The organism is Enterococcus sp. DIV1096b (genome assembly GCF_050498765.1).
GTDB classification, from domain to species: Bacteria; Bacillota; Bacilli; order Lactobacillales; family Enterococcaceae; genus Enterococcus_D; species Enterococcus_D entomosocium.
The window spans coordinates 3,167,132-3,282,474 of record NZ_JBMHEK010000001.1 but is presented as its reverse complement, the minus strand read 5'-3'; the positions used below and the strand labels follow the sequence as shown (position 1 = coordinate 3,282,474).

Annotated in this window: 100 protein-coding genes, 26 tRNA genes, 3 rRNA genes, 1 other RNA gene, 1 riboswitch and 1 other annotated feature (2 of these 132 running past the window's edge); of the genes, 108 read left to right on the top strand and 22 right to left on the bottom strand. The window is 45.0% G+C overall.

The window, feature by feature from the left end; genetic code table 11:
• The 7 genes from IGJ17_RS15465 to IGJ17_RS15435 form a co-directional block, all read left to right on the top strand.
• Positions 1-39, top strand: the final stretch of a protein-coding gene (locus IGJ17_RS15465; RefSeq protein WP_008380189.1) for a glycosyltransferase family 8 protein. The gene continues 801 nt to the left of window position 1, outside the view; the window shows 39 of its 840 coding nt (coding positions 802-840); the start codon falls outside the window, past its left edge; the stop codon is at positions 37-39.
• A 297-nt stretch (positions 40-336) separates the two neighbouring features.
• Positions 337-654 (top strand): PTS cellobiose transporter subunit IIB, encoded by a 318-nt coding sequence (locus IGJ17_RS15460; RefSeq protein ID WP_429961593.1) that lies wholly within the window; start codon positions 337-339, stop codon positions 652-654.
• A 54-nt stretch (positions 655-708) separates the two neighbouring features.
• Entirely contained in the window at positions 709-2,733 is a 2,025-nt protein-coding gene (locus IGJ17_RS15455; protein WP_142437231.1) for a BglG family transcription antiterminator, read from the top strand.
• 22 nt (positions 2,734-2,755) lie between these two features.
• Complete coding sequence (locus IGJ17_RS15450; protein ID WP_016620318.1) at positions 2,756-3,070, top strand: PTS cellobiose transporter subunit IIA; 315 nt, start codon at positions 2,756-2,758, stop codon at positions 3,068-3,070.
• A 15-nt stretch (positions 3,071-3,085) separates the two neighbouring features.
• Positions 3,086-3,589, top strand: a complete 504-nt coding sequence (locus IGJ17_RS15445; RefSeq protein ID WP_086332733.1) for a hypothetical protein — start codon at positions 3,086-3,088, stop codon at positions 3,587-3,589.
• A gap of 7 nt (positions 3,590-3,596) precedes the next feature.
• On the top strand, positions 3,597-4,952 hold the full coding sequence (celB, locus tag IGJ17_RS15440) for a PTS cellobiose transporter subunit IIC (protein WP_008380179.1): 1,356 nt from the start codon (positions 3,597-3,599) through the stop codon (positions 4,950-4,952).
• Between the two features lie 126 nt (positions 4,953-5,078).
• A complete protein-coding gene (locus IGJ17_RS15435) occupies positions 5,079-5,546 on the top strand; it encodes a TspO/MBR family protein (protein ID WP_005233316.1) in 468 nt (155 codons plus the stop codon).
• A gap of 47 nt (positions 5,547-5,593) precedes the next feature.
• Here IGJ17_RS15435 and IGJ17_RS15430 read toward each other — a convergent pair whose 3' ends face one another.
• A complete protein-coding gene (locus tag IGJ17_RS15430) occupies positions 5,594-7,399 on the bottom strand; it encodes a M3 family oligoendopeptidase (RefSeq protein ID WP_034872886.1) in 1,806 nt (601 codons plus the stop codon).
• 391 nt (positions 7,400-7,790) lie between these two features.
• Here IGJ17_RS15430 and arcA point away from each other — a divergent pair, with 391 nt between their 5' ends.
• The 8 genes from arcA to IGJ17_RS15390 all read left to right on the top strand — a co-directional run bounded on the left by arcA (position 7,791) and on the right by IGJ17_RS15390 (position 15,307).
• Positions 7,791-9,014, top strand: a complete 1,224-nt coding sequence (gene arcA / locus IGJ17_RS15425) for an arginine deiminase (protein WP_008380174.1) — start codon at positions 7,791-7,793, stop codon at positions 9,012-9,014.
• Between the two features lie 19 nt (positions 9,015-9,033).
• Positions 9,034-10,053, top strand: coding sequence for an ornithine carbamoyltransferase (gene argF, locus IGJ17_RS15420; RefSeq protein WP_008380172.1), 1,020 nt, complete (start codon positions 9,034-9,036; stop codon positions 10,051-10,053).
• A gap of 17 nt (positions 10,054-10,070) precedes the next feature.
• On the top strand, positions 10,071-11,006 hold the full coding sequence (arcC, locus tag IGJ17_RS15415; protein ID WP_142437230.1) for a carbamate kinase: 936 nt from the start codon (positions 10,071-10,073) through the stop codon (positions 11,004-11,006).
• A 42-nt stretch (positions 11,007-11,048) separates the two neighbouring features.
• Positions 11,049-11,738, top strand: a complete 690-nt coding sequence (locus IGJ17_RS15410; RefSeq protein WP_005233329.1) for a Crp/Fnr family transcriptional regulator — start codon at positions 11,049-11,051, stop codon at positions 11,736-11,738.
• Between the two features lie 44 nt (positions 11,739-11,782).
• Entirely contained in the window at positions 11,783-13,234 is a 1,452-nt protein-coding gene (locus IGJ17_RS15405) for a YfcC family protein (protein WP_008380167.1), read from the top strand.
• Between the two features lie 77 nt (positions 13,235-13,311).
• A complete protein-coding gene (locus tag IGJ17_RS15400; protein WP_086298764.1) occupies positions 13,312-13,818 on the top strand; it encodes an arginine repressor in 507 nt (168 codons plus the stop codon).
• 214 nt (positions 13,819-14,032) lie between these two features.
• Positions 14,033-14,548 (top strand): VanZ family protein, encoded by a 516-nt coding sequence (locus IGJ17_RS15395; protein WP_008380164.1) that lies wholly within the window; start codon positions 14,033-14,035, stop codon positions 14,546-14,548.
• A 63-nt stretch (positions 14,549-14,611) separates the two neighbouring features.
• Entirely contained in the window at positions 14,612-15,307 is a 696-nt protein-coding gene (locus IGJ17_RS15390) for a YoaK family protein (RefSeq protein ID WP_008380162.1), read from the top strand.
• 33 nt (positions 15,308-15,340) lie between these two features.
• Here IGJ17_RS15390 and IGJ17_RS15385 read toward each other — a convergent pair whose 3' ends face one another.
• From IGJ17_RS15385 to IGJ17_RS15375, 3 genes are all read right to left on the bottom strand, one after another.
• Positions 15,341-15,670 (bottom strand): SdpI family protein, encoded by a 330-nt coding sequence (locus tag IGJ17_RS15385; RefSeq protein ID WP_016611997.1) that lies wholly within the window; start codon positions 15,668-15,670, stop codon positions 15,341-15,343.
• Positions 15,671-15,831: 161 nt separating this feature from the next.
• Positions 15,832-16,314, bottom strand: a complete 483-nt coding sequence (locus IGJ17_RS15380) for a VOC family protein (protein ID WP_005233337.1) — start codon at positions 16,312-16,314, stop codon at positions 15,832-15,834.
• Positions 16,315-16,353: 39 nt separating this feature from the next.
• Positions 16,354-17,232, bottom strand: a complete 879-nt coding sequence (locus tag IGJ17_RS15375; protein ID WP_016611992.1) for an aldo/keto reductase — start codon at positions 17,230-17,232, stop codon at positions 16,354-16,356.
• Between the two features lie 97 nt (positions 17,233-17,329).
• Between IGJ17_RS15375 and IGJ17_RS15370 the strand changes: the two genes are divergently transcribed.
• Positions 17,330-17,698, top strand: coding sequence for a winged helix-turn-helix transcriptional regulator (locus IGJ17_RS15370; RefSeq protein ID WP_005233339.1), 369 nt, complete (start codon positions 17,330-17,332; stop codon positions 17,696-17,698).
• 64 nt (positions 17,699-17,762) lie between these two features.
• Here the strand turns inward: IGJ17_RS15370 and IGJ17_RS15365 are convergent, their stop codons facing one another.
• The 3 genes from IGJ17_RS15365 to IGJ17_RS15355 all read right to left on the bottom strand — a co-directional run bounded on the left by IGJ17_RS15365 (position 17,763) and on the right by IGJ17_RS15355 (position 20,865).
• The gene (locus IGJ17_RS15365; protein WP_005233340.1) at positions 17,763-18,062 is read right to left on the bottom strand and encodes a hypothetical protein; all 300 of its coding nucleotides are present in this window, start codon (positions 18,060-18,062) and stop codon (positions 17,763-17,765) included.
• Positions 18,063-18,214: 152 nt separating this feature from the next.
• Positions 18,215-19,612, bottom strand: a complete 1,398-nt coding sequence (locus IGJ17_RS15360; RefSeq protein ID WP_005233342.1) for a L,D-transpeptidase family protein — start codon at positions 19,610-19,612, stop codon at positions 18,215-18,217.
• A gap of 269 nt (positions 19,613-19,881) precedes the next feature.
• On the bottom strand, positions 19,882-20,865 hold the full coding sequence (locus tag IGJ17_RS15355) for an L-lactate dehydrogenase (RefSeq protein WP_005230720.1): 984 nt from the start codon (positions 20,863-20,865) through the stop codon (positions 19,882-19,884).
• Positions 20,866-21,220: 355 nt separating this feature from the next.
• On the opposite strand from IGJ17_RS15355, the gene pth reads away from it, so the two are divergent.
• From pth to IGJ17_RS15135, 44 genes are all read left to right on the top strand, one after another.
• Positions 21,221-21,781: an aminoacyl-tRNA hydrolase gene (pth, locus tag IGJ17_RS15350; protein ID WP_008380153.1), complete on the top strand. Its 561-nt coding sequence runs from the start codon at positions 21,221-21,223 to the stop codon at positions 21,779-21,781.
• An 11-nt stretch (positions 21,782-21,792) separates the two neighbouring features.
• Complete coding sequence (gene mfd / locus IGJ17_RS15345) at positions 21,793-25,311, top strand: transcription-repair coupling factor (protein WP_016620327.1); 3,519 nt, start codon at positions 21,793-21,795, stop codon at positions 25,309-25,311.
• A gap of 15 nt (positions 25,312-25,326) precedes the next feature.
• Positions 25,327-26,958 carry a putative polysaccharide biosynthesis protein gene (locus tag IGJ17_RS15340; RefSeq protein ID WP_008380151.1) on the top strand — a complete coding sequence of 544 codons (1,632 nt, stop codon included), beginning with the start codon at positions 25,327-25,329 and terminating at the stop codon, positions 26,956-26,958.
• Positions 26,945-27,211: an RNA-binding S4 domain-containing protein gene (locus IGJ17_RS15335; protein ID WP_005230745.1), complete on the top strand. Its 267-nt coding sequence runs from the start codon at positions 26,945-26,947 to the stop codon at positions 27,209-27,211. Before IGJ17_RS15340 ends, IGJ17_RS15335 begins: the two co-directional genes overlap by 14 nt.
• 83 nt (positions 27,212-27,294) lie before the next feature.
• Positions 27,295-27,741, top strand: a complete 447-nt coding sequence (locus tag IGJ17_RS15330) for an FtsB family cell division protein (protein ID WP_429961592.1) — start codon at positions 27,295-27,297, stop codon at positions 27,739-27,741.
• Positions 27,742-27,815: 74 nt separating this feature from the next.
• Positions 27,816-28,259, top strand: coding sequence for a S1 domain-containing RNA-binding protein (locus IGJ17_RS15325; protein WP_005233352.1), 444 nt, complete (start codon positions 27,816-27,818; stop codon positions 28,257-28,259).
• 100 nt (positions 28,260-28,359) lie between these two features.
• Positions 28,360-29,760 carry a tRNA lysidine(34) synthetase TilS gene (tilS, locus tag IGJ17_RS15320; protein ID WP_008380147.1) on the top strand — a complete coding sequence of 467 codons (1,401 nt, stop codon included), beginning with the start codon at positions 28,360-28,362 and terminating at the stop codon, positions 29,758-29,760.
• A 19-nt stretch (positions 29,761-29,779) separates the two neighbouring features.
• Entirely contained in the window at positions 29,780-30,325 is a 546-nt protein-coding gene (gene hpt, locus IGJ17_RS15315; protein ID WP_005230750.1) for a hypoxanthine phosphoribosyltransferase, read from the top strand.
• 73 nt (positions 30,326-30,398) lie between these two features.
• Positions 30,399-32,507 carry an ATP-dependent zinc metalloprotease FtsH gene (gene ftsH, locus IGJ17_RS15310; protein WP_005233354.1) on the top strand — a complete coding sequence of 703 codons (2,109 nt, stop codon included), beginning with the start codon at positions 30,399-30,401 and terminating at the stop codon, positions 32,505-32,507.
• Between the two features lie 142 nt (positions 32,508-32,649).
• Positions 32,650-33,531 carry an Hsp33 family molecular chaperone HslO gene (hslO, locus tag IGJ17_RS15305; protein ID WP_315044477.1) on the top strand — a complete coding sequence of 294 codons (882 nt, stop codon included), beginning with the start codon at positions 32,650-32,652 and terminating at the stop codon, positions 33,529-33,531.
• The gene (gene dusB, locus IGJ17_RS15300; RefSeq protein ID WP_005233357.1) at positions 33,532-34,545 is read left to right on the top strand and encodes a tRNA dihydrouridine synthase DusB; all 1,014 of its coding nucleotides are present in this window, start codon (positions 33,532-33,534) and stop codon (positions 34,543-34,545) included.
• A gap of 96 nt (positions 34,546-34,641) precedes the next feature.
• Positions 34,642-36,135: a lysine--tRNA ligase gene (gene lysS, locus IGJ17_RS15295; protein WP_005230758.1), complete on the top strand. Its 1,494-nt coding sequence runs from the start codon at positions 34,642-34,644 to the stop codon at positions 36,133-36,135.
• 662 nt (positions 36,136-36,797) lie between these two features.
• Positions 36,798-38,357, top strand: a 16S ribosomal RNA gene (locus IGJ17_RS15290).
• Between the two features lie 76 nt (positions 38,358-38,433).
• Positions 38,434-38,506: transfer RNA gene (locus tag IGJ17_RS15285), tRNA-Ala, on the top strand.
• Positions 38,507-38,685: 179 nt separating this feature from the next.
• Positions 38,686-41,600 (top strand): 23S ribosomal RNA (locus IGJ17_RS15280).
• An 80-nt stretch (positions 41,601-41,680) separates the two neighbouring features.
• Positions 41,681-41,796, top strand: a 5S ribosomal RNA gene (gene rrf / locus IGJ17_RS15275).
• Together the 16S, 23S and 5S rRNA genes with 26 tRNA genes alongside form the textbook arrangement of a ribosomal RNA operon.
• Positions 41,797-41,812: 16 nt before the next feature.
• Positions 41,813-41,885 (top strand) — tRNA-Val (locus IGJ17_RS15270).
• Positions 41,886-41,888: 3 nt separating this feature from the next.
• Positions 41,889-41,961: transfer RNA gene (locus IGJ17_RS15265), tRNA-Lys, on the top strand.
• A 14-nt stretch (positions 41,962-41,975) separates the two neighbouring features.
• Positions 41,976-42,057 (top strand) — tRNA-Leu (locus IGJ17_RS15260).
• A gap of 7 nt (positions 42,058-42,064) precedes the next feature.
• A tRNA-Thr gene (locus IGJ17_RS15255) sits at positions 42,065-42,137 on the top strand.
• A 10-nt stretch (positions 42,138-42,147) separates the two neighbouring features.
• Positions 42,148-42,219, top strand: a tRNA-Gly gene (locus IGJ17_RS15250).
• A gap of 18 nt (positions 42,220-42,237) precedes the next feature.
• A tRNA-Leu gene (locus IGJ17_RS15245) sits at positions 42,238-42,323 on the top strand.
• Between the two features lie 11 nt (positions 42,324-42,334).
• Positions 42,335-42,408: transfer RNA gene (locus IGJ17_RS15240), tRNA-Arg, on the top strand.
• A gap of 9 nt (positions 42,409-42,417) precedes the next feature.
• A tRNA-Pro gene (locus tag IGJ17_RS15235) sits at positions 42,418-42,491 on the top strand.
• A gap of 13 nt (positions 42,492-42,504) precedes the next feature.
• Positions 42,505-42,577, top strand: a tRNA-Ala gene (locus IGJ17_RS15230).
• 28 nt (positions 42,578-42,605) lie between these two features.
• Positions 42,606-42,679 (top strand) — tRNA-Met (locus IGJ17_RS15225).
• 14 nt (positions 42,680-42,693) lie between these two features.
• A tRNA-Ile gene (locus IGJ17_RS15220) sits at positions 42,694-42,767 on the top strand.
• A 26-nt stretch (positions 42,768-42,793) separates the two neighbouring features.
• Positions 42,794-42,883 (top strand) — tRNA-Ser (locus IGJ17_RS15215).
• Between the two features lie 66 nt (positions 42,884-42,949).
• Positions 42,950-43,023, top strand: a tRNA-Met gene (locus IGJ17_RS15210).
• Positions 43,024-43,061: 38 nt separating this feature from the next.
• Positions 43,062-43,138: transfer RNA gene (locus IGJ17_RS15205), tRNA-Asp, on the top strand.
• A gap of 1 nt (position 43,139) precedes the next feature.
• Positions 43,140-43,210 (top strand) — tRNA-Gly (locus IGJ17_RS15200).
• 17 nt (positions 43,211-43,227) lie between these two features.
• A tRNA-Ile gene (locus tag IGJ17_RS15195) sits at positions 43,228-43,301 on the top strand.
• Positions 43,302-43,322: 21 nt separating this feature from the next.
• Positions 43,323-43,410, top strand: a tRNA-Ser gene (locus IGJ17_RS15190).
• Positions 43,411-43,420: 10 nt separating this feature from the next.
• Positions 43,421-43,492, top strand: a tRNA-Glu gene (locus IGJ17_RS15185).
• Between the two features lie 12 nt (positions 43,493-43,504).
• Positions 43,505-43,594, top strand: a tRNA-Ser gene (locus tag IGJ17_RS15180).
• A 66-nt stretch (positions 43,595-43,660) separates the two neighbouring features.
• Positions 43,661-43,734, top strand: a tRNA-Met gene (locus tag IGJ17_RS15175).
• 39 nt (positions 43,735-43,773) lie between these two features.
• A tRNA-Asp gene (locus IGJ17_RS15170) sits at positions 43,774-43,847 on the top strand.
• 8 nt (positions 43,848-43,855) lie between these two features.
• Positions 43,856-43,928, top strand: a tRNA-Phe gene (locus IGJ17_RS15165).
• A 7-nt stretch (positions 43,929-43,935) separates the two neighbouring features.
• Positions 43,936-44,006, top strand: a tRNA-Gly gene (locus IGJ17_RS15160).
• A gap of 16 nt (positions 44,007-44,022) precedes the next feature.
• Positions 44,023-44,096 (top strand) — tRNA-Ile (locus IGJ17_RS15155).
• A 15-nt stretch (positions 44,097-44,111) separates the two neighbouring features.
• Positions 44,112-44,183 (top strand) — tRNA-Glu (locus IGJ17_RS15150).
• A gap of 91 nt (positions 44,184-44,274) precedes the next feature.
• A riboswitch (SMK box riboswitch) is annotated at positions 44,275-44,356 on the top strand.
• The gene (metK, locus tag IGJ17_RS15145; RefSeq protein WP_042890485.1) at positions 44,354-45,538 is read left to right on the top strand and encodes a methionine adenosyltransferase; all 1,185 of its coding nucleotides are present in this window, start codon (positions 44,354-44,356) and stop codon (positions 45,536-45,538) included. Its footprint overlaps the riboswitch before it by 3 nt.
• A gap of 66 nt (positions 45,539-45,604) precedes the next feature.
• Positions 45,605-47,062, top strand: a complete 1,458-nt coding sequence (locus IGJ17_RS15140) for an MDR family MFS transporter (RefSeq protein WP_005233363.1) — start codon at positions 45,605-45,607, stop codon at positions 47,060-47,062.
• A gap of 22 nt (positions 47,063-47,084) precedes the next feature.
• Positions 47,085-47,864 carry an alpha/beta hydrolase gene (locus tag IGJ17_RS15135; protein WP_005227672.1) on the top strand — a complete coding sequence of 260 codons (780 nt, stop codon included), beginning with the start codon at positions 47,085-47,087 and terminating at the stop codon, positions 47,862-47,864.
• A 24-nt stretch (positions 47,865-47,888) separates the two neighbouring features.
• On the opposite strand, the gene IGJ17_RS15130 is transcribed toward IGJ17_RS15135, so the two are convergent.
• From IGJ17_RS15130 to IGJ17_RS15120, 3 genes are read right to left on the bottom strand one after another with little or no spacing between them, the layout of a single operon-like run.
• Entirely contained in the window at positions 47,889-48,467 is a 579-nt protein-coding gene (locus IGJ17_RS15130; protein ID WP_185953789.1) for a tRNA (mnm(5)s(2)U34)-methyltransferase, read from the bottom strand.
• Positions 48,442-49,425, bottom strand: a complete 984-nt coding sequence (locus IGJ17_RS15125; protein ID WP_144331058.1) for a TIGR01212 family radical SAM protein — start codon at positions 49,423-49,425, stop codon at positions 48,442-48,444. The genes IGJ17_RS15130 and IGJ17_RS15125 overlap by 26 nt, the downstream gene beginning before the upstream one ends.
• Before the next feature lie 14 nt (positions 49,426-49,439).
• Positions 49,440-50,090 (bottom strand): phosphatase PAP2 family protein, encoded by a 651-nt coding sequence (locus IGJ17_RS15120; protein ID WP_008382009.1) that lies wholly within the window; start codon positions 50,088-50,090, stop codon positions 49,440-49,442.
• 291 nt (positions 50,091-50,381) lie between these two features.
• Here IGJ17_RS15120 and IGJ17_RS15115 point away from each other — a divergent pair, with 291 nt between their 5' ends.
• Positions 50,382-52,082: a LysM peptidoglycan-binding domain-containing protein gene (locus IGJ17_RS15115; protein ID WP_144331057.1), complete on the top strand. Its 1,701-nt coding sequence runs from the start codon at positions 50,382-50,384 to the stop codon at positions 52,080-52,082.
• A gap of 42 nt (positions 52,083-52,124) precedes the next feature.
• Positions 52,125-52,344, top strand: a binding site (T-box leader).
• A gap of 86 nt (positions 52,345-52,430) precedes the next feature.
• The gene (leuS, locus tag IGJ17_RS15110; protein ID WP_144331056.1) at positions 52,431-54,845 is read left to right on the top strand and encodes a leucine--tRNA ligase; all 2,415 of its coding nucleotides are present in this window, start codon (positions 52,431-52,433) and stop codon (positions 54,843-54,845) included.
• A gap of 106 nt (positions 54,846-54,951) precedes the next feature.
• On the opposite strand, the gene IGJ17_RS15105 is transcribed toward leuS, so the two are convergent.
• The gene (locus IGJ17_RS15105) at positions 54,952-55,182 is read right to left on the bottom strand and encodes a hypothetical protein (protein ID WP_005233376.1); all 231 of its coding nucleotides are present in this window, start codon (positions 55,180-55,182) and stop codon (positions 54,952-54,954) included.
• Positions 55,183-55,402: 220 nt separating this feature from the next.
• Here IGJ17_RS15105 and IGJ17_RS15100 point away from each other — a divergent pair, with 220 nt between their 5' ends.
• Positions 55,403-55,702 carry a DUF5960 family protein gene (locus tag IGJ17_RS15100; RefSeq protein ID WP_008382014.1) on the top strand — a complete coding sequence of 100 codons (300 nt, stop codon included), beginning with the start codon at positions 55,403-55,405 and terminating at the stop codon, positions 55,700-55,702.
• 72 nt (positions 55,703-55,774) lie between these two features.
• Here IGJ17_RS15100 and murE read toward each other — a convergent pair whose 3' ends face one another.
• Positions 55,775-57,295: a UDP-N-acetylmuramyl-tripeptide synthetase gene (murE, locus tag IGJ17_RS15095; protein ID WP_144331055.1), complete on the bottom strand. Its 1,521-nt coding sequence runs from the start codon at positions 57,293-57,295 to the stop codon at positions 55,775-55,777.
• A 199-nt stretch (positions 57,296-57,494) separates the two neighbouring features.
• On the opposite strand from murE, the gene IGJ17_RS15090 reads away from it, so the two are divergent.
• From IGJ17_RS15090 to IGJ17_RS15080, 3 genes are all read left to right on the top strand, one after another.
• Positions 57,495-59,141, top strand: a complete 1,647-nt coding sequence (locus tag IGJ17_RS15090; protein WP_008382016.1) for a putative polysaccharide biosynthesis protein — start codon at positions 57,495-57,497, stop codon at positions 59,139-59,141.
• 69 nt (positions 59,142-59,210) lie between these two features.
• Positions 59,211-59,930 carry a pseudouridine synthase gene (locus IGJ17_RS15085; protein ID WP_008382017.1) on the top strand — a complete coding sequence of 240 codons (720 nt, stop codon included), beginning with the start codon at positions 59,211-59,213 and terminating at the stop codon, positions 59,928-59,930.
• A 141-nt stretch (positions 59,931-60,071) separates the two neighbouring features.
• Positions 60,072-61,148: a peptidoglycan DD-metalloendopeptidase family protein gene (locus tag IGJ17_RS15080; protein ID WP_429961591.1), complete on the top strand. Its 1,077-nt coding sequence runs from the start codon at positions 60,072-60,074 to the stop codon at positions 61,146-61,148.
• A 96-nt stretch (positions 61,149-61,244) separates the two neighbouring features.
• Here IGJ17_RS15080 and IGJ17_RS15075 read toward each other — a convergent pair whose 3' ends face one another.
• Positions 61,245-62,099 (bottom strand): RluA family pseudouridine synthase, encoded by an 855-nt coding sequence (locus IGJ17_RS15075; RefSeq protein ID WP_016620005.1) that lies wholly within the window; start codon positions 62,097-62,099, stop codon positions 61,245-61,247.
• A 191-nt stretch (positions 62,100-62,290) separates the two neighbouring features.
• On the opposite strand from IGJ17_RS15075, the gene IGJ17_RS15070 reads away from it, so the two are divergent.
• The 5 genes from IGJ17_RS15070 to IGJ17_RS15050 all read left to right on the top strand — a co-directional run bounded on the left by IGJ17_RS15070 (position 62,291) and on the right by IGJ17_RS15050 (position 69,882).
• On the top strand, positions 62,291-64,453 hold the full coding sequence (locus tag IGJ17_RS15070; RefSeq protein ID WP_061053370.1) for a PBP1A family penicillin-binding protein: 2,163 nt from the start codon (positions 62,291-62,293) through the stop codon (positions 64,451-64,453).
• A gap of 70 nt (positions 64,454-64,523) precedes the next feature.
• Positions 64,524-64,865 carry a YlbF family regulator gene (locus tag IGJ17_RS15065; RefSeq protein ID WP_005227708.1) on the top strand — a complete coding sequence of 114 codons (342 nt, stop codon included), beginning with the start codon at positions 64,524-64,526 and terminating at the stop codon, positions 64,863-64,865.
• 193 nt (positions 64,866-65,058) lie between these two features.
• Positions 65,059-66,249, top strand: a complete 1,191-nt coding sequence (locus IGJ17_RS15060) for a metallophosphoesterase family protein (RefSeq protein ID WP_429961590.1) — start codon at positions 65,059-65,061, stop codon at positions 66,247-66,249.
• Positions 66,246-68,921 (top strand): AAA family ATPase, encoded by a 2,676-nt coding sequence (locus tag IGJ17_RS15055; protein ID WP_429961589.1) that lies wholly within the window; start codon positions 66,246-66,248, stop codon positions 68,919-68,921. Before IGJ17_RS15060 ends, IGJ17_RS15055 begins: the two co-directional genes overlap by 4 nt.
• Positions 68,922-68,937: 16 nt before the next feature.
• Positions 68,938-69,882 (top strand): 3'-5' exoribonuclease YhaM family protein, encoded by a 945-nt coding sequence (locus IGJ17_RS15050; RefSeq protein WP_034872173.1) that lies wholly within the window; start codon positions 68,938-68,940, stop codon positions 69,880-69,882.
• A 169-nt stretch (positions 69,883-70,051) separates the two neighbouring features.
• Here the strand turns inward: IGJ17_RS15050 and IGJ17_RS15045 are convergent, their stop codons facing one another.
• The 3 genes from IGJ17_RS15045 to IGJ17_RS15035 all read right to left on the bottom strand — a co-directional run bounded on the left by IGJ17_RS15045 (position 70,052) and on the right by IGJ17_RS15035 (position 72,002).
• Positions 70,052-71,086 carry a peptidylprolyl isomerase gene (locus IGJ17_RS15045; protein ID WP_420657249.1) on the bottom strand — a complete coding sequence of 345 codons (1,035 nt, stop codon included), beginning with the start codon at positions 71,084-71,086 and terminating at the stop codon, positions 70,052-70,054.
• A 115-nt stretch (positions 71,087-71,201) separates the two neighbouring features.
• Positions 71,202-71,576 (bottom strand): YtxH domain-containing protein, encoded by a 375-nt coding sequence (locus tag IGJ17_RS15040; protein ID WP_005227717.1) that lies wholly within the window; start codon positions 71,574-71,576, stop codon positions 71,202-71,204.
• On the bottom strand, positions 71,577-72,002 hold the full coding sequence (locus tag IGJ17_RS15035; RefSeq protein ID WP_005233401.1) for an HIT family protein: 426 nt from the start codon (positions 72,000-72,002) through the stop codon (positions 71,577-71,579). It lies immediately after the preceding gene.
• A 211-nt stretch (positions 72,003-72,213) separates the two neighbouring features.
• On the opposite strand from IGJ17_RS15035, the gene IGJ17_RS15030 reads away from it, so the two are divergent.
• The 15 genes from IGJ17_RS15030 (at position 72,214) to IGJ17_RS14960 (ending at position 84,344) form a co-directional block, all read left to right on the top strand.
• A complete protein-coding gene (locus IGJ17_RS15030; RefSeq protein ID WP_005233404.1) occupies positions 72,214-72,693 on the top strand; it encodes a hypothetical protein in 480 nt (159 codons plus the stop codon).
• A gap of 84 nt (positions 72,694-72,777) precedes the next feature.
• Positions 72,778-73,512, top strand: coding sequence for an ABC transporter ATP-binding protein (locus IGJ17_RS15025; RefSeq protein WP_005233406.1), 735 nt, complete (start codon positions 72,778-72,780; stop codon positions 73,510-73,512).
• A complete protein-coding gene (locus tag IGJ17_RS15020) occupies positions 73,509-74,720 on the top strand; it encodes an ABC transporter permease (RefSeq protein WP_142437353.1) in 1,212 nt (403 codons plus the stop codon). The genes IGJ17_RS15025 and IGJ17_RS15020 overlap by 4 nt, the downstream gene beginning before the upstream one ends.
• Positions 74,721-74,824: 104 nt before the next feature.
• Positions 74,825-75,604: a phosphotransferase family protein gene (locus IGJ17_RS15015; protein ID WP_005233409.1), complete on the top strand. Its 780-nt coding sequence runs from the start codon at positions 74,825-74,827 to the stop codon at positions 75,602-75,604.
• Between the two features lie 57 nt (positions 75,605-75,661).
• Positions 75,662-76,318: a tRNA (guanosine(46)-N7)-methyltransferase TrmB gene (gene trmB / locus IGJ17_RS15010; protein WP_005233410.1), complete on the top strand. Its 657-nt coding sequence runs from the start codon at positions 75,662-75,664 to the stop codon at positions 76,316-76,318.
• 88 nt (positions 76,319-76,406) lie between these two features.
• The gene (gene comGA / locus IGJ17_RS15005; protein WP_061053364.1) at positions 76,407-77,369 is read left to right on the top strand and encodes a competence type IV pilus ATPase ComGA; all 963 of its coding nucleotides are present in this window, start codon (positions 76,407-76,409) and stop codon (positions 77,367-77,369) included.
• A complete protein-coding gene (gene comGB, locus IGJ17_RS15000; protein WP_016612983.1) occupies positions 77,323-78,351 on the top strand; it encodes a competence type IV pilus assembly protein ComGB in 1,029 nt (342 codons plus the stop codon). The genes comGA and comGB overlap by 47 nt, the downstream gene beginning before the upstream one ends.
• Positions 78,348-78,653: a competence type IV pilus major pilin ComGC gene (gene comGC / locus IGJ17_RS14995; RefSeq protein WP_005233413.1), complete on the top strand. Its 306-nt coding sequence runs from the start codon at positions 78,348-78,350 to the stop codon at positions 78,651-78,653. Before comGB ends, comGC begins: the two co-directional genes overlap by 4 nt.
• Positions 78,637-79,101, top strand: coding sequence for a competence type IV pilus minor pilin ComGD (comGD, locus tag IGJ17_RS14990; protein WP_005233414.1), 465 nt, complete (start codon positions 78,637-78,639; stop codon positions 79,099-79,101). The genes comGC and comGD overlap by 17 nt, the downstream gene beginning before the upstream one ends.
• Positions 79,082-79,396 (top strand): hypothetical protein, encoded by a 315-nt coding sequence (locus IGJ17_RS14985; RefSeq protein WP_142437354.1) that lies wholly within the window; start codon positions 79,082-79,084, stop codon positions 79,394-79,396. The genes comGD and IGJ17_RS14985 overlap by 20 nt, the downstream gene beginning before the upstream one ends.
• On the top strand, positions 79,386-79,811 hold the full coding sequence (gene comGF / locus IGJ17_RS14980) for a competence type IV pilus minor pilin ComGF (protein ID WP_005233416.1): 426 nt from the start codon (positions 79,386-79,388) through the stop codon (positions 79,809-79,811). The genes IGJ17_RS14985 and comGF overlap by 11 nt, the downstream gene beginning before the upstream one ends.
• Positions 79,774-80,145, top strand: a complete 372-nt coding sequence (gene comGG / locus IGJ17_RS14975; protein ID WP_228085030.1) for a competence type IV pilus minor pilin ComGG — start codon at positions 79,774-79,776, stop codon at positions 80,143-80,145. Before comGF ends, comGG begins: the two co-directional genes overlap by 38 nt.
• A 167-nt stretch (positions 80,146-80,312) precedes the next feature.
• On the top strand, positions 80,313-81,317 hold the full coding sequence (locus IGJ17_RS14970; protein WP_005233418.1) for a class I SAM-dependent methyltransferase: 1,005 nt from the start codon (positions 80,313-80,315) through the stop codon (positions 81,315-81,317).
• Positions 81,318-81,341: 24 nt separating this feature from the next.
• Positions 81,342-82,526, top strand: coding sequence for an acetate/propionate family kinase (locus IGJ17_RS14965; protein ID WP_005233419.1), 1,185 nt, complete (start codon positions 81,342-81,344; stop codon positions 82,524-82,526).
• Between the two features lie 357 nt (positions 82,527-82,883).
• Positions 82,884-84,344, top strand: a complete 1,461-nt coding sequence (locus tag IGJ17_RS14960; protein WP_005227746.1) for a peptide MFS transporter — start codon at positions 82,884-82,886, stop codon at positions 84,342-84,344.
• 95 nt (positions 84,345-84,439) lie between these two features.
• On the opposite strand, the gene abc-f is transcribed toward IGJ17_RS14960, so the two are convergent.
• The gene (gene abc-f, locus IGJ17_RS14955) at positions 84,440-86,023 is read right to left on the bottom strand and encodes a ribosomal protection-like ABC-F family protein (RefSeq protein WP_142437356.1); all 1,584 of its coding nucleotides are present in this window, start codon (positions 86,021-86,023) and stop codon (positions 84,440-84,442) included.
• A 313-nt stretch (positions 86,024-86,336) separates the two neighbouring features.
• The gene (locus IGJ17_RS14950) at positions 86,337-88,337 is read right to left on the bottom strand and encodes a KUP/HAK/KT family potassium transporter (protein WP_142437357.1); all 2,001 of its coding nucleotides are present in this window, start codon (positions 88,335-88,337) and stop codon (positions 86,337-86,339) included.
• Between the two features lie 270 nt (positions 88,338-88,607).
• Between IGJ17_RS14950 and IGJ17_RS14945 the strand changes: the two genes are divergently transcribed.
• Both IGJ17_RS14945 and IGJ17_RS14940 read left to right on the top strand, forming a co-directional pair.
• Positions 88,608-89,363, top strand: a complete 756-nt coding sequence (locus IGJ17_RS14945; protein WP_008382046.1) for an ABC transporter ATP-binding protein — start codon at positions 88,608-88,610, stop codon at positions 89,361-89,363.
• Positions 89,364-90,944, top strand: coding sequence for an ABC transporter (locus tag IGJ17_RS14940; RefSeq protein WP_086332722.1), 1,581 nt, complete (start codon positions 89,364-89,366; stop codon positions 90,942-90,944).
• A gap of 284 nt (positions 90,945-91,228) precedes the next feature.
• On the opposite strand, the gene IGJ17_RS14935 is transcribed toward IGJ17_RS14940, so the two are convergent.
• The 4 genes from IGJ17_RS14935 to IGJ17_RS14920 form a co-directional block, all read right to left on the bottom strand.
• Positions 91,229-91,708 carry a universal stress protein gene (locus IGJ17_RS14935; protein WP_008382048.1) on the bottom strand — a complete coding sequence of 160 codons (480 nt, stop codon included), beginning with the start codon at positions 91,706-91,708 and terminating at the stop codon, positions 91,229-91,231.
• A 64-nt stretch (positions 91,709-91,772) separates the two neighbouring features.
• Positions 91,773-92,063: a hypothetical protein gene (locus IGJ17_RS14930; protein WP_005233435.1), complete on the bottom strand. Its 291-nt coding sequence runs from the start codon at positions 92,061-92,063 to the stop codon at positions 91,773-91,775.
• A 168-nt stretch (positions 92,064-92,231) separates the two neighbouring features.
• Positions 92,232-92,426: non-coding RNA, 6S RNA (gene ssrS / locus IGJ17_RS14925), on the bottom strand.
• Positions 92,427-92,511: 85 nt separating this feature from the next.
• Positions 92,512-93,789, bottom strand: a complete 1,278-nt coding sequence (locus IGJ17_RS14920) for a replication-associated recombination protein A (RefSeq protein WP_008382049.1) — start codon at positions 93,787-93,789, stop codon at positions 92,512-92,514.
• Between the two features lie 216 nt (positions 93,790-94,005).
• On the opposite strand from IGJ17_RS14920, the gene IGJ17_RS14915 reads away from it, so the two are divergent.
• The 20 genes from IGJ17_RS14915 to IGJ17_RS14820 all read left to right on the top strand — a co-directional run.
• Positions 94,006-94,704: a DNA-3-methyladenine glycosylase gene (locus IGJ17_RS14915; RefSeq protein ID WP_005233451.1), complete on the top strand. Its 699-nt coding sequence runs from the start codon at positions 94,006-94,008 to the stop codon at positions 94,702-94,704.
• A complete protein-coding gene (locus IGJ17_RS14910) occupies positions 94,640-95,128 on the top strand; it encodes a DUF3013 family protein (RefSeq protein ID WP_034872159.1) in 489 nt (162 codons plus the stop codon). The genes IGJ17_RS14915 and IGJ17_RS14910 overlap by 65 nt, the downstream gene beginning before the upstream one ends.
• Before the next feature lie 11 nt (positions 95,129-95,139).
• The gene (gene prmA, locus IGJ17_RS14905; RefSeq protein WP_005233456.1) at positions 95,140-96,087 is read left to right on the top strand and encodes a 50S ribosomal protein L11 methyltransferase; all 948 of its coding nucleotides are present in this window, start codon (positions 95,140-95,142) and stop codon (positions 96,085-96,087) included.
• Between the two features lies 1 nt (position 96,088).
• Positions 96,089-96,844 (top strand): 16S rRNA (uracil(1498)-N(3))-methyltransferase, encoded by a 756-nt coding sequence (locus IGJ17_RS14900; RefSeq protein ID WP_008382053.1) that lies wholly within the window; start codon positions 96,089-96,091, stop codon positions 96,842-96,844.
• Positions 96,845-96,848: 4 nt separating this feature from the next.
• Positions 96,849-97,514, top strand: coding sequence for a hypothetical protein (locus tag IGJ17_RS14895; protein ID WP_008382055.1), 666 nt, complete (start codon positions 96,849-96,851; stop codon positions 97,512-97,514).
• A 187-nt stretch (positions 97,515-97,701) separates the two neighbouring features.
• Positions 97,702-99,912, top strand: coding sequence for a RelA/SpoT family protein (locus IGJ17_RS14890; RefSeq protein WP_087664552.1), 2,211 nt, complete (start codon positions 97,702-97,704; stop codon positions 99,910-99,912).
• 6 nt (positions 99,913-99,918) lie between these two features.
• Positions 99,919-100,365 carry a D-aminoacyl-tRNA deacylase gene (dtd, locus tag IGJ17_RS14885; RefSeq protein WP_008382058.1) on the top strand — a complete coding sequence of 149 codons (447 nt, stop codon included), beginning with the start codon at positions 99,919-99,921 and terminating at the stop codon, positions 100,363-100,365.
• Between the two features lie 313 nt (positions 100,366-100,678).
• On the top strand, positions 100,679-102,229 hold the full coding sequence (locus IGJ17_RS14880; protein ID WP_081487954.1) for an ABC transporter permease: 1,551 nt from the start codon (positions 100,679-100,681) through the stop codon (positions 102,227-102,229).
• 12 nt (positions 102,230-102,241) lie between these two features.
• A complete protein-coding gene (locus tag IGJ17_RS14875; protein WP_005227776.1) occupies positions 102,242-102,916 on the top strand; it encodes an ABC transporter ATP-binding protein in 675 nt (224 codons plus the stop codon).
• Complete coding sequence (locus IGJ17_RS14870; RefSeq protein WP_429961588.1) at positions 102,909-104,459, top strand: PASTA domain-containing protein; 1,551 nt, start codon at positions 102,909-102,911, stop codon at positions 104,457-104,459. Before IGJ17_RS14875 ends, IGJ17_RS14870 begins: the two co-directional genes overlap by 8 nt.
• Before the next feature lie 185 nt (positions 104,460-104,644).
• The gene (locus IGJ17_RS14865) at positions 104,645-106,384 is read left to right on the top strand and encodes an ABC transporter ATP-binding protein (protein WP_429961587.1); all 1,740 of its coding nucleotides are present in this window, start codon (positions 104,645-104,647) and stop codon (positions 106,382-106,384) included.
• Positions 106,323-108,245: an ABC transporter ATP-binding protein gene (locus IGJ17_RS14860; RefSeq protein ID WP_229045650.1), complete on the top strand. Its 1,923-nt coding sequence runs from the start codon at positions 106,323-106,325 to the stop codon at positions 108,243-108,245. Before IGJ17_RS14865 ends, IGJ17_RS14860 begins: the two co-directional genes overlap by 62 nt.
• 201 nt (positions 108,246-108,446) lie before the next feature.
• Complete coding sequence (locus tag IGJ17_RS14855; protein ID WP_429961586.1) at positions 108,447-108,941, top strand: methylated-DNA--[protein]-cysteine S-methyltransferase; 495 nt, start codon at positions 108,447-108,449, stop codon at positions 108,939-108,941.
• A gap of 103 nt (positions 108,942-109,044) precedes the next feature.
• Positions 109,045-110,550 carry a phosphomannomutase/phosphoglucomutase gene (locus tag IGJ17_RS14850; protein ID WP_429961585.1) on the top strand — a complete coding sequence of 502 codons (1,506 nt, stop codon included), beginning with the start codon at positions 109,045-109,047 and terminating at the stop codon, positions 110,548-110,550.
• 19 nt (positions 110,551-110,569) lie between these two features.
• Positions 110,570-110,773, top strand: coding sequence for a hypothetical protein (locus tag IGJ17_RS14845; RefSeq protein WP_005227790.1), 204 nt, complete (start codon positions 110,570-110,572; stop codon positions 110,771-110,773).
• 159 nt (positions 110,774-110,932) lie between these two features.
• A complete protein-coding gene (gene sapR / locus IGJ17_RS14840; protein WP_005227794.1) occupies positions 110,933-111,607 on the top strand; it encodes a two-component system response regulator SapR in 675 nt (224 codons plus the stop codon).
• A complete protein-coding gene (gene sapS, locus IGJ17_RS14835) occupies positions 111,604-112,641 on the top strand; it encodes a two-component system sensor histidine kinase SapS (protein WP_429961584.1) in 1,038 nt (345 codons plus the stop codon). Before sapR ends, sapS begins: the two co-directional genes overlap by 4 nt.
• A 115-nt stretch (positions 112,642-112,756) precedes the next feature.
• Positions 112,757-113,623 carry a GRP family sugar transporter gene (locus tag IGJ17_RS14830; protein ID WP_429961583.1) on the top strand — a complete coding sequence of 289 codons (867 nt, stop codon included), beginning with the start codon at positions 112,757-112,759 and terminating at the stop codon, positions 113,621-113,623.
• 23 nt (positions 113,624-113,646) lie between these two features.
• A complete protein-coding gene (locus IGJ17_RS14825; RefSeq protein ID WP_005233503.1) occupies positions 113,647-115,032 on the top strand; it encodes an APC family permease in 1,386 nt (461 codons plus the stop codon).
• A 273-nt stretch (positions 115,033-115,305) separates the two neighbouring features.
• On the top strand, positions 115,306-115,343 hold the beginning of the coding sequence (locus tag IGJ17_RS14820) for an ABC transporter permease (protein WP_429961624.1). The gene runs 1,411 nt beyond the window's last position; the window shows 38 of its 1,449 coding nt (coding positions 1-38); the start codon lies at positions 115,306-115,308; its stop codon lies off the right edge, out of view.

Below are 115,343 nucleotides of genomic sequence, written 5' to 3'. Positions count from 1 at the left end.
CGGCGGAAGTTTGAAGAGGAACAATCAAAGAGCGTATGATTAAAAAAGCTTTACTTGGACAAAAGACAGGTAAAGCTTTTTTTTCGATCATTTTTTGAAGGGAATTCTTGTAAAATCAAGTAGACGCATCTAATTTGCTTCCGCATCGATAAGGAAACACCTTGTGTTCAAAAAGAAAGCGCTATCTATTATGATGACATTATCAACCCATTGCCATGCTAAATCAGGTGAGCAACTGATTTATTCAACGTAAGGAAAATCAGTACTACACCACTATTTAGCAGCTACTGAACATAGATAGTGAAAATGAGTGTATTCGTTAAGGAGGAAAACTATATGAAAAAAGCATTAATCATCTGTGCAGGCGGTATGTCTTCATCGGTCATTGCCAAAAAAACGATGGAATATTTTAAAGAGCGAGGAAAAGAAATTGAACTAGATGCAACGTCTGCCTCTCAAGGAGCAGCCACGATCGCCAAAGATGAATACGACCTATACTTAGTCAGCCCTCAAACTAAGATGTACTTTGCGAATCTTGAAAAAGCTGCCATCAAGTACCAACGACCCATCGTAAATATTCCGCCCCAAGCCTATGTTCCGATACCGATGGGTATTGAAAAATTAGCTGCTGTGGTAGAACAAAATATCAAATAGCAGTTCAAACAAGTAGCTAGATGAAAATAGGTTGATGAAAAAGGTTGATGAATAATGTTGAGTAAAAAAGAAATCATCATGCTAAAGATGCTCTACCAAAACCGCAACACATACACTAGCAGCAAACAGATCGCAAATCAACTGGGGGTCTCGGATCGGACTGCTCGCAAGTACCTTCAAGGTCTGGGTCTTATCCTGAAGAACCATAAGCTTGGTCAAATTTGTGCCAAGCAAGGACAGGGGTATCGCTTGAACATCACGGACCAGCGTTCCTTTGATCTGTTTTATTCAGAGAAGACCAATCTCAGGCCAACAGCTGACGATCTAACCACGATCAATGAAGCCAATGACCGGCAATATTTTTTGCTAAATCAATTGTTATTTGGGCATAAGCCCGTTTTTGTTGATGATTTAGCAGCGGATCTATGTGTTTCGCGCTCGACGATTTCAAATGATATCGTTGAAATCAAGCAATTATTAAAGCCTTATACGATCGAGTTGAAACATCGAACCAGCCAAGGCATTTATGTTGAAGGATCTGAAAACAGTCTGCGGCATTTCATCATGAATTACTTTTTCATGAATCGCCTGCAAGACAATCTTTATGCATTCTCAATGTACAAACATCTGTTAGAGGGGATAGCGATCGAGGAGATCGTGATCATCGTCTTGGACACCTGCCGTAAATACTTTTTGAAACTCTCTGATTTTATGATCTACACGATCGTCCTGCATATAGGCTTAGCGATAAAACGGCTGCAGTCGGGCTTTGAGATCCAGCTGCATCCGCAGGATCCTGAATTGGAACAAGAAGCAGAATACCAGTCGGCTATAGAGATCGTTGAGAAGATTCGCCAACAGATGAGCATTGCTTTGCCGCCAGAAGAGGCTTTTTATATCGCCATTCACTTAAAAAACAAACTAGTTTCCGAAACTATCCGTGAACAGATCGATTTAGATGATAACGAGGTGAAACAACAGCTGTTAGCTGTTTTGCATAAAATCGATCAAGAAACCGGCTTTTGCTTAGTCGAAGATCCACTGTTGATAGAAGGGCTGATGATGCATATCACCCCCTTATTGCAACGATTGAATAACGGTACGAGTATGGAGAATCCTTTGCTAGAGACCATCAAAAAAGATTACAGTGACTTTTTTCAGTTAACGATTCGGCATTTTTCTGATGTTCCCTTCTTTGCCCCCTATAGAGTGACCGAAGGAGAGCTTGCCTATTTGACGATCCATTTAACTGCTGCGATGGAACGCTTAGCGAATCAACAAAAAGCCAAGGTCATAGTGATCTGTGCAACAGGAATTGGTAGTTCGCAAATGTTAAAAAATCGTTTGGAACACGAACTTGGTTCAAAAATCGTGATTGAAGATATGATCAGCTATTACGAAATCAGTGAACAAAAACTAGCAGGGATCGATTTGATCATTTCATCCATCAAAGTACCAGATGTGGTTCTAAATATCCCCATCGTCACCGTCAGTGTTTTTTTAGATAAAAAAGATATCCAAAAAATCAATCGCCAGTTGAAGCAGTATAAAATCAAAAAACAGTATGGTAGCATACTGAAACAACAGCCGAAATCTTTATCTGACAAGGAGCGGGAATTGATTGAGACCAGCTTTCGCTCAGAACTTTTTCTGCTGATAGAGGAAGAGACTGACAAAGCAACTGTTATGGATCAGTTGCTGACGAAAATTGAAGGCTTGGAAAAACGTTCAGTGAAAGAAGCGCTAGGCAAGCAGCTTGCTTTACGAGAAGCCTATAGCTCAGTAGCTTTTTCGGATCATTTGGCGGTGGCGCACCCCATTGAACCGATCACCAATGATGCTTATGCGGCCGTTGCTATACTAAAACAAGGCATAAAATGGGATGACGAGCATGACCAGATCCAGCTGATTTTCTTACTTTCCCCTGATCGATTGGGGCAAGTAGAATTGAACAAAATCAGCCAACTGTTAGTACCGATCATTGAAGATGAATCATTTAAAGATGCACTCATAGCAAGTGGTGATTTTGAACATTTTATGAAATGTTTTATTGGGTATCACCTAGAAGCACATATATAGCACATGTAAGGGAGAAAGAACAATGGAATCAGAAAAATTACAAGAGACCGCTTTTCAAATCATTCTTAGCAGCGGGGATGCTCGGACAATCGTTCATGAAGCATTCCAAGAGATGCGCCAAGGAACTTTTGAAGCAGCACAAGCAAAACTGGATCAAGCAAATGAAGCACTAGTAGAGGCCCATAAAGCACAGACGGGCTTATTACAAGAATACGCCAGCGGCGAAAAAATCGACATGGAGATTATCATGGTCCATGCACAAGATCATCTAATGACAACGATGACTTTGCGAGAAGTGGCGATTGAAATGCTGGCGTTATACCAGCGAGAGCGGTAGAAAGGAAGGGAACAAATGACCAATCAAGAACAACAGAAAAAAATGGCAGAAAAAAATTTTCGGTTTAATCGCTTTTTATTTCTAAGGTATGTATTAGCAGTGTTTTTCTTTGCAAATCTTTATTGGTTATTGGCTGCGATGGCCAGCAATGCCCTACTCCTGATTCTTCCGCTGGCGCTGTTGGTTTTGGCTATTTCGGCAATTGGAGAATACGTGCGCCTTTATGGCAGCCACTCAGAGCAAATAGCAGAAAAACTGCGGTGGACGCGCTTGTTTTATCTTTGTCAACTGACGATGAATCTCCTTTTATGCGCCGTTTGTTTCTTCTCTCCTCTGTTTTCATTCGTTTTTCCTTTTCTTGATAATACACTGCACAATCGAGGCATTCTTACACTCTGGCTTAGTGTGGGGCTAACGTTAGCTGCGCTATGTTTGCAGCGTGTGAATAAGATCCGTCACAAAAAAGATACGTATTATGGATATATTAAAGAATACCAAAAACTCATTGAAGGGAAGTAGTTACATTATGGAACAATCAAATAGCAAGTTGTTCAGTCTCTTAGAAACGGCCGTCATGGGACCGTTAGGAAAAGTGGCACAGTTCAAAATCGTACGTGCCATCATGGCTGCTGGGATGGCTTCGATTCCTTTTACGATCGTTGGCTCGATGTTTTTAGTTATCAATGTATTGCCGCAGACCTTTACCTTTTTAGAAGATTTCTTCAATAATACTTTTTTCAGAGTCAGTGAATTGTATATGCTGGCAAACAGCACGACAATGGGACTTTTGGCATTATATTTTTGTATCGTTCTCGGCTATGAATACACCAAGATCTATGCGGAAGAAGAAGAGTTGGATCTTGCGCCTATGAGTGGGGCGTTATTATCGATGTTTGCCTTTTTCATGTCGATCCCACAATTGATGATTGTGGATGGCAACATGTCACGGATCACCGATCAAGAAAATGCTATCATCAATGGCTGGGCGATCGGTGGCGACGGGGTGGAGCGTTTGGGAACGACCGGGATATTTACCGGTATCATTATGGCGGTGTTGGCCGTTCAGTTGTACCGTTTATGTGTGACGAAAAAATGGGTCATCAAAATGCCTGAAGAAGTCCCATTAGGGGTTGCCCGTGCCTTTACAGCATTGATTCCCGCCTTTGTTGTGGCCTTCACGGTTCTTATCATCAATGGCGCATTAGTTGCAGCAGGAACGGATATTTTCCAAATCATTGCGGTACCTTTTGGGTTTGTTACCAATTTGACCAACAGTTGGTTAGGTTTGATGGTGATTTACTTTTTAGTCAGTGCATTATGGTTAGTAGGGATTCATGGCGCAAATATCATTTTTTCTGTATTGACGCCAATCACCTTAGGCAATTTGACAGCCAATGCTGAGGGCGCCAATTTTGCATTAGCTGGTGAGTTTAACAATGCGTATGTGACCGTCGGTGGTTCAGGGGCAACGCTAGGTCTCGCTTTATTCTTGGTTTATCTGGCGAAATCAAAACAATTAAGAGTGTTAGGAAAAGCTTCGATCATTCCAGCATTATTCAATATTAACGAGCCGTTGATTTTCGGGATTCCTTTGATTTATAATCCTTTCTTAGCGATTCCCTTTTTCTTAGCACCGATGGCATCCGCATCGATTGCCTATTTTGCGATCGAATTGGAAATCATTCGACCGATGATCGCCCAAATGCCATGGCCTTCTCCAATCGGCATCGGCGCATTTATTGGAAGTGGAGGCGATTGGAAAGCCGCAGTTTGTGCTTTCTTATGTGCAGGCGTTGCCTTTTTGATCTACTTCCCATTCGCTCGTTCTTATGACGCAGGCCTAGTCAAGCAAGAAGCCCAAGAAGGGGAACAAGCAGCATAAATCGAAAGGAATAAGAAAGAAACGTCCACACGGCCGTTTCTTTTTTTAAGCGTTCTATTCTGCTTTTTTTCGATTCGATGGTACGATGAAACTAGTGAGTTATGAAAAAAAGAAGGAGTGGAGAACATGAAATTTTTAATTTGGCTGGTCTGTGTGATCGGCATTGAAGCAACAGGAATCATCTCGAGTTTGTTTGCAGGGGACATTGCCGGAACGTATGCGCAAATGGAAAAACCCTTTTTAGCCCCTCCTGGCGGGATCATTGGGATCGTTTGGACGATTTTGTATGCCTTTATGGGAACGGCGTTGTATCTGTTGATCGTCGCCAAAGTCAATCCAGCGCTTAAAAAGAATGCCTACATCTTCTTTGCGATCCAGCAAGTATTAAACTTCTTTTGGAGTATCGTTTTCTTTGGCTGGAATGCTTACTGGGCAGGAACGGTCATTATTGTCTTGTTAGTGTTATCAGTGATTATTTGTATGATCCTCTTTGCTCGCATCGACAAAAAAGCGATGTACTTGTTTATTCCTTATTTGATTTGGTGTTTATACGCCGGCTACTTAACGATTGGCTTAACTTTATTGAATGCCTGATAGAAAAACCCTCTTCCAAGCGTCTTGTTGGAAGAGGGTTTTTTCTTTTAGATATAGTCTTCAGTCAATTCCATAAAGCTGGCAACATCTTTTAGGACCATGTCGATCCCTGCTTGCCAGAAGTCTGGTTTCGTTAAATCGACACCAAGGTGTTTTTGCGCCAGTTCTTCCGTCGTCATTGAAGCAGTATCTTGCAATAAAGCAATGTATTCTTCTTCAAAGCTAGACCCTTTTTCATTGGCATACGCGTAGATCCCCATACTAAAGAGGTAACCAAAGGTATAAGGGAAGTTGTAGAACGGCACATCGTCAATAAAGAAGTGCAATTTGGCTGCCCAGAAATGTGGGTGATAAGTCGCTAACCCATCCGCATAGCTTTCTTTTTGCGCCGCAGTCATCATTTCCGTGATTTGTTCCGCTGAAACCAAGCCCTTTTGACGAGCTTGATAGAAGCTGTTCTCAAAAATAAAACGTGCGTGGATGTTCATGAACATCGCGATCGCATTTTGCATTTTAGCATCCAATAGATTGATTTTTTCTTCTTTTGTCGTTGCTTCTTTGAGGGTTGCATCAGCAACGATCAATTCAGCAAAGGTACTTGCTGTTTCGGCAACGTTCATGGCATAGTTGCGGTTTAATTCTGGCAGCTCCCAAAGAACGCTGCTGTGAAACGCGTGACCTAGCTCATGGGCAAGCGTCGCTACTTCGTTGACTGAATTGCTGTAGGTCATGAAAATACGTGACTCTTTGGTTTCTGGCAAGCTGGTGCAATAGCCGCCAGGACGTTTGCCGGGACGATCTTCTGCTTCGATCCAGCTTTTTTCAAAAGCAACTTGGGCAAAGTCAGCCATTTTCGGACTGAACTTACGGAAGTTGGTCAAAATAAAGTCAGCTGCTTCATCAAAGGTGTAGGTTCTTTCTTCCATGTCCCCAAGGATGATTGGCGCATCTTGGTCTTGCCATTCCATTTTTTCTTTGCCGAAAAGCTGGGCTTTGCGAGTCAAGAAATCAACGATTGGCTGTTTGTTCTTTTGGATTGTGCCCCACATAGCATCCAATGTCGCTTTTTGCAGACGATTGTATTCTAATGGTTCCTTCAAGTAATCAGTGACACCGTGAAGTTTGAAGGTAGAAAGGCGGAAACCGTCTAAGTGGTTCAAGGTATCCGCAAAGAGGTCTTCTTTTTCTGCCCACGTCTTTTCCCAAGTGTCGAATAAACGCGCACGAACTTCCGGATCAGGATCACCCATCATTTTATTGAAGGCTTGACCAGCTGAAAACTTGATCGTCGTGCCGTCTTCTTGAAGGAAAGGAATTTCGATCGAGGCAACGATCGTATCGTAATGTTGGCTCCAAGCATTCAAGCCATCTAAATTTAAAGTGTTGATGATGGTCTCTTCTGCTTCGGATAACAATTCTTTGCCGTCGCGGCGAATCTCGCTTAAACGAAAAGCGACAGGTGCTAAGTTTTCCGCTTTAACTAGTGCTGTCCAATCATCCTCAGAAATTTCTGTCAATTTTTTCGAGAAAACGGTTTGTGCTGCTTGCAGTGCTGGCAATTTTGCGTAGAGGTCACCCGTCAGGATTTTGGCTTTGCTGTCATTGACATTCGCTGAAAGCAAGGCATTGATAAAGCTGCCGCATTGTGAAAATCCTTGACTAATAGTTGCGGATAAATCAAGTAACTCTTCTAATTTTGCTGCATCGTCTTCGCTGTTGGGCGACCATGCATCGACTGTTGTTCGGTAATTTGCAATTTGTTCTTCCAGTTGGCTCATGCGTTCTTTTAATTGAACAGAATCGCTGCCTCCCGGAAAGATTGTTTCCAGATTCCAATTGATTGAATAGGTCATTCCTATCAAACCCCTTTCTTTTCCTTCGATCTTATTAAGTATAGCATAACGAAATTTGGTCGCAACCATCAGAATCCTTATGAAATAAGGGTTCTTGATGAAACTGTACCAAAAACAAAAAATGGAATGTATAACTCCTTGATCTATTGATAGGGCGGAAAAACGTCAAAAATAAAAAAACTATCACATCCTCATCAAATTCTTAGAAAAAAATCGATGGATAAATATTACATATGAAAAAAAACAGCGAGTAAAAAAACGCCTGATGAGCGATATTCGCTTTTTCATGCATAATGCCAAATCCTTTGCGAAAAGAACACGAAATATACCACTGCGAAAGCGTATACAATTAGGTAGCATAGAGGTGTAAACAGAAGAAGGAGGAAGAAAAATGCCAAATGCTATTCATGTTTTTTCAGAGATTGGACGATTGAAGCAAGTCATGCTTCACCGCCCTGGTCGGGAATTGGAGAACCTTGTTCCTGATCATTTGAACCGCCTGCTATTTGATGATATTCCTTTTTTGGAACAAGCCAGAGCAGAACATGATCGGTTTGCGGAAGTCCTACGTCAAAATGATGTGGAGGTGTTGTATCTAGAAGATTTAGCTGCTGAATCGCTCACGTCACCAGAAATCAAACAGCAATTTCTCAAGGATTATTTAGCGGAAACTACAATCCAAAGTTCTGAGATCATCAAAGAAGTCACGGATTATTTTATGTCTTGTGACAATGATCGGGAACTGATCGACAAAACTATGGCTGGTTTAGCCAAAAATGAACTGGAGCTGCCAAATACCCAGAGCCTCGCTGGGACCGTGGATGATCAATACCCATTTCTGATCGATCCAATGCCAAATTTGTATTTTACACGAGATCCCTTTGCGACGATTGGTAACGGAGTATCCTTGAATCGCATGTATTCAGAAACAAGACGGCGCGAAACGTTATACGGCAAATATATTTTTGCTCATCATCCAATGTTCCAGCAAAATCCGCCTCATATGCTTTATGATCGCGCTCAACCAACCCGCATCGAAGGTGGCGACGAATTAGTTCTGTCAAAACATGTGTTGGCGATTGGTATCTCGCAACGAACGGATGCCGCTTCGATTGAGCAGCTGGCCCGCAAAGTGTTCGAAAATGAGCCAAGCTTTGAGTATGTTCTAGCGTTTGACATTGGTCAAGAGCGCAAATTCATGCATTTAGATACGGTATTTACAATGGTCGATCATGACAAGTTTACGATCCATCCAGAAATCGAAGGAGAGCTGACGGTTTATTCAATCTCACGAGCAGGTGATGGGGTGACGATCAAAGAAGAAAAGGACACGTTGGAAAATATTTTATGTCGCTATCTAGAACTAAATACGGTTGAATTGATTCGTTGCGGCGGCAGTGATTTGATTGCAGCAGCTCGGGAACAATGGAATGACGGTTCCAATACCTTGACGATCGCACCTGGCGAAGTCGTCGTATATGACCGCAATACCATCACCAATCAGAAGTTGGCAGAAGCCGGTATCAAATTGCACAAAATCTCCGGCAGTGAATTGGTTCGTGGTCGTGGCGGTCCTCGTTGCATGAGCATGCCATTTGTTAGAGAAGATATTTAAATCAGAGGAGGAATCATCGATGGAACAAGTATTTAAAGGAAGAAGTTTTTTAGCAGAAAAAGATTTTACGAAAGCCGAGTTAGAATACCTCATTGATTTTTCAATCTATTTAAAACAATTGAAAAAACAAAATATTTCTCATCGTTATTTAGAAGGCAAGAACATTGCCCTTTTGTTTGAAAAAACATCGACTCGGACACGGGCGGCCTTTACGACAGCTGCCATCGATCTTGGTGCCCATCCAGAATTTTTAGGCGCGAATGATATTCAGCTAGGCAAAAAAGAATCTGTCGAAGATACAGCAAAAGTTTTAGGCAGCATGTTTGACGGTATTGAGTTTCGTGGATTCAGTCAACAAGTCGTTGAAGATTTAGCCAAATTCTCCGGTGTTCCTGTTTGGAATGGCTTAACCGATGAATGGCACCCAACCCAAATGATCGCTGACTTTATGACCATCAAAGAAAACTTCGGCACCTTGGAAAACATTACGCTAGTTTATGTGGGCGACGGCCGGAACAATATGGCGAATAGTTTGTTAGTGACGGGGGCAATTTTAGGGGTCAACGTTCGTATCTGTGCACCAAAAGAACTTTTCCCAGCGCAAGAAGTGACAGACTATGCCAACAAATTTGCTAAAGAATCTGGCAGTCAGTTGATGGTAACAGATGATATCCAAAAAGGCGTCAAAGATGCAGACGTCTTGTATACCGATGTTTGGGTGTCAATGGGGGAAGAAGACCAGTTCGAAGAGCGGGTGAAGCTGTTGAAAGATTACCAGATCAACCGCGAAATGGTGATGGCCACCGGAAAACAAGACGATGGCTTGATCGTGCTGCACTGCTTGCCAGCGTTCCATGATACGAATACGACGTATGGAAAAATGATCGAAGAAAAATTTGGCATTTCTGAAATGGAGATCACAGACGATATTTTCCGTAGTCACTGGGGTCGTCAATTTGAAGAGGCTGAAAACCGGATGCACTCGATCAAAGCGATCATGGCAGTAACATTAGGCGATCTATTTATTCCTAGAGTGTGAGAAGGAGCAGTGAGCAGATGAGTGAAAAGAAACCAACGATCGTTGTCGCCCTTGGCGGCAACGCCATCTTAGCAGAAGATGCCAGTGCCAAAGGGCAAAAAGAACGACTCAAACAGACCGTGGACTATCTGATTCCCTTGATCCGAAAAGACGTCAATTTGATCATTACTCATGGGAATGGTCCCCAAGTGGGAAACCTGGTTTTGCAGCAGCAAGCGAGCGATTCTAGCAAAAACCCAGCAATGCCTTTAGATACCTGTGTCGCCATGACCCAAGGCAGTATTGGCTATTGGTTGCAAAATGAGCTGAGAATCCAGTTGAAAGCAGCACAAATAGCGAAGCCGGTGGTGACTGTGGTCACGGAAATTACAGTCGATGCCCAAGATCCAGCATTTGCCCATCCGACAAAACCAATCGGGCCGTTCTTAACGGAAACGGCTGCCAAAGAAGCCATGGCGGCTTCAGATGCCATCTACCGGGAAGATGCTGGTCGTGGCTGGCGGAAAGTCGTGGCTAGTCCTGCACCACAAGCGATCCAAGAAGTTGCCAGCATCAAAGCGCTGATTGAACAAAACACGATCGTCATTTGTGCAGGAGGCGGCGGCATTCCCGTGCTAGACAATGGCCTGGGTGTTGAAGCCGTGATCGATAAAGATTTTGCTTCTGAAAAATTGGCTCGATTAGTCGATGCGGATCAGCTGATCATTTTAACGGGCGTAGAAAAAATCGCTTTGAACTTTGGCAAGGAAAGTGAGCAGTGGTTGGATCATGTGACCGCCGCGGAATTGGAAACCTATGTCGATGAAGACCATTTTTCACCAGGTAGTATGTTGCCGAAAGTACAAGCCGCTTTGAACTTTGTCAAAATGGGGGCGGAAAAACGGGCAGTGATTACTTCTTTAGACAAGCTGGCAGCTATCGATGATGCTGGCACGCAGATCACCTGGAAGTAAGCGAAGCAGCAAAGCAAGACCCAAAACATTGGAGTGAGAAAAATGATCGACCACCAAATAAAAGATCCATCAACAAGAGCGAACAGCTTTCAATGGCTGGAAGAAGAAAATCAGCAGCGTTTGAAAGAGCATATTTACTGCCGTACGTACAAAAAAGGTCAAGTGCTTTTTTATGAAGGCGACGTAAGAGATCGGATATTCCTTGTGATAGAAGGACTTGTACGGATCGAAAAGACCGACGGAACTGATTCCTATTGTTATGTAGATTTTGTTGGGCCAGATCAGTTATTTCCTTTGATTGGCTTGTTTGAAAGAGACAACTATGATGTATCGGCATTCGCTGCAACAGACATTGTCGTGCAGTTTGCAGCGATGTCACTGTTTGAACCGCTAGTCGTTTCGTCTACAAGTCAGTTGCTGTGGCTCAATCAGCAAATGAGCCGGCAGTTGGAAAAGCAAAGACGCCGTGTCGAGTATTGTGTCACCTCCAGCGCGCAAACAAGAGTCGTTAATACGATTGGTCTTTTGATGATCGAGCATGGGCAGACACAAGGTGAGCAGATTCGCATCCCTTTTCCAGTTTTTATCAATGATATAGCCAAGTACAGTGGAACGACGCGAGAGACAGTCAGTCAAACGCTCAAGGCGCTCGTGCATAAAAGAAAGATTTATTATCGCTACAAAGAACTCATTATTTATGACCAAGATTATTTTTCTCATGTTGCCAAGTAATGGCTGGCAGCAAATAGGATCGATTCAAAAAAGGGGGAACACAGATGAAAAAAAAGCAAAAAGAAAAAAAGTCGCTGACATCATTCAGTATCTTATTTCTGATCATTATCGCCTTGACGGTCGCTTCCTGGCTCTTAGCAGGGCAGCCTTTTGCGCCTTCTTTACCAGCAGGCCAAGAAGAGATGGTCAGCCAAGTGGTGGGTGCCAAGTTTTCTGATTTCTTTATGGCGCCTTTTAACGGATTTCGTGATGCGATCGAGATCTGTGTGTTTATTCTCTGTTTGGGTGGTTTTTTGAATATCGTCACGCGAACAGGCGCTTTGGAAGCCGGGATTCAGCATTTGGTCAAAAAACTCAAAGGCAATGAGTTGATTTTGATTCCGATTTTAATGATCTTGTTTTCGATCGGCGGCTCCACTTATGGAATGGCGGAAGAAACGATTCCTTTTTATTCCTTATTAGCAATAACGATGGTGGCATCAGGTTTTGATACGATCGTCGCAGCAGGAACCGTTATGCTGGGTGCTGGTGCCGGCGTGATTGGCTCCACCGTCAATCCCTTTGCGACCGGCGTTGCGATGGATGCCTTGCGAAGCATCGATATTGCCCCAAACAATGGCACGATCTTAGTAGTCGGGGCATTGCTTTGGTTAGTCACGACCGCATACTGTATCTTTGTGGTGATGTCTTATGCCAAAAAAGTCAAAGCCGACAAAGGCTCCACGATCTTATCGCTGCAAGAGCAAAAAGAAATGGAAGAACATTTTGTCAAAGACACGAACGAAGCCTTGGTGTTTACGCAAAAACATCGCCTGATTTTGACGATTTTTGGTTTATCCTTTGTGATCATGGTGGTTTCCTTGATTCCTTGGGGCGACTTTGATATCCATGTGTTTGACGGTTGGACCGCCTTTTTGACCGGCAATAGCTTCGGTGAATGGTATTTTGGTGATTTGGCCATGTGGTTCTTCTACATCAGTATCATCATTGCGTTGATTCAAGGATTCTCAGAAAAAGAAATCGTGACCAACTTTATCGATGGGGTCAAAGACATTTTATCCGTTGTCTTGATCATCGTTGTGGCACGGGGTGCTTCCTACATTATGCAAACGACGTACTTGGATCTGTTTATTTTGGATCGGGCTTCCCATCTTTTAGAAGGTCTATCACCTGTCCTGTTTGTGATTGGCGCCTACATTTTGTATCTGCTCTTATCGTTCTTGATTCCATCGACTTCCGGACTAGCGTATGTATCGATCCCGATCATGGGGGCCTTGGCGCAAAGCATCGGACTCAATCCGAACGTCATGGTGATGATCTTTACTGCTGGTTGCGGATTAGTGAATTTGATCACACCAACTTCTGGCGTCGTGATGGGGGGATTGGAGCTGGCTCGGGTCAACTATTCCACTTGGACCCGCTTTATGCGCAAACCGTTACTGGTTATCGGAATTTCCAATCTTGCCATTTTAATCTTCTCAATGTTGTTCTTGTAAGCTACGTTTCAAGATGTGAACGAGACGGATCAACTATTTCAGTAAGCGAGGCGACTTGAGAGGAGCGGATCAAGTAAATGAAAAAAAAAGAGCGACAAGCAATTATCAAAAAACTCTTTGTCCTACATCGGATTGAGTCTCAAGAAGAATTGATGAATTTATTAAAAAAAGAAAATGTTTCAGCTACCCAAGCCACGATTTCTAGAGACATGCGGGAAATGAACATCGCTAAAACGTATGCCAAAAACGGTCGGCCGTATTATTCGATCTTTGAATCCAAAGAGCAGGATCTAGAAGACAGAATTGCGTTTTCGATGTATGAGTACCTAAAAAAGATTACGCAGATTGACTTTTTAGTTGTCGTTCATACGGCTGAAAACGGCGCCGATGTGATCGCCAATTATCTTGATGAAATGGAGCTACCAGAAATTGTAGGCACGATTGCAGGGTTTGATATTTTATTGATCATCACGCCGTCACAAGAAGCGGCAGCAGAGGTGGTCGATCGGTTGAACCATTATGTAGAAGGCTACGAGATGGGTTCGTCATTGTTTACTGGAGAAAAAAACGCAAAACTGCCCTGAGAATCGTTGAAGGAGCTGAACGTCACAAGCCCCAAAATCTCACGACCAAACGGGTGACGGCTTTTCATACCGATGGCTATTTTTAAAAAGAAAGAGTGCTTCTAATCTTCACGGAAGCACTCTTTTTGTGTGTGCAATGTCACCACGGTTTGCTGGAAAAACAGTTGCATCACCAAATGAAAATGGTAAGATAGGAAAATGAGGAGTGAAAACTATGAAAAAATTACTGAAAGAACCGAATTTTTACTTTTGTATCGCACTTGCGGTTATGGTCATCCTCTTTATCAGTTCTTCACAAACCTATGAGCAGCAATCACAAATCGGGTTGCTTTCACGAATCTTAAAAAATGAACCATTGAAAGAGTGGCTAGAGAAGATTTCTTTTTCCTATGCTGGTTCGGAGATCAGTATTGCGGAAAAAGGCTATTTCTCATTTGTGGAATTTTTCATTCGTAAAGGCGCACATTTCTTTACCTATTTTGTCTTAGGGGGCAGTCTGTTCTTCGTTCTCGTATATCGCCGTACGCCGTATTGGCTAGCCGCTTTTTTTGCTTGGTTAGCAGCTACCGGCTATGCTGGGATCGATGAATACCATCAAATGCTGACGGGAGGACGGACGCCGCTTTTTCAAGATGTCATGCTGGATTCAGCTGGAGCACTGACCGCCGTTCTTTTGGGGTGGTTGATTTGTCAGTTATCGAAAAAGTCACCTAAACGCCGCAAAACATAACGAGTTGTCGGCGTTTTTAAGCGTTAAGCTGTTAGAAAGTATAAAAAACAAGAGGCGAAACCAATGGAAAAAAGTTTGAGTAGTGTCAAAGGCAAAACCGAGTTTGTCGTGCATGAAAGTTTGCCGGTGGGGGTTCTTCTCGCGATGGCTGGCGGCTTTTTAGATGCCTATACCTATCTCTTTCACGGTGAAGTGTTTGCGAGCATGCAGTCGGGGAATGTTATTTTGTTAGGGATCAATCTTTCAACGGGGCAGTTTGAACAAGCCTTTCGGTATCTGCCACCAATCTGTATGTTTTTAGTGGGGATCGTGGTGACGAATTATCTGCAGCATCATTTTCCGACTGGTGGTTGGATCGTTTGGCAAAATGCTGCGTTGATCTTTGAAGCAATCGGTATTTTGGTTCTGGGCTTTTTTGCGCGTTCTTTACCCAATGTCCTGGTTGATTCCGGATTATCTTTTTTTGCAGCGATTCAATATGCCGCTTATCGGCGCTTGGCAGGGATGCCCTATGCCACCACGATGACCACTGGCAATTTACGTTCGCTGGCTGATTACTTGTATTTGCGCGGGTTTAAGCAGGACCGATCAGTGACACCCAAGATCATTTCTATTTCCTTGATCATCGGCGGTTTCTTTTTTGGGGCGGTTTTAAGCAGCTTGCTAGGAATTTTCTTATTCCACCGGACCATCTGGGTGGTTTCAGGAATTTTAGCCCTGGTGTTGGGAATCACGATCCACAGTCAAAATAAAGAATAGAAAAAAGACATTCCCCGGAATGTCTTTTTCGTCTTACTTTTTGGTGCTCGCGCGTGAATCTTTGAGATAAAGCGCTATTTCTACCAGCAGTGCTGCTAGAAGATAGCTACCAAGGACGGCTATCTGGTAAAATTTCTCTTCAATCAGCTCGTTGCGCTGCAGCAAAATGACCCCACCTAGAAAGAGCATCGCCAACAGGGAGAACCACTGCTGGGAAAAACGCCAATTGCTGACACTGGCTGTACTGCGCTTGGTGCGAAAGCCGAATATATAATTGGGTTCTTCTCGGTAAAAGAACCGGAAGACGATGAAAAAAATACCCGTAAAAATCAACAACAAAAGACCAATATCGATCGAGATCACTTCCTTTCAAGCGAGGTTTGTTGGGAAAATCAGCGAATAAAAAGGATTATCTATTTATTGTACTCGCTGTAAAGGGTTCTATGAAGGGGAACTATTGAAAAAATAGATAGTTTTGCGTAAATAAAAAGGGAGGGCGCTATAAGTCGCCATCCCTTTTTCAATTATCCGCGTTGAAATGGTCCTTTAGGTGCAATCAGTTCAAGATTGGTACCATCTGGATCTGTAAAGTAGGCAACACCTGTCCCGAAGCCGCTTTTTAAACCATCTTGTTCTTCAAAAACGATTGGGGTACCGTCAGGTTCAACCCCGATGGCTTTTAGACGAGCAACGGCTTCATCAATATTTTCGACTTCAAAACAAAGATGCATGGCACTGATTTGCTCATTGGAATAGCTAGCTTTGTTGGATTTTGGTTCGACGTATTCTAAAAGGTCGATGTTGAGATTGTCTAAATGAAGATTGGCGTATTTGATCAATGTATCCTCTAAACCTTGCGTTTGCGCCATTCGTTTGCCACCGATCGTATCTTGATTGGCGATTTTCTTTCCAGTTAATGCTTCATAAAATTGGATGGAACGTTCGAGATTGCTGACGGTGATTCCCACGTGGTTCACCATTGAAAAGCCTGTGTTTGTGTTTGTCATTATACTTCCTCCTAAGGTTTTGTTTAGTATATCGTTTGGTTAATGAAAATCGAATGTGTCTGGATCTGGACCCACTCGCAGGTCCTCATTTAATGCGTTCAAGCGAGCCATTTCATCTTCTGATAAATGGAAATCAAAAATCGCTGCATTGGCGCGCATTCGCTCAGGGTGTGTCGATTTGACATTGACTAAGATTCCTTGTTGGATAGCCCAGCGTAAAAGCACTTGTGCCGCTGATTTTTGCTGTGCATCGGCGATCGCCAAGACGGTTTCCTCTTTCAGCAGTTTGCCTTGCATCAAAGGTGACCAAGCTTGGATCGCAATCCCCTTTTCAGCACAAAAGTCCCGCAGGTCTTGCTGCGTAAGTTTGGGATGCAGTTCGATCTGATTGACGACAGGAACGACCTTAGCAGCGGCCAATAGTTGCTCCAAGTGATGAATCTGGAAGTTGCTGACCCCGATTGCTTTGATTTTTCCAGCGGCATACAAGTCTTCCAAGGCGCGCCATGACTCTTGAAATGCCTGGTTTCCCGGCCAATGGATCAAGTACAAGTCGAGATACTCGAGGTTTAAGCGGGCCAAACTTTCATTGAAAGCATGGATCGTTTCATCATAAGTTAAATGATCGTTCCAAAGTTTGGAAGTGACAAAGAGTTCTTCACGAGCCAACCCCGTTTCTTGTAAGCCTTGTTTGATTCCTTCCCCTGTTCCTGTTTCGTTGCCGTAAATAGCCGCCGTATCAATCAGGCGATACCCATTGATAATGGCCTGTTTCACGACCTCTGCTGTTTCAGCTTCAGGGATTTGAAAGACACCTAACCCCAAACCGGGGATTTTGCTGCCGTTGTTCAGTGTAACGGTATCCGATAATTTTTCGATCATAAAAACATCTCCTTTATTTTTTTCTGTAATCATCATATAATGAGGAGGTAAGGTTGTATAGTACGTACTTTTTTGTTTGATACACACCTTTTGGTAACATTTGTGTGTTTACAGACTTGATGAGGTGAAAAAAATGGAAGAAAAAATTTATAATATCGGTGTAGAAGCAACGATGGATGTCATCGGCGGGAAATGGAAACCAATCATTCTTTGTAATTTACGCCATGGGGCATTGCGTCCTAGTGATTTACGGCGAAAAATTCCTGGCATCAGTCAAAAAATGTTGACGCAGCAATTGCGGGAACTAGAAGAGTCTGATATCGTTACCCGCAAATCCTATAATCAAGTACCACCCAAAGTTGAGTATTCCTTGAGTGAATATGGAGAAACGTTAGGCGGCTTATTGGATACCCTTTGCCAGTGGGGCACGATGCACGTCGCTGCGCTACAAGACAAAGGAGAACAAGTTACTTTGTTAGAACAAGAAGAGGCGATTGTCTAGCAGAGGGCAAGTGGCATGAGAAAAGGCCGGCAGAAACCATTGGTTTCCGTCGGCCTTTTTTAGGCTATGCTTGTTGGATCAATTCTAGAATGGCTTCAGCATTCATGCCGCTGTAATGATTGATGGGAAATGACAGGCGCTTGATTCGCGGCGGGATGGCCTGCTTGATCATCGGATCTGTTAAAGAAAGCAAAGGATCGACCAAAACGATTTTTTCTTGCGAAAAACGATAATTCATCAGACGTTCTGGTGTCACAACAGTCACGCTGATTTGATCCTCGGACAGCATTTGGATGTTGCGGGCGAAAATTTTAATCAGACTTCCAGCTAAAGTAGAACGATCAATAAAGACAACTTTTTCCAAAGTGATTCTCCTTTTTAATTAATATGCTTAATTAAGTATATTAATTAAATGGCGCTTTGTAAACAGGAACATTTGGAAACAACAAAAAAGCCGCAAAAGAATTTTTTTGCGGCTTTTGGTTCATCTATAAAAAGGTTTGACTCTTTTTTCCATTAAATCACGATCACGGGTGTCCCGACTTCGGCTTTACTGTACAATTCTTTCATCACGCCTGGCGGAGTATTGATACAGCCGTGAGAGCCGCGGGTTTTCCAAAGATCACCACCGTATTCCGTTTGCCAATCAGAATCATGGATTCCGACACCGGTCCAATCGATCGGCATCCAGTAATCAACAGGGGACGCATAATCTTCACCGGTCAAGGTTGCATCTTCTTCTTTGTTCCAGACATAGAAGACACCAGTTGGCGTTGGTGTGGCTGGTTTTCCAGAGATAATTTTCGTATCTAGCACCAGCTCGCCATCTTTGTAATACCACATGTGTTGGTTTTTCAGATCAACTTCGATATACGTGTTGCCAAATAACGGGCTGCCAGCATCGGTGCTTCCTTGAGCGATCGGTGTGCGCGTGAAGTCTTCGCCGGCTTTTAACGCCTCAATCAATGCTTCTGTTTCCGCATCGGTTTGGATCGTCCAGCTGAGGGTGCCGGCTGGAACCGTTACTTCGCCTTGTTTGGTACTCTTGAAGGTCGAAGAATTGGTGCTGGTGTTGTATTGCTCTCCGATAGAAGCGACATAGCTTCTTACTTTGTCTTCGTCGATCGTGGTGTTGCCATCTTTGTAAGAGAGCCAATCCATGATCGATTCTCTTGGAATTTGAAACGTGTTTCCGTTGATCGTATAATTGCCGGTTACTTTGGCGATTTTATTCAACGAATCCATTTCTTTGGTTAGATCAGGATCATCAGCGGTCACACTTGGTTTTGTGACGTAATCGACGAGATTTAATTCCTTTTCGCCACTGACGATGGCTTCTTGTAAGTCTGCTACTGCTTTGTCCACATCAATGGCATCGCCGTCAACTTCTGGTTTGATAGAAAAGCCGTCTTCGCCTTTTTCCAATGTTGCATCGGCTGACTTGGTACGATCCTCATTTAAAGTTTCTAGTTCCTTTTGGATCGTGTCCGTTTCGCTGTTTAGCGTATCTTGATCCACCGAGAGATTGTCCAGTGTTTTTTCTTCTGCAGCGGAAACATAAGCCATTCCCCAACTCCACTGGTTCTGTTCATCTTTTAATGATTGCAGCTCATTGGTGAAATCCGTTTGTAACCCAAATTGAGCAAGGTTGATTGTCTTCCATTCGCTATCGCCTTCTTTGATGGTGAAATCTTCTTGCGAGTAGCGGTCATGCAGCAGGGCATTGGCCTCGGCAACAGTTTTGTTGCTGATGTCGATCCCATCGATTTCAGTCTTTGGTAAAAAACGGTTTGCATAATATGTACTTCGGTAGGTATAGCCGCCAGCGATCACTACTAATATAGCAGCCACAACGATTAGAACAATTTTCTTGGTATTGTTCTTGGCGTCAGTATGTTTGTTTGAACGAGTCATTCAACTACTCCTTTTTTTCTAATGGCATAATAGATAATAACGCTTAAATCATACCATATTCCCCCAAGAAAGCGAATATGGCAAATGAAACTTCCATGAAAAATAGAAAATTCTTAAACTATCTTTAGCTAAGCTGTAGAAAAGCATTTCTTTGCATAAAAAAACTGAACGAACCGCAGCAAATCATCTTGATCAAATTGTTCTGAAAAAGAGTGAGCTGTAAGGTTCGTTCAGTGGCATAGTTGACTAGCTAAACGAAGTGAAAGAAATTATTGATTGTCTTCTGCATCTAGTTTCGCAAAAGCTTCATCAAGAATATCTTTTAATTGTTTTGCAGAAGCGGCCATCCGGTCTTTTTCACCATCCGTCAATGGGATCTCAATCACTTTTTGAATCCCTTGGGCGTTGATAACTGCAGGCGCACCAATGTACAAGTCGTTTAAGCCGTATTCGCCGTTCATGTACACAGACAATGGTAAAACAGCATTTTCATCGTCTAAGATCGCACGAGTGATCCGTGCTAAGGCTACCGCGATCCCATAGAAAGTCGCACCTTTTTTCTCGATAATGGTGTAGGCTGCATCACGAACGCTGAAGAAAATGTTGACCATTGCTTCTTCATCGATATCTGGGTTGTTTTTGACCCATTCATAGATTTGCAAGCCGGCTACGTTGGCATGAGACCAAACAGGGAATTCTGAATCCCCGTGTTCGCCTAAGATATAGGCATGGACGTTACGGGCATCAACATCGACTAATTCAGCCAAAGCTTGACGGAAACGTGCAGAGTCTAAAGAAGTACCTGAACCGATGACGCGTTCTTTCGGGAAGCCTGAGAATTTCCAAGTCGAGTAAGTCAAAATATCGACTGGGTTTGCTGCTACTAAGAAGATTCCGTTGAACCCTGAATCAACGATTTGGGTAACTACTTCCCGGTTGATTTTCAAGTTTTTATGAACCAAATCTAAGCGGGTTTCACCTGGTTTTTGAGGCGCACCAGCTGTAATAACGACTAAATCAGCATCATGTGCATCTTCATAAGAAGCGGCATAGATTTTTTTAGGGGAAGTAAAGGCCAAGGCATGGGACAAATCAATTGCGTCGCCTTCTGTTTTTGCTGTATTTATATCAATGATTCCGACTTCTTGCGCAATGTTTTGGGTCACCAGCGCAAACGCGTAACTAGAACCAACCGCACCGTCTCCAACAAGAATTACCTTTTGGTGATCTTTTTTGTTCGTTTTTGCAGTCATCTGTGTATCATTCCTTCCGCATAATTGTTTTACTCGCTATCATCCTACCATTTTCAAGTATATTTGTCATGTGATTTGCACAACAATATTACACAAAATATCGCTGTTTCAGTTGTAAATGCTTTCTTTGTTATTACGTCAAAAAGAGGATATATCAACGTTTTATTAAGATTCGTTAAGAAAGATAAAAACTGAGCAAGAGGACGCCACCATAACAGTCCATTTCGTGTTATAATTATTTCAGCAAAAGAACTGGGCGCATTTGTGTGCCCAGTATTTTGTGTTTGGATAAGAAAACCGATAAAATAGATGAAGAATCAGCTTGAAACTAGAAATAATGGAGCGTAATCGAAAAATGAAAATGATTGTAGGCTTGGGAAATCCCGGCAAAAAATATGAGAAAACCAAACACAATGTTGGCTTTATGGTAGTGGATGCGTTGGCACAAAAGTACCAAGCAACCTTTAAAAAGTCGGCTTTTGAAGCAGAAGTGGCAGAGTTTTTCTTGAAGGGTGAAAAAATCCTTTTGGTCAAACCGCAAACCTTCATGAATGAATCCGGTCGTTCGGTAGGTCCGTTGATGACCTATTTTGGCATCTACCAAGAAGAATTAGTAGTGGTCTATGATGACCTTGATTTAGCATTAGGGAAAATCCGCTTGCGCCAAAAAGGCAGTGCGGGGGGACACAATGGAATCAAGAGTTTGATCGCGCATTTGGACTCGACAGTCTTTGACCGCATCAAAATCGGGATCGATCGGCCACGTCCAGGACAAACCGTGGTCAATCATGTACTGAGTCCTTTTGCAAAAGACGATCTGCCCATCGTTTTACAAAGTATTGATAAGGCAGTCGAGGCAAGTAGTGATTACTTGACCAACGGCGACTTTCTTGCCACAATGAATCGATTTAACTAAGGAGGGCCGAGATGGATTTAATTGAATTAATAAATAAAGTGCCGACAGTGGCGGCTTGGCATGCAGGTTTACGTGAACAGGCCCCCCGGCAATTATTGACCGGTCTAGCTGGATCGGCAAAAACATTGGCGATCACCGGTGTGTATCAGGCATTTCAAAAACAAGTGATCGTGGTGACACCAAATCTGTATTATACGAATCAACTAGCCGAAGATCTGCGCAACGTGACGGATGATGTCTATGTTTTCCCAGTGGACGAAGTGTTGTCAGCCGAAATGGCTTTTTCTTCACCAGAAGCACGAGAAGAACGAGTGGCAGCGCTGAATGCTGTTTCTCAAGGGAAAACCGGGATCTATGTGTTGCCGGTAGCGGCTTTGCGAAAGTATTTACCTGAGAAGAAAACCTGGTTAGCCAACCAATTCCAATGGCAAATCGGCGATGAGATCGATTTAGAGCGTTTGCCGCAACAATTGATCTTGATGGGTTACGAACGGCAGTCAATGATTGGCAAACCCGGCGAATTCAGTATTCGTGGGAGCATCCTCGATATTTATCCATTAAATGCCGAATACCCCGTACGGATCGAGTTATTCGATGTAGAAATCGACTCGATGCGTTCTTTCAACGTGGAAACGCAACGCTCAGTGGAAACGCTGCAGCAAGTGGCTATTTTACCGACTACCGAATTGGTTTTCTCAGCGGAAGATTTAGCGGCGGGGCAAAAGCAGCTACAAGAATTATTGAACAAACGGTTGGCGGTCACCAAAGAAGTAACTGATCGCGCGTTTTTAGAAGACTATTTCGGCCAATTGGCCTCCCAATGGCAAGCGGGGATTCCCGGTGAAAGTGCCCGTTATTACACGGATTTGCTTTATCGTCAGCAAACGAGTGTCTTAGATTATTTTTCTGAAGACGCCTTTTTGATGATCGATGATTATGCTCGGATCATGGAGACCAATCGTGAGATCGAACGGGAAGAAGCGGAGTGGCATACCCAAAAATTAGCGGAGCTGCGGGTCTTTTCTGAACAGCAATTCGGGATCGATGTCCATCAACTGCTGCAAAAAGAAACCTTTGTGACCAGCTTCTTTTCTTTATTCCAAAAAGGAATGGGGAACATTCGCTTCCAAGCGATCCATCAATTCCAATACCGGCCGATGCAGCAGTTTTTCAGCCAAATGGGTCTCTTGAAAGTTGAGATCGATCGCTGGGAGAAGCAACAGCAAACGGTGATTTTTCTGGTCAGTGACCAAGAACGGGCCAAGAAGTTAGAGCAAGATCTGCGAGATCATGATATCTATGCCGTGCAGACGCAACAAGACCGCCTGTTTACGGGACGCACCCAAATCGTGGTGGAACGTTTGCAAAGCGGCTTTGAAATGCCGCAAGACAAGCTAGTGGTGGTTACAGAAAAAGAAATTTTCCAAAAGATGAACAAAAAAAGAGCCCGCCGGCAAAATGTCACCAATGCGGAACGTCTCAAAAGCTACAATGAGTTAAAAGCCGGCGATTATGTCGTCCATGCGAATCATGGGATCGGGAAGTACATCGGCATGGAAACCTTAGAAGTCGATGGCGTCCATCAAGATTACATGACGATCTTGTACCAAAACGAAGACAAGCTCTTTATTCCAGTCACCCAATTGAATTTGATTCAAAAATATGTGGCTTCCGAATCGAAAACACCGAAAATCAATAAATTAGGCGGCAGTGAGTGGGCGAAGACCAAGCGCAAAGTGACGGCTAAAATTGAAGACATCGCAGATGATTTGATTTTATTGTATGCCAAACGCGAATCAGAAAAAGGCTATGCCTTTCAACCAGACGATGCCTATCAAAAAGAATTTGAAGATGCCTTTCCTTATTCGGAAACCGATGATCAGCTGCGCAGTACGGCAGAGATCAAGCGGGATATGGAAAAAGAAAAGCCGATGGACCGTTTGTTAGTTGGAGATGTCGGTTTTGGGAAAACAGAAGTGGCGCTGCGGGCTGCTTTTAAAGCGATCAAAGAAAGCAAACAAGTGGCTTTCTTAGTGCCGACAACGATCTTGGCACAGCAGCACTATGAAACGATGGTCGATCGTTTTGAAGGCTTCCCCGTCAATGTTGGGGTGCTGAGTCGTTTTCGGACGAAAAAACAGCAGAATGAAACGATCGAGCAAGTGCGCAAAGGGCAAGTCGATATTTTGGTGGGGACCCACCGATTATTGTCAAAAGATGTCGAGTTTGCTGATTTGGGCTTGTTGGTGATCGATGAAGAACAACGTTTTGGGGTCAAACACAAAGAGCGCTTGAAACAACTGCGTTCGCAAGTCGATGTGTTGACGTTGACGGCAACGCCGATCCCAAGAACATTGCATATGTCGATGCTGGGCGTGCGGGACCTATCTGTGATCGAAACACCACCGGAAAATCGTTACCCGATCCAAACCTATGTGATGGAGATGAATCCAGGAGCGGTGCGAGAAGCGATCCAACGGGAGATGGCACGCGGGGGCCAAGTGTTTTATCTCTATAATCGTGTCGATACGATCGAGCGAAAAGTCGAAGAACTGCAGGCGTTAGTGCCAGATGCACGAATCGCTTATGCCCACGGGCAAATGACCGAGATCCAATTGGAAAATACCCTGTTTGACTTTATTGAAGGGCAATACGATGTGTTGGTGACGACGACGATCATTGAAACCGGTGTGGATATTCCCAATGCCAATACGTTGTTTGTGGAAAATGCCGATTACATGGGGCTTTCGACGTTGTATCAGTTGCGTGGCCGTGTCGGTCGGAGCAATCGAGTCGCTTATGCGTATTTCATGTATGAACAGCAAAAAGTGTTGAACGAAGTCAGTGAAAAACGTCTGCAAGCCATTAAGGACTTTACGGAGTTAGGTTCAGGATTCAAAATCGCGATGCGAGATCTTTCGATTCGTGGGGCAGGAAATCTATTGGGGGCGCAACAGCACGGCTTTATCGATGCAGTCGGGTTTGACATGTACTCACAAATGCTGTCGGAAGCAGTCACTCGTAAACAAGGGAAAAATACCCAAACAGAAAAAACGACCGTTGAGATCGATCTGGGGATCGATGCCTACTTACCGACTTCGTATATTGAAGACGAACGGCAAAAAATCGAGATCTATAAACGAATTCGTGAGCTGGAATCACAAGAAGCAGTTGATGAACTTCAAGATGATTTATTAGACCGTTTCGGAGAATACCCTGTAGAAGTGGCGCACCTCTTAACGGTGGGCGAGATCAAAATGAACGGCGATCGTGCCTTGTTAGAAACTATCCGCAAGCAGCAACAAACCGTGTCGTTTACTTTGAGTAAAGTAGGCACGAAAAATTATTCGGTGGAGCAGCTGTTTGAAGCATTGAAAGCTACTAAATTAAAAGCCACGATGGGTGTCGATCATGAGCAAATGACCATCAAATTACAGATTCCGCCAGTGATGAAAGAAAGCACCTGGCTATTAGAAATCCAAGATTTCGTCAAAGCGTTACGGGAACAAAAATACGCCAGCCAAGGCTAGAAAGGAACCAGAGGGATGCCGAAATCACAATTGAAGCGTACGATGGAAGGGGCGTTTATTTTAACGATCGCTTCCTTTATCGCAAAAATCTTAAGTGCCGTTTATCGGGTCCCTTTTCAGAACCTGGTAGGCGACGAAGGGTTTTATGTGTATCAACAGGTCTATCCGATTTATGGATTGGCAATGACTTTGGCGTTGTCAGGTTTGCCGCAGTTTATCTCCCGCATTGTTGCTGAAGAACCTGATCCTTTGAAAAGCAAGGAGCGGCTGCAAGCGTTGACGTCTTATGTGCTTTGGTCGGCGATTGGCTTATGGGCTGTGACCTTTTTATTTGCCGGTCCAATCGCGCAAGTGATGGGGGACCATCAACTGGCAGGCTTGATTCGAGTCGTTTCCTTTACCTTTTTGTTTGTCCCACCCTTGACCTTTTATCGAGGAATGTTTCAAGGAAATCTACAAATGGTGCCAACCGCAGTGTCTCAAGTTGTAGAGCAGCTGCTTAGAGTTGGTGTGATTTTAGGTGCTGCGGCAGCTTTCCAGCAATTGGGCTGGACGATTTATCAAACGGGGACTGTCGCCATGATGGGTGCCTTAGTCGGGGGCCTTGCGGCGTGGTGGATTTTAAGTTATTATAGCCGACAAATCAACGGCAAACGCCTATCGCTATGGCATAAACCAGTCACCCGTACAGGAGAAAATACCGCTGGTTTATCCGCCTCGTTGAAAAAACGGTTCTTCTTAGAAGGCGGTCTGTTGACGATTTATAGCGGCTATTTGATCTTGTTCCAGTTAGCGGATTCGTTTTTATTGACCAATGCGCTAGAAGCGGGGGGATTGACGGCACAAGCAGCCCGGATTTCGAAAGGGATCTATGATCGCGGACAACCCCTCGTCCAACTAGGTCTTGTGGTGGCGATGGCGTTAAGCTCGACGTTTTTGCCAACGTTGACCAAGTATTTGACGGTAAAAAATCAGCAGCTGTTTGAAAAGTCGGCAAAAATGTATTTGCGCCTAACGATCGGGATTGCTTCGGCTTCTGCGGTAGGGTTAGCGATTTTGCTGCCTTATATCAACTTTGCTTTATTTAAAGACGGATCTGGCAATGCGGCGCTGGTATTGTTTGTCTTTTCCATCGCTCTGATGGCGACGATCCAAGCCTATCAAAGCATTCAACAAAGTCGCAATACCTATACCTTCGGCTTGCTCGCTGCGGGAATTGGTCTTTTAGTCAAATGTCTATCGATGTGGCCGCTGACCGCTTCTTATGGGACTGCAGGAGCAAGTATCAGTACGCTGTTGGGGTTAGGCGCGACCTTATGCTGTTTTGTGGTTTCCGAACAGCGTCGAGCACAAAGTAGCATCAATCGCTTTTGGTATGAAGGAAATTATGGAAAAAAATTATTTCTTTGTTTAGGGATCATGGCAAGCGTGCTATTCTTATATTATAGCTTCGTTGCGATCTTATTGAACGGTCCTTTGACCCATCGACTACAGGCGCTGATTTTTTGCCTAGGCGGTGTCGGTTTGGGAGGCGCAGCCTTTATCGGGGCAGCGATCAAAATCAAATTGTTAACGATTCGCGAATGGCTGTTAGTTCCATTTGGAAAGAAACTATTAAGAAGAGGTGAAAAACATGAGATTAGATAAATTTCTTAAAATCTCCCGCATCATCAAGCGTCGCTCTGTGGCCAAAGAAGTGGCAGACAAGGGACGCATTCAGATCAACGGCAAATTAGCCAAGTCAAGCAGTGACGTCAAAGTAGGCGATACTATGCGTATTCAGTTCGGGAATAAGGTCTTGGAAGTAAAAGTCAATGAATTGCATGAATCGACGAAAAAAGAAGACGCTGCAAAAATGTATGAGATTGTTTCAGAGGAAAGAATCTCAGAAAATGCTTGATTTTTACGGCATTTTCAGTTAGACAAGCTTTGCGGATGTTGGTATAATGTAAAAAACAAAGACAGCGACGGGAGCGAGTTCAGGTGGCAAAAGAATCAAATAAAAAAATAGAACTATTGCAGACCGATTATGCGAAAGAGCAATTTGCCAAGTTTGAAAAAGAGCGGCGGCAAGTCGTGTTTCGCCGACGTCGGCTGGTGGCGTTTTTCGTGGCGGCATTAGCGATATTTGCAGTCGTGGGGATTCAGATGTTTAACGACCAAATGCGCCTGCAAAAACTAAAGGAATACAAGGCGGAAACAGTCGCCGAACAAAAAGAAGCTGAACAAAAAGTGGCTTCATTGGAGCGAGATGTTGCCTTATTGCAAGACGATGAGTATGTGGCAAAATTGGCCCGCAGCCGATTCTTCTACTCAAAAGATGGCGAAAAAATTTATCCTGTCTTGCCAGATGGAACGGATTCTCAAAACCCTAATGAGCGTTCTGCGCAAAGCGAACAAGAATCATCATCCACAGAGTCACAAGATTAAGCAATGTCATACCTACTCAGCGCAGTAGTTTGAATTATTTTAAATGGGTAAAAATTAGGAGGAACATTTTTTATATGTCAATCGAAGTTGGAGCGAAACTAAAGGGCAAAGTGTCTGGTATTACAAATTTTGGTGCGTTCATTGATCTTGGTGAAGGGAAAACTGGTTTGGTGCATATCAGTGAAGTATCAAACGGATTCGTCAAAGACATTCACGACGTGTTGTCTGTTGGGGATGAAGTGACAGTACTTGTTACGGCAATCGGCAACGATGGAAAAATTGGACTATCGATCCGCAAAGCAGAAGATAAGCCGGAAGAAAAACGTGAATACCCGAAAAAAGAATTCAATCGACCAAATCCGAAAAAATCTTTTTCACGCAATCAAACTACGAATGTAAATAAACAAGACTTCGATTCATTGATGAGTTCTTTTCTAAAAGATAGTGATGATCGTCTTTCATCATTACGTCGAAATACAGAAGGAAAACGCGGTGGCCGCGGCGGACGCCGTAACTAAACATGAATAGCAAGTTGGAAAAAGCTGAAACAAAACTGTTGGTTCGTTTTGTTTCAGCTTTCTTTCTTGTGGGTCTACCAAATGAGAAGGAGGGCAAATGATGGTCATTCAAACCGTTCGAGGGCAACTCACTGCCATCGATCCTGAAAAAAAACGCCGCTTTTTGCTGGCGGTATCGACGGGAGTCGACTCCATGGTCTTGCTGCAGGTCTTTTGTCAGTTGTTTCCCGAAATGCAAAAAGAGCAGGTCTTTGGTGTGGCACATGTAAACCATCAATTGCGTCCTGCATCTGCTGAGGAAGCTGCTTTTTTACGGCAGTACTGCCAAGAACGCGGCATTCCTTTTTATGAGCGGTGCTGGGAAAATCCGCCAGAAACTGGCATAGAAGCTAGCGCTCGGGACTTTCGCTATACGTTTTTTGCCGATGTCATGTCCCGAGAAGGCTATGATGTTTTGCTGACTGCTCACCACAGTGATGACCAAGTAGAAACGATGCTGATGAAGATGATGCGAGAAGGCCGCTTGCAATCGGCTGGCGGGATGCAGCAGCAGCAGCCTTTTCACGCTGGAATCCTGTTGCGGCCGTTGCTTAGTGTCAGTAAGACAGCGATTTACGACTATGCGCAAGTACAGCAGATTCCCTACTTTGAAGACGAAAGCAATCACGAACCGCTGTATTTGCGAAACCGACTACGCCAGCAAGTAGTGCCGGCATTAAAAGCGGAAAATCCGCAACTGTTGCCGCATTTTCAACAGCTTTCTGTAGAAATGCAGTTCGCCAATCAGTTGATCCAGCAAGAGCAGCAGCAATGGTTGTCTGCGTTCGTTCAACAGCAAGCTACTCGCTTAGTGATCGATCTGCAACAGCTGCCGACGTTTTCGCCGGCGCAGCGCTATTTTTTCTATGCGGGGTTTTTGCAACAAGCAGAAGCTTTTACAAAGCATCCACTCAATCAAAAACAGCTGCCACAGCTATTGCGTTTGCTAGACGAAAAGAAAGGGCAATGGCAATTGGCGTTGCACAAACAGTGGCAGCTGCGGCGCAGCTATGACCAATTACTGTTGGAACCCATTGCTGTTCCCCAAAAGCCTGCAGCGCCGTTGACAGAAGTCAGTCAGCGTCTGGTTTTAGGAGAAGGGATCTATCTTTCTGAAAAGGAATGGATTGGGTATTTTCCGATAAATGAACAGCATATTCCCAAAAAAATCACAAATTGGTCAGAGTTTTCCCAAGATTTACCGCTAAACTATTCCTCTGAGCTGATCGTACGTAAGCGTCAGCCAGGAGACCGAATCCGCTTGGCACGTGGCCTGACCAAAAAGATCAGTCGTTTTTTTATCGATTCAAAAATTCCTAATGAAGAGCGAGAAAAAAGTTGGGTCGTCACAAACCTTGATAAACAGGTGATTGCCTTACTACCTCATGCATTTTCCTATTTGAGTATTACGCCAGAAACTGATAAAATACACTACATACTTCTTTATAAATATCAGAAGTAAGAGTTGGAAGGAGAACTTTATGCTAGATAAAGATATTGAGAAAATTTTGATTTCCCGTGACGAAATCAAAAATCGTTGTGTGGAACTTGGTCAAGAATTAACGGCGGCTTATGCGGATAAAAATCCTCTAGTCGTAGGTGTACTGAAAGGTGCCGTTCCTTTCATGGCAGACATCGTTCGTGAGATGGATTGTTACTTGGAGTTAGACTTCATGGATGTCTCAAGTTATGGCAATGCCATGATTTCATCTGGAGAAGTAAAAATCATTAAAGATTTAGATACAAATGTTGAGGGCCGCGATCTTTTGATCGTTGAAGACATCATTGACAGCGGTCGCACGTTGGCTTATCTGGTAGATCTATTCAAATACCGTAAAGCGAAATCAGTGAAAATCGTGACGTTATTAGATAAGCCGGAAGGCCGTGTTGTTGAGATCGATGCTGATTACGTCGGCTTCGATGTGCCAAATGAGTTTGTTGTTGGATATGGACTGGACTATGCAGAGCAATATCGAAACTTACCTTACGTTGGCGTCTTAAAACCTAGTGTTTATCAGTCAAATTAGTGACTGTTCTAAATCAATTGTGATACAATTAAATGGTCAGGATTGATAAAACAAAATAGCCAGGGAGGTACGCATGAATAAGAAAAATAACGGTATGGTAAAAAATACCTTATATTATGTACTTGTCTTGTTGGCGATGGTCATGGTCGTTTATTTCATTTTTGGAAATGGCAATCAGCAGACCCCAACGATCGAGTACTCCACGTTTACAGAACAACTGAAAGACGGGAAGGTCAAACAATTTACTGTCCAACCCGCTAACGGTGTTTATCGAATCGTGGGTGAATACAATGAAGAACAAACTGTCAGCAATGACAACAGCTTGTCTGTTTTAGGCAATACACAGGCGAGTTCGACCCGCTTTTCAACGATCATTTTACCAAATGATTCTACGCTGAGCGAAGTCACCAGTCTGGCCTCAGCACAAGGGGTCAAAACTACCATCGAAGAAGAATCCAACAGTGGTATTTGGTTATCGCTTTTGGTTAGCTTCTTACCACTTGTGATCATCATTTTCTTCTTCTATATGATGATGAGCCAACAAGGCGGCGGCGGTGGCGGTGGCGGCCGTGTGATGAACTTTGGCAAATCAAAAGCCAAAGAAGCGGACAAAAAAGCCAACCGCGTACGTTTTTCAGACGTAGCCGGTGCAGAAGAAGAAAAACAAGAACTTGTCGAAGTCGTGGAATTCTTGAAAGATCCTCGACGCTTCGTTGAATTAGGTGCCCGTATCCCAGCAGGTGTCTTACTTGAGGGACCTCCGGGAACCGGGAAAACGTTGCTAGCCAAAGCCGTTGCCGGTGAAGCTGGCGTACCGTTTTACTCGATCTCTGGTTCAGATTTCGTTGAAATGTTTGTCGGTGTCGGTGCAAGCCGGGTACGTGACTTATTTGAAACAGCGAAGAAAAATGCACCAGCCATCATCTTTATCGATGAAATCGATGCCGTCGGTCGCCAACGTGGTGCCGGTATGGGTGGCGGACATGATGAGCGGGAACAAACATTGAACCAATTATTGGTTGAGATGGATGGTTTTGATGGGAATGAAGGCGTGATCGTCATTGCCGCAACGAACCGTTCGGATGTTCTAGATCCAGCGTTGCTGCGTCCAGGTCGTTTTGACCGTCAGATTTTAGTTGGTCGTCCAGACGTGAAAGGCCGTGAAGCAATCCTCCGTGTTCATGCTCGGAACAAACCTTTATCAGATGATGTTGATTTGAAAGTCGTTGCCCAACAAACACCGGGCTTTGCCGGTGCGGATCTGGAAAACGTCTTGAACGAAGCCGCCTTAGTTGCTGCTCGTCGTAACAAGAAAAAAATCGATGCTTCAGATATCGATGAAGCAGAAGACCGCGTGATCGCTGGTCCTGCGAAGAAAGACCGGGTCATCAACAAACGCGAACGTGAAATGGTTGCTTACCATGAAGCAGGACATACCATTGTTGGTTTAGTCTTGAGTCGTGCCCGTGTGGTACACAAAGTAACCATCATTCCTCGGGGGCGTGCTGGTGGGTACATGATCGCCTTGCCGAAAGAAGATCAATTCTTGATGACTAAAGAAGATATGTTTGAACAAATCGTTGGCTTGCTAGGTGGACGTACGGCTGAAGAAATCATCTTCGGTGTGCAATCAACGGGGGCTTCCAATGACTTTGAACAAGCAACTGCTCTTGCAAGAAGCATGGTGACAGAATATGGAATGAGCGATAAATTAGGTCCAGTTCAATATGAAGGAAACCATCAAGTCTTTGTCGGTCGCGATTACGGTCAAACAAAAGCATACTCTGAACAAGTTGCCTTTGAAATTGATCAAGAAGTTCGCAAGATTTTAATGGATGCCCATCAAAAAGCCCATGAAATCATTGAAGAACATCGTGCCCAACACAAATTGATCGCTGAAAAACTACTTGAACATGAAACATTGGATGCTAAAGCAATCAAATCCTTGTTTGAAGAAGGCAAAATGCCTGCAGGGACTGAAAGCTCTGAGTATCCTAGTGAAAAAGCCCAAACGTTTGAAGAAGCGAAACGTGCGCTGGAAGAAAAAGATGCAGAGAAGCAAGCTGCAGAAAAACACAGCGAAGATGCATCATCAAACGATTTTGATCAACAATTGGAAGACGTTCGCCGCAATAGCGAAAGCCAACCGACTGATCAAGAAAACAAAGATGATAACGCCTAAAACAAGACGTATCAAGGCGCCGAGGAAACTCGGCGCCTTTTTGTTTCTATTTAAGAAGACTTTTCTTAAATTCAAACACATTCAGTTGAAAAAAGCGGCGCTTCCTAGTATGATTCATTAATGAATAAAAAGGAGAATCAAGATGAAGGATTATTTAGTAAAAGCACTCGCATATGACGGCTTCGTCCGAGCATACGCCGTATCGGCAACAGAGACGATCGCCGAAGCACAACGACGCCATGAAACATGGAATACTGCATCTGCTGCTTTAGGGCGAGCGATGGTGGGAAGTTTGTTATTAGGCAGTACCTTAAAAGGGGAAGACAAATTGACCGTCAAAATTCAAGGAAATGGTCCTGCTGGGGCAATCGTCGTAGACAGCAATGGCCGTGGGGACGTAAAAGGATACATAAAAAATCCACAGATCAGTCTGCCATTGAATCCTCAAGGAAAATTGGATGTTCGGGGCGCAGTGGGAGACCAAGGGATTTTTACCGTAATCAAAGACTTAGGGCTAAAAGAACCTTTCTCTGGACAAACACCGATCGTCTCTGGGGAACTTGGGGAAGACTTTACTTATTATTTAGCAGTGTCAGAACAGATTCCTTCTGCTGTTGGTCTGAGTGTATTAGTAGAAACTGATGATTCGATTCGGGCAGCCGGTGGATTTATGCTACAGATCATGCCTGGTGCCAGTGAAGAGATCATTGATGCCATCGAAAAACGTTTGGGAGAATTGCCTCGAGTGTCAACCTTGATCGATGAAGGCCAATCACCAGAAGAGGTCTTAGCGACATTGTTACCAGACACGACGATCGAAGTACTAGAAAAAATGCCCATCCAGTTCCACTGTGATTGTACGAAAGAAAAATTTGCGACAGCGATCATCACCTTAGGGGCTGAGGAGATCCAAGCAATGATCGATGAAGATCATGGGGCAGAGGCAGTCTGCTCTTTTTGTGGCAACAAGTATCATTTTGATGAAACGGAATTGGCGGCGTTGAAGAAAGAGGCGGAAGCGTAAGTGAAAGATAGACAGACATGGCAGATCGGCTCGGTTGAGATTCCTAACCGCGTCGTCGTTGCGCCGATGGCAGGGATCACCAATTCTGCGTTTCGTGTGACAGTCAAAGAATTTGGCGCGGGTTTAGTCGTCTGTGAGATGATCAGTGATCGAGGGATTCAACTGCGTAACAAGAAGACCCTTGAGATGCTGTTTATTGACGAGACCGAGCATCCTCTTAGTATTCAGATTTTTGGTGGGAATAAAGCATCCTTAGTAGAAGCAGCGCAATTTGTCGCAGAGAACACAACTGCCGATATCATTGATATCAATATGGGGTGTCCTGTAAACAAAATCATCAAAGCAGAAGCTGGTGCGAAGTGGCTTTTAGATCCCGACAAGGTTTATGAAATGGTCCATGCTGTTTCCAGTGCGATCGACAAGCCCGTTACCGTCAAAATGCGGATCGGTTGGGATGAGCAACACGTCTTTGCGGTTGAGAATGCCCAAGCCGCGGAAGCAGCGGGTGCCGCAGCAATCGGTATGCATGGCAGAACCCGTGTACAGATGTATGAAGGATCGGCTGATTGGGACGTTTTGAAACAAGTGAAGCAAAGTATCACCATTCCCTTTATGGGCAACGGCGATGTCAGAACCCCTGAAGATGCGAAACGAATGTTGGAAGAAGTCGGCGCTGATGCAGTGATGATCGGACGGGCAGCCTTAGGCAATCCGTGGATGATCCACCGCACCAAGCAATACTTGGAGACAGGCGAGTTATTGCCGGAACCAACACCACGAGAAAAAATTTCGACAGCGAAACTTCATTTAGAACGGTTGGCTGATCTAAAAGGGGAAAAAATCGCTTCGCGAGAATTCCGCCAACATGCTGCGTACTACTTAAAAGGTATTTCACGGGCAGCCAAAGTGAAGGCAGCTATCAATCAAGCAGAAGATAAGCAAACGATTTTTGATTTATTGGATGCATTTGTAGAGAAGACCGAAAAACAGCCGGTAGCAACTTTTAAGGAATAAGAAACAAATCAAGTCGATTCGAAAGTTCGGCTTGATTTTTTGCGTCATCATTGGCATTATAAGAAGGAAACCCAAGTTAAGAATGGAGGAAAACTCGTGACAGAGGAACGACAAACACAAGAAGAATTGAATGATCAAATGTTGGTTCGCCGTGAAAAGATGGAAAAACTACGGGAAGAAGGCATTGATCCTTTTGGCAAGCGATTCGAACGCACCCATAATTCTGCCGAGTTACATGAGTTATTTGATCAAAGAACCAAAGAAGAATTAGCCGAAATGAATCTTTCAGCAAGCATTGCAGGAAGAATCGTTACAAAACGTGGAAAAGGGAAGGCTGGTTTTGCGCATTTACAAGACCGCGAAGGCCGTATTCAAATATATGTACGTAAAGACCAAGTGGGGGACGAACCTTACGAAGTATTCAAGCATGCAGATCTAGGTGATTTCTTTGGTGTATCTGGTGAAATCATGAAGACCGATACTGGCGAAGTGACCATCAAAGCCAAAGAAATCGTGATCTTATCCAAAGCATTGCGTCCATTGCCAGACAAATACCATGGCTTGACGAACGTAGAACAACGCTACCGTCAACGTTACTTGGATTTGATCAGTAATAAAGAGAGCTTTGATCGTTTCATGAAACGAAGCCAAATCATTAGCGAAATTCGTCGTTACCTTGACGGACATGGATATATCGAAGTCGAAACGCCAGTATTGCATAATCAAGCAGGTGGTGCAGCGGCTCGTCCCTTCATTACACACCACAATGCCTTAGACATGGATCTGTATTTACGAATCGCACTTGAGCTTCACTTGAAACGATTGATCGTGGGTGGCATGGAAAAAGTCTATGAGATCGGCCGCGTTTTCCGAAATGAAGGAATCGATACGACCCATAATCCCGAGTTTACGATGCTAGAAGCGTATACAGCATATACAGATTTCAAAGATGTGATGGATTTGACAGAAGGCATTATCCGTAATGCTGCTGAAAAAGTCTTGCATACAGCAACGATCCAATACGATGGACAAGAAGTCGATTTAGCTAGCGACTTTGCACGAATCCATATGGTCGATGCAATCAAAAATCAAACAGGTGTTGATTTCTGGCAACCAATGTCCGTTGAAGAAGCGCGTAGTTTAGCAAAAGAACATCATGTTGAAATCACTGATGCCATGACTGTTGGCCATATCATCAATGAATTCTTTGAGACATTTGTTGAAGAAACGTTACAGCAGCCAACCTTTGTCTTTGGTCATCCAGTGGAAGTTTCGCCATTAGCGAAAAAGAATCCAGAAGATGAACGCTTTACGGATCGCTTTGAATTATTTATCGTTGGTCGTGAATTTGCGAATGCCTTCACGGAATTGAATGACCCAATCGATCAAAGAGAACGTTTTGAAGGACAAGAAAAAGAGCGCGAAGCAGGAAATGATGAAGCCCATGGGGTGGATGAAGATTTCTTAGAAGCACTTGAATACGGTATGCCGCCAACTGGTGGATTAGGGATCGGGATCGACCGCTTAGTGATGCTGTTGACCGATGCACAATCGATTCGTGACGTTTTATTATTCCCGACAATGAGATAAAAAAGCTCCGTCCACTCGCAAGAGATGGGCGGCTTTTTTTCTTGTCTGCTGGATCAGGGAGAAAAACAGTGAGGAATTAGAGGGGAAAAAGCCAGGGTAATTGCTAGAAAACGGATTAAATGCGAACGATAAAAGCTGGATTCAATGTGATTAGACGGGTTTGTAAAAATTAAAAAAAGCCATAGAAAATGATTGACCGCAAGGGATTTAGTTGGTATATTATTACATGTGCCAAATGACTAAACGAATTCGTAAAAAGAATTTAAAAAAGTGGTTGACGCACAGCTCGACAGATGATATTATAACGAAGTCGCAATTTTAAAATAGTTAATCGATGTTGATACATCAACAAAATTAATTAAAAAAAGTTGTTGACAAATAACAAATCATTTGTTATTCTAATGAAGTCGCTGAGACAGCCGCTGCGAAGTTGAAAAACAACGAGCGAAAAAAAACTTTTAAAAAAGAGTTGACAATCAACTGTCACTCTGATATGATATAAAAGTTGCTAACACAGCACTGTAGACCTTTGAAAACTGAACAAAGCAAGCAAACGAACCAATGTGTAGGACGTTTCAATTTATTGAAACAAATACATGCAAGCAATAGCTAGCAAAGTTAATTTTTATGAGCTTAATGACCGCATGGTCATTCAAACAAATCATTATGAGAGTTTGATCCTGGCTCAGGACGAACGCTGGCGGCGTGCCTAATACATGCAAGTCGAACGCTTTTTCTTTCACCGGAGCTTGCTCCACCGAAAGAAAAAGAGTGGCGAACGGGTGAGTAACACGTGGGTAACCTGCCCATCAGAAGGGGATAACACTTGGAAACAGGTGCTAATACCGTATAACACTATTTTCCGCATGGAAGAAAGTTGAAAGGCGCTTTTGCGTCACTGATGGATGGACCCGCGGTGCATTAGCTAGTTGGTGAGGTAACGGCTCACCAAGGCAACGATGCATAGCCGACCTGAGAGGGTGATCGGCCACACTGGGACTGAGACACGGCCCAGACTCCTACGGGAGGCAGCAGTAGGGAATCTTCGGCAATGGACGAAAGTCTGACCGAGCAACGCCGCGTGAGTGAAGAAGGTTTTCGGATCGTAAAACTCTGTTGTTAGAGAAGAACAAGGATGAGAGTAAAACGTTCATCCCTTGACGGTATCTAACCAGAAAGCCACGGCTAACTACGTGCCAGCAGCCGCGGTAATACGTAGGTGGCAAGCGTTGTCCGGATTTATTGGGCGTAAAGCGAGCGCAGGCGGTTTCTTAAGTCTGATGTGAAAGCCCCCGGCTCAACCGGGGAGGGTCATTGGAAACTGGGAGACTTGAGTGCAGAAGAGGAGAGTGGAATTCCATGTGTAGCGGTGAAATGCGTAGATATATGGAGGAACACCAGTGGCGAAGGCGGCTCTCTGGTCTGTAACTGACGCTGAGGCTCGAAAGCGTGGGGAGCGAACAGGATTAGATACCCTGGTAGTCCACGCCGTAAACGATGAGTGCTAAGTGTTGGAGGGTTTCCGCCCTTCAGTGCTGCAGCAAACGCATTAAGCACTCCGCCTGGGGAGTACGACCGCAAGGTTGAAACTCAAAGGAATTGACGGGGGCCCGCACAAGCGGTGGAGCATGTGGTTTAATTCGAAGCAACGCGAAGAACCTTACCAGGTCTTGACATCCTTTGACCACTCTAGAGATAGAGCTTCCCCTTCGGGGGCAAAGTGACAGGTGGTGCATGGTTGTCGTCAGCTCGTGTCGTGAGATGTTGGGTTAAGTCCCGCAACGAGCGCAACCCTTATTGTTAGTTGCCATCATTTAGTTGGGCACTCTAGCGAGACTGCCGGTGACAAACCGGAGGAAGGTGGGGATGACGTCAAATCATCATGCCCCTTATGACCTGGGCTACACACGTGCTACAATGGGAAGTACAACGAGTTGCGAAGTCGCGAGGCTAAGCTAATCTCTTAAAGCTTCTCTCAGTTCGGATTGTAGGCTGCAACTCGCCTACATGAAGCCGGAATCGCTAGTAATCGCGGATCAGCACGCCGCGGTGAATACGTTCCCGGGCCTTGTACACACCGCCCGTCACACCACGAGAGTTTGTAACACCCGAAGTCGGTGAGGTAACCTTTTTGGAGCCAGCCGCCTAAGGTGGGATAGATGATTGGGGTGAAGTCGTAACAAGGTAGCCGTATCGGAAGGTGCGGCTGGATCACCTCCTTTCTAAGGAATATTTCGGAAGACTACACATCGTTTGCCTTTGTTCAGTTTTGAGAGGTCTACTCTCAAGTAAATACCCGGGGCCTTAGCTCAGCTGGGAGAGCGCCTGCTTTGCACGCAGGAGGTCAGCGGTTCGATCCCGCTAGGCTCCATTAACGACAATGGTCGTTATGCTTTGTTCATTGAAAACTGGATATCGAAGAAAAAATCAAAACAAGTAACACACACCGAGTTGAAATGTTAAAAGAGTTTTTTAATAAGTTCAACGCTTATTTTCTTGAGCAACCTTCTATCGCTAGAAGAAGTACTCAAAACCGACCGTAAGGTCAAAGGTTAAGTGAATAAGGGCGCACGGTGGATGCCTTGGCACTAGGAGCCGATGAAGGACGGGACTAACACCGATATGCTTTGGGGAGCTGTAAGTAAGCTATGATCCAGAGATTTCCGAATGGGGAAACCCAGCATCTTTTATAGGATGTTACGTCTGCGTGAATACATAGCGCAGTCGAGGTAGACGCAGAGAACTGAAACATCTAAGTACCTGCAGGAAGAGAAAGAAAATTCGATTCCCTGAGTAGCGGCGAGCGAAACGGGAAAAGCCCAAACCAACAAGCTTGCTTGTTGGGGTTGTAGGACTCCGATATGGTAGTCTATTCAGATAGTCGAAATACTTGGAAAAGTATGTCAAAGAGGGTAAAAACCCCGTAGGCGAAATTTGGATAACACCTAGGAGGATCCTGAGTACGGCGGAACACGAGGAATTCCGTCGGAATCCGGGAGGACCATCTCCCAAGGCTAAATACTCCCTAGTGACCGATAGTGAACCAGTACCGTGAGGGAAAGGTGAAAAGCACCCCGGAAGGGGAGTGAAATAGATCCTGAAACCGTGTGCCTACAACAAGTTAGAGCCCGTTAATGGGTGATAGCGTGCCTTTTGTAGAATGAACCGGCGAGTTACGATAGCATGCGAGGTTAAGTTGAAGAGACGGAGCCGCAGCGAAAGCGAGTCTGAATAGGGCGAATGAGTATGTTGTCGTAGACCCGAAACCATGTGATCTACCCATGTCCAGGTTGAAGGTGCGGTAAAACGCACTGGAGGACCGAACCCACGTACGTTGAAAAGTGCGGGGATGAGGTGTGGGTAGCGGAGAAATTCCAAACGAACTTGGAGATAGCTGGTTCTCTCCGAAATAGCTTTAGGGCTAGCCTCGGAATTGAGAATGATGGAGGTAGAGCACTGTTTGGACTAGGGGCCCATCTCGGGTTACCGAATTCAGATAAACTCCGAATGCCATTCATTCATATCCGGGAGTCAGACTGTGAGTGATAAGATCCATAGTCGAAAGGGAAACAGCCCAGACCACCAGCTAAGGTCCCCAAATAACTATTAAGTGGAAAAGGATGTGGGGTTGCACAGACAACTAGGATGTTGGCTTAGAAGCAGCCACCATTTAAAGAGTGCGTAATAGCTCACTAGTCGAGTGACCCTGCGCCGAAAATGTACCGGGGCTAAATAGTTTACCGAAGCTGTGGAGTGCACCATTAGGTGCATTGGTAGGAGAGCGTTCTAAGGGCGTTGAAGGCAGATCGTGAGGACTGCTGGAGCGCTTAGAAGTGAGAATGCCGGTATGAGTAGCGAAAGACAGGTGAGAATCCTGTCCACCGAATGACTAAGGTTTCCTGGGGAAGGCTCGTCCGCCCAGGGTTAGTCGGGACCTAAGCCGAGGCCGACAGGCGTAGGCGATGGACAACAGGTTGATATTCCTGTACCCGTTGTTTTTGTTTGAGCAATGGAGGGACGCAGGAGGCTAAGAAGTGCAGACTGATGGATATGTCTGTTCAAGCAGTAAGTCTTGGTAGGAGTCAAATGCTTCTACCTATACGGACAAGCTGTGATGAGGAGGGAAATAATAGTACCGAAGCTTCTGATGTCACACTGCCAAGAAAAGCTTCTAGTGAGAAAACAACGGCCCGTACCGCAAACCGACACAGGTAGTCGAGGAGAGAATCCTAAGGTGAGCGAGAGAACTCTCGTTAAGGAACTCGGCAAAATGACCCCGTAACTTCGGGAGAAGGGGTGCTGCTCTAACGAGCAGCCGCAGTGAATAGGCCCAAGCGACTGTTTATCAAAAACACAGGTCTCTGCAAAATCGAAAGATGACGTATAGGGGCTGACGCCTGCCCGGTGCTGGAAGGTTAAGAGGAGTGCTTAGCGTAAGCGAAGGTACGAATTGAAGCCCCAGTAAACGGCGGCCGTAACTATAACGGTCCTAAGGTAGCGAAATTCCTTGTCGGGTAAGTTCCGACCCGCACGAAAGGCGTAACGATTTGGGCACTGTCTCAACGAGAGACTCGGTGAAATTTTAGTACCTGTGAAGATGCAGGTTACCCGCGACAGGACGGAAAGACCCCATGGAGCTTTACTGTAGTTTGATATTGAGTGTCTGTACCGCATGTACAGGATAGGTAGGAGCCGTAGAGATCGGGACGCCAGTTTCGATGGAGGCAATGGTGGGATACTACCCTTGCGTTATGGCCACTCTAACCCGCAGCCCTTATCGGGCTGGGAGACAGTGTCAGATGGGCAGTTTGACTGGGGCGGTCGCCTCCTAAAAGGTAACGGAGGCGCCCAAAGGTTCCCTCAGAATGGTTGGAAATCATTCGAAGAGTGTAAAGGCAGAAGGGAGCTTGACTGCGAGAGCTACAACTCGAGCAGGGACGAAAGTCGGGCTTAGTGATCCGGTGGTTCCGCATGGAAGGGCCATCGCTCAACGGATAAAAGCTACCCTGGGGATAACAGGCTTATCTCCCCCAAGAGTCCACATCGACGGGGAGGTTTGGCACCTCGATGTCGGCTCGTCGCATCCTGGGGCTGTAGTCGGTCCCAAGGGTTGGGCTGTTCGCCCATTAAAGCGGCACGCGAGCTGGGTTCAGAACGTCGTGAGACAGTTCGGTCCCTATCCGTCGCGGGCGTTGGAAATTTGAGAGGAGCTGTCCTTAGTACGAGAGGACCGGGATGGACTTACCGCTGGTGTACCAGTTGTCTCGCCAGAGGCATCGCTGGGTAGCTATGTAGGGAAGGGATAAACGCTGAAAGCATCTAAGTGTGAAGCCCACCTCAAGATGAGATTTCCCATTTCTTTAAGAAAGTAAGATCCCTGAGAGATGATCAGGTAGATAGGTCAGAAGTGGAAGGCCAGTGATGGTTGGAGCGGACTGATACTAATCGATCGAGGACTTAACCAAAAAGAAAAAGCACGTAAACTCGTAGCGTTTTGATTTCTTCGATCCAGTTTTGAGTGAGCAACACTTACTCAATTGAATAGTGTGGTGGCGATAGCAAGAAGGATACACCTGTAACCATGCCGAACACAGAAGTTAAGCTTCTTAGCGCCGATTGTAGTGAAGGGTTTCCCTTTGTGAGAGTAGGACGTCGCCACGCGTTTTTTTTACCTTATGGGGGTTTAGCTCAGCTGGGAGAGCATCTGCCTTACAAGCAGAGGGTCAGCGGTTCGATCCCGTTAACCCCCATATGAGTCGTTAGCTCAGTTGGTAGAGCATCTGACTTTTAATCAGAGGGTCACAGGTTCGAGCCCTGTACGACTCATAGTAATAACCTATGCGGGTGTGGCGGAATTGGCAGACGCACTAGATTTAGGATCTAGCGCCTTCGGGCGTGGGGGTTCAAGTCCCTTCACCCGCACTTCATTGCCGGCTTAGCTCAGTTGGTAGAGCATCTGATTTGTAATCAGAGGGTCGAGGGTTCAAGTCCTTTAGCCGGCATCAGGAATACGCGGAAATAGCTCAGTGGTAGAGCACCACCTTGCCAAGGTGGGGGTCGCGGGTTCGAACCCCGTTTTCCGCTTTGCCTTAGCAATTTTCAGCCGGGGTGGCGGAACTGGCAGACGCACAGGACTTAAAATCCTGCGGTGAGTGATCACCGTACCGGTTCGATTCCGGTCCTCGGCATTTCTTAATATGCGCCCATAGCTCAATTGGATAGAGTGTTTGACTACGGATCAAAAGGTTAGGGGTTCGACTCCTCTTGGGCGCGCTTTAATAACGGGAAGTAGCTCAGCTTGGTAGAGCACTTGGTTTGGGACCAAGGGGTCGCAGGTTCGAATCCTGTCTTCCCGATACTTTTACAAAAGGGGCCTTAGCTCAGCTGGGAGAGCGCCTGCTTTGCACGCAGGAGGTCAGCGGTTCGATCCCGCTAGGCTCCATATCATTTGAATAAATGATTCTTTTTTACGCGGTGTAGCTCAGCTGGCTAGAGCGTCCGGTTCATACCCGGGAGGTCGGGGGTTCGATCCCCTCCGCCGCGATTTTTTAAGAGCCTGGACCTTTAGCTCAGTTGGTTAGAGCAGACGGCTCATAACCGTCCGGTCGTAGGTTCGAGTCCTACAAGGTCCATTGTGGCATTGTATCTGTTTTATTATGGAGGATTACCCAAGTCCGGCTGAAGGGAACGGTCTTGAAAACCGTCAGGCGGGTAAAACCGTGCAAGGGTTCGAATCCCTTATCCTCCTTAACTGTCTCTTTTGTTGCGAGCAAAAGAATCACAGTCCTTTAATTACTGAAAAGTAATTACTTATCGCGGGATGGAGCAGTCTGGTAGCTCGTCGGGCTCATAACCCGAAGGTCGTAGGTTCAAATCCTGCTCCCGCAATTGCTTTTGTTTTCAAAAGCGCAATAAAAGCTAAATATGGTTTGGTAGTTCAGTTGGTTAGAATGCCTGCCTGTCACGCAGGAGGTCGCGGGTTCGAGTCCCGTCCAGACCGCCATGCGGGTGTAGTTTAGTGGTAAAACCACAGCCTTCCAAGCTGTTGTCGCGAGTTCGATTCTCGTCACCCGCTTTAGCTTTTATTTTTTGGGGCCTATAGCTCAGCTGGTTAGAGCGCACGCCTGATAAGCGTGAGGTCGATGGTTCGAGTCCATTTAGGCCCATCAAAATGTAGTCATACATTTGGGGAAGTACTCAAGTGGCTGAAGAGGCGCCCCTGCTAAGGGTGTAGGTCGGGAAACCGGCGCGAGGGTTCAAATCCCTCCTTCTCCGTTTTTTTATTGGTCCGTTGGTCAAGTGGTTAAGACACCGCCCTTTCACGGCGGTAACACGGGTTCGAATCCCGTACGGATCATTTTTTACTTTTGGAGGATTACCCAAGTCCGGCTGAAGGGAACGGTCTTGAAAACCGTCAGGCGGGTAAAACCGTGCAAGGGTTCGAATCCCTTATCCTCCTTAACTGTCTCTTTTGTTGCGAGCAAAAGAATCACAGTCCTTTAATTACTGAAAAGTAATTACTTATCGCGGGATGGAGCAGTCTGGTAGCTCGTCGGGCTCATAACCCGAAGGTCGTAGGTTCAAATCCTGCTCCCGCAATCGCTTTGTTTAACGGCAAAGCAGCAATACAAAGCTTCTGGTTTGGTAGTTCAGTTGGTTAGAATGCCTGCCTGTCACGCAGGAGGTCGCGGGTTCGAGTCCCGTCCAGACCGTTGTTTTTGGCTCGGTAGCTCAGTTGGTAGAGCAATGGATTGAAGCTCCATGTGTCGGCAGTTCGATTCTGTCCCGCGCCATAGGAATGCGGGTGTAGTTTAGTGGTAAAACTACAGCCTTCCAAGCTGTTGTCGCGAGTTCGATTCTCGTCACCCGCTTTGCATTTTTTATTTAGGGCCTATAGCTCAGCTGGTTAGAGCGCACGCCTGATAAGCGTGAGGTCGATGGTTCGAGTCCATTTAGGCCCATTACATTTTCAAACTGGTCCGTTGGTCAAGCGGTTAAGACACCGCCCTTTCACGGCGGTAACACGGGTTCGAATCCCGTACGGATCATGCAAACACTCTTGAGAGTGTTTTTTTATTACCCAAAAATGATCTTTTTTATCATTTTTCAACTACGAAGGGTCAAAATTTGTTATAATCAGTCCGTTGCAAGTTCCCGAAAGGATTCGCAGCTGCGAAGATGCCTTGTAACCGAAACATATATTAGGGGGAATACAAAAATGACAGAGAAACACTTATTTACATCAGAGTCCGTTTCAGAAGGACACCCAGACAAAGTAGCCGACCAAATCAGTGATGCCATCTTAGATGCGTTGCTTGCCGAAGATCCAATGGCTCGGGTTGCTTGTGAAACGTCAGTTACCACCGGATTGGTTTTAGTTTTTGGAGAAATTTCTACTTCTGCTTACGTAGATATCCAAAAAGTCGTCCGTGAAACCATCAAAGAAATCGGCTATACACGAGCAAAATTCGGCTTTGACGGCGATACGGTTGCTGTTTTAGTAGCGATCGATGAGCAATCACCAGATATCGCTCAAGGCGTTGACGATGCTTTAGAAAGTCGCGGAGAAACGGATAAAGAAGATATCGGTGCCGGTGACCAAGGCTTGATGTTTGGTTTTGCCGTTGATGAAACACCTGAATTGATGCCTTTACCAATCGCATTGAGTCATCGGTTAGTCCGTCGATTAGCAGAGTTGCGTAAAAACAATGAACTAAGCTACTTGCGTCCAGATGCAAAATCGCAAGTAACTGTTGAATATGATGATAACGATCAACCACAAAGAGTGGACACCGTCGTTATTAGTACCCAGCATGATGATGCGGCTGATAATGAAACGATCCACCGTGATGTCATTGAAAAAGTGATCAAAGAAGTGATCCCTGCCGATTTTTTAGACGAGCAGACAAAATATTATATTAATCCTACTGGTCGTTTTGTGATCGGCGGTCCTCAAGGGGATGCCGGTTTGACAGGCAGAAAAATCATCGTTGATACTTATGGCGGCTATGCTCGTCATGGTGGCGGTGCGTTTTCTGGAAAAGACGCAACCAAAGTTGACCGTTCAGCCAGCTATGCGGCTCGCTACATTGCCAAAAACATCGTAGCAGCAAAGCTAGCCAAAAAAGTGGAAGTCCAATTAGCCTATGCGATCGGTGTGGCACAACCCGTGTCGATCAGCATCAACACTTTTGGTACAGGAACCGTCAGTAACGATCGCTTGATTCAAGCGGTGCGGGAAAACTTTGATTTGCGACCAGCAGGAATTATTGAAATGTTAGATTTGCGCCGTCCGATTTATCGTCAGACTGCCGCTTACGGACATTTCGGTCGTACAGATATCGATTTGCCATGGGAACGCACCGACAAGGTGGCGGCACTTTTGGCAAGTGTGAAGGATTAAAAGAGGCGACCTCTATTGATGACTATCAATAGAGGTTCTTTTTTTTGGAGTAAAAGGAGGAGTTACATGCGAACCAATGTAAAATTAGTCACTATTGCAGTTTTTGTCGCAACGTTTATGACCGCGATCGAAGGAACGATCATTACGACAGCGATGCCTACCATCGTTAGTTCATTGAAAGGAATCGAGATCATGAACTGGGTCTTCTCGATCTATCTTTTGACCAGTGCGATGTTGACCCCGATCTACGGCAAGTTTGCCGATAATATCGGCCGCAAACCAGTCTTTCTATTTGGTACGCTGCTGTTTATTATCGGGTCGGCGTTTTGTGGGATGGCCAACACAATGTTGACGTTGATCATTGCCAGAGCATTGCAAGGATTAGGCGCAGGGGCCATGATGCCCGTTGCCCTAACGATCATTGCGGACCTGTATCCTGTTGAAAAGCGGGCGAAAGTCTTAGGGCTCAATAGTACTGCTTGGGGGATCGCCAGTGTCGTTGGTCCCTTAGCCGGTGGATTGATCGTAGATACGATCGGGTGGCATTGGATCTTCTTTATCAACGTGCCCATCGGATTAGGGTTGATCGCCTTAATTTGGTTTTATTTTCATGAAGAAAAAAAGGCCTTTGCTGCAGTCAACATTGATTATGCAGGCAGTCTCTTGTTGATGTTGACGTTAGTAGGGCTCCTGCTAGGCTTCCAATTGCTAGGAGATTATGGTGTAAGTCTGCCTGTTATCGGTCTGTTCGTTTTTTCTGTCCTCACGTTTATCGGCTTCATTCGTGTGGAGAAAAAAGCAGCAGATCCGATTATTGATCTGAAGCTGTTCCACTCAAAACTATTTGTGGTGGTCAACATCGTAGCAGCTTTGGCTAGCGGCTTCCTGATGGGGATCGATGTTTATATCCCAATGTGGATGCAAGGGGTCTTAGGCATGAGTGCGGGGATTGGCGGGCTTGTGTTGGCACCGTTGTCGATTTTATGGATGATTGGTTCCTTCTTAGCCAGCCGTTGGTTGACACAACACAGTGTCAGTTGGGTCTTGACGGTTAGCTTAGTGATCACGGCTACCGGTGCCTTGTGGTTGTTTTTGACACCGGCACAGACATCATTCTGGTTGTTCTTGGTGATTTCTTCTATTACGGGCGTCGGATTAGGGGCAACGATGGTGGTTTGTACCGTTACTGCCCAAACCAGCGTTGCACCCACCCAAGTCGGCGTGGCGACTTCTTTCAATACGCTGCTGCGAACGATTGGGCAAACCATTATGGTGGCGGTCTTCGGTATCGTTTTAAACACCAGCAATAGCGTGGGCTTGGCACAGGCGCAAGTCACTGACAGCAGTGTCATGAATCAGCTGGTTGATCCAGCCGCCGCGCGTCAGCTGCCAACAGCCTTATTAGGGCAATTACGGGAGATTCTTTATAGCGGTCTACACTGGGTTTTTGGGATCGGTGTTTTACTCATTGTGCTAGCGATTGGTTTGACCCGCACGATTTCGCGAGAATCTGGTACAATATAAAAAAAGGATCGCAGGTGATTGTATGGCTTTTTTACAAGCAAATATCTATTCAAATGTTCTTGAAATGGAGGTAATGATCGATGTGATCTTGCCTCAAAGTACCAAGAAAAAAATCGGTACGCAAAGCCAATCGACGGGCACAGATCTCCCGGTGCTTTATTTATTGCATGGGATGAACGGAAATCATAGTGTCTGGCAGCGACGGACGTCGATCGAGCGATATGCCGCAGAGTATCAACTAGCGGTCATCATGCCGTCTACTGATCTGGGCTGGTATACCGATACGACCTACGAAATGAAGTATTGGACGTTTATCGCCGAAGAATTACCACAAATTTGTCATGAACTGTTTCCTCAACTGACGCAAAAACGAGAAAAAACTTTTGCAGCAGGTCTCTCGATGGGGGGCTATGGGGCAGTAAAACTTGGGCTGCGCAAGCCTGACCAGTTTGCGGCGGTAGCGTCTTTGTCTGGCGCATTAGCGCTGGCTGAAAGCATGGATTCCTTGCTGCAGCTGCGAAGCCAAGCTTATTGGGAAGGAATCTTTGGCCCTTTAGAGCAATTCAAAGGGTCAGAAAATGATTTGATCCATCTGATTGAGACCATCGATCCAAGCACCGCGCCGCGCTTTTTTATTAGCTGTGGAACCGAGGATCAGCTGTATCCGGCAAGTGAATATGCGGTGGATAAGCTGCAAAAACGCAAACTAGCCGTAACGTTTGAATCGGGAACTGGGGATCATGATTGGAATTTTTGGGATCAATGGATCCAACGAGTCCTGCAATGGCTTTTTAGTGAATAAAAAAACCATCAGTCGATCGACACCTTAACGTGCCGAGGACTGATGGTTTTTTCGTTCGATACAAAATAAGATCGGCGGCTGGTTGCGCTGATTGATAAATTGATAGGAAAGGACATTATATTCCTCTTGCGGCAGCTGCTGACAAAAGGAGTGGACTTCTTTCAGCTCTGCTTCGCCGCCAGCGTGTCCATAATAGCAGACGAGGATGATTCTACCTTTCGGGGCTAAACGTGTCAGTAAAGCTTCTAAAGCCGTTTTCGTTGTATCAGGCAGCGTGATGATCGCTTTGTCCCCTTTCGGCAAGTAGCCTAAATTGAAAATGGCGGCGTGAACCGGACCGCTCACAACATCTGCCAACGTCTCATGGCCTTGATGGATCAGCTGGACTTGCGCCAACAGCTCTTTTTCAGTCAAACGTTTTTTGGTGGCTTGGAGGGCTTGTTCTTGAATATCAAAAGCAAACACCTGACCAGTCGGTCCAACTAAGGAAGCCAGTAATTCCGTGTCGAAGCCGTTGCCCATCGTGGCATCAACGGCGGTTTGTCCCGGTTGCAGAACTTCTTTTAAAAGGGTGTGGCTATAATGCATGGCGGTCGGCAGCATTGACAAGCTCCTTTCGCACGTTGAATTTCCCTTGATAGGAGTTGCGGCGTAGCATTTCTTGATCGATCTCATTCAAGACTTCCCATTTTTTCAAACTCCACATTGGACCTACCAGAGAATCCCATGGTGCATCGCCTGTCAAGCGATGAATGATGATCTCTGGGGGGATCATTTCTAACTGATCGCAGATCAATGACACATAGGTATCGCGCCGCATCAATTGCAAACGTCCCTCATGATAATCCCGCAGCATCCGAGTATTGCGCATCAAATGCAGCAGGTGCAGTTTGATGCCTTGGATATCAGAATCTTGAATGGTGCGTCGGACGTTTTCTTGCATCATCTCGATCGTCTCGCCTGGCAGGCCATTGATCAAATGGGTACAGACACGAATATTGTGTTTGCGCAGGCTGGCGACGCCGTCTAAGTAGGTTTGATAATCATGGGCGCGGTTGATGGCATTGCTCGTGGTTTCAAAAGTCGTTTGCAGTCCTAATTCGACCCATACATAAAAGCGTTGATTGAGCTCTGCCAGATAGTCAACGACATCTGCTGGTAAGCAGTCTGGTCGGGTCCCAATGGAGATCCCGACAACACCAGGTAGTGTCAGTACTTGCTCGAAGCGCTCGCGGATCACTGCCACCGGTGCGTGGGTGTTCGTAAAATTTTGAAAATAGACAATGTATTTGTCCACTTGCGGCCACTTTTTGTGCATCATGGCGATCTCTTTTTCAAACTGCTCTGGTAGCGGGGCTTCAGGTGCTACGATCATATCGCCAGAGCCGGACACACTGCAAAATGTACAGCCGCCTTTGGCAACGGTGCCGTCACGATTGGGGCAGTCGAAGCCCGCATCGATGGGAACTTTAAAGATTTTTTCGCCAAATTCTTGCCGCAAAGCAAAGTTCCATGAATGGTATCGTTTGTTTTTATCTTCTGCATAAGGAAATGGATTCATTTTTTTACCTTCTTTTATAATTGTTTACGCGTGAAGCGCCAGACAAAACGTTTTTGCAAGTAGTAAGGGTAGGTCAACAGTAGCCAAGACAGGCCGACACAAAAACCGCCTAACACATCACTGGGAAAATGCACGCCAACATAGATGCGGCTGATGCCGATACAACTGATCAATAGGCCTAGCAGAATACGGAGTCCCCATTGCCAAAAAGGCTGCTTGAAGAAAACCGGGACCAAGAAGAGCAATGTCCCATAAAAAACCATACTGCCTGTCGAGTGTCCGCTGGGGAAACTAAAACTTGATTCCGTGACTAAGTGTTCAAGGGTTGGTCGCTCCCGTAAAAAGACCAGTTTGATCAATGGATTAAAGAGCCCGGCAATCCCGATGGTGCCGATACTGAGCCATAGTGCTTCTGCATAATATTTATTGATCACTAAAACGGCTAAAACAGCAAGAAAGAGCAAGATGATCGTGGTAGGATTCGCAAATTTTGTGACCCATAGAAAAAACGGTGTCCAAAATGGATAGCCGGTGCGGATGATGCGAGTCAAGGTTTCGTCAAAGGAGACCAACCAAGTAGGATAAAATTTCACGAGATAGCCGAGAAAAACGAACAGCAGTAAAAAGCAGCTGCCGGCAAATTGAAAATAAAGTTTTTTATGCATGGAAAAGCCTCGTTTCTAGAGAATTTCTGTCCCTTCAAGCAAAGAGACATCTAGAAGGTATTATAGCATTTATCGCAAGACGGAAAAAGCAGGGAACCATTCAGGGAGCATCCCACTGCCAAGGAATATTTTTCGTTGGGTTAAATACAAACTCTTCATTTCAATAAATGTTCGTTTGATTACAAAGAGTTTACAGTTTCTGAAATCGGCTCAAATACCTTTTATAAATTCTTAAGAAATTGTATACTAAACCTACGTTCACTATAAGGAAAAAACGGAGGAATAACGGACATGAACACGAGTCAATCAAGAAAAGTACATCGTCAAGCAGACCAATCGGGCGATAAGTATCGAGTGATCAAAAAAAGTGCAGTTGTTTTAGGAACGACACTGACTGCTTGCTCTGTTGTAGCTCCATTGGTGTCATCGGTTCAAGCAGAAGCCGTAGAGACCTCGATCGCCCAAGTTTCTACTAGCAATTTTGCCGCGCCGAATACTTCCGCATTTATTGCCGAAATCGCTACTTACGCTCAGCCCGTGGCACAAGCCAACGATTTATATGCTTCTGTGATGATCGCACAAGCCATTTTAGAAAGTGGTTGGGGCCGAAGCAGTTTATCAAAAGCACCGAATTATAATCTATTCGGGATCAAAGGCAGCTACAACGGTCAAACCGTTTATATGAGTACTTTGGAGTACTTGAACAATCAATGGTTGACTATGAATGAACCCTTTAAGCGCTACCCATCATACACGCAATCATTCGAAGATAACGCACGTACTTTACGCTCAACCTCTTTACAAAGCGGCGTTTCATATTATTCTGGCGCTTGGAAAAGCAATACGACTTCATATCTTGATGCAACCGCATGGCTAGCAGGCCGCTATGCGACTGCACCCAATTATGCTTCTTCCCTGAATGCAGTGATCCAACAATTTGGTTTGACGCAATACGACACACCTGCTTCTGGCAATGCCGGTGGTGGTGCCACAGCTAGCGCATCAACCAATACTACGACTACAACGGCGGCTGTCAGCACGAGCGGCAGTCAAACGTATACAGTCGCTTCGGGCGACTCTGTATGGTCGATCGCTAACAAACATGGCATCTCCATGGACCAGTTGCGCAGCTTGAACAACATCAAAAATGATTTTGTTTATCCAGGGCAAACGTTGAAAGTTAACGGCAGCACCCAAAGCACTTCGGCAACTTCTACGGTATCGATCGTCAATCGTAATACTTCAGCAACTACATCAGGCAACACCTATACCGTAGTTTCTGGTGATTCAGTCTGGTCGATCGCCAATAAACATGGGATTTCAATGGATCAATTCCGCAGTTTGAACAATATCAAAAATGACTTTGTCTACCCAGGACAAAAAGTTGTCGTCAGCGGTGGTTCGTCTACGAATACCAGCAGTACCACGACCGTCAGCACTGCATCAACTGCTAGCCAAAGCAGTGGCGGTACCTATACAGTTGCAGCGGGTGATTCAGTCTGGTCGATCGCCAACAAACATGGGATCTCCATGGATCAATTTCGCAGTTTGAACAATATCAAAAATGATTTTGTCTACCCAGGACAAAAAGTTGTCGTCAGTGGTAGTTCCGCAACGAGGACAAGTACAACAACGAGCACGACCGTCAGCAGCCAAACCAGCAGCAGTGCTGCAGGCAACACCTATACGGTGGCAGCGGGGGATTCAGTCTGGTCAGTTGCCAATAAACACGGGATTTCGATGGACCAATTCCGCAACTGGAACAACATCAAAAATGATTTTATCTATCCAGGACAAAAGGTGGTCGTCAAGCAAGGCGGCACGGCAGCTACTACCAGCACTTCAGCGACAAATGGTACTTACAAGGTCGCATCGGGTGATTCCGTTTGGGGGATCGCAGATAAGTTTGGCATCACGACGGATCAATTTATTCAATGGAACAATATTCAAAATAACTTTATTTACCCAGGACAAACAGTTAGGGTAAAATAGATTGCTATTCCTAATGATTTTTGTTAGGATAAGTGCAAAGAAACTTTCACGTTTGAGAAGGAATAGTAGAAGTACGGTGGGACTTTTAGAGAGTGCATGGTTGGTGGAAATGCACAGCACACCTTTCGAACTCGTCTTCGAGTGATATCTGACTGAACCTGATTTGGCTAGGCAGATACGGCGATGGCCGTTAAAACATCGAGGTCTGCTTTTTTGAGGAGCAGATAAACTTAGGTGGTACCACGTTGATAACGTCCTATAAAAATCATAGCGATTTTTATAGGACTTTTTTTAAGTTTTGCTGGTTGATTTGACGAGCAAAGCACCAATTTTTAGGAGGAGTCCATCGTGAATTACAATCACAAAGAAATCGAAAAAAAATGGCAAAAATATTGGGCAAAGAAAAATGAGTTCAACACCCATGATGAGCCGGACAAACCAAAATTTTATGCGCTAGATATGTTCCCATATCCATCCGGACAAGGATTACATGTCGGACATCCAGAAGGCTATACGGCTACGGATATCTTGAGCCGCTTCAAACGCAGCCAAGGGTACAATGTACTGCACCCAATGGGCTGGGATGCCTTTGGTCTGCCTGCCGAACAATATGCACTAGATACAGGAAATGATCCAGCGGAATTTACGAAGAAAAATATTGAGACCTTCCGCCGTCAAATCAATGCGCTAGGGTTCAGCTATGACTGGAATCGTGAAATCAATACGACAGATCCTGAATATTACAAGTGGACGCAATGGATCTTTACCAAGCTTTATGAAAAAGGGTTAGCTTATGAAGCCGAAGTTCCGGTAAATTGGGTACCAGAGCTTGGAACTGTGATCGCCAATGAAGAAGTCATTGACGGCAAGAGCGAACGGGGCGGCTATGATGTGATCCGCAAACCGATGCGCCAATGGATGCTAAAAATCACGGCATATGCTGATCGTTTATTGGACGATTTAGAAGAAGTTGATTGGCCAGAAAGCATCAAAGAAATGCAACGCAATTGGATCGGACGTTCTGTCGGAGCCAACGTAACGTTTAAAGTGGCAGGGATGGAAAAAGACTTTACCGTCTTTACGACTCGACCAGATACCTTGTTTGGTGCGACCTACGCTGTATTGGCACCAGAACATGAGCTAGTGGCCCAAATCACTACCCCAGAACAAAAAGCAGCCATTGATGCCTATGTAGAAGAAGCATCGAAAAAATCTGATTTGAACCGAACAGATTTGGCCAAAGAAAAAACCGGTGTCTTCACTGGTGCCTATGCCATCAATCCCGTGAATGGCAAAGAGATCCCGATTTGGATCGCCGATTACGTTTTGGCTTCTTATGGAACAGGTGCGATCATGGCGGTTCCTGCCCATGACGAACGTGACCACGAATTTGCCAAAACATTTGGCTTAGAGATCATTCCTGTATTGGCAGGGGGCAACGTGGAAGAATCTGCCTATACCGAAGATGGACTGCATATCAATTCAGACTTTTTGGATGGGCTAGACAAAGAGACAGCCATTGAAAAAATGGTCGCATGGTTGGAAGAAAACCATGTTGGGAAAAAAGAAGTCAGCTATCGTCTTCGCGATTGGTTGTTCTCTCGCCAACGGTATTGGGGTGAACCAATCCCAATCATCCATTGGGAAGATGGGACGACCACAGCGCTTTCTGAAGATCAGCTGCCATTGCGTTTGCCAAAAACCGACAATATCAAACCAAGCGGTACTGGGGAATCGCCATTAGCTAATGTCACGGATTGGGTCAATGTCACCGATCCAGAAACTGGGAAAAAAGGACGTCGCGAAACCAATACGATGCCACAATGGGCAGGAAGCTCATGGTATTTCTTACGCTTTATCGATCCTCATAATAAGTCTGTTTTGGCAGACTATGATAAATTGAAACGCTGGATGCCAGTCGATATTTATATCGGTGGGGCGGAACACGCTGTCTTGCATTTGCTTTATGCTCGCTTCTGGCATAAATTCTTGTATGATATCGGTGTCGTACCAACGAAAGAACCATTTGAAAAATTGTTCAACCAAGGGATGATCCTTGGGGAAAACAATGAAAAAATGTCGAAATCCCGCGGCAACGTCGTCAATCCAGATGATGTCATCAATCAATACGGTGCAGATACTTTGCGTCTATATGAAATGTTTATGGGACCATTGGATGCATCGATCGCCTGGAATGAGAATGGCCTTGAAGGCAGTCGCAAATTCTTGGATCGCGTGTGGCGCTTGATCGTCGATGAAAATGGCAAAATGCGCGACCGCATCACGACATTCAACGATGGAAAATTGTCGAAGGTGTATAACCAAACGGTTAAAAAAGTGACGGAAGATTATGAACAGCTGCATTTCAATACAGCGATTTCCCAATTGATGGTCTTCGTCAATGAAGCGTATAAAGCTGATGCCTTACCTTACGAGTATGTCGAAGGATTTGTGCAGCTATTGGCTCCAATCGCACCGCATATCGGTGAAGAGCTCTGGTCGATCCTCGGGAATGACCATGGGATCTCTTATGTGCCTTGGCCAACCTATGACGAAAGTGCCCTAGTGGAAGATGAGATCGAAGTCGTCTTTCAAGTCAACGGCAAAGTTCGTGCTAAAGCAATGGTTCCAGCAGACGCAGAAAAAGCTGTGCTTGAACAATTGGCCCAAGAAAACGAACTTGTCCAAGAACAGCTGCAAGGAAAAACAATCCGCAAAGTGATCGTCGTACCCAATAAATTGGTCAATATCGTTGCAAACTAAACGCTAAAAAAGTAGCTGCCTAACAGGTCAATGGTCTGTTAGGCAGCTTTTTGGTAGCGACAAAGAAAAAAAGTGTTACTGAGTGGTTCTCAGCAACACTTTTTTGTTATTTTTTGCGAATGATACCATAGAACAAAGCGGCTGTTGCGACCAATGGAATCAAGATCACTAGTAGAAAGCCGTTTGGATACGTAGCGCGAGTGAAAATTTCTGATGAAGCATCACTTCCGCCAAATAGATGATTGGAAATCATGAACTGAGCCATCATAGCAACGATTGCGACAAAACCAATTGCAGCACCAGTACCGACGAATAATTTTTTCTTTGCGTTGTTCATTACATTTGCCCCTTTTATAGTCTCTATGTATCATTATACAAAATTTGGATACGTGTTCAATCTGATTTTGTCAAATAATTGATTCGTAATACACTTGAAATGTTTCTGACATATTTAAGCGCTAAAAAAGCCAAATTTCCGCTTGTTAGCGATCATATTATTCGCTGATCCTCACAGACTCTCGTATAATAAAGAAAGAGAAAAGAAAGAGGGGACTTACATGGAGTATCAATCATTTGAAGGCCAAACGGCTTTTTTTGAAGATTATGCACGGATTGCCAAACCTGGTTATGAAGAAGAGGCAGTCACTGCCGATGTCTTGGAACAGTTGAATCAACAATTAACAGAAGAAGAGCTGTTTTACCGTTTAGCAGCCGAAGATGCCAAAGAAGGGCAAGTCTTTTTGTTTCCTTTCAGCAAGCGAATGTTTACCGAAGACCTTGACGCTGCCATTTCAACAGAATTCCGTTATGATGGCGCACCCTATGTCTATGAGACTTACGAAGATGAACAACCTTAATCACACAGGAAAAAAGCTTTCAGATGATTTAATGGATCATCTGAAAGCTTTTTTTGTTGAGACAACTTGTTGCTATTGGTGCTTGGCTTGCTGCTGCGCTAAGGTCAAGTCACCGATGTAAGGGACTTTTTTTCCAGCGACTTTCAAGTATTGTTCGGCGCCTTTGCCCGCAATAATCACGATATCACGACCGTCTGCTTCAGCGATCGCCAATTTGACGGCTTGAGCCCGATCCATCTCATGAATGATGGCAACTTCAGGATTGGTGATAGCATCTGCAATTTCTTTTGCGATCGCAGCTGCTTCTTCAAAATCAGGATCATCGCTGGTCAGGTAGACTTTGTCCGCATATTCTCCTAGCGCTCGTCCCATATCTGCTCGGCGAGATTGGGCTTTTCCGCCAGCACTGCCAGTGACAAAAAGCAGGCGGCCATCTGGGCGTAATTGACGGGCAAGTTCACTTAATGATTGGAAGCTCAGGTAATTGTGGGCATAGTCAACGATCATGACGGCGCCATTTTCTTTTTCTAAAACGATCATTCGTCCAGGGATGATCACTGTCGGCAGGACTTTCTGAGCGTCCTTACGAGAGGCACCCGCTAAGCAGGCAGCCAAAATCGCCGCTGCGGCATTCTCATGGTTGAAAGAACCTAAGATCCCCAGTTGATATTCACCAGAGACCTGCAAGACATCAGAAGCAGCTGTCAGGGCAAAACTCTTTAGGTCCATTCCTTCTTGGACGACATAATCGGCGTCTGAACGTCCGTAGGTGATATAAGGAACTTGATGGACTTCACAAGTTTCTCGCAGCAAGTGGTAGTGATCGCTTTGACGATTTAAAATCATTTGTTTGCTGTTGCGGATCAGTTCCCGTTTGCAGTAAAGGTAATCATCATAAGTCGGGTGTTCCACCGGTCCAATGTGATCAGGCGAAATATTCAAGAACGCGCCAATATCAAAGGTAATGCCGGCGACCCGTTTGGTTTTATACGCTTGAGAAGAAACTTCCATTACAAGATGGGTCATGCCGTTTGCAACAGCCTCAGCCATCATTTTATAAAGATCCAGTGTTTCGGGAGTCGTCAACACTGCTTCATTAAAGGTTTTTCCATCGACTGAGTTTTCCTCCGATGAAAAGAATGCTACTTTTTGACCCGTCGATTCTGCTAAAATCGCCCGAGCAAAATAGGCGCAGCTGGTTTTGCCTTTTGTGCCAGTGATGCCGATGGTCACTAGCTGTTCTTGCGGGTTACCATAAAACGCTTGAGCGATCACTGCCATCGTTTCTCGAATGTCCGTAACAATGATCCCGTAGGTTGCGAAGTTGTCATAAGGTGTTTCTGAAATGTAGCACTGAATGCCTTGATCAATGGCGGCGGCCAGGTAGCTTTCTTTAAAAGAAGCCCCTTTACAGAAAAAAAGCGTTGCCGCATTGGCCGTTCGCGAGTCGTAACTTAAGGAGGTAAAGGCAATATCAGTCATTTCTTGCGGCACGGTATAAACCCAATCAGTGGGGGTGATGATTTCTTTTAGTAGGTTTTCCTGCAATAAGAGTTTGCGGATCTGTGGCACGGTAATGAGTTCCTTTTGCATCGTTGTTCTCCTTCATTCCTCTAAAGATTTCTCTTATTATAGCATAACTCCTAAAAACCGCCGTTTAGGAGGGAAAAGTTTTCTTTTTTTTCTTCTTATTTTGAAGAAACTTTAAGATGTTGCAAAAATAGATTGCGACCAACTCTTTTTCGAATTAAAATGGAAGGGATATGTTTGTAGAAAGTTGGAGATAATGGCGATGGATAATCACATGCGTTCAGTGTCAAAAGAATTAACTACACAAGAAAAAATGGCTCAAGGATCTGCTTGGATGACAATGGGCAATATCGGTTCACGTTTGCTTGGCGCCATTTACATTTTACCTTGGTATTATTGGATGGGGGCAAATGCAGATAAAGCAAATGCGTTATTTGGGATGGGCTATAATGTTTACGCCTTATTTTTAATGATCTCAACTGCTGGGATTCCATCGGCAATTGCCAAGCAGATTTCTTTTTATAATTCTCGCCAAGAATACCGCACCAGCCAGAAGCTCTTTTTAAGGGCCTTCCAATTGATGGCAGGCTTTGGCGTGGTGACCGCCGGAATCATGTATTTGGCAGCCCCATGGTTGGCAACGGCTTCAGGTGGCGGGGAAGAATTGATTCCTGCAATGCGCTCATTGAGCATTGCACTATTGGTCTTTCCTTGTATGAGTGTTATGCGAGGATACTTCCAAGGAAACCAAGACATGAAACCTTTTGCGATCTCGCAAGTTGTCGAACAAATCGCCCGCGTCTGCTATATGCTTTTGGCGACCTTCATCATTATGCGGGTTATCGAAGGCGAATACACGGCGGCTGTGACGCAATCGACCTTTGCCGCCTTTATCGGTGTCTTAGCCAGTATTTTGGTTTTAGGCTATTACTTCCAAAAGCAACGGGTACGGATGGACGTCTTAGTCGATATGAGCAAAGAAGAAACCGTGTTGCAAACCAAAGAATTGGTTTTAGCGACCATCAAAGAAGCGATCCCTTTTATTATCGTTGGTTCTGGGATCACGATTTTAAAATTGGTGGATCAATACACCTTTGTGCGGATCATGAGTAGTTTTACTGAATTTTCAAATGATCAGCTCTTAGAATTAATGGCGATTTTCGGTAGCAACCCTGATAAGTTGACGATGGTGGTTATCGGATTAGCTACTTCCATGGCTTCAACAGGCTTGCCTTTGATCAGTGAAGCAGTCGCCAAAAAAGACAAAAAGAACTTAGCTAAATTGATCAGCAATAACTTACAATTGTATTCCTTTGTAATGTTCCCAGCGACCTTTGGGATGATCGTGCTGTCTTATCCCTTATACACCTTGTTTTATCGTCCAGATGCGTTAGGAGCGAGCGTTTTAGTCGCTGCCTGTCTGTCTGGTCTGGTCTTGGGCTTGTTTATGCTTAGTTCTAGTATGCTGCAAGGAATGTACCACAACAAAGAAGCCGTTGTTTTCTTCTTTGTAGGGTTGCTGGTGAAGTTGATCCTGCAGTATCCAGCGATTCGGTTGTTCCAAGTTTATGGCCCATTAGTTTCCACGACGATTGCTTTAGGGATCGTCTGCTGGCTGAACATTCGCAAGATGATACGCAAAGGCCATTTCAATGTAAACTTAACGTTGCGACGGACGTTATTGATTGGCGCGATGACGATCATTATGGTGATCGCAGCGTTGATCGCCCGCCAACTCTTTGGTCTCATCTTTAGCTCTGAAAGAAAAGTCCAAGCCTTTATCTTGAGCTTGCTAGTAGCAGGAGTCGGTGGCAGTGTGTACATCTACATTGCGCTGAAATTGCGTTTAGCTGAAAAACTACTCGGCTCATCAATGGTTCGTTTACGCCAGAAATTACACATCAAATAAAACTAGAAGCAGCCGCTGAGCCTCCTTTGTGAGACCTTGGCGGCTGTTTTATATGAAAGGAAGAAACCGATGCGTTTAGACAAGTTTTTAGCGGATATGGGTTATGGCTCCCGCAAAGAAGTGAAACAGTTGATCAAAAAAGGTCTCGTGACCGTCAATGGACAAGTCATCAAGAGTGACAAAGCGCAAGTACTAGAAACACAAGATACCGTTTGTTTTGAGGGGGAACCCATCGTCTATCAAAGCCAGTTTTATTATTTGCTGAATAAACCCGCTGGAGTGATTTCGGCAACCGTCGATTCCTATGAAGAGACGGTCTTAGATTTGTTTTCTGAAGAAGCGTTTCGCGAAGATTTGTTTCCAGTAGGACGGTTGGATAAAGACACCGAAGGCTTTTTGCTGATTACGAACGATGGCGGATTGGCGCATCAATTATTGTCGCCTAAGAAGCATGTGGAAAAAGAATATTATGCCCAAGTCGAGGGAATCATGACAGCGGAGGATCAAAAAACCTTTGCCAAAGGCATCAAATTAGACGGCGAGTGGACCTTGCCGGCTGAACTGCAGATCCTCAACGTCGATGAAGACGAAACGCGCAGCGAAATCAAACTGATCCTCCATGAAGGCAAGTTTCATCAAGTCAAACGGATGGTCCATGCAGTAGGAAAAGAAGTCGTTTATTTGAAACGGATTCGCATGGGAGGCCTGTCCCTGCCAGATGATTTGGCATTAGGCGAGTATCGGGAATTGACTCCTGAGGAATTGGCGAAGCTGCAAGAGCGAGGATAAGACGATCGGCGAGCTAAAGAAATTCTTATGAAAGTTGTTATTCGGCTGCAATATTTGTAAAAAAAGCCCGTTTTATAGGTGATTTACATGAAAGTTTGCAACAATAGACTTTAAACTGTTGGAAAAACCCTCTTTTTTTTCATGAATAAGCATGTTAAAGTAGCCAAGCTACTAAAAAAAGAAGGAGTTACCTCATTGAAGAAAAAGATTTTTTTATTGCTCGCCCTTACGTTGCCGCTTTTCCAGCCAGCTATCAGTTATGCTGCTGAAACCAAGAGCAGCGAGGAACTGACGGTTTTGACCACAGAACTAGCCTCTTATGAAGACGAAGTCACCACCAGCCAACAGAAAGTCACAGCGTTGGAAAGTCAATTAGCGGATTATCAGGAAGAATTAAGCCAACTGGCAGAAGAAAGCAAGGAAGTTCAAACGCAGATCACTGCACTAAATGATCAAAAAGCCCAGCACCAAGGAAGCCAAGCGCAAAGCAGTCTGGTAGTCGATGGACCGCAAGCCACGATCCAGCAACTACGCAAGTTTAGTGAACAACAAGCGGCTTTACGGGAAGTGAACCAACAATTGGCGGAAAAAGAAGCCGAACAACAACGAATCACTTCGTACCAAACCTTGACGCAAGCCCAATTAGTACATAGCGAAGAACAATTAGCAACAGCCAAAAAAGAATTGCAGTCCCAACAAGAGCAGCTGCAGCAGACGCAAGCCCAAGTGCAAGACCTACAAGAAAAAGTGGAGCAAGAAGCAAAAGCAGCTGAAGAAGCGAAACAAAAAGCCAAAGAAGCAGCGGAGAAAGCGGCAGCCAGTGAATTTTCACTGCCAATCACTGGCTCCGTGTCGATCTCCAGCGGTTTTGGTACTCGAGCAGACCCGACTGGTTTTTCAGGGACGCAGCATGACGGGATCGACTTCACAGGTCAAGCGGGGGAGAAAATCGTCGCCGCTCGTGATGGACAGGTAGAAGATGCTGGCTATGGCCCAAGCACTGGAAATTACGTGATTTTGGCTCACGATAATGGCTTTTACTCGTATTATTTTCATTTAACAGCTGTCAGTGTCTCAAAGGGGGCGACCGCTGCAGTCGGCGACCAAGTCGGTACGATGGGGACGACTGGAAATTCGACAGGCGTCCATCTGCACTTTGGACTGAGTAAGACGTTGTGGTCAGAATTCGTTGATCCAGCAGCTTACTTACCGCTATAAACCAAAATACCAAGTAGAAGCATGGAGAAAATCATCTGAAACCAAAAAGCATGACTGACAAGAGGGATTCCTCAAGTCGTCATGCTTTTTGGTTGCTTACCACAAGCCCGGTTGAGCGATGATCACTAACTGTTCTTTGGTAAAAGGATGCTCTAGATGCAATTCGTAGCCATGCAGCAGCAAACGTGGCGCTGGTTTGTTTTGGTAAAGCGGGTCGCCAACGACTGGATGACCGATGCTGGCAAGGTGGACGCGAATTTGGTGGGTCCTACCAGTTTCTAACACACAATACACATTGGTTGTCTTTTGTTGGGCGTGAGCGATGGTTACATGGGTGACGGCTGACTGACCGTTGCGGGAGTCAATGATCCGCTTGCGACGATCGTGACGGTCACGACCGATTTTTTTGGCGATCGTTTGATCTTGCGTAAGTTTCCCCAAAACAGTGGCTTGATAGCGACGGAAAATCTGTTTGTTTTCCAGCATTCGGCCCAAGATCGGCAACACCAAAGGATTTTTTGCAAATAAAACCACACCGCTGGTTTCTTTGTCTAGACGATGGACCACATAAGGCTGCTGCTGTTTCGGCGCAAGGTAAGCAGCTGCATCATTCAACAGAGTATCTGCTTCTAATGGCTGATTTGGGTGCGTCTTGACCCCGGCAGGCTTGTTCAGCACCAATAAGTGTTCATCTTCAAAAAGTACGTCGACTTTGTCCGCTTGGCCTAACTGGATCGGCTGGTAGCTGTAATCACTGTCTTCAATGATCAAAGTGATTTGATCACCCCCACGAACTTCTTGATGAAACATCGCGGGCTGCTGATTGACGGCCACATTTTTCCGTGTGCGCAGAAAATGGCGCACTTTTCGTGGAACGAGCCACTCCTGTTCCAACAAATCGCGAAGCGGCATGGGCGGGTGATTTTCGGGTAAAGTCATGGTGTATTCCATAATAACGTCCTTTCTTTGCTATTCGCTACCGACTATTATAGCATCTTTAAGCTTTTCTTATAAAAAAAACAATAAAAAACAGAGTATTCAATGCTAGAATAATAAAGCATTCTTTTCGAATGAAATTACGTCTAGAGCCGTATAACAAAGAAAGTCATTTATGCTACACTTAACCAAAGGAGCGTGAAGTAATGGATTGGAAACACATCCTTCACAAAATAAAGACCGGTTGGCTGACCTTTTGGCGCTGGTTAAAACCGTATTTGCAGCAATTTCATCAATGGCGCAAGCGGGTTTGGAAAAAATACCACGTAAATAAAATTTTTATTTTACTTAGTTTAGTTGCTATCTTAATCATGAGCGGGTATTTATTTTATATCGCCAAAAATACGAAAGTCAGTGAATTAGAGTCAGGTCTGAAAGAATCGACGGTGATTTTTGATGCCAATGGTGATGAAGCAGGGCAGTTGTACTCGCAAAAAGGCACGTACGTTTCTCTTGATGCCATCTCCAGTGATGTGGTCAACGCCTTGATCTCAACCGAAGACCGCAACTTCTATAATCACCACGGGTTTGATATCAAAGGGATCGCTCGGGCAGCCCTACGTATGCTGGTCAACCGCAGTGCCGAAGGCGGTGGGGGAAGTACCATCACCCAGCAGCTTGCTAAAAATGCCTATCTGTCCTTGGATCAAACCTTTAGTCGAAAAGCCAAGGAGCTTTTCTTAGCGATCGAGATCGAGAAGAAATATTCTAAAGATGAGATTTTAGAAATGTATTTGAACAGTTCCTATTTCGGTAACGGGGTTTGGGGCATTCAAGATGCTTCGCTAAAATATTTCGGTGTCAATGCTTCTGAACTAAGCGTGGGAGAAGCTGCGACGTTGGTGGGGATGCTCAAAGGTCCTTCGATCTATAACCCGATCGACAATCTGGAAAACGCCACGAACCGTCGCGACACCGTCTTGAGTTTGATGGTGGATAACGGCAAGTTGGACCAGTCCGTTGCTGACCAAGAATCACAAGTTGTCTTAGCCAATTTACTTTATGATGGATTTGGCAATTCAGAATCTGGCTATAAGTATCCTTATTATTTCGATGCGGTCATCGACGAAGCCGAATCCTATGGGTTGGACGCCGATGATGTCATGAATCGCGGCTACAAGATCTATACAGCCCTGGATCAAAACTACCAAGCACAAATGGAAGCTGCCTATAAAAACGATGCCTTGTTCCCTGAAAATGCCGCTGATGGCACGATGGTGCAATCTGGCTCTGTCGCACTTGATCCGAATACCGGTGGGGTGCAAGCGGTGGTGGGTCGTCGTGGTGAGCACGTCTTTAGAGGATTTAATTTTGCCACGCAAATGAAACGTTCACCAGGTTCCACGATCAAACCGATCAGCGTCTTCGCCCCTGCCCTAGAAGCTGGGTTTGAACCGGACAGTGTCCTGAAAGACGAGCCTCTTGATTTTTATGATGCTCAAAACTTTGACGGGACCTATGCTGGCGAAGCAGTCATGTATCAAGCCCTCGCCCAAAGTTTGAATCTGCCAGCAGTTTGGCTGCTGCATGAGATCGGCTTAGATCGCGGGTATAGCAAAGCACAAGAATTCGGTCTTTCCTTGACCGAATCCGACAAATATTATGGCTTAGCATTAGGTGGTTTGGAAAAAGGGGAATCTCCAATGACGATGGCAGCAGCGTATGGCGTTTTCGCTAATGGCGGGTATTACTACAAACCGCATTTGATCACCAAAATCGTTGATTCAACTGGTGCCGTGATCGTTGACAATACGTCTGTGCAAGGCAAACGCGTGATTTCTAAAGAGACCGCTGATAAAATGACGAGCATGATGCTAGGAACCTTCTCTAACGGGACGGGGGTTAGTGCTAGTCCGTACGGCTTTACGATCGCCGGTAAGACGGGTACGACAGAGACCAACTTTGATGCTTCTAAGGTCAATGACCAATGGATCGTCGGCTATACTCCTGATATGGTTCTGTCAACCTGGCTAGGATTTGAACATGTGAGTGAAGATCATTACTTAACGGGAACTAGCGGACAAGTTGTTGGGAAAATATTTAAAGCAGAGGCCGAAAGCTTACTGCCTTATAGTCAAGGCACCCAATTCCAAGTTGCAGACGCTTATTGGACAGGCGGAAAATTAATGGCAGCCGATGAGGTACCAGATCCTGATAGCAGTACGTCACAAAATAGCAATGATTGGCAACAAACCATCGATGACTTTGCCGAAAGCGCCAAAGAAGGTATGAAGGAATTCGGCAGCAAGATCAAAGAAGGAACGAAAGAATTGTTTGGCGGCTTGTGGAATTCCATTAGTGGAAATTAAAGGAATTAGGCAACTGCTAGTCTAGAACCTGAGAAGAATGGTATACTAGAAAAAAAGAGGAGGCGTCAAAATGGCAAATATTTATGATACAGCAAATCAATTAGAACGTGAATTACGGGAGTCAGAACAATTTCAAGATCTGAAAGGTTCTTTCGACCGTTTGAAAGCAAATGAAGAAGCGTACGCGTTATTCAAAGAGTTTCAAGAGTTGCAACAAAGCCTGCAACAAAAAATGATGGCTGGCGAAGAAATGACGGAAGAAGAAGCGCAAAAAGCCCAAGAATTATCGCAAAAAATTCAACAAGACGGCATCGTTTCTGACTTGATGCAAAAAGAGCAAGCCTTCAGTTTAGTAGCCAATGACTTGAACCGCATCATCATGGGTCCTGTAAGAGATCTATACGAAGCGTAATCGCCAACAAACAAAGACCAAAGAAGCAAGTGAAACTTCAGAGAAACCGGCTGCAACTGCAAGAGTCGTTTCCAAAGAAGTTTCAAAAGCGCTTCTTTGGTTTTTTTTATGAAAAAGGCGAACAAATTTTCGTATTTTGCTGACGAAATGACTGATAAATGTTATGATAGAAGCATTAAGGAGGGAGAAAGAAATGCTATTTTTACATAGTGCAGACCTGCATATCGACCGATCATTTGAAGGGGTCCATCTGTTATCTGAAAAAGTGAAGACCCAACTCCCTGCTATCAATCAAAAAATCATCCGTAATTTGGTGGATGTTGCTTTAGAAAAAGCGGTCGATTTTGTTTTGCTGGCTGGGGATACATTCCATCAAGCACGGCCGAGTCTAAAAGTGCAGCATGACTTTTTTGCCCAACTGCAACGACTGGGAGAAGCAGAGATCCCAGTCTATATGATTTTCGGCAACCATGATTATTATGATCCGCAACGGTATTGGTTTGCTTTTCCAGAAAACGTCATTCTCTTTTCATCGGAAGAAGCTCAAACGGTACAAGGAACAACGAAAAACGGTGAAACCTATGCAATCAGTGGATTTAGCTACCAACATCCTTGGATCGCTGAAAATAAAGTAACAGAATTTCCCGCAAGAGCAGCGGTGGATTACCATATTGGGCTTTACCACGGGGATCAAGCCGGTGAACGGTATGCCCCCTTTTCAATCAGTGAAATGAAGCAAAAAGGCTATGATTATTGGGGCTTGGGGCACATCCATGTACCTAAGACGCTCTCAGAGCAACCACCGATCCTCTATCCCGGTACGCCTCAAGGAAAGACCAAGAAAGAGCAGGCGACTGGGGTGATTTTGGCAGAATTATCGCCACAAGGACCAACAATCGAGCGCTTGGAGATCGCGGAAATCGCTTGGCAAAAGCAAGTGGTCTCCTTAGCGGATGTGACCGCCTCGAATGCCGTATTGCCAGCGATCATCGAGCGCTTAAAAAGTCCTCGTTCGCGCTTGCTGCATCTGGTGTTGACCGATGTGCAGCAGCTGCCGCCAGATTGGTTTCCAGCTGCGGAAAAAAATGAATGGCTGACCTACCTCAATGAACGGTTGGCACAAACAGAGCCGCTGCAAGTAATCTATGCCCTTGAAGTCGAGCAAGCCAATGAAGACAAGATCGCATTGGCGGTACCACAAGACTATATGCTGCAGTTTTTAGCGATGTATGAGTCACCAGAGATCTTTGCGGACCGACTGTCCGATCTATTGCAGCATCCGCTGATCCAGCGGGGGATCACCCATGAATCATTTCAAGAAGAAGTCTTGCAGCAAGCCAAGCAATTGTTGAAAGACGACTTTCAATGGGAGGAGCAGTCATGAGAATTTTAAAAGCAGAGATTACCGGTTTTGGGAAATACCATGAACAAAGCTTTGCCTTTCATCCGCAAAATCAGCTGCTCTTTGGGCACAACGAGATCGGAAAATCGACGTTGTATCAATTTATTGCCGCCATCTTATTTGGCTTTCCGAAAAAGACAGCCAAGAAAAAAGACTATACCCCCAAAAACGGTGCAGCTTACGGTGGCAAGTTATGGTTGGCGCTGGAACCCTTCGGCGAAGTGATCGTGGAACGCTATCGGCATGTAGACCGCGGTCGTGCCAAAGTCCATGTCGCTGGTCAGACGGTCGATGAGCAATGGCTGGCACAACACCTGCAGCCCCTCAATCGAGCATTGTTCTTCGATGTCTTTACCTTTCAGCAAGAGCAATTGACCCAGATCGATAAGCTAGAAGAAAATGAGCTGCACCAAGCGTTGATTTCTCTGGGAATCAGCGGCAGTCAAAAAATGCTGCAGCAAGTGGCACAATATGAAACCATCAATCAGCAGCAATACAAGCCACGGGGGCAAAAGCTGCCTTTGAATCAGGCGTTAAAACAATTAGAAAAACTGCAAAAAACGATTGCGGAAAAAGAAAGCGAAGAAAGCCGCATCCAACAGCAGTATCAGCAGATCGCCCAGTTGCAAGAACAGATCCAAGACTTGCGACACCAGTTTCAAGCATTGAATGAAGCCTATCAGGAAAATCAGCAGCAGATGAGTCATTGGGGTCTTTATGAAGAGTGGCAGCAAATGGCACCAGCAGATACGTTAGCCGATCCTCAGCAAGTCCAAGCCATCAAACAGTTTTATCAGCAGTATCAGCAGCTGACGGAAGAAATTCGCAAAAAAGAAGCTGAATTAGATCAGTTGGAGCAAGGAAAAGAATCAGATAAGTATTTCTTTTACCTTGATCACGAGCACCAAATCAATCACTTGCTGCAGCAGCAAGTGACGATGGTGCGTTTGGCAGATCGTGAAGCAGCGGCCAATCAACAAGAAGCCGTCGCCATCACGGAGCTGAATCGCTTGATCGAAAAGCGCCAATGGAGCAGAGAATCGCCGCCGCTAGTAACGGCTTCGATCCATGAACAAACCACACGTTTACTACAAGAACGTGTGCAGTTAGAAGAGCTCGAAAAGCGCATGATGCGTTTAGAAGAAAAAGCGCAGCCTTTGCAAGCCACCGCAGCTCGCTTAGAACAGCAGCATCCTCAATTGATTGGCCGCAAGCCGGTTTCTCGCCCGCTATGGCCGCTAGGGATCGTCGGTGGGCTGCTAGTAGTGATCGGTATCTTTTTGCCGAGTCCGTGGCGCTGGCTTGCTCTAGGTGTAGGGATCGCAGCGATCATTGGCAGTGTTTTGCCGTTGATGAAAGCAGCGCCAAACAAACAGCAAGGCATCAAACAGGAATGGCAGACGGTTCTCATGCAGCTGGATCTGCTGGGAGAAGAGTTGGCGCAGCTGGGAAATGAACAGCAGCAAAAGCAGCAGCAGATCGATCGTGCCCACCAAGCCTTAGCCCCCTTTTTTGGTGATTTGCCGGTGGAAAGCTGGCAGTCGTATTTATTAGCCTATGATGAAGATGTTGCTAGCTATCAAGCCTACTCACAGCAGCGCAAACAAGCCTATCAAGAACGGCAAGCCGTCGCAGAAGAACTGGCCCCCTTTGACGAGCAGTTCCGACCTTATGCTGAGTGGCTGCCGTTGCAAAACAAAACCTTGTTAGAAAAAGCAGCGATCTTGCAGAGGTTTAATGAAGAGATGCAAACAATCAAGCTTTCACGACTGCAACAACCTAGCACGCTGCTGGCCCAACAGTTGACCCGCACCCGCAATGAACGCGACCAGCTGCTTTCCCAGGCCAGTGATCTCTTGCAGCAACAAGGCTTAGATCACCCTGCAGAAATCAGCCTCTGGTTGAAGCAATGGGAAGCGGCGCAACGCACGCAGCAGCGATCAGAAGAATTGGCGGTGATGTTAACACCGATTTATCCTAAACCAGTGACACAAGCAGAATTGCTGCAGCAAAAAGACCAGATCAAGCAGCAGCAAACACAGCTTCAGGCACAAATACAGCAGTTGACGGAGCAAAAACAGCGTTTGGAATTAGAAGCAGCAGCTAGTCAAAAAAATGGCACCTTGAATCAGCTTTATCAAGAAGAAAGTGAGCTAAAGGCGGTCATTGAAGAACTTGCTGTGGCATGGGGGAGTCGTCAGTTGGCGGCTTCGATTTTAACGGATGTCACGACCGAGTTGTCAGAACAGCAATTGCCGCAGCTATTGTCGGCTGCTTCAACCTATTTTGAACAGCTATCAAACGGACGTTATCAAAAGATTCTTTTGGAAAATGGCTTGTTGGTAGCGGCAAATGCCAGCGAGATGTTTTCGATCATCGACCTGTCCACAGGCACGAAGGATCAGTTAATCATGGCGTTACGCTTCGGTTATCTAGCACTGCAAAAAAATCACCCATTGTGTCCAATCATTATTGATGATGGTTGGCTGTATTATGATAGTGTTCGTAAGGAACGGTTTGCCGCACTGTTAAAAGAGTTTGGGCAAAGTTATCAAGTAATTTGTTTGTCTTCTGACCAAGAAATGGTAAGCTATTATCAGAAGTACCAGCAGCCTATCCAGGATCTGAGTAAAGGAAGTGAAAGATTTGGCTGATCGGCCAAATAAGCCCATGAAAAAAATTCGTGAATTAACTGTTGATGAAACGTTTCAACTTTTCTTGCTGATCAAGAATGCCGATGTGCGGATCGCGAAAAACGGCAAAAAATTTATTGCCTTCACCTTTCAAGATACATCCGGCACGATCGACGGAAAGTTCTGGGATGCATCAGATGAAGAAATCGCCCGTTTTGAACCCGGGAAAGTAGTACTGCTAGATGGAAAACGGGAGGTCTACCAAGGCAATCCGCAAGTCAAAATCATGCATTTGCGTTTAGCGAAACCGGAAGAGCCCCATGAACCAAGCCAATACATGGAAAAAGCACCCTTGCGAAAAGAAGAGATGGAAGAAGAAATCAGTCAAACCTTGTTTGAGATCACGAATCCTCACTGGAATCGAATCGTCCGTTTCTTACTGAACAAGTATAAAAAGGAATTCTTTGACTTTCCAGCTGCGAAGCGCAATCACCATGCCTTCGCCAGTGGATTGGCGTATCATACGACCACTATGCTGCGGTTAGGAAAAGCAATCGTCAAAGAGTACCCTGAATTGAATGCTTCACTACTGTATGCGGGTATCATTTTGCATGATTTAGGAAAAGTGATCGAGTTGACAGGTCCGATGACGACAGAGTATACCTTGGCGGGGAATCTAGTAGGGCATTTGGTCTTAGTGGATGAAGAAATCACGCAAGCCTGTATGGCTTTGAAATTTGATGACAAAGAAGAAGATATCGTTGTTTTGCGGCATATGGTTTTAGCCCACCATGGCTTATTAGAATATGGGTCACCTGTTCGCCCCCGCATAATGGAAGCGGAGATCCTCCATCAAATCGATAATTTGGATGCTTCCATGCAAATGATGCTGACGTCGATTCGTTTAACGGAACCTGGTCAATACACAGACCGAATTTTTGGCATGGACAATCGGAGTTTTTATGTACCGAAAGAAGTGTAGCGGTGACCTTGTAGCACGATCAACCAAAGTGAATGACGGAAAGAACAAAAACCACGCTAGGCTTGCTTAGCGTGGTTTTTCAGATGTTGGAAAAAGTAGCTGAATCGGCAATATTAACCTAATTAGCATAAAAAAAGAAGCGCCGCTACGACGGCACTTCTTTTTTCGTTTATTCAGCAGAAGAATCTGTAGCACTTTCACTCGTTGCAGTAGAATCATCGGTTGCATCAGTAGCAGAAGAATCTGCCGCTGAGCTGTCCGTTGCATCGTTAGCAGAAGAGTCAGCAGTTGAATCTTCTGTTTCGGCCGCTGTGATGTAATCAGAAAGCAAGTCTGCTAAGTCAGAGTCTTTCATTTTCACATTAGCTGCTTGCAATTCTTGACCGATCGTTGCTGCCATAAAGGTTGAATCATTCAACAAAGTGTTTTGAGCAATTTCAGTCAATTCATCTTTGTATTTATCCATATCGTTGCCTTTGTCTTGGTTTTTCACCATTTTCACAATATAGTATTCCGTCGTGTAAGTTGACGTGTTGGTTGCAGAGATCACTTCAGAGATTTCACCATCTTTTAAGTCAAAAGCGGCTGTTTTTACTTCACTTGGTACAGCTGATGAAGTAGAATCGAATTTGATCGTTCCGCCATCTTCTTTTGTTGCCGCATCCGTTGATTTTTCTTTAGCGATTTCGCCAAAGTCTGCATCATCTTTTTTCGCTTCTTCTAAGACGTCTTTGGCATCATCTTCACTTGCTACTTTGATGATTTGTGCTTCTACTTCAGGGTGGAAAGAATCCCAAGCAGTTTTCATGTCTTCATCAGTGATATCCATGTTGGCTTTTAAGCCTTCACGTAACGCAAGTTGTTGTTTTAATTCTGCACGGTAAGATTTCACCGTATAACCAGAGGCAGTCAATGTTGATTCAAAGGAATCACTGCCGCCGTATTGCTCAGCCACGTTGTTGAATTGTTCGTCGATCATTTCTTCCGTTACGTCATCGCCGTATTTTTCATTAAAGACTTTCAAGACGATCATTTCACGCAACGCTTGTTGATTTTCTGTACTTGTTTTTGCTTTGTCATAAAAATCTTGAACAGTGATTTTACCGCCCTTCATTGTTGCGATTTCCTCACTTGAGTTACCACAAGCCGCTAATGCAAAAAGACTCATTGCACTGACTGCTACTAAAATTAATTTTTTCTTCATTCGTTTAAGCACTCCTAATTCTAAAAAGTTTCATAATAATCACTGCACCTACTATACCACTTCTAGAAATGGTTGGAAAGAAAACAGCGGATGTTTCAAACAAAATTCATAAAAACTACAAATTTTCGATTTGTTTGTCATCCTCGGCGCTTTGGGCTTGAATCGTCGTGATGTGCTGATTCAATTGTTCCATTTGGGTTTTTATCCGAGCAAGGCGCGGTTGTGCTTGGAATTTGAAGGCTTCCAAATCTTTCGTGAAAGATTCGGTCACAACTGGGATCGTTTCGTCGATCGTTTTGCGGGTTACCATCACAGCATCTTTGAGCTGTTTGACACTGTCATTGAATTCTAAGGTCGCTTCTGTCGTGTCATCTAAATAGCGAATCAATTCTTCACGGGTTTCATTGCCGCTTTTTGGTGCAAAAAGCAAACCGCCTAAGCCGCCGGCGATGGAACCGAACAAAAGTCCTTTAAGAAAATTACCGATCATTTAGTTCACCTGCTTTCCAATTTTTTCGGCGATTGCCGCCAGCTCTTCCCCCGTGTAATTCTCTGCATGATTGCCAAAATGGATCTTGAAATCATCGTCTTTGCTGTAGCGAGGAATCAAATGGACATGGGAATGGAAGACGGATTGGTACGCCAATTCTTTATTGTTGTTGATGATATTTAAGCCTTCGATCTCAGGGAATGCTTTTTCGATCGCCCGAGCAATCTTAGGGATACGGGCAAAAACCGCTGCTGCCAACGTTTCATCGTACTCGAAAATATCCGTCACATGCGTTTTGGGAATGACCAATGTATGACCAGGGGTGACTTGGGAAATATCTAAAAAGGCATAGACTTGCTCATCCTCGTAGACTTTGTAGCTAGGAATCTCACGATTATTGATTTTACAAAAAATACAATTTTCCATTGTAAAAAACCTCCTTGATCTATTACCTCTACTTTACCATATTTTGCTTTTTTTCGTCTGGTTTCCTCTTTGAAAAAGTCGGAACAAGGCAACTGTTCCTTCAACAAAGGCGCTTTTTTAAAGAAATGCGAAAAGCAAGCGAGAAACGCTTGCATTTAGATTCCAACAACCCTAGACTTAATATCAGAAATCATTTGGAAAGAAGGAACCTATGAAACCGATCATTAAAGAAACCTTACAGAAAAAAACAACGACTTCAGCGAAGCTTCGCTACTTAGCCTATGCCTATAAAGAGTGGTTGATCGCGATCACGCTGTTTGTGGTGTTTGCTGGTTCAATCACTTATTCTCTGACACGTCCGCAAGAAGAAGTAGTCAATGCCGCCATTGTCACTGAAACAGCAATGGACCCTGCGGTGCAAAGTGAATTGGAAGCAGCCGTTGAAGCATGGGCAATAGATCAAGGGTATCAAAAAGAAGAGCTGCGGATCAGCCTGGTTTCTTATGCCGAACCAGCCGCTGTCCAAGCCTTTACCACCCGTCTTGCCGCTGGTGCCATCCAAATGGTCGTCTTTCCAGCCAGCGAAGCACAAACGTGGCAAGAGCGCTTTGGCAGCCAAGAACTAGCGCAAGAAATCATTACAGTGGGAGAAAATGAATTTATCCTGCAAGTCACGAATAAAGAAAAATAAACAACTGTTTTGCCAGCTGACTGAATTGAACAAAAAGAGCCTACGTTGACAAAGAGCCATAATCAGGCGAATCGGAGGGAAAAAATGACTTTACAAGTAGCAAACGTGACAGGCGGCTACAATCAGCTGCCAGTCTTAAAAAATATTGATTTTACGATCGGCGATGGGGAGCTCGTTGGCTTGATCGGCTTGAACGGGGCAGGGAAGAGTACGACGATCAAAGAAATCATCGGTTTACTGCAACCTCATAGCGGCACCATCACGATCGATGGCTTGACCCTTAAAGAAAACCCAGAGCAATACCGCAAACAAATCGGGTATATCCCCGAAACTCCTTCTTTATATGAAGAATTGACCTTAAGAGAGCACATTGAAGTGACGGCGATGGCCTACGATCTTCCACAAGAAGAAGCCATGAAGCGAGCAGAACGCCTGCTAAAAACCTTTCGCTTAGAAAACAAACTCGATTGGTTCCCGGCAAACTTTTCAAAAGGGATGAAACAAAAAGTCATGGTACTGTGTGCCTTTTTGATTGAGCCGAGTGTCTACATCATTGATGAACCCTTTCTAGGATTAGATCCTTTAGCGATCAATGCGTTATTGGAACTGATGAATGAGATGAAACAAACCGGGGCATCTATTTTGATGTCCACCCACATTTTAGCAACCGCAGAGAAGTATTGTGACAAATTCATCCTCTTGCATAACGGTGAGATCCGCGCACAAGGGACATTGGCGGAACTAAGAAGCCAATTTCAAGCACCAGAAGCCTCCCTTGATGATCTGTACCTCGCACTGACAAAGGAGAGTCAAGCATGAAGCAGTTTTTCTCGCAACGCTTACAGCGGCATCAAAAACAGATGACACGCTATTTGCGCTATGTCTTCAATGATCATTTTGCTTTGATCAGCACCTTCTTAGTCGGAGGTCTGGGGCTCTATTATTCTGAATTGCTAAAAACATTGCCGCGGCCGTTTCCATTAGGCGGCATCATCGTGGTCGCTGTTTGGCTCTTTGTTTTACCGCTGGGACGCTTAGCGACACTGACGAAACCGGCAGATTTGATTTTTCTGTTAGCCAAAGAAGGACAAATGACAAGTTATCTCAGCCAGGCGTTACGTTATTCCCTCTGGCTGCCCTTTGGGGTTTTATTTTTAGCCGTAGGGGCAACGATGCCTTTGGTCGTGGTCACAGCAAAAAGCACCTTTGCCTCATTCCCATACTTTTTAGGGATGATGTGGCTCTTAAAACTGGGGGATCTTTCACTACAACGGATTCGTTTGTATCAAGAAACTCAGCAGCAAGTCAAACAGCAGCGAGGCATCTGGTTCGCAAGTGCGTTAGCTGCCACACTTGCCAGTATTTATGTAGCACCTTGGCTAGGATTGGGGATCAGCATCTTCCAAGCAATCTGGTTCCTCTTTGGACTGAAAGCCAATAGCCAGCTTTTGGATTGGGACTATATGATCCAAGCCGAACAGTCGCGCTTAATGCGTATCTATCGTTTTATCAACTTATTTACAGATGTTCCCCAAATCACGACGGAAGCCAAACGGCGCAAATACCTCGACTGGCTGCTGGCAAAGATCAAACCAGTGCACAGCAATACGTACCTCTATCTTTACTTGCGCCGAGTGATCCGTGGGGGGCAATATGGCGGGCTTTATGTCCGTTTGACTTTGATTGGTGGGTTCGTCTTATTCTTTGTCGATGAGCTTTGGATCAGTCTGCTGATCGGCTGCTTGTTTCTTTATCTGATCGGTTTCCAACTGATTCCTTTGATCAATGAGTTTCAATACATGGTTTTGACACATCTGTATCCCGTGCCAGAAAAACAAAAAGCCGCAGCGATCAAAAAAATTCTTGGGGCACTCTTACTGGTGACCGCAGTTCTTTTCGGTGTGATCTGTTGCTTGCGCTTGCCTTTTGTTTGGCAAGGCGGTATCGCGTTTCTTGGCTTCTTAGGGTTTGCGGGTCTTTTTTTAGGCATCTACTTGCCAGGGCGATTAAAGAAAATGCACGCCTGATCCACAAGTGGCCTCTCTTACAAAAAGCGAACGCATATGCGCTTGACGGCGACCCATTAGGAAGCTAGAATAAGAGGTACTGCGAAATAAGGAGAGAAGCTAGGATGGATATTCGCTTGGATCAAGATTGGCGTATGCGGCCAATCAAAGGCGACACCGGGAAAGCCTATATCGGGCTCAAGGACAACGACAAAGTCTTTATCAAACGAAATACGACCCCGATGCTTGCGGCACTCTCTAAAGAGGGCATTGCACCCAAACTCGTCTGGACGAAACGGACGGGAAATGGGGATACGCTCTCCGCACAAGAATGGCTGGATGGACGGGTCTTAGATCCCGATGAAATCGGCCAAAGAAATGATGTCATTGATGTGTTGTATCACTTGCATCATTCAAAAACGTTGGCACAGATGCTAAGCAAAATCGGCGGACAAGTCAGATCGCCTGAACAGATGCTGATGGATTATCAGGATCAGCTGCCTTCTGCGGTCGCCCAAAACCGTTTTATTCATTTGGTCACCGAGTATTTAAAAACCAATATTCCAGCTTTTGACGAGCAGAAAGCCGCGGTCGTCCATGGCGATGTCAATTATCGAAATTGGCTAGTTTGTCAAAACTATTTGTATTTAGTCGATTGGGATTCCGTGATGTTTGCAGATCCGGCAATCGATATCGGCACTATTTTAGGTCACTATGTGCCATTATCTGGCTGGTCTCATTGGCTCGTGCGCTATGGTATCCACAGCAGCAGCGAAGTGATCGAAAAGATTTATTGGTACGCATTGTTGAGTATGCTGCAAGAGGTCAAAAAATATTATCTGCGAGGCGATTACAAAGCCATGAATGCAGAGATTTTACAATTAAAACGAATTTATAGCGAATGAAGAGAAGATGGAGCGAGGCAATTTGGTTCCATCTTGTTTTTTCGGAAAGGAAGAAACATGAGAGTAAGAAAACGTGCAGGTGCAAAAGAGCTGATTGACGCTCATCCAGAATACGTCGTGGCAGAGCCTACTGAATGGAAAGGGCGTTGGCATGAACGCTTTGGCAATGATCACCCGCTGCATATCGAAATTGGAATGGGAAAAGGCCAATTTATTACGGAAATGGCGAAAGCTCATCCCGAGATCAATTATATTGGTGTGGAAATGCAGATTAGTGTCGTTTCGATCGCATTAGATAAAATGATCGAGCAGGAGATCCCGAACTTGCAACTGCTGCATGTCGATGGTTCCGCATTGACCAACTATTTTGCAGACAATGAAGTAGACCAGATCTATTTGAATTTTTCTGATCCATGGCCTAAGAAGAAGCATGAGAAGCGCCGTTTGACTTCCAAAGCCTTTTTAGCAGTCGACGAGCAGATTTTACGTCCCAACGGCGAGATCCATTTCAAAACGGATAACCAAGGATTGTTTGAGTATTCCTTAGCGAGCTTTTCTCAATACGGCATGATTATCAAACAAGTTTGGTTGGACTTGCATAACAGTTCCTTTGAGAACAATATCATGACGGAATATGAAGAAAAATTCTCAAGCCGCGGGCAGCGGATCTATCGGGTGGAAGCCCAATTTGTGGCAAAAGAACCACAGAAATAAACGAATGATGAAAGATGAAGCAAATTTGCTTCATCTTTTTTTTCTATTCTCAAAGCGTTTGCGTATTTCTTTTTAGGAGGGATAAGTCGTGGATATTCGAGCATTCTCAGACGAGTTGATTCTTTATGGAAGACAAGAACGCATGCAGGATCTGACCATTTTGCCTAGCGGTACACAGATGGAGGTGATTTTCAGTAAAAGCTATCTCAGAAAGACCTATCAAGTACTGACCAACGAAGAAGCTCAGCAGCTGATCACCCGCTTCAAATTTTTAGGAGGAATGGAGGTGGGAGAACGGCGCAAAGCTCAGTTAGGCGCAGTCAGCTATCTGTTAGGCGATCAGCTACAGCGGTTGCGCGTCTCAACGGTGGGTGATTATCAAGGGCGTGAAAGTCTCGTGATGCGGTTTCTTTATCCTTTGAACAAGGAGCATCTGCGCTATTTTTTTGCAGAAGACGTCCAGCAGATCCAACAGACAACCAAACAAAGAGGCCTATATTTATTTTCTGGTCCCACTGGCTCAGGAAAATCGACCCTCATGTATCAATTAGCACGGGCAACCAAGGGACAAGTCATTACCATCGAAGATCCTGTGGAGATTGAAGAGCCGCATTTTTTGCAGCTGCAGACCAATTTGAAAATCGGACAAGACTATGATGAATTGATTCGCTTGTCTTTACGGCATCGTCCGGACCTGCTTTTGATTGGCGAGATCCGTAACAAAGAGACGGCGCAAGCCGCTGTACGAGCCGCTCTGACAGGTCATCGAGTATTTGCCACGATCCATGCACGAGGCGTAGCAGAAACCAAGACACGGCTGCTGGAATTGCTAGGGGCAGACGATCTTCTGGCGCACGCGTTGCAAGGGATCGTTTATCAGCGATTGTTGCCGAATGAAGTCAACGAACCCCATGGATTGCTGGCGTATCACTTTTATGAGGGGCAAGTGGAAAAACAGTGGCAGCACGTATTAAAACGAGTGAAAGAAAGTGGGTGGATCACCGATGAAGTTTATGAAAAAGAAGCCCCAGCTACCACGCCGTGCAACTGAAGCCCTCTTGGTCACCTTCACGGTGTTATTGGAGAGTGGCTTTTCCCTACAAGAAAGCCTCCAAGTGTTGCTGCGCAGTCGCCAGTTTTCTGAACCTGTGATCGAACAGCTGATTGCCCATCTTGCCCAAGGGCAAAGCTTGGCAGCAGCAGTAGCGCCGTTGTCTTTATCGGCTACCGAAAAAAATCAGCTTTATTTAGCAGAAAGTCATGGGAATCTCACGACGACCTTGCGGCGGATGGTCGACTACCACAAATTGGTCAACAAGCAAAAACAGCTGCTGTACAAAGTAGCGGCCTATCCGCTTTTGCTACTGGTCTTTTTAGTGGCGGCTCTCTTTGGCATGCATCGCTTTTTAATGCCTCAATTGTTAGCCTCTGGCATGATCGACGAAGGTCATTGGGGCATTCGCGCCATCACTTGGGCACCAGCAGTACTTATCCTCTTCTTGTTGGTAAGTGTGCTGCTTTTTGTGATCAGCCGCTGGGTATTTGCCCGCCGCACTGCCTTGCAAAAAGCTGTATTCTTCAGCCACCTGCCATTGTTCGGAGCATTGTACACGAGTTATCACACGAGTTTTTTCGCATTGGAATGGGGCAAGTTGTTTCAGCAAGGGTTAGATATCCAACAGATCATTGAGTGTATGGAGCACACCAATAAAGCTACCTTGATCCAAGAATTAGCGCGAGAGTTGCGAGTGACCTTGACACTTGGCGGAGAACTCCCAGAAAAACTTCGTCATTTCTCGTTTCTCACACCAGAATTTTCTTTGATCGTCTTTCAAGGAGAAGTACGGGGAAAGTTAGGAGAAGAGCTTTTTTTATACAGTCAATTATTGATGGATCGCTTGTTTCAACGAATCGAAAAAGCTATTCACTGGGTTCAGCCTCTGATTTTTTTGTTGGTTGCTTTAATGATCGTTGGGATCTATGCCGCTATGTTTTTACCAATCTATGGAAATATCCAAGGAGTGATCGAATGATAGAAAAGAAAGTCGCCTCTTCTCGCAAGCAGGGGATTTGGCGTGTCAAAAAAGGCTTTACATTGGTTGAAATGTTGGTTGTTTTATTAGTGATCAGTATTTTGGTTTTGTTGTTTGTCCCAAATCTTGCCAAGCAAAGAGGAATCATTGATGAGAAAGGAAATGCGGCCATCGTGAAAGTGGTGGAAACCCAGATCGAACTCTTTCGTCTGAATGAAAATCGGGAGCCCTCGAGAGAAGAATTGATCGCTGAAGGGTATGTATCTGAGGAGCAATATGCGATTTATGAGCAAGGGGACTAAGGGCTGTCGACGTTGCTCTTTTGCTGGTTTTACTTTAATAGAAAGCCTTTTGGTCCTCATGGTCAGTAGTATGTTTCTCTTTTTTCCCGTCGTGGCCATCGAGTACTATCAACGATCTGCTGAAGTCTTAGGCTTTTGTGCACGCTTAGAAAAAGGCCTCTATACCATACAGCAATCGGCCATCATCGATAACACACAAACCCGAGCCGTTTATCAAGCAGCGCCAACGCCAACTGTTTCATTTTATGGCGCTGCAACTGAGCCGGTCACCAAGATCGAAGTCCCTCCTCAACTAGCGATGCAGGCGTTTCCCGATATTCTTTTTAGTAGTCAGTCCGGCAACAATAGCAGTCTGCGAAGGATCGTTTTCTATTGGCAGGAGAAAAAGCAAACCATCAGCTATAAGTTTTTATTTGGGAGCGGACGCTATGAAAAAATCGTTGAATAGCGGGTTCATCTTAGCAGAAAGCCTGATTGGCTTTGGGGTGTTGGCAACCTGTGTGTTATTGTTTTTAGCGATGCAGACCGCTTCACTGACGCAAAGTGCGGCATTTCAGGAAAAAGCCCAAATGCTGCGGGTGCTGTATGAAGAAGTCCAGAACCACTCCTTTGATGCGTCAACCATTACCTACACGACGCAGCGTCAGACGGTCTATCAAGTTCGCTTTTGGCAAGCAGCGCAGCATCAACAGGCACGCATCCAAAGTGGCGAACAGCTCTGGGAGATTGTGTATGAAGAGTAAAGGCTTTACTTTGTTGGAGTGTCTGTTGTCTTTATGGGTATTGGCGATCTGCTTATTGATGATCAGCGGGATCGTCAAGCACCTCGCACCGGTCAATCAGCAGATCATGGCTCGCAAAGATCAAGAATGGCATGTTTTTTTGTTTCAGTTGGAACGGGAATTAAGTACCTGTGTCTATCTATCAGTCAGCGAGAACACGCTATATTTGCGAAGCAGTCAAAACAATTCGGTAACGATCGATCGCATCAACCGAGTGTTGCGGAAACGGGACAACAATGGCTATCAACCGTTGTTGACAGAAGTGGCAGATGTGTCTTTTGAGAAAATTGGCGCAGCGATCCGCTTTACCGTTTCCTTTGAGAATGGAGACCAGAAAATTGGACAATGGAAAATACACTCACAAGAGGCGGCATAAAGGCGGTATTTTACTCACAGCATTGTTGTTTGTGCAGCTGTTGAGCTTGATGTTATTGCTGGTGTTAGAAAACAGCCGCACAACAGCCCTTTTTTATACAAAAACCATTGAAACCTATGAAGCCCTTATTATGAGTGAACTTTTCCATGCGGAATTCTTGCAAAACGAGTTGGAAGATCGAGGGACACGGTTTTATAATGTAGGAAAGTTGACTTATGAACGGCAAGGACAGAGCTTACAGATCGAATGCTATGTCAAAAGTCGGCGATTTACTTTTACCTTTTTGTTGCCTGAAGAGCAGCCTGAAATAGACACAGATGACCAAGAAGAATAGTACAGGAAAAGGATGGTTGTTTCGACCATCCTTTTTCATACAGAAATAGAAAAAGAATGTTTACAGCTTCACAAATTATTCTAAACGAAAGCGATTGATTATTTTGGATGAATCGGCTAAAATTAAACAGGTATATATGTTGTTATAGTTTTGAAAAGAGGTGCAAGATGTCCGCAGAAAAAATGGAAACGTCTTTTCATTTGACCGTTGAAGCGATCCAACTGCTTCAAAACGCATTGGAAACGTCTTTTTTTGATGCTTACGTAGAGACGATCGAAAATTTTGTTGATCAATACCAAGTTCGCGTGATCGATGGGGTACCAGATGAAGCAACTGCTGCTCGTTTAGAAACCATCTATCAAGAAATTCGAGCAATGGAACTATCGGCAGAAGAAAAACGCAAGCTTGCGCAGTTGGTTTTGTTGAAAGGCAGCCAAACGGAGCGCCTGCAGGCCAATCACCAACTGACACCAGATAGTCTTGGGTTTTTATTCGTCTATTTGATCGAGCAGTTGAGTAGTGCCGATCAACCAGTGAAACTTCTTGATTTATCGGTAGGCATGGGGAATCTCTTATTGACAGTCTTGCTGAATCTGCAATTAGCCAAGCGTCCAGTAGAAGGAACCGGTGTGGATATTGACGAAACCTTGTTGGCGATCGCAGCTGCAACTGGCGAATGGACCAAAGCGCCCTTGCATTTGTTCCATCAAGATGGCTTGCAAGAGCTTTTGATCGAACCGATGGATCTGGCGATCAGCGATCTACCGGTGGGCTATTACCCACAAGATGACAAAGCCCGCAGCTTTATTACGGCGGCTCCAGAAGGACACAGTTACGCCCATCATTTGTTGATGGAACAAGCGATGAACTATGTCAAAGCTGGCGGTTACGGTTTGTTCTTACTACCAAGCAATTTCTTGGAAACGGAACAGAGTGAATTTTTGAAAAAATGGCTGAAAGAAAAGGTTTATTTGCAAGGAATGATTCAGCTTCCTGAAGAACTCTTTAAAAATGAACATTCACGTAAAAGTATATTGCTTTTACAAAACCACGGAGGGACAAGCAAACAAGCAGAAGAAGTCTTGCTGGTCAAGCTAGCCTCACTGAAAGAACCAAAGAACATCACAAAACTTTTTGAACAATTTGCGGCTTGGAAAGCAGCAAATCTGTAATATAATTCGGATAAGGAGATCATCATGTCAAAAACAATCGCAATCAATGCTGGAAGTTCAAGTTTAAAATGGCAATTATATCAAATGCCAGAGGAAACAGTTGTCGCTAAAGGAATCGTTGAACGAATCGGTTTGAAAGATTCTATCTTTACCATCAAATATGGGGAAGATCAAAAATTCGAACAAATCATCGACATCAACGATCACGAAGTAGCTGTAAAAATGTTATTGGATCAACTGATCGAATTAAACATTTTAGGTGCTTATGATGAAATCACTGGCGTCGGTCACCGCGTCGTTCACGGCGGAGAAGATTTCCCTGATTCAGTTGTGATCACAGACGAAGTGATGGAACGCATCCAAGCATTGGCTGAATTTGCGCCATTACACAACCCAGCAAACTTGATGGGGATCACTGCTTTCAAAAAAATCTTGCCTGAAATCATCAGTGTCGCTGTTTTTGATACTTCTTTCCATGCAACGATGCCAAAACACAATTACCTATACAGCTTGCCATTAGAGTACTATAACGAGTTCAAAGTACGTAAATACGGCTTCCACGGTACAAGCCACCGTTATGTTTCTGAGCGTGCGGCAGAAATGTTAGGCAAACCAATCGAAGAATTAAAAATCATCACTTGCCATCTAGGGAACGGTGCGTCGATCACTGCAGTTGACGGCGGAAAATCAGTAGATACATCAATGGGCTTCACGCCGTTAGCTGGTGTAACGATGGGAACGCGTTCTGGTGACATCGATCCTGCTGTTTTGCCTTACTTAATGGAAAAATTAGATTTGAACATCGATGAAATGGTGGATGTTTTAAACAAAAAATCTGGTTTATTAGGCTTAACTGGTATTTCCAGCGACATGCGCGATCTAGAAGCAAACTACGACAAAGAAGAAGTCAAAGTTGCTTATGACGTCTTTACTGACCGCATCCGTAAATACATCGGTGGCTATGTAACGACCATGAACGGTGTCGATGCGATCGTCTTTACTGCTGGTATCGGTGAAAATGATGCCCACGTCCGCAGCGAAGTTATCAAAGGCATGACTTGGTTTGGTTGCGAATTAGATGCCGATCAAAATGCAAAACGCGGCGAAGAATTAGTGATCTCAACTGAAGAGTCAAAAGTCAAAGTACTTTTGATCCCAACAGATGAAGAATTAATGATCGCTCGTGATGTGGAACGTTTACGCGGCTAAGCGAAAACATTTCTTAGAATAGAAGCTGAAACACATGCAAGAGAAATGCTTGCATGTGTTTTTTTGTAGGAAAGTCCGCAAAACGGGACTAGAGAGAAAAATTGGTGAAGACCATTTTCTAATTTTTTAAACAGAAAATTTAATAATTATACATATGAAAATTGGCTCATACTGCACCTAGGTGGATGGCTTCTCATTTTGCTTTCATTTGAATTTAAATTTCCTTCCTTTTTTACAAGATGTTCTCAGGGAAATACCCTTGTAAAAGTTGCCAAATGGGAATAAACTGGCATTTGTGAATTTTCAGAAAAATTCCGCTATTTTATTTTCATTAATTTTTATAAGGGGCCATTACATATGGAAAAAGAAAAAACATTCTTAGGTCAGCCGCGAGGGCTGTCGACGTTATTCTTCACGGAAATGTGGGAACGATTCAGTTACTATGGTATGCGGGCGATTTTGGTGTACTTCATGTACGATGCAGTTGCCAACGGCGGCTTAGGGTTGCCAAAAGGAACGGCTGTGGCGATCATGTCGATTTACGGTTCCTTAGTGTATATGTCAAGTATTGTTGGCGGTTGGATCTCGGACCGTCTGTTAGGATCAAATAAATCCGTCTTTTATGGTGGAATCTTGATCATGTTAGGACACATCGTCTTGGCAACACCTTTAGGGATTCCAGCGTTGTTTGTGTCCATGATGCTGATCGTCATCGGAACCGGACTATTGAAATCCAACGTGTCGGGTATGGTGGGGCATTTGTACAGCAAAGACGATATCCGTCGGGATGCTGGTTTCTCAATTTTCTACATGGGGATCAATATCGGTGGCTTGTTAGCACCGATCATCGTCGGGATCTTAGGACAAGAGGTCAACTACCACTTAGGCTTTTCGATTGCTGCTATCGGGATGTTTATCGGTTTGGTGCAGTATTATGTGCAAGGAAAAACCACGTTGAAAAGTGTAGCGATCGCGCCAACGAATCCCTTATCGGCAGCCGAAAAGAAAACCTTCTTCCGAGCAGTCGTTCTAGTTCTTCTCGCATTGGCAGTGTTATTTGGCGCAGCTGCTGCAACAGGCCATCTGACGGTTGATTTCTTCATCAACTTCATCAGTGTTTTAGGTATTTTCTTGCCGATCTACTACTTTACCAAAATGCTGCGTTCGAAAGATGTCACACCAGATGAAAAGAAAAAAGTGTTGGCCTACATTCCGCTGTTCTTGTCAGCGATCGTCTTTTGGTCCTTAGAAGAACAAGGCTCATCGATCTTGGCATTGTTTGCTGCTGACCGTACGCAATCAACGTTATTCGGCATCAATATTCCAGCAAGTTTGTATCAAACCTTAAATCCACTTTTTGTCGTCTTACTGACACCTGTCTTTGTCTGGTTGTGGACCAAACTAGGTTCTCGCCAACCCCGGACAGAAGTGAAGTTTGCCATTGGTTTGGTCTTAGCCGGTTTGTCCTTTCTATTGCTAATGCTGCCAAGCCTCTTGTTTGGAGTAGAAGAACGGGTCAGCCCATTATGGTTGGTATTGAGCTTCTTCATTATGATCGCGGGGGAAATGTGTCTTTCACCTGTGGGCTTGTCGGTGACGACCAAACTAGCGCCGAAAGCTTTCGAAGCACAAACCTTGGCGATTTGGTTGTTAGCAGACGCTTCTTCACAAGCCATCAATGCGCAAATCGCTCGGTTCTATACACCACAAACAGAAGGGATGTACTATGGCATCGTCGGCGGAGTAGCCGTTGTTGTCGGCATCATCTTGTATTTAGCTAGAAAACCGATCCGCAACTTGATCGGCAACATTCATTGATCAAAAAATAAAAACTTGATTTTCCGCCTATGCATGGATTGAACAACCCATGCTTACTGTAGGAAAATCAAGTTTTTTTGTTGCGAATCAATGTCTTAGTCAATCAATGGGCTTAGTGGCTGGCGTGTGATCTGCTGCTGTGCAATGACCAGGGCTTCTTGGAAGTGCTGCTGCAAAAAGTAGCGGTCATGGCTGACTGCCAGCAGGGTTCCTTGATAATCTTGCAGCATTTCTTCAATTTCTTCTCGGGCATAGCTGTCGAGGTGATTGGTTGGTTCATCCAAAATCAGGACGTTGATTTTTTCTAAAAAGAGTTTCAGTAACGCCAAACGGATTTTTTCACCACCGGATAGATCTTTGATTCGTTTGGCCACATCACCTTGATAAAAACCACTTTTGGCTAATTGCCGACGAGCCGTTTCTTCGTTTCCTGTCAATGTATGGACGTAGGCTAATAGGCGGCTCTCGGGATCGGCAAACTGCAGCTGCTGGGGCAAATAGCCGATCTGTAAGCTGCTGCCGCGCTTGATAGTGCCGCCGCTAGGAAGCTCCTGACCGAGAAGTAATGTGAGTAAGGTTGATTTTCCGGTACCATTGTCGCCGATGATGGCTAGATGCTCCCCACGGTAGACCGCAAAACTGCTGTCTTTGAATAAGACTTGGCCGGCGTATTGCTGGTGCAAATCGTGAACGATGAACACCTCTTTGCCTGATTTTCCGCCATTTGCCAAGCCTTGCAGCCGATTTTTCGGGGGCGCTGGCGGTTTGACCAGTGTAAGTTTCGCTAGGCGGCGTTCCAATTCTTTGGCTTTTTTGAAGAAGGATTCATTGTCTCCTTCATGGCCCCACTGACGAAATCGACGAATCATGACTTTCAGTCGCTGGACTTCTTTTTGCTGCAGTTCGTAATTTTTGGTCAGCTCCGCCAAGCGAGCTTCTTTCAAGACACGAAATCGGCTATAGTTCCCAGGATACTCAATCAGGGCGCCTTCTTCCAGTTCCCAGGTCTTGGTGGTGACTTGATCGAGAAAGTGTCGATCGTGAGAAACGACTAGAACCGCTTTTTTCGTATTCTGTAAATAATTTTCCAACCAGCGGATACTTGAAAGATCCAAGTGATTGGTTGGTTCATCCAGTAACAGCAAGTCAGCATCGGTGACTAACACTTTGGCTAAAGCGACTTTGACCCGTTCACCCCCGCTAAGGTCTGTTAACCGTGCGTCCTGCCGATGGGGAATTCCTAACCCTTGTAAGATCGCGGAAATTCGGTCTTCTAATCCATAACCGCCCAACTCTTCAAAGCGCTGCTGCAACTCGCCATAACGGATCAGACACTTCTCTAAATCAGTATTGGGTTCTGCCATCAAGGCTTCGTAATGACTCATTTGTTGTTTGAGTTCTTGAATGTTAGCAGCAGAATGGAGCAGGTAGTGGGTAACGGTTGCTTCAGAAACTGTCAGCTCTTGCTCGACCGTCCCGATCCTTAAGCCTTTTTGGCGGCTGATAACGCCGCTATCGACGCCTTCACTGCCAGTCAAGATTTGTAAAAAGGTTGATTTGCCCGTTCCGTTGATGCCGACTAAGGCAATTTTTTCCCCAGCGTCGATTTGGCAGGATAACTCCTCAAATAACGGATTCCCGCCGATGGTTTTTTTAATAGCAATTGCTTGTATGATCATGATCTCTCTCCTTGAGACCACTCAAAAAGGCCATGGATATCCATGGCCAGTGTTATTTAAACTCAGATTTTTTTGAGAAAAATACCTTGAGATGGCCATTGATTTTACGTAAATTTAACTGTTTTGGACAGATTAGTCCCGTCAAAAGCAACTGTAAAACCAATTGCATGGCTAAATGCGATATGGTATCGTTGGTAATTTTCATTACTTGTTATTTTAGTCATGCGCATCATGGTCGTTTTCCCTCCTTTGTGTCTTTGTCTTTTCAGTGTACCTGAAAGTATCAGAAAGTTCAACCAGGACTGGCGGTTTCTTAGCGTTCCTCGATGCGTAATTCTGTCAGAGAGCTTTCTTTCATCTGACCGATGACCAAAGGAACGGTCTCATGAACCACATCGCTGTATTCTAAGCCGAACCAGCGTTCAGGTGAAATAGTATGGCGTTTGATAAAAAGCTTCGTCTGCATGACTTGCTTCTGCCATTTGCTTAATGCAGTTGCATTCGACAGCTCTTCTTCGATCATCACGAATTGGAAATCACCCACATTGCGTCCAGGCGTTAAGGAATAGCGTTGCGGCTGCAGCGGCAAGCGACCATCTTTCATCAATTCTTGAATGATTTGGCGAATGTAGAGATTGACTTCTTGCGGCACCCGAAAGCCGAGATAAAGCTTTAGTTTAACGATAAAATCGGTATCTGCCATCGAAACTTCATATTTTTTCGTATAAGGTTCATCGGTGACTTCCACATTGACGAACCAATACACTTTGGCACGCTTCGGCCGTTTGTCTAAAATGGAATAGATGAACTGCTGACCGATCTGATCGTCTTGCAGTTTAGGAACCATGAAGACGACGTTCGTCTGAGATAATGGCAAAGAATCATCTTCCCGCAACTGTTTCAATTGAGGGATGTAGGTAGAAAGTGCAACTTCTTCGGCAGCATTTTCTTGAATACGATTGCCCCATTCCCAAATCAGCATCACACCGATGATCACGCTGGCTAATAAGATGGCAACGTAACCGCCATGGAAAAATTTCGTCGCACTAGAGATAAAGAAAATGCCTTCGATCGTTGCAAAAAAGAGCGTGATGAACGGTGCCAAGAAACGGGTCTTCTTGTTTTGGTGCAAGTAGAAATACAGCAAAATAGTGGTCATCAACATCGTTACCGTAATGGCCAATCCATAAGCGGCTTCCATCCGAGTAGAGGTCTGGAAGAATAAGACCACGCCGGAACAGGCGATCCACAGCAAGGTGTTCAAGGCAGGAATATACATTTGCCCGATAGACGCCCCCGGATAGATGATTTGCATCCGCGGCAATAGTTTCAACTTGATGGCTTCAGAAACCAAGGTAAAGGAGCCAGACAGCAGAGCTTGCGAAGCAATGATGGCAGCGAGTGTGGCGAAGCTGACACCAAAGACTGTCCACCCTTGCGGCAACGCTTGGAAAAATGGGTTCAAGTTTTCGATTTCTTGATAAGTCGGGTTTTGATAGACTTGCAGCAGCCACGCCGCTTGACCAAAGTAATTCAGCATCAAGCAGATTTTGATATAGGGCCAGCTGGCATAAATGTTTTTTTTGCCCACATGACCTAAGTCCGAGTAGAGGGCTTCCGCACCAGTAGTCGCCAAAAAGATATTGCCGAGAATAAAGAGACCAGCGCTGTTATCGGGACTAAAGAGCAAATTGATCGCATACCGGGGATCAAGGGCCCGAATCACCGAAAGGTCACCGGCAAAGTTCATCACACCGACGATGCCCAAGAAGGTGAACCAGCCTAGCATGATCGGTCCGAAGGCTTTGCCGACAAACTCAGTCCCAAAGCGCTGCAGGGCAAAGAGGACCAATAAGATTGCTAAGGTGATGCCGACGATGATCGATTGGTCATTGCCGAAGCGATCAAAAAAGGCTGGAATCCCCCGTAATCCTTCGATGGCAGTGGTTACGGTCACGGCTGGCGTCAATACCCCATCTGCTAGCAGGGCTGCGCCCCCGATGATCGCTGGAATAATCAAGTAGCGGCTGTTTTTACGAACTAAGGTATAAAGGGAAAAAATCCCGCCTTCTCCATGGTTATCCGCGTTTAATGCGATCAAGACGTACTTGATCGTCGTTAACAAGGTCAGCGTCCAAAAGACGAGTGAGACGCTACCTAAGATAAAATCGGGCGTTAAGGTGCGGAGTCCGCCATTATCCTCCACCAGGGCTTTCATTACGTAAAGTGGGCTCGTACCGATATCACCGTAGACCACCCCCATGGCGACTAAAAGTCCGCCGGCGGTCACTTTTTTCATTTTACTTGAACTCATTGACTGTTTTCCCTCCATTTTAAACTGCAAAAAGACCTAAGCGGCCCCTTGCCACTTAGGTCTTGCAAGAAACATCTTAAACCAGCGGATTCCCGCTTGCTGTTGATCTAAGATCATGGAACGATCCATGTGCTACTCCCCTAAAGTGTTCTTATTATCTTTGTTTTTGCAGCTCCTGTCAATTGATTTGATAAAAATGGCAATAAACATTTTTCTTTTACTGCTTTTCAGCGTAAGATAACAATAGGTATGGAATAAGGAGGCAGGAAAATGATTGAGATCAAGAATCTGACGAAACAGTATGGACCCAAAAAAGCATTGTCTGATCTTTCCCTGACAATCCGTCAAGGGGAGATCTTTGGCTTTCTGGGACACAACGGGGCAGGGAAGTCGACAACGATCAAAAGCTTAGTTAGTATTTTGCAACCGACGAGTGGGGAAATCTTTTTTGACGGTCAATCCCTCGTGGAACATCGGGAAGCGATAAAAAAACAAATTGCCTATGTGCCGGACACGCCAGATTTATTTTTACAGCTAACAGCAGGGGAGTATTGGGACTTGATTGCCGCAGCGTATGAGGTGCCAGCAGCGGAAAAGGCCGAGCGTTTGCAAAAATTAGGGCGCTTGTTTGATATGCTGTCTCATGAAGAAGAGACCATCGCTAGCTTTTCCCATGGAATGCGGCAAAAAACGCTGCTGATTGGGGCATTGATCCCCGATCCGGACATTTGGATCTTGGACGAACCATTGCAAGGCTTAGATCCCCAAGCAGCGTATGATTTAAAAGAAATGATGAAACAGCATGCTGCCAAGGGCAAGACCGTGATTTTTTCTACCCACGTCTTAGACACCGCCCAGCAGTTGTGTGATCAATTAGCGATTTTGAAAAAAGGTGAGCTGCTGTACAATGGCTCAGTGGCAGATTTGCTGGCACAGCATCCGTCGCTTTCTTTGGAAACAATCTATCTGCAAATGACTGGGAGAAGTCAAGAAGAAGCGATTCTTGCAGAAGCGGAGGAAGCGTAGATGCGAAAACAACAATTTCTGACGCTGACCTCCGTTAATTTGCGGTATGCCAATCCCCAACTGACAGACAAAGCCCGCAAAAAAGGCAAGGCTGGTTCGACCTTGACCAGTTATTTGTTGTTTCAATATGCGCTTTCTGGAGTGGTGTTTCTGCTAGTCTATGGTTTGACGATGATCACATTGGATTTTAGTCAGATGCCGGGCTTTTTTACCTATTATGTCGCTTTGTTCGGGATTTTAGGCTTTTCCCAAGGGATTTCGTCCATTTACAATGTCTTCTTCGAAAGTCAAGATCTGCCAGCGTATTTGCCGCTGCCCTTTCGACAGAGTGAAATTTTTCTGGCAAAGATCGTGGTGGTATTTCTTACCGTTGCGCCGTTTATTTTTCCTTTGTTGGTCTTATTTCTCCTGACAGGGATTCGGGCAAACGTCTTTTTCTTGCTGACGATCTTATGGGCGTTCTTGCTGTTCGGCTTGTTTTTAGTCCTGATCTTCAGCATTTGCAGCTTGATCGTCTTCAGCCTGACGCGCACCAAGTTTTTCTTGAAGCATAAAAAATTGGTCACTAGTTTATTGCTAGGCGTGACGATGCTGGTTGTTGTGATCGGGGTCTTAATGATGAATCAGGTGAATACCTACGAGGCAGACGTGGTAGACCGAGGAGCGATCAGCTTTTTATTGCCCTTTTATTATGTGATGGTGGCGCCGTTTCAAACAACTGGTTTGCTTAGCTTGCTAGGGATCATCGCCACAGCAGGCGTGTTGCTTTTTGCCCTCTATCGGTTGATCTTGCCGAAGTTTTATGAGCAAGTGGCAGCCGCGGCGCCTAACCAAGGGAGTGTTCGTCGGAAACATAAACCCAATCAAGGCTTGGGCCAGCTGTTGTTTAATTACAATTCGCAGTTGATCCGTGATCCGAATTTGATCATGCAAGTCTTTTCTTCCTCGTTACTGATGCCCATCATTTTTTTAGTGTCCTTTGTGTTTACTGGGGTGGTTCAGTTAAGTGAATTGGATGAGCGATTTATCGGTGTTGTTTTCGTGGCGGGGATCGCCTTGGCGGCACTGATGGTCAACCCGACTTCTTTTATCAGTAATTTGATTTCATTGGATCAGGAGAATTTCTTGTTTGTCCGCTCCTTGCCGCTATCGATGAAGCGCTACTTGCGGGAAAAATTCCGCTTTGGCGTCGTTTTGCAGCTGAGCTTAACGGCAGTCATCGTGCTGGCAGCAGTGCTTTTATTCAAAATGCCGCTGATTTTGGCTGTCTCTTTTCTAGTCGGGGCACTTTGGAGCAGTTTTCTTTTGTGCTTGAAATATTTTGCTCGGGATTATCGATTGCTGCTTTTGGATTGGACCAATATCAGTCAATTGTTTACGAGAGGGGCGGGGAGTCTTGGGTTAGCCATTGGAACAGTCGCAACGCTATTTCTTTCCGTCATTGTTATCATCCTTTATGGCTTTGCTGCGACTTCGATTGATTTTTGGTTATTGAATGGTCCGGTTTTCTTTGTGATCCTCTTGACCAGCGTCCTTTGGATAGCCCATTATGACCATAGATTTTGGCGTCGTTTTTCCTAAGGGAAGCGACGCTTTGCTTTTTCTATTTAAGGATGGATAAATTAACTATTTATTCAGAAAATTCAGAAAAACTATTTACAATCAAAAGGAAACATGGTTAGATAGGAGTACCTATTACTTTGCTTTCATTTTTTGCTGTACAAGTTTGGATAACCGACTTGTCAAAGAGCTGTGACCAAAGGCAAAAAGACCAATGAGACCTAAGTGCTCGTTGACTCTTTTGCTTTTGTCACGGTTTTTTTTGCACAAAAAAACCTGCCGTTCGTCGGCAGGTCGTCTAGCTATCAAGCTTTGGTGTGGTCTTTTTCTGGGATTTTGTTTTCTAGATCTGTCCGCACAACTAACACATCACAGCCAGCATGGCGAATGACATACTCAGACACGGAACCGATAAAGATTCGTTCCACGGCATTTAAACCAGTGGCACCGATCATAATCAAATCGATGTTGTGATCTTCGGGCAATTGTTTGGCAATGATTGGTTTTGGCGAGCCGTATTCAATCACTGTTTTGACTGCAGTTACTTGGTGTTTGCGGGCATAATCCTCATAGTCTTTCAAAGTTTGTTTGGCCATTTCGGTTGCTTGCTCAGCAAGCATGCCGTCAAAAGAAGAAACGGTTTGAAAGGCCCGAGTGTCGATCACATGTGCTAAAACCAATTCAGAATCATTCCGCTGTGCCACGTTCACGGCTTTTTTGAAGGCTAATTCTGACTCGCTAGACCCATCGACGGCTACCATGATTCGTTGATATTGTTGTAACATAAGAAACACTCCCATCTGTTATCTTCTACTTTTATTGTAATGCTTTTTTCTGGAAAAAGAAAACCTAATCTTCCTTTTTTTTCATTTTTTGTGCCAGCAAGATGCTGAATGAAGCGGAAGAGAGCAGCAACAACGCCAAATAAAACAAGGCAATCAGCTCTCTATCGACAAAGCCCACAACCAATGCCACTACGCCTAAAAGGAAATGAATGAGGCTATAGGTTTTTAAGAAGACTTTATTCGCCTCAGTAGTAGGGATCAAAGTGAAAAAAATCGCTTGTTTGGCATAAAGCAAATAACTGGTGCCGAATAATACGAGTGCCACGATCGTAAATAATAGAAGAATCATAAACATACGCCATCCTATTCTAAGTTGATAGGTTTAGTATAGCGAACCCTAGAAAGAATAGCAAAAGCCACCCTTACTTTGATATCAGATGGAGGACGTTGCACGGTTTCTAACGGCTAGAAAACGCAAAAAAGCCATCTGTTAAAAACAGATGGCACATTCTAAAAAGAATGGGTAATATCCGTTGATGCCGTTCTTTTTCCCATAGTATTGATCCCGCAAATTCTAGCAGGTGGGTTCCACGGTCTAAGCTTCGAACTACCAAAGGAAAAGGCATGTTACCAGCATTGACACAAGACGGATCCCAAGATATCAATAAAAATGTTCGGTCAACACACAAAAGGGACAACTCGTACATCACAGAATTCCCACCCTTATAGTAGCATAGGAATGACGAAGGTGCAATAAAGTTGTTTGAAAACGATACCAAAAAGTCACTATTTTTTCTAAGCACCTAGTTTTTTTTCTTTCGTTGCTGCAATTGTTGGTACCGTTGGCCCAACGCTTGCTCATATTTACCGGTGGCTTTCGGTTGATAATAGTGGGTACCTTTTAGCTTATCAGGTAAATATTGCTGATCGACCCATGCATCATCAAAATTATGTGGGTATTGATAGCCAACTCCTCGATTCAAGCTTTCGGCGCCTTTGTAATGACTGTCTCGTAAATGATCCGGGACATCGCCAGCTTTACCGCTACGAATATCTGCGATCGCTGCATCCAATGCCATGTAGGCCGAGTTGGATTTTGGTGACAAACATAGATCGACCACCGTATCGGCCAAAGGGATCCGAGCTTCCGGCAAGCCCAAACGTTCAGCGGCTAACACAGCATTGACGGTTCGAGCAGCGGCTGCTGGGTTAGCTAAACCGATGTCTTCATAACCGATGACCATCAAGCGCCGACAAATGATCGCCAAATCGCCTGCCTCTACTAAACGACCTAAGTAATGCAGCGCACCATCCACATCGCTGCCGCGAATCGATTTTTGAAAAGCAGAGATCACATCATAGTGCGCATCCCCATCTTTATCATGGGTCAATGCTTTGCGCTGTACGCACTCTTCGATGATCGCTAAGGTCAAATGAATAATGCCGTCTGGTCCTTTTGGTGTGGAACGGGCAGCGAGTTCTAAGCCATTGAGGGCGCTTCGTAAATCACCGTTGGTCGCTCGCGAGAGATGCAAGCGGGCATCATCGGTCAATACGATGGTTTCTGATCCAAGTCCGCGAGTTTCATCTGCTAAAGCTTGATCAATGGCGGTCAAAATATCTTCTTCTTGGAGCGGTTTGACTTCAAAAATCTGTGTCCGACTGCGAATCGCTGGATTGATCGTAATGTAGGGATTTTCCGTCGTGGCACCGATCATAATAATCTTGCCGCTTTCTAAATGGGGCAGTAAAAAGTCTTGTTTTGTCTTGTCTAGTCGATGGACTTCATCAAGCAATAAAATGACAGTACCGCTCATTTTGGCTTCCTCTGCCACGATTTGCAGGTCTTTTTTTGTATCTGTGGCGGCGTTCAGCATGCGAAACGCATAGCGTGTCGAGCCGGCAATCGCACTGGCAATGCTGGTTTTTCCGGTTCCCGGCGGTCCGTATAGGATCATCGAAGAAAGCATTTTGGCTTCGACCATTCGGCGAATGATTTTCCCCGGGCCAACCAAATGCTGCTGTCCGACGACTTCATCTAAGTTCCGTGGCCGCATTCGATAAGCAAGTGGCTGCTGCATAAAACGATCCTCTCCTTTTCCTGTAAGTATAACATAAGAACGTACATTCTCATAAACAAGCTGATTTGCGTCCCTACGAAAACAAAAGGGCGCGTATTTTCCACTCAGTCAGCAAAAAACAGGTTCGTTGAAAAGAAATCGTTGAGATCACCGCAACTCTGTAGTCAAAGATAGTAAGTTGACCGAGAATTGTGTAGAATAAAGAGGGTGATGAGAATGGATGAATTAATGGCACTATTTGCGACACAGCCGACAACGACCATCGCACGTGCCTTATTAGGAATGTATTTGGAACATGAGACCCCAGAAGGAACATTAGGTGGGTATATCGTGGATTGTGAAGCGTATCTAGGTCCCGATGATCTGGCGGCTCATAGTGTGGGCATGCGAAACACACCAAGGGTTCGGGCGATGTATCAGGAACCCGGCACGATTTATTTATATACGATGCATACGCATCGAATTGTCAACTTTATTACGCAACCAAAAGGCATCCCACAAGGAATCATGATTCGCGGGCTAGAACCGGTGGATGGGATTGACTTGATGGAACAACAGCGACAAAAAACGGGACCGGATGTAGCCAATGGCCCCGGGAAACTAGTACAGGCACTACAGATTCCAGCTGAGCTTTACGGCGAATCGATTTTTACGAGTCCGCTGCATTTGGTTCCTGAGCGCCGACGTACCCCAAAAGAAATTTTGGCATTGCCTCGAATTGGTATCCCGAACAAAGGGGAGTGGACTCAGATGCCGCTTCGATTTGCGGTAGCTGGTAATCCTTATTTAACAAATATACGAAAAGCCGCTGTTCAGCAAGATCATGGCTGGCTAGAAAGAAGGAATAGTGATGGCGAAAGAAACGATATTGACTTACTTAGATCAGCGATTAACGAAAAAAATCTCCGATTATGATGTGGCGATCGATTGGGATGCCAAAAATCATACCATCGAATTGGTGTTGCGCTTGTTTGCCGAAAATCCTCAACAAGTCCAAATCGACGATGCGCAAGGTGTGGCATCAGAGGAAGCGATCATTGAATTTGAAGATGGGATTTTGTTGTATGATCCACAAAAATCAACGTTTGATGAAGAAGATTATTTAGCGACGATTCCTTATGCAGGAAAAAAAGGGATCCAAAAAGCGTTGTTAGACGGATTGGTTGATTACATTCAAGAAATTTTAGAAGAAGGCCAAAGCGATCTGCTTGATTTCTTGAACGATGACAGTGAAGAAGCGATCTTTGAATTGCGATTCAACGAAGAAGCATTTGTGGAGAAAATGACGAACTATCAAGCCGGGGCTGGGGAAACCATGATCCCGTACCCTAGTTACTAAGGAGAACGAACATGAAATGGAATGAAGTAACCGTAGCGACAGCTAGCGAAGCAGTGGAAGCAGTCGCCAATATTTTAATGGAACACGGAGCAAGTGGGGTAGCGATCGAGGACGTTTTAGATGTCGAAAATTTTAAAAGCGATGCGTATGGCGAAATTTTGGATAAAGAAACCTATACGACCTTAGAAGAAGGTGCGCAAGTCAGTGCCTATTTCCCAGAGACGATTTTTTTGCCAGAAGTGCTGCCGACGATCAAAGCAGCCATCGACCGTCTGCCGGAGTATGGTTTGGCAATCGGCAAAAACACCATCACAACGAGCGAGGTCGTGGAAGAAGCATGGGCAACGGCCTGGAAAAAATATTACCATCCAGTCCGTATCTCCCGCTATCTGACGATCGTGCCGAGCTGGGAAAACTATCAACCGCTGCAAGAAGATGAAAAGATCATCACCCTTGATCCGGGAATGGCCTTTGGGACCGGCACGCATCCTACGACACGCTTGACATTACAAGCCCTAGAAGTCTACTTGCGGGGCGGTGAAACCGTCTTAGATGTCGGGACGGGCTCAGGGGTGTTAAGTATCGCCAGCAAATATTTAGGTGCCAAAGACGTGTTTGCTTATGATCTAGATGAAGTCGCTGTGAGGTCCGCCCAAGAAAATATGGCGATGAACCCCATTGCTCACGATGTGACCGTGCAAGCCAATGACCTTTTGCAAGGGGTGACGGTCCCTGCTGATCTTATCGTTGCCAATATTTTAGCGGATATCATTTTATTGATGATCCCTGATGCATGGCGTTTATTGAAGCAAGAGGGCACCTTGATCGTTTCTGGGATCATTGAGACGAAAAAACAATTAGTGATCGATGCCATGATCGCACAAGGCTTTGAGATCGATCAATTGTTCAATCAAAAAGACTGGTATGCGATCGCCTTTAAAAAACCAGAGGTAGAGTAAGATGCAGCGATATTTTTTACAGGAGCCTTATGAAGCAAAAGCGGTGTTTGCCGTTTCGGGAGAACCCTTCCACCATATGATCCGAGTGATGCGCATGACTCCCGGCACGAAAGTCGGTTTAGTTTTTGAGGATCATTTGGCGATCATCGCCAAGATCAAAGAGGCCGATGAAGAAACGGTTTACTTAGAGGAAGTCGAAAAAGAACAGCAGGACAAGGAATTGCCGCTGCAGGTCACGATCGCTAGCGGCTACCCGAAAGGCGACAAGCTGGACTTGATCGTTCAAAAAGGCACGGAACTTGGGGCGGCAGCATTTATCGGTTTTCCTGCGCAAACTTCGGTCGTGAAATGGGATCAAAAGAAGTTACAGAAAAAGCAGCAGCGGCTGCAAAAAATCGCCCAAGAAGCGGCGGAGCAATCCCAACGGCAGATCGCACCAGCCATCACACTACTGGATAACGCCAAAGCATTTTGGCAAAGCCTCAGTCAGTACGATGCGGTCCTAGTGGCTTATGAAGAATCAGCCAAGCAAGGAGAAGTAGCGATGCTGCTGCAAGTGATCACCGAATTGCCCGTTGGTAGCAAAGTTTTAGCGATCTTTGGCCCAGAAGGCGGTCTGACCCCCTCCGAAATCGAAGGAGCCCAGGAAAACAACGCTAAATTATGCGGGTTAGGCCCTCGGATTTTACGAACAGAAACAGCACCGTTTTATTTTTTAAGTGCTGTCAGTGTGCTAACGGAATTAAAGAGGATGTGAGTTGATGAATAAGAACCAAGAAGCAATCAGTGTCCGTTTGTTGACGGCCGATCTGACCGACTGGGTCTTGAAGGATTTTATCAATCAATATAAAACGGCTTTAAAGGAAGTCGTCGTTTTGCCTAGTGCCATTCGGCGGGCGAAAATCTTGGCACAAGGCTCTTCCTTACAAATCGGCGCAGTGATCGATTACCCCCTTGCCCAAGGAACACTGGCAAAGGTAGCGTTTGAAATCGGTCGGGCGTTTATGGAAGGTGCCGATTTTTTGGAAGTCTGGCTACCGGCTTCTTCCTTCATGGAAAATGATCGTGGCTTTGCGGAATTGACTGAAACGATTCGCTCCTTGACCTTGACAGGAGGGGAGATCCGCTTAGCTGTGCAAACCGAGATCATGAATGAATTGACGAAGATCCAAGTGGCACAACGCTTGAAAGAAGAAGCATGGCCAAAGATCGTGTTAGGACAAAAACAACCACTAGCAGAAGCATTGCACGACGTGAGCTTGTTTTCCTTAGATGGTGGCAGTCAACTGTCGATCCAGATCAATCCTGACACAATAGATGAACAAGCTATGCAATCACTACAGGCTGCTGGCGCTGAGAAAATCGGGCTCTCGTATCATGTTTTTGAAGAATTGCTTAAGGACCAGCCGGCACCCGATGTGCTTTGAACAACAGCGATTGAAAAATAGCTGAAAAATTTGTATAATAATACTACTAAATAAGAACTGCAGGTTAGACAGGAGTCCCATGCTTAGAACGTTTGTCCGCAAGGCTTTGGGTGCGTGACGAAACGTTAACAGCGACTTCTGTCTGCCTTTTTGATAGCACAAAAAAGAAGAGCAGGAGGCGGAATGAATGGCAAAAGAAGTTATATTGACCGGGCCCAATGTCATCAAATTGGTCGCTCATTATATGAGTGAAGAACATGTTGCCTTTGTCCAAAAAGCATTAGATTACGCGACAGAAGCCCATAAAGAACAATTCCGTAAATCCGGCGAGCCGTACATTATTCATCCAATCCAAGTTGCGGGGATCTTGGCAGAATTGCAGATGGACCCTCATACCGTTGCAACAGGTTTTTTGCATGATGTCGTCGAAGATACCGATGTGACGTTAGCCGATCTGAAAGAAGAATTCGGTGCCGATGTAGCGATGCTAGTGGATGGCGTGACCAAGCTGGGTAAGATCAAGTACAAATCTCATGAAGAACAATTAGCAGAAAATCATCGGAAAATGTTGATCGCCATGGCGCAAGATTTACGGGTCATCATGGTCAAACTGGCTGACCGTTTACATAATATGCGTACGTTGAAACATCTGCGGGAAGACAAACAACGCCGCATCGCCCAAGAAACGATGGAAATCTATGCCCCATTAGCTCATCGTTTAGGGATCAGCCGAATCAAATGGGAACTAGAAGATATTTCTTTGCGTTACTTGAATCCACAGCAATATTACCGAATCGTGCATTTGATGCAGACCAAACGAGAAGAACGGGAATCCTACGTTTCCGAAACCGTGGAAGAGATTCGGATCGCTACGGAGGAACTAGATATCTATGCTGAGATCTATGGTCGACCAAAGCATATTTACTCGATCTATCGCAAAATGAAAGACCAAAAGAAACAGTTCAATGAAATTTATGATTTGTTGGCGATCCGAGTGATCGTTGACTCCATCAAAGATTGTTACGCGGTTTTGGGAACGATCCATACAAAATGGAAACCAATGCCTGGGCGGTTCAAGGACTATATCGCTATGCCAAAAGCCAACATGTACCAATCGCTGCATACAACGGTCATTGGTCCCAAAGGCAATCCTGTCGAGATCCAAATTCGGACCCATGAAATGCATGAGATCGCTGAATTTGGGGTTGCTGCGCACTGGGCCTATAAAGAAGGTAAGACGGAAAAAGTCAAAGCCGACAAGATGACCCAACAAGTTGGCTGGTTCCGCGAAATCTTGGAACTACAAGATGAAAGCTATGATGCTTCTGAATTTATGGAAGGTGTCAAAGGCGATATTTTCAGCGACAAAGTCTATGTCTTTACGCCAAAAGGTGATGTGACGGAGTTGCCTCAAGGCTCCAGTCCACTGGATTTTGCCTACAGCATCCATACCGACATCGGCAACAAAACCACCGGCGCCAAGGTCAACGGAAAAATGGTCCAATTGGACTACAAGCTAAAAAATGGGGACATTATCGAGATCTTGACCTCACCAAATTCCTTTGGGCCAAGCCGCGACTGGGTCAAACTAGTGGCTACCAGCAAAGCGAAGAACAAAATCAAACGATTCTTTAAAGCCCAAGATCGTGATGAAAATATCATCAAAGGGCATGAGGCAGTGGTTCGTACTTTACAAGATATGGGCTTTGTGCCAAAAGAATTCTTGACGAAAAGCAAAATGGCGGAAGCTTGCGAACGGTTCAACTACCAAACAGAAGATGATCTATTTGCCTCTGTCGGCTATGGGGAAGTCAGTCCCACGACCTTAGCCAACCGTTTGACCGAAGAAGAACGGCGCGAGAAACAAATCGAGAAGCAAAAGCAGCAAGTCCAAGAGATGATCAATCAACCGGCGAAAAAAGAACCAGAAAAAATGAAGGTTCGTCACGAAGGCGGCATTGTCATTGAAGGGGTCGATAACTTGTTGATCCGCATCTCCCGCTGCTGCAATCCGGTTCCTGGGGATTCGATCGTCGGCTATATTACTAAAGGGCGGGGAATCTCGATCCACCGCAGCGATTGCCCCAATGTTCAAAACAAAGAGGCAGCGAACCGTTTGATCGATGTTGAGTGGGAAGATGCTACCGACATCAACAAAGAATACGATGCCGATCTTGAGATCTATGGCTATGATCGGTCTGGGTTGCTCAACGATGTCTTGCAGACGGTCAATAGCGTCACGAAACGCTTAGTGAGTGTCGAAGCCAAAACCAATAAAGACAAAATGGCAACGATCCGTATCACGGTGGCGATTCAGAATTTGACTCATTTGAAATCGATCGTTGATAAAATCAAGCAGATTCCAGATGTTTACAGCGTCAGACGTACGAAGGGGTGAGAAAGAATGCGGGCAGTGATCCAGCGAGTCAGTCAAGCAAGCGTGTCGATTGAGGACAATATCGTCGGTGCGATCCAACAAGGGTTCATGGTTTTGTTGGGGATCACCCATGAGGATACAGGCGACGATGTGGCTTATCTCGTAAGAAAAATCAAAAATCTGCGGGTTTTTGAAGACGAAGAGGGCAAAATGAATCGGTCACTGGAAAGCATAAACGGCGCGGTCTTGAGTATTTCACAGTTCACCCTTTATGGGGAGACCAAGAAAGGCAATCGCCCTAGTTTCATTCAAGCGGCACCGCCAAGTATTGCGACCCCGCTTTACGAAGCCTTTAATGAAGGTTTACAAGCCGAAGGCATCACTGTTGCTACTGGAAAATTTGGCGCAGATATGCAAGTCGCCTTGGTCAATGATGGCCCGGTGACGATCGTGATCGATACGAAAGAAAAATAGGGAATACAAAACGAAGGATTTTCTCGCTGGAAAAGAGTGGGAGAATTCCTTCGTTTTTTTTATACTCTCGAAAGCGCTAAGCATTTTTGATGGAATCCAAGTGAAATCTAAGTTGAAATCGGGAAATCTTACAAAACTGTTAGCAAAAATTCCATTCTTTTATTTGTTATTTAACATCTTTTTCTTGTTCTTTTATAAGGGTTATTAAATGGAAATATCTTTTTCACCCGTTTTTTAATATTTTAAATTCGAAAAACGATCCTTTATTGCGATTGTTCTTGAGGGAGAAGTATGGAATAATTGTTAAAAAATAATGTCACTGGAGGAAATAACAATGAACTTTTGGCAGCGTGCATTAAAGAGTATCACCAGAAGAAAAGGGAAATCATTTATTTTATTTTTAGTTCTATTTATTTTAGGCAATGTGATCGCTGGTGCTGTAGCAATTCAACAATCCACTGCCAACGTGGAGCGAGAGACGAAACGCAAAATGGGGAACGTAGCTACGGTGGAAATGGATTGGGAAGGTTTTGAAAAAGACCATGCGGATGCTTCGGAGGAAGAGCAGTCACAAGAAGATTTTTATCCGAAACCACCAGCGCTGGATCTTTATGAGCAAATCGGTCAATTAAGCTATGTGAAATATTTTGATTACCAAAATCAAGCGTGGTTAGAAACAACAAAATTGAAAGCCTATACGCCAGAGGATGGATCGGTCGGCATGGGTGGCAACTACTTCTCTTTGAAGGGCGGAAATTTGGTTGAGCCATTAGACATGCAAGAAGGCTTGATTCGCTTGGAGGAAGGCGAGGGATTGACAGAAAAAGATGTCAGTGAATTGACGAACGCGGTATTGATCAGTAAAGAGATCGCAGAATTGAATAACCTGAGTGTCGGTGATCAATTGGTATGGGATACACGGGCAGAAGTCATGATGGAAGGTGGTTCAAGTGAGGGAGTAAGTGATGATAGTGAGGATGTGACGGACGAAACGGCTGAGAGTGGCAATCGTGTCGCGACCTTTGATTATCCCGTGACCATTGCAGGGATCTTTTCTGTAATTAAAAAGGATCAAAGCAATCAAAGTAGTTCATCAGATCAAAGTGATTCACAAAATAGTGATCAGGTATGGCAAGTGATGGAACAAATCAATACCTTTTATGCTAGCAATAATTTAGTGCAAGATTTTAACAAATTGCAGTCTGAAAAACTTTGGGGTCAAGAAGTGATCGAAGAAGAGTCAGACGCCTATTATCAACCGATCTTTGTCCTAAATTCAACGGATGACGTCGAAGCCTTTAAACAAGAAGCCGGTGCGTTATTGCCCCAATATTATCGTGTCATTGCTAATACGGATCAATACGAGCAGATCGCCGGTGGCTTTACTCGGTTAGGGGTGATCGCAAATTACATCGTGATCATTGCGTCGATCGCAACCATCTTTATTATTTCCTTAGTGGTCTTGCTTTTCTTACGAGATCGGAAACAAGAATTGGGCATCTATCTCTCCTTAGGGGAAAGCCGTGGGAAAGTCATTGGACAGATCGTGATTGAAGTCTTGCTGGTTAGTTTAGCCGCACTGCTATTGTCCTTAGTGACCGGGAACTTATTAGGTGGTGCCGTTTCAAATACCTTGATGCAAAACGATTGGATGAGCAATCAAAATGATATGGGCGGTGTTTATTCTGGCGGTTTGATGGCAGCTGATATTGATTACATGGATATCAAGAATGCCTATCAAGTGTCCTTCTCAGCAGGCTACATCATTACGTATCTGCTGTTAGGTTTAGGAACCGTCTTGTTCTCAGCTATTTTACCGCTGTTGTATATTTTACGCTTGAATCCAAAGAAAATCATGATGTAGGAGGAACCAACGATGACTTTATTAGAAACCAAAGCAGTCGATTACTATTACCAAGACGGCGATCAGCGCCGCTATATACTGAAAGAGACCTCTGTTTCTTTTGAAAAAGGGACTTTCTATGCCATCTTAGGGCAATCTGGTTCGGGAAAAACGACGTTTTTATCCTTGATCAGTGCGTTGGATAGTCCGAAAAGCGGTCAAGTACTTTATGAAGGCACCGATATCGAAAAAATTGGGCATGAAAATTATCGCCGCGACGACATCAGTATCATTTTCCAAAGCTATAATCTGATTCCCTATTTAAGTGCAGTTGAAAATGTCTTAGTGCCGATGGCGATCACGAAAAATCAGCTGCCAGACAATCAGCGAGAAGTGGCATACAATTTACTGGATTATATAGGCATCACCAAAGAAAAAGCCGATCGGCTCGTCAATCAATTATCTGGTGGAGAACAACAGCGGGTAGCGATCGCCCGGGCGTTAGCCACCAATGTCGATATCATTTTAGCGGACGAACCAACCGGGAATTTGGATGAAGAAATGGAACAAGAGATCATCGATATCTTTAAGGAGCTGGCACACGTCCACAACAAATGTGTGATCGTCGTGACCCACGCCAACGAGATCGCTCAACAAGCGGATGAAGTCTTGTATTTACGTAAAGGTGTGTTGAGTAAACATGAGTGATTTTTTATCAAATTTTAGCCCGGACAACTATGATGGCAAAAAGAAATCCGCTGGCAATAGCGAGAAAAAAACTAGCGAACCTGTCGGAGATCAAAATGCAAGAGGCGCGGAGCAAGCGAGCAAACCAGCGGAGCCAACGACGGTTCACCAATCAGAAGAGCCGACAGCTAGTGAGCCGATGAGTCGCTCGGCAGCCCGTCAACAAACACAGACGACTGAAGCAAAAGCGGCGAGTTCTGGGACTGAGAAGGTAGCATCAAAGGAACCAGTCAGCCGTTTTGGTAAAGAAGAAACGGAATTTGATCCGACCTACAAAAAGCGTCAGCAGAAAAAAATCTTGCTGATTGCTTTACTGACCGCCTTGGCGGTTGCCGTGATCGGGATCGTCTATTATCAGATGACCCATGTGAAGGTGCCGGATTTCACTGCCCAAGATCTGTCAGAAGCGCGGACGTGGGGCATGGAAGAAGGCGTCACTATCAAAGTGGAGCAAGAATATGACTTTGACAAAGACGTCAACCAAGTAATCGACCAAAGTGTCGACCCTGAGAAAAAAATCAAGAAGGGTGCCACACTGACACTGACGGCGAGTCTCGGGCCTGATCCTGAAGAACGCTTAGAGCTACCGGATTTTTCAGCGATGCAAGTGACCGAAGCAAAAGATTGGATCGCTAGCAATAAAGCCGAGAACCTCTCTTTGATCGAACAATTTGACGACAACGTAGCAGCAGAAGCTTTTATTAAACAAGAGGCGGCCAACAAAGAGCTTGATTTAGCCGAATACAAACGCAAAGACCGTTTGAGTGTCTATTATTCAAAGGGCAAAGAAGTCTTTGAAAAAAATATTGAAGTACCTGATTTTACAGGCAAAGCCAAAAGTGAAGCTTCTGAATGGGCGAAAAAGAATGACTTGAAATACAAAGAAGAAACCGTCTTTTCTGACAGTGTCGCCCTAGACCTGGTGGTTTCACAAGAACCAGTCAAAGGCAGCAAACTTGCGAAAAAAGAAGAATTTGTGGTGAAGGTCTCAAAAGGCCAGGCTTTGACCGTTCCAGATTTTTCACAATACACGATCGAAGAAGCCCAAGGTCTAGAATCGAAGATCCCGCTGCAAGTCAGCACGGTCTATTCCGATCAAGTGGCGTATGGTAGTTTCTTGAGTCAGTCGGAGGAAGCAGGCAAAGAATACAGCGAAAGCGATACTTTGCCAACTGTCAAAGTCGTCTACTCATTAGGCAGACCGTATTTGAAAGACATCCGTTTCCAAGCAACGGAAGGCGACTTGCCAAAACTATTCTTTGATGAATACAAATCAAAAGGCGCCAATGTCTATTACGAAATCTACTATGTCGATTCGGCGGAACCGAAAGGAACCGTCGTTGAAATGAGCCGCTACGGCGAGTTTATTCCCTTAGAAACGTGGATCACTATCGGGATCAGTCGTGGCAATCTGCAAGGCAGTACCCAAACACCGCCGGCAGATGATGGCGGTGACGATACCGATGAACCGATCAGTACCGCTGGTTCAAACGCTACCGAATAATTCCTACCAAGCGCTTTTTCAAACCGCATCAAAAGGTAAGCACCCTTCCTTGGAAGGGTGTTTTTACTTACTAATTGTAAAAAAAACACGAGCGAGCCGCTTGAAATCGCTGGATCGATAAAGTAAACTTGATGGTAACGATAAAAAATGGCTCCGCAGTGCCATCTATAGAAGGGACGAAACAAATGATAAAAAAATTACTCGCGAATGTTGGCAGCTATAAGAAGGACAGCTTGCTGACCCCTGTGTATGTAGCAGGAGAGGTTGCCTTAGATGTCATTATGCCCCTGATCATGGCCATGATGATCGACCAAGGGATCGAAAAAGGAGACGCCGGTGTGATTCTAAGAGATGGCGGCTTGCTTTTTTTATGTTCCTTGATCGCGTTACTTTTAGGAACGCTTGGTGGACGAACCGCAGCGATCGCTTCGGCTGGTTTTGCCCGCAACCTGCGGCACAATCTGTTTCGCCGAATCCAAGATTTTTCCTTTTCAAACATTGACCGCTTTTCTTCCTCCAGTTTGATCACCCGCTTGACCACTGACGTGACCAACGTCCAAAATGCGTATCAAATGATTATTCGTATTCTGGTCCGCAGCCCGTTAGTTCTGATTTTCTCACTTGCAATGGTTAGCACCATCAGCCCAGAACTTATGACGATCTACTTAGTTGTTTTGCCGATCTTAGCGATTGGCCTTGCCTTAGTGATTCGTTTTGCCCACCCACTGTTTCTAAAAGTATTCCGCATTTATGACCGCTTGAATAATGTGGTGCAAGAGAATTTACAAGGGGTTCGTGTCGTGAAATCGTATGTCCGGGAAGAACAGCAAGAAGAACTGTTTGGCGAAGTGTCCACCGATGTTTATCGGAATTTCACGCTGGCGCAACGGATCGTTTCCTTTAATATGCCATTGATGCAATTTGCAGTCTATACATGTATGCTACTCTTGTCATGGTTTGGTGCCCAGCTGATCGTGGAACAAAGTAGCCTGACGACGGGTGAATTAGTCAGCATGTTCAACTACACGATGCAGATTTTGATGAGCTTGATGATGATGTCGATGGCTTTCGTGCAGATTTTGATCGCACGAACGTCGGCAGAACGGGTCGTGGAAGTATTAGATGAAGAAAGTGACTTGAAAAATCCCGCTGATCCGGTCAAAGAGATCAAAGACGGCTCCATCGTTTTTGAAAATGTTGGCTTTAGTTACGCCAATGACAAAAACAAGTTGGCGCTGACGGATGCGAATCTACACATCGAATCCGGTGAAGTCATTGGAATCATTGGTGGAACCGGGAGTGGGAAATCCACCCTCGTCCAGCTGATCCCGCGCTTATATGATGTGATTGAAGGGCGTGTCATCGTCGGCGGTCATGATGTTCGCGACTATGATTTAGAAGCATTGCGGGACCAAGTAAGTATGGTCTTGCAAAACAACGTACTCTTTAGCGGCACTATCAACGACAATTTGCGTTGGGGCAATGAAGAGGCATCGGATGAAGAGATCCAGCGCGTGGCAACGATCGCACAAGCCGATCCCTTTATTCAAGAGTTTCCTGACAAGTATGAAACACAGATTTCGCAAGGAGGAAACAATGTTTCCGGTGGGCAAAAACAACGGTTGACGATTGCTCGCGCCTTGCTGAAGAAACCGAAAATCTTGATTCTCGATGATTCTACTAGTGCCGTCGACACCAAAACCGATCACAGTATCCGCGAAGGCTTGAAACGAGAAATTCCGGGAACGACGACGATCATTATTTCTCAACGGATCAACTCGATCGAAGACGCCGACCGGATCATCGTAATGGATGATGGAAAAATCAACGGCATCGGTACCCACCAAGAATTGTTGGCAAACAATGCCATCTATCAAGAAGTGTACCATTCGCAGCAGAAAGGATTTGGTGAAGGTGAAGAATAGACAAGCAGCAAATCCCAAGCGCACATTGAAACGTTTATTGCGAACGATGTTTGGCGACTACAAAGGACAACTCCTGTTCGTAGTGGTCATGATCTTGTTAAGTGCCTTTGCCAACGTACGCGGTTCGTTGTTTTTACAAGTCGTGATCGACGATCATATCACACCCCTCTTAGGGCAAGCCAATCCTGATTTTGGCGGCTTGTTTCGGGCGATCGTTCAAATGGCGATCATCTACCTGATTGGAATCTTGGCCGCACTGACCTATAACTTTATGATGGTCAAAATCAGTGAAGGGACCCAGAAAAAAATCCGGGATCAAATGTTCACGCATATGCAGTCTCTGCCCGTCGGCTACTTTGATGCCCGCTCAGATGGCGACATCATGAGCCATTTTACTAATGATACGGATACGTTGCGTCAAATGATCTCTCAAAGTATTCCGAACTTGATGATGGCGGCAGTAACCTTTTGTTCCGTCTTTATCGCCATGTTCTCCATCAGTGTCCCATTGACTCTGTTCGTGATGCTGTCGGTTATTTTGATGCTAAATGTGATCCGCATCATTTCTCGCCGCAGCGGCCGCTTCTTTGGCGCACAGCAACGAGATTTAGGCGCTGTCAACGGGTATATCGAAGAAATGATGCACGGGCAAAAGGTCGTCAAGATCTTCAATCATGAAAAGATCGTCATGGAAGAATTTGATGCCTTAAATGACCAACTACAAGAAAGTGCCACTAAAGCCAATGTCAATGCCAATACCTTGATGCCGATCATGATGAACTTACTGAATGTCCAATATGTCTTGATCGCCATCATTGGTGGCCTGTTTGCCATCAATGGTGTTTCTGGACTAACGGTTGGGATGATCGCTTCTTTCTTGCAGCTGAGCCGTTCATTGAATGGTCCTATCAGCCAAGTGTCACAACAAATCAACTTTGTGATCATGGCGTTAGCCGGTGCTGAGCGAATTTTCAACCTATTAGATGAAACGCCAGAAATCGATCATGGCTACGTCACACTGGTCAATGCCAAATGGTCCCAAGGTCAGCTAGTTGAAACCAAAGAACGAACCGGCACGTGGGCGTGGAAACATCCCCACGAGGATGGAACCATTACCTATACGGAAGTGACGGGAGATGTGCGGTTTGAAGACGTTGATTTTGGTTATGTCGACAATCAACTGGTCTTACATGATATCAATCTTTATGCAGAACCCGGACAAAAAGTTGCCTTTGTCGGTGCCACAGGTGCTGGTAAGACAACGATCACCAATCTGATCAATCGATTCTACAATATCCAAGATGGGAAGATTCGCTATGATGGTATCAATATTGAAAAAATCCATCTGGAATCCCTGCGCCGCTCCTTAGGGATCGTTTTGCAAGACACCCATTTGTTTACTGGAACGATTCGCGAGAATATTCGGTTCGGGAAACTGGATGCTAGTGATGAAGAAGTGCTGGCAGCTGCGAAATTAGCTAATGCCGACATGTTTATCAACCATTTGCCAGAAAAATACGATACCGTGATCACGGGAGATGGCGAAGGACTTTCCCAAGGGCAACGGCAGCTGTTGGCCATTGCTCGCGCAGCGATCGCTGATCCACCAGTGATGATCTTAGACGAGGCCACCTCAAGTATCGACACCCGTACAGAGCGGATCGTCCAATCAGGGATGGACCGTTTGATGTCTGGACGGACCGTGTTTGTGATCGCCCACCGATTGTCTACGATCCAAAACTCCGATGTCATCATGGTAATGGATCATGGCCGCATCATTGAGCGGGGGACCCATGAAACGCTATTGGCTGAAAAAGGCACCTATTATCAGCTATATACTGGAAAAATCGAATTGGATTGATCCTGCCAGTGCTATGGCTCAAAGTTGGAGCAGCTGGAGAGCACCCTGTTTTCCCACTATTTGCAACGACCGATTGGCAATAAGCCAATCGGTTTTTTTGCGCAGCTCGAAAAAATGGTATACTGTCACTGAGACAGCTGCACAACGGCGGCTGCACGTAAGCAGTTGTGCTGCAAAAAATGGATTCCATGAGGTGAAAACATGAAATTAGCATTGGCAAAGATCGTTTTAGAAGAAGAATGGTATGAGGTGGTCCAATCGGAAAAAGGAATGGTTTATTTTGGTCGACAGCAGGATCATCATGAATTACTCAAATTCTTTCCATTGGCTGAAATCAGTAGTATAGCTGACCTTGATCCAGTAATTGAAACGCAGCTGCAAGCTTATTTTGCAGGGGAACCAGTGACGTTTACTTTTGCGTTTGATTTTGTCGGGACGCCGTTTCAACAAACCGTTTGGCAAGCACTGACCCAAATTCCTTATGGACAAACGACTACGTACAGTGACTTGGCGCTGCGCATCCAACGTCCGACCGCTGTTCGAGCTGTCGCCAATGCAGTGGGGCGTAACCCAATGATGATCGTGGTTCCTTGTCATCGTGTGTTAGGAAAAAACGGCCGCTTGACGGGGTATCGGGGCGGGTTAGCAACTAAACGCCGATTACTACAACTGGAAGGGATTCCTTTTAAAGAATAGATGAAGCAAACTATTTATAGTAAAAAATACTAAAAAGCAATTTCATTTCCTTATTTCTCTGGTATAATAAAATTGATTCCGGTTACAAGAAGGGGTGGAGGAAATGAACATCGTTGAGTTACAAAATGGTTCTGATATTCGGGGAATTGCGATCGCCACTGAAAAAGAACAGGTGACACTGACGGAGCAAGCGGTTCGGCAAGTTGCTTCGGGCTTGCGCAACTGGTTGGAAACAAAGGGCAGCGGACCTTTTCGCGTGGCAGTCGGTCGTGACAGTCGCTTGAGTGGCGAAGCACTGCAAGAAGTGTTGATGGCACAGCTGCAGCAAGAAGGCGTGGCAGTGATCGATTGTGGCTTGGCAACGACACCAGCCATGTTTATGAGCACACAGTTTGCGGATTTCGACTGTGATGCTGGTGTGATGCTGACAGCGAGTCATTTGCCTTATTACTTTAATGGAATAAAAATTTTCAGCCGCCAAGGCGGTGCCGAAAAAATGGATATCCACTATATTTTGACCCACACTACCGTTCATGAGGCAGCGGAAAAAGGAAGCTATCAGCAAAAAGACCTGCTGACGCCTTATGCCCAAGATCTACTGCAAAAAATTCGCCAAGGGATGGGAACCAATGAGGAAAAACCTTTGGCTGGATTAAAGATCATTGTTGATGCAGGCAATGGTGCCGGCGGCTTTTTTGCTGAAAAAGTGTTGCTGCCGCTAGGGGCAGATACGAATGGCTCGCAATTTTTAGAACCGGATGGGCATTTTCCCAATCATATCCCTAATCCAGACAATAAAGAGGCGATGGCAAGTATTCGTGAAGCCGTCTTACGAGAACAAGCCGATCTAGGCATTATTTTCGATACCGATGTCGACCGCTCGGCTGTCGTGACCAAAAGCGGTGAGCCCTTGAACCGCAACAATATGATTGCTGTATTAAGCAAGATCATCTTAGCGGAACACCCTGGCACGCGTATCGTCACTAATTCACCAACCTCTAATCATTTAAAAACCTTTATCGAAGCACTGGGAGGGCAGCAAGTACGCTATATTTCTGGCTACCGCAATGTGATCAACAAAGCGATTGAATTGAATGAAGCAGGACTGGACACACAGTTAGCCATCGAAACCAGCGGGCATGCCGCGTTTAAAGAAAATTTCTTTTTAGATGACGGGGCGTACGTGATCGCCAAGCTCTTGATGATGCTGCCACAATTGCAACAGCAAGGCACGACACTGGATGAGCTGATCGCGGCGTTGCAACAACCCGCCGAGACCCAAGAATTGCGCTTTGCGATCCAAAAAGCCGACTATCAAGACTATGGTCGCCAAGTGATCGCGGATTTAGCCGATCATTTGCTGCCAGGCTGGCAGATCGATCCAGAAAATGAGGAAGGCATTCGCATCAACTTGACAGCGCCCTATGGCCAAGGCTGGTTCTTGCTGCGAATGAGCTTGCACGAACCACTGCTGGTGCTGCAGATCGAAAATGATGAAGCGGGTCATCTACCGGCAGTCGTTCAAGCAATCGGTCGCTTCCTATCGCAGTATGAAGCCATCGATCAAAGTAAACTGACACAGTTTTTAGCACAGCAACCAAAAATTTGAAGAAAAGCAGGGAACTAAAATGGTGATCTTGATGCTGCTGATCATGGCAGTGACGTATGGTGTGAATTTTTTCTTGTTTCGTTATTTGAACAAACGACCAAAAATCGATGTCGTTGAACGGTTATCAATGCTATTAGGTGTCAACATGAGTGTGCTTTTTTTCGATGGGATTTTATTGTTTATCGGAAAACTACTAATTGAGACTGTTGAGATCATCGAGTAACCTAGTCGTCCGTTTTTTGTTTGCCTCTTCACTGATTCCTCAGGACAGTGAAGAGGTTTTTTAGGGTTTGCTAAAAACGGCGATTAATGTTCGCATTCGTTTTTGATATTTGATAAAGTAAAGAGGAGAAAATTACGCAAAGTGAGGGAATTCACGGATATGGCAAAAATAATGGTAGTAGAAGATGAAGCGGTGATTCGCCAACTGATTATCGAAGAACTAGAAAAATGGCAGTTTGAGACCTTTGGCACGACGGATTTCCATCAAGTGTTGACTGACTTTGAAGAACAAGAGCCCCAACTGATTTTACTGGATATTAATTTGCCGGTTTTTGATGGCTACTATTGGTGTCAAAAAATCCGCGAAGCTTCCAAAGTACCAATCATTTTTATTTCCAGTCGCAATACCAATATGGATATGATCATGGCCATGAATATGGGGGCGGACGATTTTGTGACAAAACCTTTTGAGATCGACGTTCTGATTGCAAAAATCAATGCCTTATTGCGCCGTTCCTACAACTATGTAGAAAGCAGCAGCGAGACGTTAGTGCATAACGGTTTGACCCTCAATATCGACAACAGCAGCATGTATATCAATGGCGAAAGCATCGATCTTAGCAAAAACGAATACCGCCTGCTGTATATTTTGATGAAAAATCACGGCAAGATTTTAAGTCGTGAAAAACTCTTGCGGGCCTTATGGGATGACGAGCGTTTTGTAGATGACAATACCTTGACGGTCAATATCAATCGTTTGCGACGAAAAATCGAACAAGCGGGGATGAATGGCTACATTGAAACCAAGGTTGGTCAAGGGTATATCGTACCATGACAAAGTGGCGGGTTTTGCGCAGTTTTTTGCAAGATCGTTGGCTGCTGTTTATTGGCTGGCTGGTCTTTTTCGTGTTGACGGTCTTAGTTTTTTGGCTGACTCCTCATTCCCCGATGGATTGGGGTACAGTCGGCTATCTCTTTTTGATGCAAAGTGTCTTGATGGTGTTCTTTTTGGCAATCAGCTACTTATCTAAGCGGCGTTTTTGGCAAAAAATCACCCCCAAGCCCGGAGACAGCTTGCTGCAAAACTACTTGCAAGGAGCACGCTCGGCGGAAGAAGAACGGATCGAATCTTACATCAATCAGTTGATCCGAGAGCACCAAGAATTGATGCAGCAAGTCGTCAGCAATCAAGAAGAACAAAAGGAATACATCGATTCGTGGGTCCATGAAATCAAAGTACCTTTAGCCGCATCACGATTGCTTTTGCATTCGATCGAATTTGATATTCCAGATGAAAAATTCATCTTACTAGAAAATGAATTGAACCGCATGAACGAATACGTCGAGCAAGTCTTGTACGTCGCCCGTTTGGACAGCTTTTCAAAAGATTATCTGGTCCAAGAAATTTCATTGAAAGCCGTCATCCAGCCGGTTTTACGCAGTCAGGCAAATTATTTTATCCAAAAGAACCTGCACTATGCCGTTGAAGGTGAGGATCAGCAAGTGTTGACCGATGAAAAATGGCTCGGCTTTATCTTTCGACAATTGGTCAGCAATGCCGTTAAGTACACACCACAAAATGGGCAGCTGACAATTCGGATCGAAAAAGATGCCCAAGGAACCTATCTCCACTTGCAAGATAGTGGGATCGGCATTCCTAAAGAAGACATGCGTCGCATCTTTGATAAAGGCTTTACGGGCGAAAATGGGCGCCAAACGGACACCCACTCGACGGGATTAGGGCTCTTTTTAGCGAAAAGTTTAGCGAAGGAATTAGGCATCGAGCTAACGGCTTCGTCGACAGTTGGAAAAGGAACCACCATGACGCTGTTCTTTCCCTTGTTGAGTTATTATGAGGAAAAACGCTAATCTGCTTTTTTTCGAGTATCTTTTTGTGTTTTTTGACAAAAATCACTTGTCCCTAGAACGTTTTCACTGATACACTAAAGCCTGTGTTTAAAATTGAATGGTAAGGATGAATGAAATGGAGATACTCGTTGCATTAGTACCAATGTTTGCGTGGGGCAGCATTGGTTTAGTAAGTGCCAAACTTGGCGGGGATGCGAACCAGCAAACGCTAGGAATGACGATTGGTGCCTTTTTCTTTTCTCTGGTCGTATATTTTGTGACGATGCCAGTGATTGATGGAAAGGTGATTTTGATCGGTCTTTTGTCTGGTCTCTTTTGGTCCGTCGGTCAAAACGGTCAATTCCATGGCATGAAATATTTAGGTGTGTCTGTTGGACTGCCGCTTTCAACCGGCATGCAGCTGATTTTAAATACGGTCGCCGGTGCATTGTTTTTCGCGGAATGGACCCAGACCCGCGATTATGCATTAGGTGTTAGCGCATTGATCTTATTGGTGATCGGGGCTTATCTGACCGCTCGCCAAGATGGTGAAAGTCCGGTAGAAGCCGGCAGCAAGATGCTTGATTTTCCTAAAGGATTTCGGGCATTGATCTCATCCACGATGGGGTACGGCGCCTATACAATTTTGATTACTTGGGCAGGATTGGACCCATTGGCGATCATTTTGCCACAAAGTGTCGGGATGCTGATCGGTGCCAGCCTATTTGCTTTAAGAAAGACGAAGGTCGACGGTTTTGTAGGGAAAAATACCTTGTCAGGATTGTTATGGGGCATCGGCAATGTCTGCATGCTGATCACGGTTCAGCAAGTCGGACTAGCGGTGGGCTTCTCATTGTCGCAGATGGGAATCATCATTTCAACGCTAGGCGGGATTTTTATTCTCGGCGAAAAGAAAACCAAAAAAGAACTGCGGTATGTGGTGATTGGTTGTCTGCTGGTGATTATCGGCGGTGTTTTGCTGGGGTATATGAAAGCAACATAAACGTATATTTTTGAGGAGGAGTTATGGATTTATTTCGAAAAAAAGTCATACAACGGGAAAGTGTGACGAATTTAAAAAAAGAGTTGAAGTTAAAAGATTTGATTATGTTGGGGATCGGCGCCATTATCGGCACAGGTATCTTTGTTGTTACAGGGACTGCTTCTGCTGAGTATGCCGGACCGGCATTGATTCTTTCCTTTGTTGTAGCTGGTATCGTTGTTGTGTTATCAGGGCTTTCTTTTGCGGAATTTGCTTCTCGGATCCCCGTTTTAGGGGGCGCCTATTCGTATCTGTATGTCGTTTTTGGTGAATTTACCGCGTGGCTGGCAGGCTGGTTTTTGATTTGCGAGTTCTTATTGGCCGTTTCTTCGGTGGCATCTGGCTGGTCAGGCTATGTGCAAGGCTTTTTGGCCAGTGCGGATATCCATTTACCAACCGCGTTGACGGGCGGTTATGACCCAAGCAAGGGGACCTACATTGATTTGATCGCTGGTTTAGTCATTATTTTTGTAACCTTGTGGGTCAGCCAAGAAGCGAAAAAAGCGTTACGTTTGAACAATGCCATGGTATGGGTCAAATTCGGCGTGATCCTCTTGTTTATCGTCTTTGGTGCCTTTTTCGTGGAACCAGACAACTGGCAGCCCTTTATGCCCTTTGGTTTTTCAGGCGTCTTTAATGGTGCAGCGTTAGTCTTCTTTGCTTTTCTTGGCTTTGATGCCGTCGCAATGGCAGCGGAAGAAGTCGAAGATGCCAAGAAAAATGTCCCTCGAGGAATCATTGGTTCCATTGCGATCGCAACTGTCCTTTATATCATTGTCACACTGATCATGACGGGAATCGTGCCGTTTGCGGAATTAGGAGTCAATGATCCGGTAGCTTTTGCGATGCGTTATGTCGGTCATGGGGTTGTCGGATCAATCATTTCTGTGGGTGCGATCTTGACCTTATTAACAGTGACGATCGCTATGATGTACTCCTTGGCGCGTCTGTTATATGCCATCAGTAAAGATGGGTTATTGCCAAAAGCGATGCAAGCCATTGATCCAAAGCATCAAACACCAAAGAAAGCGACCTACATCGCGGGTGTTTTTGCTTTCTTCTTTGCGGCAGCTTTCCCATTGAATATCTTGGCAGAATTGACCAACATTGCGGCATTGTCGTATATGATCTTAATGTCCTTAGGAATCATCAAGCTGCGGAAGATGATGGGCCCACCTGCTAAAGGCGAATTCAAAGTACCACTGGTACCGTTATTGCCTTTGTTGTCCGTTGCCAGCTGTCTCTTCTTGATGACCCGTCTACAAACGGCGACCTGGATCGTTTTTGGGATCTCCTTAGTGATCGGAATCGCGATCTATTTTGTATATGGCTATCGTAACAGCGAATTAAATGAGAAAATTGACGAATAGGATTGTGAAAAGGCAAAGACCCGGATGCGGTTTTTGTCTTTTTTTATGTAAATATAGCCGAGCTTCCTATAAGCAGCGTTTTAGGAGGCTTTTTTTGTTATTCAAATAGTGGTCATTTCTGGTGCTGATCATTGCAATGACAGTCTTTCTTGATCAAAAGTCCTCTATGAATCTGCTTTTTTTGAGAAATTTTCCAAATGACAGATTCGCTAAAGGTTCATCCAGTATGCTTTTGTTAGAGAAAAAAAGAGAGGATGTTGGCAATTGAATTATATGAAACGGGCATGGCTGAGTGTGACGAGAAAGCGAGG

Excerpts from the sequence above, each read along its gene's own strand:
- IGJ17_RS14825 (WP_005233503.1), top strand. The coding sequence starts at position 113,647 with ATGGATTTATTTCGAAAAAAAGTCATACAACGGGAAAGTGTGACGAAT.
- IGJ17_RS15015 (WP_005233409.1), top strand. The coding sequence starts at position 74,825 with ATGGATATTCGCTTGGATCAAGATTGGCGTATGCGGCCAATCAAAGGC.
- comGF (WP_005233416.1), top strand. The coding sequence starts at position 79,386 with ATGAAGAGTAAAGGCTTTACTTTGTTGGAGTGTCTGTTGTCTTTATGG.
- IGJ17_RS14855 (WP_429961586.1), top strand. The coding sequence starts at position 108,447 with ATGAAATTAGCATTGGCAAAGATCGTTTTAGAAGAAGAATGGTATGAG.
- IGJ17_RS15035 (WP_005233401.1), bottom strand. The coding sequence starts at position 72,002 with ATGGAAAATTGTATTTTTTGTAAAATCAATAATCGTGAGATTCCTAGC.
- IGJ17_RS14870 (WP_429961588.1), top strand. The coding sequence starts at position 102,909 with ATGAGTGATTTTTTATCAAATTTTAGCCCGGACAACTATGATGGCAAA.
- IGJ17_RS15065 (WP_005227708.1), top strand. The coding sequence starts at position 64,524 with ATGGCAAATATTTATGATACAGCAAATCAATTAGAACGTGAATTACGG.
- IGJ17_RS15460 (WP_429961593.1), top strand. The coding sequence starts at position 337 with ATGAAAAAAGCATTAATCATCTGTGCAGGCGGTATGTCTTCATCGGTC.
- IGJ17_RS15130 (WP_185953789.1), bottom strand. The coding sequence starts at position 48,467 with ATGCTGCCGACCGCCATGCATTATAGCCACACCCTTTTAAAAGAAGTT.
- IGJ17_RS15070 (WP_061053370.1), top strand. The coding sequence starts at position 62,291 with ATGGATTGGAAACACATCCTTCACAAAATAAAGACCGGTTGGCTGACC.
- arcA (WP_008380174.1), top strand. The coding sequence starts at position 7,791 with ATGCCAAATGCTATTCATGTTTTTTCAGAGATTGGACGATTGAAGCAA.
- IGJ17_RS15390 (WP_008380162.1), top strand. The coding sequence starts at position 14,612 with ATGGAAAAAAGTTTGAGTAGTGTCAAAGGCAAAACCGAGTTTGTCGTG.
- IGJ17_RS14910 (WP_034872159.1), top strand. The coding sequence starts at position 94,640 with ATGGCGAAAGAAACGATATTGACTTACTTAGATCAGCGATTAACGAAA.
- IGJ17_RS15400 (WP_086298764.1), top strand. The coding sequence starts at position 13,312 with ATGAAAAAAAAAGAGCGACAAGCAATTATCAAAAAACTCTTTGTCCTA.
- IGJ17_RS14930 (WP_005233435.1), bottom strand. The coding sequence starts at position 92,063 with ATGTTTATGATTCTTCTATTATTTACGATCGTGGCACTCGTATTATTC.
- comGC (WP_005233413.1), top strand. The coding sequence starts at position 78,348 with ATGATAGAAAAGAAAGTCGCCTCTTCTCGCAAGCAGGGGATTTGGCGT.
- IGJ17_RS15140 (WP_005233363.1), top strand. The coding sequence starts at position 45,605 with ATGCGAACCAATGTAAAATTAGTCACTATTGCAGTTTTTGTCGCAACG.
- IGJ17_RS15410 (WP_005233329.1), top strand. The coding sequence starts at position 11,049 with ATGATCGACCACCAAATAAAAGATCCATCAACAAGAGCGAACAGCTTT.
- dtd (WP_008382058.1), top strand. The coding sequence starts at position 99,919 with ATGCGGGCAGTGATCCAGCGAGTCAGTCAAGCAAGCGTGTCGATTGAG.
- IGJ17_RS14965 (WP_005233419.1), top strand. The coding sequence starts at position 81,342 with ATGTCAAAAACAATCGCAATCAATGCTGGAAGTTCAAGTTTAAAATGG.
- IGJ17_RS15055 (WP_429961589.1), top strand. The coding sequence starts at position 66,246 with ATGAGAATTTTAAAAGCAGAGATTACCGGTTTTGGGAAATACCATGAA.
- IGJ17_RS15020 (WP_142437353.1), top strand. The coding sequence starts at position 73,509 with ATGAAGCAGTTTTTCTCGCAACGCTTACAGCGGCATCAAAAACAGATG.
- IGJ17_RS14900 (WP_008382053.1), top strand. The coding sequence starts at position 96,089 with ATGCAGCGATATTTTTTACAGGAGCCTTATGAAGCAAAAGCGGTGTTT.
- pth (WP_008380153.1), top strand. The coding sequence starts at position 21,221 with ATGAAAATGATTGTAGGCTTGGGAAATCCCGGCAAAAAATATGAGAAA.
- IGJ17_RS15075 (WP_016620005.1), bottom strand. The coding sequence starts at position 62,099 with ATGGAATACACCATGACTTTACCCGAAAATCACCCGCCCATGCCGCTT.
- hslO (WP_315044477.1), top strand. The coding sequence starts at position 32,650 with ATGAAGGATTATTTAGTAAAAGCACTCGCATATGACGGCTTCGTCCGA.
- IGJ17_RS15325 (WP_005233352.1), top strand. The coding sequence starts at position 27,816 with ATGTCAATCGAAGTTGGAGCGAAACTAAAGGGCAAAGTGTCTGGTATT.
- abc-f (WP_142437356.1), bottom strand. The coding sequence starts at position 86,023 with ATGATCATACAAGCAATTGCTATTAAAAAAACCATCGGCGGGAATCCG.
- comGB (WP_016612983.1), top strand. The coding sequence starts at position 77,323 with ATGAAGTTTATGAAAAAGAAGCCCCAGCTACCACGCCGTGCAACTGAA.
- IGJ17_RS15080 (WP_429961591.1), top strand. The coding sequence starts at position 60,072 with ATGAATAAGCATGTTAAAGTAGCCAAGCTACTAAAAAAAGAAGGAGTT.
- trmB (WP_005233410.1), top strand. The coding sequence starts at position 75,662 with ATGAGAGTAAGAAAACGTGCAGGTGCAAAAGAGCTGATTGACGCTCAT.
- IGJ17_RS14950 (WP_142437357.1), bottom strand. The coding sequence starts at position 88,337 with ATGAGTTCAAGTAAAATGAAAAAAGTGACCGCCGGCGGACTTTTAGTC.
- IGJ17_RS14875 (WP_005227776.1), top strand. The coding sequence starts at position 102,242 with ATGACTTTATTAGAAACCAAAGCAGTCGATTACTATTACCAAGACGGC.
- IGJ17_RS14935 (WP_008382048.1), bottom strand. The coding sequence starts at position 91,708 with ATGTTACAACAATATCAACGAATCATGGTAGCCGTCGATGGGTCTAGC.
- IGJ17_RS15135 (WP_005227672.1), top strand. The coding sequence starts at position 47,085 with ATGGCTTTTTTACAAGCAAATATCTATTCAAATGTTCTTGAAATGGAG.
- IGJ17_RS14915 (WP_005233451.1), top strand. The coding sequence starts at position 94,006 with ATGGATGAATTAATGGCACTATTTGCGACACAGCCGACAACGACCATC.
- IGJ17_RS15125 (WP_144331058.1), bottom strand. The coding sequence starts at position 49,425 with ATGAATCCATTTCCTTATGCAGAAGATAAAAACAAACGATACCATTCA.
- IGJ17_RS15060 (WP_429961590.1), top strand. The coding sequence starts at position 65,059 with ATGCTATTTTTACATAGTGCAGACCTGCATATCGACCGATCATTTGAA.
- IGJ17_RS15340 (WP_008380151.1), top strand. The coding sequence starts at position 25,327 with ATGCCGAAATCACAATTGAAGCGTACGATGGAAGGGGCGTTTATTTTA.
- IGJ17_RS15430 (WP_034872886.1), bottom strand. The coding sequence starts at position 7,399 with ATGACCTATTCAATCAATTGGAATCTGGAAACAATCTTTCCGGGAGGC.
- IGJ17_RS15105 (WP_005233376.1), bottom strand. The coding sequence starts at position 55,182 with ATGAACAACGCAAAGAAAAAATTATTCGTCGGTACTGGTGCTGCAATT.
- IGJ17_RS15090 (WP_008382016.1), top strand. The coding sequence starts at position 57,495 with ATGGATAATCACATGCGTTCAGTGTCAAAAGAATTAACTACACAAGAA.
- IGJ17_RS15085 (WP_008382017.1), top strand. The coding sequence starts at position 59,211 with ATGCGTTTAGACAAGTTTTTAGCGGATATGGGTTATGGCTCCCGCAAA.
- IGJ17_RS15405 (WP_008380167.1), top strand. The coding sequence starts at position 11,783 with ATGAAAAAAAAGCAAAAAGAAAAAAAGTCGCTGACATCATTCAGTATC.
- IGJ17_RS14970 (WP_005233418.1), top strand. The coding sequence starts at position 80,313 with ATGTCCGCAGAAAAAATGGAAACGTCTTTTCATTTGACCGTTGAAGCG.
- IGJ17_RS15115 (WP_144331057.1), top strand. The coding sequence starts at position 50,382 with ATGAACACGAGTCAATCAAGAAAAGTACATCGTCAAGCAGACCAATCG.
- IGJ17_RS14920 (WP_008382049.1), bottom strand. The coding sequence starts at position 93,789 with ATGCAGCAGCCACTTGCTTATCGAATGCGGCCACGGAACTTAGATGAA.
- IGJ17_RS15040 (WP_005227717.1), bottom strand. The coding sequence starts at position 71,576 with ATGATCGGTAATTTTCTTAAAGGACTTTTGTTCGGTTCCATCGCCGGC.
- IGJ17_RS15045 (WP_420657249.1), bottom strand. The coding sequence starts at position 71,086 with ATGAAGAAAAAATTAATTTTAGTAGCAGTCAGTGCAATGAGTCTTTTT.
- IGJ17_RS15370 (WP_005233339.1), top strand. The coding sequence starts at position 17,330 with ATGGAAGAAAAAATTTATAATATCGGTGTAGAAGCAACGATGGATGTC.
- IGJ17_RS14985 (WP_142437354.1), top strand. The coding sequence starts at position 79,082 with ATGAAAAAATCGTTGAATAGCGGGTTCATCTTAGCAGAAAGCCTGATT.
- IGJ17_RS14945 (WP_008382046.1), top strand. The coding sequence starts at position 88,608 with ATGATTGAGATCAAGAATCTGACGAAACAGTATGGACCCAAAAAAGCA.
- IGJ17_RS15360 (WP_005233342.1), bottom strand. The coding sequence starts at position 19,612 with ATGACTCGTTCAAACAAACATACTGACGCCAAGAACAATACCAAGAAA.
- IGJ17_RS15050 (WP_034872173.1), top strand. The coding sequence starts at position 68,938 with ATGAAAAAAATTCGTGAATTAACTGTTGATGAAACGTTTCAACTTTTC.
- IGJ17_RS14880 (WP_081487954.1), top strand. The coding sequence starts at position 100,679 with ATGTCACTGGAGGAAATAACAATGAACTTTTGGCAGCGTGCATTAAAG.
- tilS (WP_008380147.1), top strand. The coding sequence starts at position 28,360 with ATGGTCATTCAAACCGTTCGAGGGCAACTCACTGCCATCGATCCTGAA.
- IGJ17_RS14865 (WP_429961587.1), top strand. The coding sequence starts at position 104,645 with ATGATAAAAAAATTACTCGCGAATGTTGGCAGCTATAAGAAGGACAGC.
- ftsH (WP_005233354.1), top strand. The coding sequence starts at position 30,399 with ATGAATAAGAAAAATAACGGTATGGTAAAAAATACCTTATATTATGTA.
- IGJ17_RS14850 (WP_429961585.1), top strand. The coding sequence starts at position 109,045 with ATGAACATCGTTGAGTTACAAAATGGTTCTGATATTCGGGGAATTGCG.
- mfd (WP_016620327.1), top strand. The coding sequence starts at position 21,793 with ATGGATTTAATTGAATTAATAAATAAAGTGCCGACAGTGGCGGCTTGG.
- argF (WP_008380172.1), top strand. The coding sequence starts at position 9,034 with ATGGAACAAGTATTTAAAGGAAGAAGTTTTTTAGCAGAAAAAGATTTT.
- IGJ17_RS15375 (WP_016611992.1), bottom strand. The coding sequence starts at position 17,232 with ATGATGATTACAGAAAAAAATAAAGGAGATGTTTTTATGATCGAAAAA.
- IGJ17_RS14890 (WP_087664552.1), top strand. The coding sequence starts at position 97,702 with ATGGCAAAAGAAGTTATATTGACCGGGCCCAATGTCATCAAATTGGTC.
- prmA (WP_005233456.1), top strand. The coding sequence starts at position 95,140 with ATGAAATGGAATGAAGTAACCGTAGCGACAGCTAGCGAAGCAGTGGAA.
- sapR (WP_005227794.1), top strand. The coding sequence starts at position 110,933 with ATGGCAAAAATAATGGTAGTAGAAGATGAAGCGGTGATTCGCCAACTG.
- IGJ17_RS14845 (WP_005227790.1), top strand. The coding sequence starts at position 110,570 with ATGGTGATCTTGATGCTGCTGATCATGGCAGTGACGTATGGTGTGAAT.
- comGD (WP_005233414.1), top strand. The coding sequence starts at position 78,637 with ATGAGCAAGGGGACTAAGGGCTGTCGACGTTGCTCTTTTGCTGGTTTT.
- IGJ17_RS15395 (WP_008380164.1), top strand. The coding sequence starts at position 14,033 with ATGAAAAAATTACTGAAAGAACCGAATTTTTACTTTTGTATCGCACTT.
- murE (WP_144331055.1), bottom strand. The coding sequence starts at position 57,295 with ATGCAAAAGGAACTCATTACCGTGCCACAGATCCGCAAACTCTTATTG.
- sapS (WP_429961584.1), top strand. The coding sequence starts at position 111,604 with ATGACAAAGTGGCGGGTTTTGCGCAGTTTTTTGCAAGATCGTTGGCTG.
- IGJ17_RS15380 (WP_005233337.1), bottom strand. The coding sequence starts at position 16,314 with ATGACAAACACAAACACAGGCTTTTCAATGGTGAACCACGTGGGAATC.
- IGJ17_RS15355 (WP_005230720.1), bottom strand. The coding sequence starts at position 20,865 with ATGACTGCAAAAACGAACAAAAAAGATCACCAAAAGGTAATTCTTGTT.
- arcC (WP_142437230.1), top strand. The coding sequence starts at position 10,071 with ATGAGTGAAAAGAAACCAACGATCGTTGTCGCCCTTGGCGGCAACGCC.
- IGJ17_RS14860 (WP_229045650.1), top strand. The coding sequence starts at position 106,323 with ATGCCATCTATCAAGAAGTGTACCATTCGCAGCAGAAAGGATTTGGTG.
- IGJ17_RS14830 (WP_429961583.1), top strand. The coding sequence starts at position 112,757 with ATGGAGATACTCGTTGCATTAGTACCAATGTTTGCGTGGGGCAGCATT.
- IGJ17_RS14940 (WP_086332722.1), top strand. The coding sequence starts at position 89,364 with ATGCGAAAACAACAATTTCTGACGCTGACCTCCGTTAATTTGCGGTAT.
- celB (WP_008380179.1), top strand. The coding sequence starts at position 3,597 with ATGGAACAATCAAATAGCAAGTTGTTCAGTCTCTTAGAAACGGCCGTC.
- metK (WP_042890485.1), top strand. The coding sequence starts at position 44,354 with ATGACAGAGAAACACTTATTTACATCAGAGTCCGTTTCAGAAGGACAC.
- IGJ17_RS15450 (WP_016620318.1), top strand. The coding sequence starts at position 2,756 with ATGGAATCAGAAAAATTACAAGAGACCGCTTTTCAAATCATTCTTAGC.
- IGJ17_RS15445 (WP_086332733.1), top strand. The coding sequence starts at position 3,086 with ATGACCAATCAAGAACAACAGAAAAAAATGGCAGAAAAAAATTTTCGG.
- IGJ17_RS15030 (WP_005233404.1), top strand. The coding sequence starts at position 72,214 with ATGAAACCGATCATTAAAGAAACCTTACAGAAAAAAACAACGACTTCA.
- hpt (WP_005230750.1), top strand. The coding sequence starts at position 29,780 with ATGCTAGATAAAGATATTGAGAAAATTTTGATTTCCCGTGACGAAATC.
- IGJ17_RS14960 (WP_005227746.1), top strand. The coding sequence starts at position 82,884 with ATGGAAAAAGAAAAAACATTCTTAGGTCAGCCGCGAGGGCTGTCGACG.
- IGJ17_RS14895 (WP_008382055.1), top strand. The coding sequence starts at position 96,849 with ATGAATAAGAACCAAGAAGCAATCAGTGTCCGTTTGTTGACGGCCGAT.
- IGJ17_RS15025 (WP_005233406.1), top strand. The coding sequence starts at position 72,778 with ATGACTTTACAAGTAGCAAACGTGACAGGCGGCTACAATCAGCTGCCA.
- IGJ17_RS15120 (WP_008382009.1), bottom strand. The coding sequence starts at position 50,090 with ATGCATAAAAAACTTTATTTTCAATTTGCCGGCAGCTGCTTTTTACTG.
- IGJ17_RS15335 (WP_005230745.1), top strand. The coding sequence starts at position 26,945 with ATGAGATTAGATAAATTTCTTAAAATCTCCCGCATCATCAAGCGTCGC.
- IGJ17_RS15455 (WP_142437231.1), top strand. The coding sequence starts at position 709 with ATGTTGAGTAAAAAAGAAATCATCATGCTAAAGATGCTCTACCAAAAC.
- IGJ17_RS15435 (WP_005233316.1), top strand. The coding sequence starts at position 5,079 with ATGAAATTTTTAATTTGGCTGGTCTGTGTGATCGGCATTGAAGCAACA.
- IGJ17_RS15100 (WP_008382014.1), top strand. The coding sequence starts at position 55,403 with ATGGAGTATCAATCATTTGAAGGCCAAACGGCTTTTTTTGAAGATTAT.